Origin of the sequence: Streptomyces griseus, assembly GCF_900460065.1 — a bacterium.
Classification (GTDB): Bacteria; Actinomycetota; Actinomycetes; order Streptomycetales; family Streptomycetaceae; genus Streptomyces; species Streptomyces griseus.
In genome coordinates this window covers 228,155-343,497 of sequence record NZ_UAVD01000033.1, presented here as the reverse complement: position 1 = coordinate 343,497, position 115,343 = coordinate 228,155, and the positions used below count along the sequence as shown (strand labels likewise).

The 115,343-nt window shown below is 73.4% G+C and carries 89 protein-coding genes (2 of these 89 running past the window's edge); 36 read left to right on the top strand and 53 right to left on the bottom strand.

Annotated elements, in window-relative coordinates; translation table 11 throughout:
* Positions 1-271 carry the 5' portion of an alpha/beta fold hydrolase gene (locus DTB53_RS25660; protein WP_003971194.1) on the bottom strand. 443 nt of this gene lie to the left of the window's left edge, so the window shows 271 of its 714 coding nt (coding positions 1-271); the start codon lies at positions 269-271; its stop codon lies off the left edge, out of view.
* A gap of 243 nt (positions 272-514) precedes the next feature.
* On the opposite strand from DTB53_RS25660, the gene DTB53_RS25655 reads away from it, so the two are divergent.
* From DTB53_RS25655 to DTB53_RS25645, 3 genes are all read left to right on the top strand, one after another.
* On the top strand, positions 515-2,548 hold the full coding sequence (locus DTB53_RS25655) for an ATP-binding protein (RefSeq protein WP_012382281.1): 2,034 nt from the start codon (positions 515-517) through the stop codon (positions 2,546-2,548).
* Positions 2,549-2,680: 132 nt separating this feature from the next.
* Positions 2,681-3,184, top strand: coding sequence for a GNAT family N-acetyltransferase (locus DTB53_RS25650; RefSeq protein ID WP_012382280.1), 504 nt, complete (start codon positions 2,681-2,683; stop codon positions 3,182-3,184).
* Between the two features lie 120 nt (positions 3,185-3,304).
* Positions 3,305-4,597, top strand: a complete 1,293-nt coding sequence (locus tag DTB53_RS25645; RefSeq protein ID WP_012382279.1) for a serine hydrolase domain-containing protein — start codon at positions 3,305-3,307, stop codon at positions 4,595-4,597.
* A gap of 106 nt (positions 4,598-4,703) precedes the next feature.
* On the opposite strand, the gene DTB53_RS25640 is transcribed toward DTB53_RS25645, so the two are convergent.
* Positions 4,704-5,495 (bottom strand): PepSY domain-containing protein, encoded by a 792-nt coding sequence (locus DTB53_RS25640; RefSeq protein WP_078562781.1) that lies wholly within the window; start codon positions 5,493-5,495, stop codon positions 4,704-4,706.
* Between the two features lie 188 nt (positions 5,496-5,683).
* Between DTB53_RS25640 and DTB53_RS25635 the strand changes: the two genes are divergently transcribed.
* The 6 genes from DTB53_RS25635 (at position 5,684) to DTB53_RS25610 (ending at position 10,815) form a co-directional block, all read left to right on the top strand.
* Positions 5,684-5,941, top strand: coding sequence for a DUF6296 family protein (locus tag DTB53_RS25635; protein ID WP_030703378.1), 258 nt, complete (start codon positions 5,684-5,686; stop codon positions 5,939-5,941).
* Positions 5,942-6,148: 207 nt separating this feature from the next.
* Complete coding sequence (locus DTB53_RS25630; RefSeq protein WP_003971188.1) at positions 6,149-6,910, top strand: DeoR/GlpR family DNA-binding transcription regulator; 762 nt, start codon at positions 6,149-6,151, stop codon at positions 6,908-6,910.
* A complete protein-coding gene (gene pfkB / locus DTB53_RS25625) occupies positions 6,907-7,854 on the top strand; it encodes a 1-phosphofructokinase (RefSeq protein ID WP_003971187.1) in 948 nt (315 codons plus the stop codon). The genes DTB53_RS25630 and pfkB overlap by 4 nt, the downstream gene beginning before the upstream one ends.
* A 148-nt stretch (positions 7,855-8,002) precedes the next feature.
* Complete coding sequence (locus tag DTB53_RS25620; RefSeq protein ID WP_012382277.1) at positions 8,003-10,015, top strand: PTS fructose transporter subunit IIABC; 2,013 nt, start codon at positions 8,003-8,005, stop codon at positions 10,013-10,015.
* Between the two features lie 50 nt (positions 10,016-10,065).
* Positions 10,066-10,338, top strand: coding sequence for an HPr family phosphocarrier protein (locus tag DTB53_RS25615; RefSeq protein WP_012382276.1), 273 nt, complete (start codon positions 10,066-10,068; stop codon positions 10,336-10,338).
* A 42-nt stretch (positions 10,339-10,380) separates the two neighbouring features.
* Positions 10,381-10,815: a protein-tyrosine phosphatase family protein gene (locus DTB53_RS25610; RefSeq protein WP_012382275.1), complete on the top strand. Its 435-nt coding sequence runs from the start codon at positions 10,381-10,383 to the stop codon at positions 10,813-10,815.
* Between the two features lie 75 nt (positions 10,816-10,890).
* Here the strand turns inward: DTB53_RS25610 and lepB are convergent, their stop codons facing one another.
* From lepB to DTB53_RS25555, 10 genes are all read right to left on the bottom strand, one after another.
* On the bottom strand, positions 10,891-11,589 hold the full coding sequence (gene lepB, locus DTB53_RS25605; RefSeq protein ID WP_003971183.1) for a signal peptidase I: 699 nt from the start codon (positions 11,587-11,589) through the stop codon (positions 10,891-10,893).
* 93 nt (positions 11,590-11,682) lie between these two features.
* A complete protein-coding gene (locus tag DTB53_RS25600) occupies positions 11,683-11,973 on the bottom strand; it encodes a hypothetical protein (protein ID WP_003971182.1) in 291 nt (96 codons plus the stop codon).
* Positions 11,974-12,095: 122 nt separating this feature from the next.
* A complete protein-coding gene (locus tag DTB53_RS25595; RefSeq protein ID WP_012382273.1) occupies positions 12,096-12,605 on the bottom strand; it encodes a mycothiol transferase in 510 nt (169 codons plus the stop codon).
* A gap of 244 nt (positions 12,606-12,849) precedes the next feature.
* The gene (locus DTB53_RS25585) at positions 12,850-13,896 is read right to left on the bottom strand and encodes an alpha/beta fold hydrolase (RefSeq protein WP_012382272.1); all 1,047 of its coding nucleotides are present in this window, start codon (positions 13,894-13,896) and stop codon (positions 12,850-12,852) included.
* Between the two features lie 154 nt (positions 13,897-14,050).
* Entirely contained in the window at positions 14,051-14,284 is a 234-nt protein-coding gene (locus tag DTB53_RS25580) for a hypothetical protein (RefSeq protein ID WP_012382271.1), read from the bottom strand.
* A gap of 6 nt (positions 14,285-14,290) precedes the next feature.
* On the bottom strand, positions 14,291-14,965 hold the full coding sequence (locus DTB53_RS25575; RefSeq protein WP_012382270.1) for a TNT domain-containing protein: 675 nt from the start codon (positions 14,963-14,965) through the stop codon (positions 14,291-14,293).
* A 208-nt stretch (positions 14,966-15,173) separates the two neighbouring features.
* Positions 15,174-15,689 (bottom strand): lytic polysaccharide monooxygenase auxiliary activity family 9 protein, encoded by a 516-nt coding sequence (locus tag DTB53_RS25570; RefSeq protein WP_003971177.1) that lies wholly within the window; start codon positions 15,687-15,689, stop codon positions 15,174-15,176.
* Between the two features lie 275 nt (positions 15,690-15,964).
* Entirely contained in the window at positions 15,965-16,669 is a 705-nt protein-coding gene (locus DTB53_RS25565; RefSeq protein WP_012382269.1) for a DUF4230 domain-containing protein, read from the bottom strand.
* Positions 16,670-16,801: 132 nt separating this feature from the next.
* On the bottom strand, positions 16,802-17,902 hold the full coding sequence (locus tag DTB53_RS25560) for a winged helix DNA-binding domain-containing protein (protein ID WP_012382268.1): 1,101 nt from the start codon (positions 17,900-17,902) through the stop codon (positions 16,802-16,804).
* A 67-nt stretch (positions 17,903-17,969) separates the two neighbouring features.
* Positions 17,970-18,545, bottom strand: coding sequence for a DinB family protein (locus tag DTB53_RS25555; RefSeq protein WP_003971174.1), 576 nt, complete (start codon positions 18,543-18,545; stop codon positions 17,970-17,972).
* Between the two features lie 100 nt (positions 18,546-18,645).
* Between DTB53_RS25555 and DTB53_RS25550 the strand changes: the two genes are divergently transcribed.
* A complete protein-coding gene (locus tag DTB53_RS25550) occupies positions 18,646-19,674 on the top strand; it encodes a helix-turn-helix transcriptional regulator (RefSeq protein WP_012382267.1) in 1,029 nt (342 codons plus the stop codon).
* Here the strand turns inward: DTB53_RS25550 and DTB53_RS25545 are convergent.
* Both DTB53_RS25545 and DTB53_RS25540 read right to left on the bottom strand, forming a co-directional pair.
* Positions 19,647-20,435 carry a DUF4389 domain-containing protein gene (locus DTB53_RS25545; protein WP_012382266.1) on the bottom strand — a complete coding sequence of 263 codons (789 nt, stop codon included), beginning with the start codon at positions 20,433-20,435 and terminating at the stop codon, positions 19,647-19,649. The genes DTB53_RS25550 and DTB53_RS25545 overlap by 28 nt on opposite strands.
* A 112-nt stretch (positions 20,436-20,547) precedes the next feature.
* Positions 20,548-21,255 carry a VanZ family protein gene (locus DTB53_RS25540; RefSeq protein ID WP_042497828.1) on the bottom strand — a complete coding sequence of 236 codons (708 nt, stop codon included), beginning with the start codon at positions 21,253-21,255 and terminating at the stop codon, positions 20,548-20,550.
* Positions 21,256-21,402: 147 nt separating this feature from the next.
* On the opposite strand from DTB53_RS25540, the gene DTB53_RS25535 reads away from it, so the two are divergent.
* Complete coding sequence (locus DTB53_RS25535; RefSeq protein WP_012382264.1) at positions 21,403-21,903, top strand: tetratricopeptide repeat protein; 501 nt, start codon at positions 21,403-21,405, stop codon at positions 21,901-21,903.
* 174 nt (positions 21,904-22,077) lie between these two features.
* Positions 22,078-22,758: a YoaK family protein gene (locus DTB53_RS25530; RefSeq protein ID WP_012382263.1), complete on the top strand. Its 681-nt coding sequence runs from the start codon at positions 22,078-22,080 to the stop codon at positions 22,756-22,758.
* A 222-nt stretch (positions 22,759-22,980) separates the two neighbouring features.
* Here DTB53_RS25530 and DTB53_RS25525 read toward each other — a convergent pair whose 3' ends face one another.
* Positions 22,981-23,241, bottom strand: coding sequence for a type B 50S ribosomal protein L31 (locus DTB53_RS25525; protein WP_012382262.1), 261 nt, complete (start codon positions 23,239-23,241; stop codon positions 22,981-22,983).
* Positions 23,242-23,301: 60 nt separating this feature from the next.
* On the bottom strand, positions 23,302-23,466 hold the full coding sequence (rpmG, locus tag DTB53_RS25520; protein WP_003971168.1) for a 50S ribosomal protein L33: 165 nt from the start codon (positions 23,464-23,466) through the stop codon (positions 23,302-23,304).
* Between the two features lie 261 nt (positions 23,467-23,727).
* Between rpmG and DTB53_RS25515 the strand changes: the two genes are divergently transcribed.
* Positions 23,728-24,486, top strand: coding sequence for a dienelactone hydrolase family protein (locus DTB53_RS25515; protein WP_012382261.1), 759 nt, complete (start codon positions 23,728-23,730; stop codon positions 24,484-24,486).
* A gap of 256 nt (positions 24,487-24,742) precedes the next feature.
* Positions 24,743-26,146, top strand: coding sequence for a PP2C family protein-serine/threonine phosphatase (locus tag DTB53_RS25510; protein ID WP_012382260.1), 1,404 nt, complete (start codon positions 24,743-24,745; stop codon positions 26,144-26,146).
* Between the two features lie 77 nt (positions 26,147-26,223).
* On the opposite strand, the gene DTB53_RS25505 is transcribed toward DTB53_RS25510, so the two are convergent.
* Positions 26,224-27,714 (bottom strand): DNA-binding protein NsdB, encoded by a 1,491-nt coding sequence (locus tag DTB53_RS25505; protein ID WP_003971165.1) that lies wholly within the window; start codon positions 27,712-27,714, stop codon positions 26,224-26,226.
* Between the two features lie 231 nt (positions 27,715-27,945).
* On the opposite strand from DTB53_RS25505, the gene DTB53_RS25500 reads away from it, so the two are divergent.
* From DTB53_RS25500 to DTB53_RS25490, 3 genes are all read left to right on the top strand, one after another.
* The gene (locus tag DTB53_RS25500) at positions 27,946-29,082 is read left to right on the top strand and encodes an aminoglycoside phosphotransferase family protein (protein ID WP_012382259.1); all 1,137 of its coding nucleotides are present in this window, start codon (positions 27,946-27,948) and stop codon (positions 29,080-29,082) included.
* A 588-nt stretch (positions 29,083-29,670) separates the two neighbouring features.
* Positions 29,671-30,345 carry a transglycosylase SLT domain-containing protein gene (locus tag DTB53_RS25495; protein WP_003971163.1) on the top strand — a complete coding sequence of 225 codons (675 nt, stop codon included), beginning with the start codon at positions 29,671-29,673 and terminating at the stop codon, positions 30,343-30,345.
* Positions 30,346-30,522: 177 nt separating this feature from the next.
* Positions 30,523-32,736, top strand: a complete 2,214-nt coding sequence (locus DTB53_RS25490; protein WP_012382258.1) for a terpene synthase family protein — start codon at positions 30,523-30,525, stop codon at positions 32,734-32,736.
* A 77-nt stretch (positions 32,737-32,813) separates the two neighbouring features.
* Here the strand turns inward: DTB53_RS25490 and DTB53_RS25485 are convergent, their stop codons facing one another.
* From DTB53_RS25485 to DTB53_RS25455, 7 genes are all read right to left on the bottom strand, one after another.
* The gene (locus tag DTB53_RS25485; protein ID WP_003971161.1) at positions 32,814-33,371 is read right to left on the bottom strand and encodes a TetR/AcrR family transcriptional regulator; all 558 of its coding nucleotides are present in this window, start codon (positions 33,369-33,371) and stop codon (positions 32,814-32,816) included.
* 58 nt (positions 33,372-33,429) lie between these two features.
* Entirely contained in the window at positions 33,430-34,689 is a 1,260-nt protein-coding gene (locus tag DTB53_RS25480) for an MFS transporter (RefSeq protein ID WP_030703365.1), read from the bottom strand.
* Positions 34,690-34,904: 215 nt separating this feature from the next.
* The gene (locus tag DTB53_RS25475) at positions 34,905-35,405 is read right to left on the bottom strand and encodes a hypothetical protein (RefSeq protein ID WP_003971159.1); all 501 of its coding nucleotides are present in this window, start codon (positions 35,403-35,405) and stop codon (positions 34,905-34,907) included.
* A 76-nt stretch (positions 35,406-35,481) separates the two neighbouring features.
* Complete coding sequence (locus tag DTB53_RS25470) at positions 35,482-36,648, bottom strand: thiolase family protein (protein ID WP_003971158.1); 1,167 nt, start codon at positions 36,646-36,648, stop codon at positions 35,482-35,484.
* Positions 36,641-37,693, bottom strand: a complete 1,053-nt coding sequence (locus DTB53_RS25465; RefSeq protein ID WP_012382255.1) for a thiolase family protein — start codon at positions 37,691-37,693, stop codon at positions 36,641-36,643. Before DTB53_RS25465 ends, DTB53_RS25470 begins: the two co-directional genes overlap by 8 nt.
* Positions 37,694-38,641: a Zn-ribbon domain-containing OB-fold protein gene (locus tag DTB53_RS25460; RefSeq protein WP_012382254.1), complete on the bottom strand. Its 948-nt coding sequence runs from the start codon at positions 38,639-38,641 to the stop codon at positions 37,694-37,696.
* A gap of 61 nt (positions 38,642-38,702) precedes the next feature.
* Complete coding sequence (locus DTB53_RS25455) at positions 38,703-39,503, bottom strand: crotonase/enoyl-CoA hydratase family protein (protein WP_012382253.1); 801 nt, start codon at positions 39,501-39,503, stop codon at positions 38,703-38,705.
* A 166-nt stretch (positions 39,504-39,669) separates the two neighbouring features.
* Between DTB53_RS25455 and DTB53_RS25450 the strand changes: the two genes are divergently transcribed.
* The 5 genes from DTB53_RS25450 (at position 39,670) to DTB53_RS25430 (ending at position 47,050) form a co-directional block, all read left to right on the top strand.
* Positions 39,670-41,292, top strand: a complete 1,623-nt coding sequence (locus DTB53_RS25450; protein ID WP_012382252.1) for an acyl-CoA synthetase — start codon at positions 39,670-39,672, stop codon at positions 41,290-41,292.
* 922 nt (positions 41,293-42,214) lie between these two features.
* The gene (locus tag DTB53_RS25445; RefSeq protein WP_012382251.1) at positions 42,215-43,492 is read left to right on the top strand and encodes a polyprenyl synthetase family protein; all 1,278 of its coding nucleotides are present in this window, start codon (positions 42,215-42,217) and stop codon (positions 43,490-43,492) included.
* Entirely contained in the window at positions 43,489-45,012 is a 1,524-nt protein-coding gene (locus tag DTB53_RS25440) for a phytoene desaturase (RefSeq protein ID WP_012382250.1), read from the top strand. The genes DTB53_RS25445 and DTB53_RS25440 overlap by 4 nt, the downstream gene beginning before the upstream one ends.
* Positions 45,009-46,037: a phytoene/squalene synthase family protein gene (locus DTB53_RS25435; RefSeq protein WP_012382249.1), complete on the top strand. Its 1,029-nt coding sequence runs from the start codon at positions 45,009-45,011 to the stop codon at positions 46,035-46,037. The genes DTB53_RS25440 and DTB53_RS25435 overlap by 4 nt, the downstream gene beginning before the upstream one ends.
* Positions 46,034-47,050, top strand: a complete 1,017-nt coding sequence (locus DTB53_RS25430) for a Rieske (2Fe-2S) protein (RefSeq protein WP_003971149.1) — start codon at positions 46,034-46,036, stop codon at positions 47,048-47,050. Before DTB53_RS25435 ends, DTB53_RS25430 begins: the two co-directional genes overlap by 4 nt.
* Before the next feature lie 35 nt (positions 47,051-47,085).
* Here the strand turns inward: DTB53_RS25430 and DTB53_RS25425 are convergent, their stop codons facing one another.
* The 3 genes from DTB53_RS25425 to DTB53_RS25415 are packed head-to-tail and all read right to left on the bottom strand — an operon-like array spanning position 47,086 to position 50,605.
* Positions 47,086-48,642 carry an FAD-dependent oxidoreductase gene (locus DTB53_RS25425; RefSeq protein WP_012382248.1) on the bottom strand — a complete coding sequence of 519 codons (1,557 nt, stop codon included), beginning with the start codon at positions 48,640-48,642 and terminating at the stop codon, positions 47,086-47,088.
* On the bottom strand, positions 48,639-49,367 hold the full coding sequence (locus tag DTB53_RS25420) for a class I SAM-dependent methyltransferase (RefSeq protein WP_012382247.1): 729 nt from the start codon (positions 49,365-49,367) through the stop codon (positions 48,639-48,641). Before DTB53_RS25420 ends, DTB53_RS25425 begins: the two co-directional genes overlap by 4 nt.
* On the bottom strand, positions 49,364-50,605 hold the full coding sequence (locus DTB53_RS25415) for a lycopene cyclase family protein (protein WP_012382246.1): 1,242 nt from the start codon (positions 50,603-50,605) through the stop codon (positions 49,364-49,366). Before DTB53_RS25415 ends, DTB53_RS25420 begins: the two co-directional genes overlap by 4 nt.
* Before the next feature lie 316 nt (positions 50,606-50,921).
* On the opposite strand from DTB53_RS25415, the gene DTB53_RS25410 reads away from it, so the two are divergent.
* Entirely contained in the window at positions 50,922-51,794 is an 873-nt protein-coding gene (locus tag DTB53_RS25410; RefSeq protein WP_012382245.1) for an RNA polymerase sigma factor SigF, read from the top strand.
* 133 nt (positions 51,795-51,927) lie between these two features.
* Here DTB53_RS25410 and DTB53_RS25405 read toward each other — a convergent pair whose 3' ends face one another.
* The 5 genes from DTB53_RS25405 to DTB53_RS25385 all read right to left on the bottom strand — a co-directional run bounded on the left by DTB53_RS25405 (position 51,928) and on the right by DTB53_RS25385 (position 57,008).
* Positions 51,928-52,434, bottom strand: coding sequence for a MarR family winged helix-turn-helix transcriptional regulator (locus DTB53_RS25405; RefSeq protein ID WP_012382244.1), 507 nt, complete (start codon positions 52,432-52,434; stop codon positions 51,928-51,930).
* A 49-nt stretch (positions 52,435-52,483) separates the two neighbouring features.
* Positions 52,484-52,894 carry an STAS domain-containing protein gene (locus DTB53_RS25400; RefSeq protein WP_012382243.1) on the bottom strand — a complete coding sequence of 137 codons (411 nt, stop codon included), beginning with the start codon at positions 52,892-52,894 and terminating at the stop codon, positions 52,484-52,486.
* Complete coding sequence (locus tag DTB53_RS25395; RefSeq protein ID WP_012382242.1) at positions 52,891-53,985, bottom strand: cobalamin B12-binding domain-containing protein; 1,095 nt, start codon at positions 53,983-53,985, stop codon at positions 52,891-52,893. The genes DTB53_RS25400 and DTB53_RS25395 overlap by 4 nt, the downstream gene beginning before the upstream one ends.
* Positions 53,982-55,538 (bottom strand): PP2C family protein-serine/threonine phosphatase, encoded by a 1,557-nt coding sequence (locus DTB53_RS25390; RefSeq protein ID WP_012382241.1) that lies wholly within the window; start codon positions 55,536-55,538, stop codon positions 53,982-53,984. The genes DTB53_RS25395 and DTB53_RS25390 overlap by 4 nt, the downstream gene beginning before the upstream one ends.
* A 264-nt stretch (positions 55,539-55,802) precedes the next feature.
* Positions 55,803-57,008, bottom strand: coding sequence for a PP2C family protein-serine/threonine phosphatase (locus DTB53_RS25385; protein ID WP_012382240.1), 1,206 nt, complete (start codon positions 57,006-57,008; stop codon positions 55,803-55,805).
* A 308-nt stretch (positions 57,009-57,316) separates the two neighbouring features.
* Between DTB53_RS25385 and DTB53_RS25380 the strand changes: the two genes are divergently transcribed.
* Positions 57,317-57,799: an ATP-binding protein gene (locus tag DTB53_RS25380; protein ID WP_003971139.1), complete on the top strand. Its 483-nt coding sequence runs from the start codon at positions 57,317-57,319 to the stop codon at positions 57,797-57,799.
* Between the two features lie 110 nt (positions 57,800-57,909).
* Here DTB53_RS25380 and DTB53_RS25375 read toward each other — a convergent pair whose 3' ends face one another.
* Positions 57,910-58,905: an AraC family transcriptional regulator gene (locus DTB53_RS25375; protein WP_042497822.1), complete on the bottom strand. Its 996-nt coding sequence runs from the start codon at positions 58,903-58,905 to the stop codon at positions 57,910-57,912.
* Positions 58,906-59,026: 121 nt separating this feature from the next.
* The gene (locus DTB53_RS25370; RefSeq protein ID WP_042497819.1) at positions 59,027-60,550 is read right to left on the bottom strand and encodes an alpha/beta fold hydrolase; all 1,524 of its coding nucleotides are present in this window, start codon (positions 60,548-60,550) and stop codon (positions 59,027-59,029) included.
* Between the two features lie 200 nt (positions 60,551-60,750).
* On the opposite strand from DTB53_RS25370, the gene paaK reads away from it, so the two are divergent.
* From paaK to DTB53_RS25350, 4 genes are all read left to right on the top strand, one after another.
* A complete protein-coding gene (gene paaK / locus DTB53_RS25365) occupies positions 60,751-62,052 on the top strand; it encodes a phenylacetate--CoA ligase PaaK (RefSeq protein WP_012382236.1) in 1,302 nt (433 codons plus the stop codon).
* A 110-nt stretch (positions 62,053-62,162) separates the two neighbouring features.
* The gene (locus DTB53_RS25360) at positions 62,163-63,041 is read left to right on the top strand and encodes an ABC transporter substrate-binding protein (RefSeq protein WP_012382235.1); all 879 of its coding nucleotides are present in this window, start codon (positions 62,163-62,165) and stop codon (positions 63,039-63,041) included.
* Positions 63,038-63,916, top strand: coding sequence for an amino acid ABC transporter permease (locus tag DTB53_RS25355; protein WP_003971134.1), 879 nt, complete (start codon positions 63,038-63,040; stop codon positions 63,914-63,916). The genes DTB53_RS25360 and DTB53_RS25355 overlap by 4 nt, the downstream gene beginning before the upstream one ends.
* Entirely contained in the window at positions 63,913-64,677 is a 765-nt protein-coding gene (locus tag DTB53_RS25350; RefSeq protein WP_003971133.1) for an amino acid ABC transporter ATP-binding protein, read from the top strand. Before DTB53_RS25355 ends, DTB53_RS25350 begins: the two co-directional genes overlap by 4 nt.
* Before the next feature lie 6 nt (positions 64,678-64,683).
* Here DTB53_RS25350 and DTB53_RS25345 read toward each other — a convergent pair whose 3' ends face one another.
* Positions 64,684-66,183 carry an acyl-CoA synthetase gene (locus tag DTB53_RS25345; RefSeq protein ID WP_012382234.1) on the bottom strand — a complete coding sequence of 500 codons (1,500 nt, stop codon included), beginning with the start codon at positions 66,181-66,183 and terminating at the stop codon, positions 64,684-64,686.
* 154 nt (positions 66,184-66,337) lie between these two features.
* Between DTB53_RS25345 and DTB53_RS25340 the strand changes: the two genes are divergently transcribed.
* A complete protein-coding gene (locus tag DTB53_RS25340; protein ID WP_012382233.1) occupies positions 66,338-68,752 on the top strand; it encodes an acylase in 2,415 nt (804 codons plus the stop codon).
* A gap of 129 nt (positions 68,753-68,881) precedes the next feature.
* Here the strand turns inward: DTB53_RS25340 and DTB53_RS25335 are convergent, their stop codons facing one another.
* A complete protein-coding gene (locus DTB53_RS25335; RefSeq protein ID WP_012382232.1) occupies positions 68,882-70,714 on the bottom strand; it encodes an RICIN domain-containing protein in 1,833 nt (610 codons plus the stop codon).
* A 67-nt stretch (positions 70,715-70,781) separates the two neighbouring features.
* Positions 70,782-71,501 (bottom strand): hypothetical protein, encoded by a 720-nt coding sequence (locus DTB53_RS25330; RefSeq protein ID WP_012382231.1) that lies wholly within the window; start codon positions 71,499-71,501, stop codon positions 70,782-70,784.
* A gap of 387 nt (positions 71,502-71,888) precedes the next feature.
* Between DTB53_RS25330 and DTB53_RS25325 the strand changes: the two genes are divergently transcribed.
* Together DTB53_RS25325 and DTB53_RS25320 are read left to right on the top strand one after the other, a co-directional pair.
* Positions 71,889-72,983: a hypothetical protein gene (locus DTB53_RS25325; RefSeq protein ID WP_042497814.1), complete on the top strand. Its 1,095-nt coding sequence runs from the start codon at positions 71,889-71,891 to the stop codon at positions 72,981-72,983.
* Positions 72,984-73,024: 41 nt separating this feature from the next.
* Positions 73,025-73,525 (top strand): hypothetical protein, encoded by a 501-nt coding sequence (locus tag DTB53_RS25320; protein WP_003971127.1) that lies wholly within the window; start codon positions 73,025-73,027, stop codon positions 73,523-73,525.
* A 53-nt stretch (positions 73,526-73,578) separates the two neighbouring features.
* Here DTB53_RS25320 and DTB53_RS25315 read toward each other — a convergent pair whose 3' ends face one another.
* The 7 genes from DTB53_RS25315 to DTB53_RS25285 form a co-directional block, all read right to left on the bottom strand.
* A complete protein-coding gene (locus DTB53_RS25315; protein ID WP_012382228.1) occupies positions 73,579-75,105 on the bottom strand; it encodes an NHL domain-containing protein in 1,527 nt (508 codons plus the stop codon).
* A gap of 147 nt (positions 75,106-75,252) precedes the next feature.
* Positions 75,253-78,123, bottom strand: a complete 2,871-nt coding sequence (locus DTB53_RS25310) for an AAA family ATPase (RefSeq protein WP_012382227.1) — start codon at positions 78,121-78,123, stop codon at positions 75,253-75,255.
* Positions 78,124-78,451: 328 nt separating this feature from the next.
* Positions 78,452-80,065, bottom strand: a complete 1,614-nt coding sequence (locus DTB53_RS25305) for a S8 family peptidase (RefSeq protein WP_012382226.1) — start codon at positions 80,063-80,065, stop codon at positions 78,452-78,454.
* Between the two features lie 520 nt (positions 80,066-80,585).
* Positions 80,586-81,842 carry an MFS transporter gene (locus tag DTB53_RS25300; protein WP_012382225.1) on the bottom strand — a complete coding sequence of 419 codons (1,257 nt, stop codon included), beginning with the start codon at positions 81,840-81,842 and terminating at the stop codon, positions 80,586-80,588.
* The gene (locus DTB53_RS25295) at positions 81,839-82,444 is read right to left on the bottom strand and encodes an ArsR/SmtB family transcription factor (RefSeq protein ID WP_012382224.1); all 606 of its coding nucleotides are present in this window, start codon (positions 82,442-82,444) and stop codon (positions 81,839-81,841) included. The genes DTB53_RS25300 and DTB53_RS25295 overlap by 4 nt, the downstream gene beginning before the upstream one ends.
* A 205-nt stretch (positions 82,445-82,649) precedes the next feature.
* Complete coding sequence (locus DTB53_RS25290) at positions 82,650-84,200, bottom strand: acyl-CoA synthetase (protein ID WP_003971121.1); 1,551 nt, start codon at positions 84,198-84,200, stop codon at positions 82,650-82,652.
* Positions 84,197-85,306 carry an NAD(P)H-dependent flavin oxidoreductase gene (locus DTB53_RS25285; protein ID WP_003971120.1) on the bottom strand — a complete coding sequence of 370 codons (1,110 nt, stop codon included), beginning with the start codon at positions 85,304-85,306 and terminating at the stop codon, positions 84,197-84,199. Before DTB53_RS25285 ends, DTB53_RS25290 begins: the two co-directional genes overlap by 4 nt.
* Before the next feature lie 225 nt (positions 85,307-85,531).
* Between DTB53_RS25285 and DTB53_RS25280 the strand changes: the two genes are divergently transcribed.
* The 4 genes from DTB53_RS25280 (at position 85,532) to DTB53_RS36935 (ending at position 89,250) form a co-directional block, all read left to right on the top strand.
* Positions 85,532-87,496: a serine hydrolase domain-containing protein gene (locus DTB53_RS25280; protein WP_172595292.1), complete on the top strand. Its 1,965-nt coding sequence runs from the start codon at positions 85,532-85,534 to the stop codon at positions 87,494-87,496.
* Between the two features lie 156 nt (positions 87,497-87,652).
* A complete protein-coding gene (locus tag DTB53_RS25275) occupies positions 87,653-87,871 on the top strand; it encodes a hypothetical protein (protein WP_012382222.1) in 219 nt (72 codons plus the stop codon).
* On the top strand, positions 87,868-89,019 hold the full coding sequence (locus DTB53_RS25270) for an SGNH/GDSL hydrolase family protein (RefSeq protein ID WP_012382221.1): 1,152 nt from the start codon (positions 87,868-87,870) through the stop codon (positions 89,017-89,019). Before DTB53_RS25275 ends, DTB53_RS25270 begins: the two co-directional genes overlap by 4 nt.
* 87 nt (positions 89,020-89,106) lie before the next feature.
* Positions 89,107-89,250: a hypothetical protein gene (locus tag DTB53_RS36935; RefSeq protein WP_159402387.1), complete on the top strand. Its 144-nt coding sequence runs from the start codon at positions 89,107-89,109 to the stop codon at positions 89,248-89,250.
* A 174-nt stretch (positions 89,251-89,424) separates the two neighbouring features.
* Here the strand turns inward: DTB53_RS36935 and DTB53_RS25265 are convergent, their stop codons facing one another.
* The 7 genes from DTB53_RS25265 to DTB53_RS25235 all read right to left on the bottom strand — a co-directional run bounded on the left by DTB53_RS25265 (position 89,425) and on the right by DTB53_RS25235 (position 100,559).
* Positions 89,425-90,969 (bottom strand): phytoene desaturase family protein, encoded by a 1,545-nt coding sequence (locus tag DTB53_RS25265; RefSeq protein ID WP_012382220.1) that lies wholly within the window; start codon positions 90,967-90,969, stop codon positions 89,425-89,427.
* A 198-nt stretch (positions 90,970-91,167) separates the two neighbouring features.
* Positions 91,168-93,342, bottom strand: a complete 2,175-nt coding sequence (locus DTB53_RS25260; protein WP_012382219.1) for a serine/threonine-protein kinase — start codon at positions 93,340-93,342, stop codon at positions 91,168-91,170.
* A gap of 46 nt (positions 93,343-93,388) precedes the next feature.
* Positions 93,389-94,285, bottom strand: coding sequence for an oxygenase MpaB family protein (locus tag DTB53_RS25255; RefSeq protein WP_012382218.1), 897 nt, complete (start codon positions 94,283-94,285; stop codon positions 93,389-93,391).
* Between the two features lie 200 nt (positions 94,286-94,485).
* Entirely contained in the window at positions 94,486-94,887 is a 402-nt protein-coding gene (locus DTB53_RS25250; protein ID WP_003971112.1) for a nuclear transport factor 2 family protein, read from the bottom strand.
* A gap of 54 nt (positions 94,888-94,941) precedes the next feature.
* The gene (gene car / locus DTB53_RS25245) at positions 94,942-98,388 is read right to left on the bottom strand and encodes a carboxylic acid reductase (RefSeq protein WP_012382217.1); all 3,447 of its coding nucleotides are present in this window, start codon (positions 98,386-98,388) and stop codon (positions 94,942-94,944) included.
* Between the two features lie 102 nt (positions 98,389-98,490).
* Positions 98,491-99,684 (bottom strand): cytochrome P450, encoded by a 1,194-nt coding sequence (locus DTB53_RS25240; protein WP_012382216.1) that lies wholly within the window; start codon positions 99,682-99,684, stop codon positions 98,491-98,493.
* 86 nt (positions 99,685-99,770) lie between these two features.
* Positions 99,771-100,559, bottom strand: coding sequence for an oxidoreductase (locus DTB53_RS25235; RefSeq protein WP_042497807.1), 789 nt, complete (start codon positions 100,557-100,559; stop codon positions 99,771-99,773).
* Positions 100,560-100,872: 313 nt separating this feature from the next.
* On the opposite strand from DTB53_RS25235, the gene DTB53_RS25230 reads away from it, so the two are divergent.
* The gene (locus tag DTB53_RS25230; RefSeq protein WP_003971108.1) at positions 100,873-101,967 is read left to right on the top strand and encodes an NADH:flavin oxidoreductase; all 1,095 of its coding nucleotides are present in this window, start codon (positions 100,873-100,875) and stop codon (positions 101,965-101,967) included.
* 440 nt (positions 101,968-102,407) lie between these two features.
* Here the strand turns inward: DTB53_RS25230 and DTB53_RS25220 are convergent, their stop codons facing one another.
* Both DTB53_RS25220 and DTB53_RS37905 read right to left on the bottom strand, forming a co-directional pair.
* Positions 102,408-103,367, bottom strand: a complete 960-nt coding sequence (locus DTB53_RS25220) for a LysR family transcriptional regulator (protein WP_012382214.1) — start codon at positions 103,365-103,367, stop codon at positions 102,408-102,410.
* Positions 103,364-115,343: the 3' portion of an SDR family NAD(P)-dependent oxidoreductase gene (locus tag DTB53_RS37905; RefSeq protein WP_012382213.1), read on the bottom strand. 8,690 nt of this gene lie beyond the right edge of the window; 11,980 of the gene's 20,670 nt are visible here — the last part of the coding sequence; its start codon lies off the right edge, out of view; its stop codon occupies positions 103,364-103,366. Before DTB53_RS37905 ends, DTB53_RS25220 begins: the two co-directional genes overlap by 4 nt.

Below are 115,343 nucleotides of genomic sequence, written 5' to 3'. Positions count from 1 at the left end.
GGTCACCGATCCGCTCGGCGGCCTGCCCGACCGGAATGCCCGCGTAGCTGTGGCCGACCAGCACCACGTCACGCAGGTCCCGGCCCTCGACCACGTCGACGATGTCCTGGACGTGGGTCCGCTGCCCCACCGCCACCGCTTCCTGTCTGTCGGCGAGGCCGGAGAGGGTCAGCGGATGGACCCCGTGGCCGGCCGCGCGCAGGCCGGGCTCCACGTCACGCCATGCCCAGGACCCGAGCCAGGCCCCTGCCACCAGTACGAATTGCGTCATGCCAGCAACGTAGCGCAGGGGTAGGACAGAGCCTCCCGGCCGCGGTTCCGCCGGCCACCGCTCCGTCCGCCCCCGGCGCTGCGCCGCCGCCGGAGCACCGGGCACCGAGCGGCGGGGCACGATCCCACCGCCTCTTCGATCTCTGCCACTTGCCGATCGAGCAGGATGCATTGTCGGCCGTTTCTGACTGCTTTTCGCTATGAACGGAGGTGGTGGGCCGCAGCGAGGCAGGATGTCCCCGTGATGGGCAACCTCCCCGTCGTGACGACCAGCTTCGTCGGACGCGACAACGAACTGGGCAGTGTCGAACAGGCACTTCGAGAGCACCGGCTGGTCACGCTCACCGGGCCCGGCGGCGTCGGCAAGAGCCGGCTCGCCCTGCGCACCGCCGAGCGTGCCCGGGACCGCTACACCGACGGCGTCTGGTGGGCCGACCTCTCCCATCTGCACGACGAGCAACTGCTCGCCACCACGGTCTGCGACGGGGTCGGACTTCTGGACCACAGTCCCCGCCGGCCCGTGGCCGCGCTCGGTGAATGGCTGTCCGGTCGACGGCTGCTGCTCGTTCTCGACTGCTGCGAGCGGATCGTCGGCGCCTGCGGGCAGCTCGTGGCCGAACTGCTCGCCGCAGCGCCGGGTCTGACGGTCCTGACGACCAGCAGGGAGCCGTTGGGCGCGGCGGGCGAGAAGTGCGTGGAGGTGCCCCCTCTCTCCGCCGGCGACGACGGTGACGAGGCCGTCCGACTCTTCCACGAACGCGCGGCCGTGGTCGCCCCGGCCCTCTCGCTCGACGACCCCGAAAGCGCGGCCGCCGTCGCCGAGATCTGCCGTCGGCTCGACGGCATACCGCTCGCCGTCGAACTCGCCGCGGCCCAGCTCCGCGAGAGCAGCGCGCAGGAGATCACCGGACGGCTGGCCTCCCGGACGGAGGAGCTCACCGACGACACCGTCTGGCCCCGCCGCCACCGGGCCCTGCGCACCACCATCGGCTGGAGCCATGAGCTCTGCGCGCCGCTGGAGCGGCTGTTGTGGGCGCGGCTCTCCGTCTTCCGGGGCGTCATCACCGCACCGGACGCCGAGGCGGTGTGCGCGGGCGGGCCACTGGACGCCCGGGCCGTCGCACCGGCCCTGGAACGCCTGGCCGACCAGTCCGTGCTCCGACGGACCGGGGACGGCTACCGCATGCTGGACACCCTGCGCGAGTACGGGGCGATGTGGCTGGCGGAGCTGGCGGAGGACGCGCTCCTGGTGGACCGGCACGCCCGGCACTTCGCCCATGTCGCCGTCCAGGCGTACGCGGGCTGGCTCGGGCCGTCGCAGGTCCTGTGGTACCACCGGATCGCCGACACCCACGCGGACCTGTGCGCGGCCCTGGACCACCTGCTGGCCGAGGACCCGGAGATGGCGATGGAGATGGCCGGGTGCGCGGGCCTCTTCTGGAGCTGCTGCGGCCATCTGCACCAGGCCCGCACCTATCTGGAACGGGTGCTGGCCCTGCCGCTCTCCGCCGGTCCGCACCGTACCCGCGCGCTGTGGGCCCTGGGCATCACGCTGACCCTGCAGGGCGACCACGACGCGGCCCGCCGCACCGGCGAGGAGTGCCGGCACGCCGCACAGCGCGACGAGGACCCGGAGGCGGAACTGCTCGCGGCCCACTCCATGAGCTTCACGTATCTGATGATGGGCCGGCCGCTCACCGCGTACGCCGTCAGCGACCGCGCGCTGGGCCGGCACGACGGCGACCCCGCGGACGCCCCCTCCCAGCTGCGTTGCCGGGTGATACGCCTGTTCGCCCTGTCCGCGCTCGGCCGGCTCGACGAGGCGTACGAGGAGGCCATGCGGCTCCAGCGGATCAGTCTGCGGTTCGGCGAGCACTGGGCACGGGCGTACGCCGATCACCAACTCGCCCTCATCCACCTTCTCCAGGGCCGTCCTCGTCATGCCGAGAGCCACGCGCGCGCGATGCTCGCGAGCAAGCACGAGCTCCACGACAGCCTCGGCATAGCGCTCGGCCTCGATCTGCTCGCCGGATCCATCGCCGCGCAGGGGAACGGAGTGGCCGCGGCCCGTGCCTCCGGCACCGGGCACACGTACTGGCGCATGATCGGCCACCCGCACCGGGGGACCCCGGAGCTCGGGGCGATCCGCGAGCAGTGGGAGCTCCGGGCCCGGCAGGTCGCGGGCGACTCGGCGTACGAGCTGGCCTACCGGCGCGCTTCTGCCGACGACGCCGAACGCGGCCTGGCCCACGCGCTGGAGCGTGGATACCCCGGATAGCCGGAAGCCGCACGCCGCACCGACTCCGCCACCCCGTCCGGCCCCCGGGCGGGGTGGCCGGGCCCCGACCGGAGGCGGGCGCAGGACGCGGGGCGCGGGACGCCCCGGCGAGGCACCGCCTAGCATCCCCGTATGACGTCCATCAGCCGGCTCCGTCCCGACCACGCCGAGGCTCTGCTCGCCTTCGAGCGGGAGAACCGGGCCTACTTCGCCGCCTCGATCCCCGACCGGGGCGACGCCTACTTCGCCGCGTTCGCCGAGCGCCACCGCGAGCTGCTCGCCGAACAGGAGGCGGGGCTGCACCACTTCCATCTCATCGAGGACGAGGACGGCGGCGTGATCGGCCGGATCAACCTCCTCGGGGTGCGGGAGCGTTCGGCCGAGCTGGGCTACCGGATAGCGGAGAAGGCCGCGGGGCGCGGGCTGGCCACCTGGGCGGTCCAGCAGGTCTGCGTCCTGGCGGTCCGGGAGTACGGCCTCACCGCGTTGCGCGCGGAGACGACGCTGGACAACACGGGTTCCCGAGCGGTGCTGGCGCGCTCCGGCTTCGAACCGCTGGAGGACGTCATGTTCGGCGACCGCCCCGGGCGGCGGTACGTCCTCGATCTGAGCGGGGGCGCTCCCCCGGCCCACTGAACGGCGCCGTAAGGGGGGCGACGGCGGTGGAGCGGGCGGTGGTGTGCTGTCCGGAGCCGGCGGTGTGGCGGTGATCGGCCGGATGGTCCACCTCGCGGGCGAGCCCGGCCGGGCGGCCCGATGCTGGGGCTCGCGGCAGCGGACCCCACCGCTCCGCGCGACGCCCACCGCCTTCAGGAGGCCCCCGTGCCCGTACGTACGCGCCCCGCTGCCCCGCTCCCCCGTCTCGGCGGCAGGTCCTCGCTGCGAAGATCCTTCGTCGCGGCCGTGGCGGCCGTATCGCTCACCGGGCTGGTGTCGGGCCCGGCCCACGCGGGCGGGGAGGGCCCGCACGGACCGGTCGATCCCGAACTGCGGCGGGGACTCCAGGCGCTGGTGGACACTCCGGGAGGCCCGCCCGGCGCCATCGCCGTCCTCACGGCGGGCGGCCGGAGCGAGGTGTACCGCGCGGGTACGTCGCGGCTCGGCAGCGGGCGCCCGCCCAGGACCACCGACCACATGCGGATCGCCAGCACGGCGAAGGCCTTCAGCGGCTCGGTCGCCCTGCAACTGGCCGAGCGGGGCACGCTCGGCCTGGACGACACCCTCGGCCGTCGGCTGCCCCGGCTCCCCGCCGCTTGGCACGGGGTGACGCTCCGCCAGCTGCTGAACCACACCAGCGGGTTGCCCGACTACACGCAGGCCCCGGCGTTCGTCGCCGAGCTGACCGCCGACCCGCGCCGACGCTTCGACTCCCGCCGGCTGCTGGACTACGTCGCCGGGGACCCCCTGCGGTTCCGGCCGGGCTCGGCGTACCGCTACTCCAACTCCGACAACATCGCCGTGGCGCTGATGGCCGAGGCGGCCACGGGACAGCGGTACGAGAAGCTCCTCGCCGAACTCGTGTACCGGCCGCTCGGCCTGCGCGACACCAGCCTGCCGCAGGGCTACCGGCTGCCCGAGCCCTACCTGCACGGCTACGCGGTGGACCCGCCGGCCGCGCCCGAGGACGTCAGCACGGTGCTCGGCGCGTCGGGCGTGTGGGCTTCGGGCGGCATCGTCTCCACACCCCGGGACCTGGGCGCCTTCATCCGGGGGTACGCCGGAGGGCTGGGCATCGGCCCCGAGGTCAGGCGGCAGCAGCTGACGTTCGTGGCGGGCAGCTCCGAACCGGCCGGCCCGGGACGCAACAGGTCCGGCCTCGCGGTGTTCTCGTACACGACGCGCTGCGGCACCGTGTACGGCCACACCGGCAACTTCCCCGGCTACACGCAGTTCGCCGCGGGGACCAAGGACGGCAAACGGTCGCTGACCGTCTCCCTCACCTCCCAGGTGAACAGCTCGACCAACCCCCGGCTGCTGGCCACGCTCCGCGAGCTCCAGGAAGACTTCGTCTGCCGGCTGCTCGACCGCACACGGAGGCCTTCGCCCTGATCGAGCCCGATCGGCGTTGACAACGCTCGTGGTCCGTACACCTAGGACGTGGAAGGGGTACGCCGGACGTCCGGCGTACCCCTGGGCGGGTCAGGCGGGGCGGCGGTCAGTCGTTGTCGGTCTCCTCGCGGACGATGGTGTCGGTCTTCGCGTCCACGTCGAAGGTCGTCTTCTTCCAGTCCGAGCCGACCACGTCGACCTGCCAGACGACGCCCTTGCCGTCGTTGTCGTCGAGGCCGACGGAGGTGACGGTGCCCTTCTTCTTCTCGGTGGCGACCTTCGCGGCCTGCTGCGGGGTCTGGGTGGCCTGGGCGAGCCGGTCGGCGGTCTGCTTCTTGTCGTCCGCGTCCTGGTCCGCGTCGACCCGGGCCTCGATCACCTTGCCGTCGACCGCGTTGATCCGGACGGTGTGGACCGTGCCGTCCTTCTCCGCGACCTCCGCGACCCAGATCGGGCCCTCGGAGCCCGGGCTCGCGCTCGGGCTGCCGGTTCCGCTCGGGCTGGCGGAGCCGGTCGGGCTGGCCGAACCGGTGGGGCTGCCGGATCCCGTCGGGCTGGGGCTCTGGTCCTGGTCGTCGTCGTCCACACCCTCCAGGTCCAGGTCGACGAGCTTGCCCCCGGCCACCTCGCCGGTGGCGGTGGTGGCGGCGTCGTCGAAGGTGACCTTCGTGGCGTCGAGCACCTTCTTGCGCTCCTGCTGGTCCTCGGTCAGCCGGGCACTGGCCGAGGGGGACGTCGTCTGCTTCTGCGGGACGACCTTCGCGGCTTCGGAGGTGGCCGCGCTCGTCGCGCTGTCCGGGCTCTGACCGCATCCGGTCATCAGAACGGCCGTGGCTGCGGCCATGCCGAGGGCGCCGACCGTCTTGAGGGTGCGGGCACGGGAGGAGGCACTGTTCATTCGTCGAGGCTCAAGTCTCATGCACGCATGCCTAGCCCTCCGGGCCACCGGTCATGTTGTCCTACCGGGGAACCACCCGATCGACCGGGCGGGTCCGCCCGTTGGCCGTCGCTCCCCGGGCGGTGGACGCCGGGGTGCGAAACAATGGCGGCAGGGCCGTATTCTCCGCGCCCGGCCCGGAGGCCGTCATGGACCACAAGGTGCACACCGAGCGTTACGAGCTCATCTTCCAGCTGTCCGGCGCCGCGGACGACGTGGTCCGCGTGCGGCTCACCGACCGGCTGGGAGCCGGCGGATTCCCGGTCTACGAGGACGAGACGGGGATCGTGCGCGCCGAGATCAGCGACCGGGGCGAGGTCCGCATGCTCGCCAGCGGCGGCCACCAGGTCCCCGGCACTCCCCTGCTGGCCCGCCCCCTGAACGAGGACGCGCCCCGCACACCGTGACCGAACCCCCGGGCGGGGCGCACCGCGCACGGTGCGCCCCGCCCCTTTCGCGCGCACACGCTCGGTGTGTGTCCGCCTTCCGGCCTTCCGTGCGCCCACTCTTCCGTTCATGCCCATTTCTCGCCCGATTGTGTTTACATTCCCGCACCCCGGACGTAACGTGAGCGCGAAACCACAGACTCAGGCATGAAACGGAAACACATCCCTATGTACGCACCGGAGCGTCAGCAGGAGATCCTCCGCCTCGCGCAGGAGAGCGGGCGGGTCGACGTGCTGTCCCTGGCCGAGGAGTTCCAGGTGACGGCCGAGACCGTCCGGCGCGACCTCAAGGCCCTGGACCGGGCGGGGCTGCTCCGCCGGGTGCACGGTGGCGCGATCCCCGTCGGGCGGCTCGACTTCGAGCCCGACCTCGCCGAACGCGACGCCGTCGCCGCCGACGAGAAGGACCGGATCGCCCGGGCCGCCCTCGCCGAACTGCCCGTCGACGGCAATGTGATCGTGGACGCCGGGACGACGACCGCACGGTTGGCCGCCGCCGTACCGGTCGACGCGGCGTTGACCGTGGTGACGCACGCGCTGCCGGTGGCCGCCCGGCTCGCCGACCACCCCGGCATCGCGCTGCATCTGGTGGGCGGCCGGGTCCGGCACCGCACCCGCGCGGCGGTGGACGCCTGGGCGCTGGGTTCGTACGCCGAGATCAACGCCGACGTGGTCTTCCTCGCCACCAACGGCTTCTCCCCCGACACCGGCCTGACCACCCCCGACCTCGCGGAGGCCGCGGTGAAGCGGGCCGTGATCAAGGCGGCCCGCCGGGTCGTCCTGCTCGCCGACTCCGGCAAGTTCCGGCAGGACCACTTCGCCCGCTTCGGCGATCTCACCGAGGTGGACCTGCTCATCACCGACACGGGCCTCAGCCCCGACGACGCCCGCTCCATCGAGAGCCGGGGCACGGAAGTAGTACGCGCATGATCCTCACCGTCACCCCCAACCCCAGCCTGGACCGCACCTACGAGCTGCCGGGGCTGACCCGCGGCAGCGTGCTGCGCGCCACGGCGGACCGCGTCGACCCGGGCGGCAAGGGCGTCAACGTCTCCCGCGCGGTCGCGGCGGCCGGGCGCCGCACCGTCGCCGTCGCCCCGCTGGGCGGCCCGGAGGGCGCCCTGCTCACCCGGCTCCTGGGCGACCTGGGCATCGAGGCGGTCGGTGTGCCGGTCGCCGGGAACACGAGGGTCAACGTCACCCTCGTCGAACCCGACGGCACCCTCACCAAGGTCAACGCGGCGGGCCCCGAGCTGAGTCCGGCCGAGGCGGAGGACGTCCTGGAAGCGGTACGGGTGCACTCGGCCGCCGCCGACTGGGTCGCCTGCTGCGGGAGCCTGCCGCGCGGACTGCCGCCGCGGTGGTACGCGGAGCTGGTCGAGCGGAGCCACCGGGCCGGCGCGCGGATCGCGCTGGACACCTCCGGAGCGGCGCTGACCGCCGCCCTGGACCGGGGACCCGACGTGATCAAGCCCAACGCCCAGGAGCTCGCCGAGGCCGTCGGCAGGCCGCTCGCCACGGTGGGCGACGCGCTGAAGGCCGCCGAGGAGCTGCGGGAGCGCGGCGCCGGCTCGGTGCTGGCGAGTCTGGGCGCCGACGGGCAGTTGCTGGTCGAGGCGTCGGGCTCCTGCTTCGCCACCGCACCGGTCGCCGTCGTCCGCAGCAACGTCGGCGCCGGGGACGCCTCCCTGGCCGGCTTCCTGGCCGCGGGCGGGCGGGGCCCGGAGGCTCTCGCCTCGGCCGTCGCCCACGGGGCCGCGGCCGTACAGCTGGCCGGAAGCCTCATGCCCACCCCGGCCGACCTCGATCTGCCGTCGGTCGTGACGACCTCCGACGTGCCGCTGGACCGGGCCCTGACGGAGCCCGCCCCGTGACCCCGTACCCCCGTCACCCGCCCCCGTACGGCCTGTCGCCGCCACAACTCCCGCAACGCCCGCGACTCGTGTACAGCCCCCGCCCCCACGCCCGCCGCCCCGTCCCCCCGAGCCGCCGCACGGCGGTCCCCGAGCAAGGAGCCCCGCGATGAGTGAGCTGATCACCGCGGAACTGGTCGACCTCGATCTGTCCGCCACCACGAAGGACGCCGCCGCGAGGTCGCTCGCCGAGCGGATGGTGGCCGCGCACCGCGTCACCGATCTCGACGGCTTCCTGGCCGATGTCGCCGCCCGCGAGGCGCAGATGCCGACCGGCCTCGACGGCGGCATCGGCATCCCGCACTGCCGCAGTGAGCATGTGACCGCCCCGACACTGGCCTTCGGGCGCAGCGGGGCGGGCATCGATTTCGGGGCGGCCGACGGTCCGGCCGACCTGATCTTCCTCATCGCGGCCCCGGCCGGGGCCGACGACGACCACCTCACCATCCTGTCGGGGCTGGCCCGTCGGCTGATGGACCCGGAGTTCACCGCGGCGCTGCGCGCCGGTACGGACCCGGCGGCGGTGGCCGCGCTGATCCGGGGCGAGGAGCCGACGGAGGAGCCCGCCCCCGGGGCAGGGGAATCGGAGCCCGAGGCCGTCGAAGCGTCCGGGAGCGTCCCCTTCCGGATCGTCGCCGTCACCTCCTGCCCCACCGGCATCGCCCACACCTACATGGCCGCCGAGTCCCTCACCGCTGCGGGCCGCGCCGAGGGCGTCGAGGTGACGGTGGAGACCCAGGGCTCGGGCGGCTTCAAGAAGCTGGACCCTGGTGTCGTCGCGGCGGCGGACGCCGTGATCTGGGCGCACGACGTGGAGGTCCGGGAGAAGTCCCGCTTCCGCGGCAAGCCGCTGGTCGACGTCGGGGTGAAGGCGGGCATCAACCGGCCGGCCGAACTGATCGCCGAGGCCCGCCGCAAGGCGGAACGCGGAGAGATCGCCGCCGTGTCCGAGACCGACGGCGGCAAGGACTCCGGCGACGGGGACGGGGACGGATCCGGCGCGGACCGCGCGCACTTCGGCGTCCGGCTCCGCACCTATCTGATGTCCGGCGTGAGTTACATGGTGCCGTTCGTCGCGGCCGGCGGTCTGCTGATCGCCCTGTCGTTCGCCATCGGCGGCTACGAGACGGCGAGCGCCGAGTCGGTGGCCGACCACTTCGTGTGGGTCGAGGCGGACAGCTGGGCGGCGCTGCTCAACCAGATCGGTTCGGCGGCCTTCGCGTTCCTGGTGCCGGTGCTGGCCGGGTACATCGCGTACGGGATGGCCGACCGGCCCGCGCTGGTGCCGGGCTTCGTCGGCGGGTCCATCGCGCTCACGGTCAACGCCGGGTTCCTCGGCGGTCTGGTCGCCGGTCTGCTGGCCGGTGCGGTGGTGATGGCGATCCAGCGGGTCCCGGTCCATGCGACGCTGCGCGGCATCATGCCGGTGCTGGTGATCCCGTTGATCGCGTCGGCGGTCGTGGGCTTCCTGATGTTCATCGTGGTCGGCAAGCCGATCGCCTCGCTGCAGAGCGGGCTGACGGACTGGCTGAACGGCCTGTCGGGCTCCAACGCGGTGATTCTCGGTGTCGTCCTCGGGCTGATGATGTGCTTCGACATGGGCGGCCCGCTGAACAAGGTGGCGTACGCCTTCGCGGTCGGCGGTCTCGCCGACCCGACCGACGGCAGCCTGAAGGTGATGGCCGCGGTCATGGCGGCCGGGATGGTGCCGCCGCTGGCGCTGGCGCTCGCCACCACCGTACGGAAGAAGCTGTTCACGAAGACCGAGCGGGAGAACGGCCGGGCGGCCTGGGTGCTGGGCGCCTCGTTCATCACCGAGGGCGCGATCCCGTTCGCCGCCGCCGATCCGTTGCGAGTCATCCCGTCCGTGATGGCGGGCGGCGCGGTCACCGGCGCGCTGTCGATGGCCTTCGGCGCGACCCTGCGCGCCCCGCACGGCGGCGTCTTCGTCGTCCCGCTGATCGGCGAGCCGTTCCTCTACCTGCTCGCCATCGCGGCCGGGACGCTGGTGGCGACCGCGCTCGTCGTCCTGCTCAAGGGCGCACGCCGGGCGGTACCGGTCCCTGCCCCGGAGGCGGGGGCCACGGGCTCCGACGACTCCCGGGTCACGGTCGCCGCCTGACCACCTCACCACTCCCCTCTGTCACCACCGTCCCTCACCCAGGAGGATCCATGCACCAGCAGACCGTCGTCATAGGTTCCCGCAGCGGGCTGCACGCCCGTCCGGCGTCGCTGTTCGTCAAGGCCGCCGCCCGTCAGCCGGTCAAGGTGACCATCGCCCGTGAGGGCCGCGACCCGGTCGACGCCCGCAGCATGCTCGCGGTGCTGGCCCTGGCGGCGCCGTACGGGGAGCCCGTGGTCCTCAGCGCCGAGGGCGACGGGGCGCGGGCGGCGGTGGAGGAGCTGGCGGAGTTGCTGGCGCGGGATCTCGACATCGCGGCCTGAACGGCGGGAGAACCCGGCAGGACAGCCACTAGGTTGGGGGACGTGACCGAACATTGGAACGCCGCCGACCCCGCCGTCCTCGCTCTGCCCTCGGGACGGCTGGTGCGGGGCCGGGGCTTGCGCAAGCCGCTCCCCCCGGGCCCCGAACCGGACTTCGCCGTGTACCTGCAGGGCCGCACCCCGCCGCCGGTCCGCTGGGAGTCGCGCTGGCTGCGGTGGCCGGACTTCCGGCTCCCGGCGGACCGGGAGCAGGCGCGGGTCCTTCTGCGCGAGGTGTGGGAGCGGGCGGCCGACGAGCGGGTCGAGGTGGCCTGCGGCGGCGGGATGGGCCGGACCGGGACGGCGCTGGCCGTTCTGGCCGTACTGGACGGGGTGCCCGCCGAGGAGGCGGTGGCGTTCGTCCGCGCCGGCTACCACCCGCGGGCGGTGGAAACGCCCTGGCAGCGCCGGTACGTACGGAACTTCGCGCCGCGCTGACGAGTTCGCGCACGGGGACTCCCGCACGCAGAGCGCGGGCGCGTCACGGGTCGGCGCGACGTCGCGGGACAGCCGTCAGGGCTTGTTCGGCACGTTCTTGAACGTCTCGGGCACCGGCAGGGTGGCCCAGCGGCCGATGGGCCAGGCGACGACGACGGCCCGGCCGACGACCTCGTCGACCGGGACCATCCCCCGGTTCGGATCGTCCTGGTGGTAGCGGGAGTCCGCGGAGGCCTGGCGGTGGTCCCCCATCACCCAGATCTTGCCGTCGGGCACGGTGACCTTGAACCGGCCGCCGTTCTCGTCGTCGCTGCACGGGGTGTTGCCGGGGAAGACGTACGGCTCGTCCAGGGCGGTGCCGTTGACCTTGACCGGGCCGTCGCCCTCGCACTCCACGGTGTCGCCTCCGATGCCGATGACCCGCTTGATGAGGTCCTTCTCCTCGGCGGAGGGCATCACGCCGACGAAGCTCAGGACCTTCTGCACGGTGTTGGGCGGGTCCACGGGCACGTTGGCCAGCCAGTCCGACGGGTCGTGGAAGACGATCACCTCGCCGCGCTCCGGCTCCGACCCGAACCAGGGCGTCAGTTTGTCGACAAGGACCCGGTCGCCCCGTTGAAGGGTGTTCTGCATGGAGTCCGACGGGATGGAGAAGGCCTGCACCAGGAAGGTCTTGATGAGCAGCGCCAGCACCAGGGCGACGCCGATGAGGAGCGGAAGCTCCACCCAGAACGGCCGGTTCTTCCTCGACCGTCGTGTGCCCGCCCGCCCCATGTGCACCGCTCCTCGCCCGTGTACCGCGCGCCCGTCCCTGGGGGAACGGATCCGGTGATCCACTCTATGGGGCGCGGTGGGCGGTGAGCGACGTCAGACGGGTCCCGCGCCGACCGGAGGGACTGTCGCGCCCTCTCCGGCGCGGACGGCTTCGACCACGCTCTGGTGGAAGGCGCGGCTCTCCTCCTCGGAGGGGCACGGCACGGGACTGCCGGTGAGGGTGAACCAGTCCGACGACCCGCTGTACTGCACGGCCACCGAGGCCTGCCCCTCGGACCAGGTCGTATGCACCGTGAGGTCGCCGCTGAGTATGCCCGCCTCCTCGGTGCGCACCCCGCCGGTTCCCGCGTAGACACCTGCGGTCGTCCAAGATGCCCAGCTCATGACGGTCACCTTTCGGACGATGGCAAGCCTGTCAAGCTGACTTCTTCCGAGTATGGCACCGCCGATGGCACAGTGCACGGGTGTGCGCGGGCCCCGTCCGCCACTCCTCCGGCCACCGGTCCTCAGGCGCGTTCCAGCATCCCCCGGACGAAGGCGGCCTGGCCCGCGTGCTGGAGGTCCTCGGCGATGACGCTGATCAGCCGGACACCGAGCGTCACCGGGGGTGACCAGCCCTCGTCGACGATCCGGTCGAGGGCGTGGCCCTCCAGTCCCGCGACGAAGTCCAGGGTCCGCTCGTGCACGGCGTCGAAGTAGCCGAGGAGGGGATCGGCGGAGTCCACGCGGACCGCTGCGACCTCGTCGGCGCTGTGTCCGTATCCGGTCGCCGTTTCGTCGAAGGGCAGCCCGAAGGTGTCCGCCCAGCCTTCGGTGAGCCAGATCTGTCCGGTTCCGGCGGCGTCGGCGATGTGGTCGTCCTGGACGCGTGTGAGATGCCAGACCAGCCAGGAGATGGAGTTCGCCCCCGCGTCGGCGCGGGCGTTGAGGTCGTCGGTCGTGAGTCCTTCGACCGCGGCGTGGACCGCTTCCCCGACCCGGTCGAACGCTTCGGCCAGCATGCCTGCGGTGTTCATCCGTCCACCTTCGCCGGAGGCGATCGCGGCTCCCGGGTGCGACACACCGCCGGGTGGGCGGTGTGTCGCCGTAGGATCCGCTCCGCGACGCGTTCACGGGCCGGCCGGCCTCCCACGGCATGGGCCAGGGGTGTCTGCGCTTCCCCGACCCGGGGAAGACCGACTTCACGCTCGTCCGCGACCTGCTGCGCGCGACGGCGCCTCGCGGCACGGCCTGCTGACCCGGGGTGTCGGGGGCCGGGCGTCACGGGCCGGGCGTCGTCCGGCGCAGGCCGTGCAGCCAGTCGGTCAGCAGGCGGTTGACCTCGTCGGGGCGTTCCTGCTGGATCCAGTGGCCGCAGCCTTCGAGGACGTGGGCGGCGGACAGGCCGGGGAGGGTGCGCGGGTAGGCGGCGATGGCGTCGGACATCCAGGTGGTGGAGGCGTCCAGGGCGCCGCCGATGAAGATCGAGGGCTGGGTGACGGGCACTCCGTCCCAGGCGGCGAGGTCCTCCCAGTCCCGGTCGACGTTGCGGTAGCGGTTGAGTGCGCCGGCCAGACCGGTGCGTTCGAACTCCTCGGCATAGACGTCGAGGTCCCGTTCGTCGAGCCAGCCGGGGAGCGGGCCGCCGGGGAACCGGTCGGCCATCCGCGCGCCCGGGGGTACGAAGAAGGGGCCGGGGTGGTCCTCGGAGGCGGGGGCGTCTCCGGAAAGTGCCGTGTAGAAGCCGGTGAGCCAGCCGCGTACGTCCGGTTCGATCTCCGCCTCGGCGCGGCCGGGGGTCTGGAAGTAGCTGACGTAGAACTCCTCCTCGCCCCCGATGCCCGCGAAGCCGTCGGTGGGGCGGGGGCCTCCCCGGGGCGTGTAGGGGACGCTCAGCAGGGCGACCGCGGTGAAGACGTCCGGCCGGAGCAGGGCGCTGTTCGCGGCGATGGGCGAGCCCCAGTCGTGTCCGACGACCGTGGCGGTCTCCTCGCCGAGGGCGTGGACGACGGCGGTGTTGTCGGCGACGTGGGCGAGCATGCGGTAGGCGTCGGCGGCGGCGGGCGCGGAGGAGCGCCCGTAGCCGCGTACGTCGATGGCGACGGCCCGGTGCCCCGCCGCGGCCAGGGCGGGGAGCTGGTGGCGCCAGGAGTACCAGGACTCGGGGAAGCCGTGGACGAGGAGCACGAGGGGGCCCGTGCCCTGTTCGACGCAGTGGATCCGGCCGCCGGGGACATCGAGGATCCGGTGGGTCGCTCCGGGCAGGAGGGCGGAGGGGCGGGCAGTGCGGTCCGCGGACGGCGTGGGTACGGGGGCGGGCTCCGGCATGGCTCCTCCTCGGGCGCCCCGTGCGGGGCGGTCGTGACGCTTCGGCGGACGGCCGGACCGGGGCCCGGCCGCCGGTCACGATCATTCGGCCGGTACGACCGCACGGACAAGGCTATTTGCCGTTACGGCAAAACAACGGGTGCGGGGACCGGCTTCAGACGAGCAGGCTCAGCAGGTGGGCGCAGGCGGTGGCCTCGTCCGGGTGACGGGCGAGGACTTCGTGGGTTCCGCGCTCGAAGGCCCCGGTCTCCCAGGCTCCGTCCCCGCCGCGCCGGACGAAGAGGAAGTCCGGCGGGGTGGGAGCGGGCTCGTGGACGCCCTCGATCCGGTAGTAGCCGCCGGGGATCCGCGCCTCGACGAGTGCGGCGTACAGGGCTCGGCGGTCCATGGCGGGTCAGCTGCCCGCGGGCGCCAGGTAGGCGTGGTCCAGCAGCCACTTCACGTTGAGGCGCTGCCCCTCGCCCGGGTCGAGGAACACCGCGTCGAGCTTGATCTGCCGGCCGCCGCCGGGCTGCTCGAACCAGGGGGCGATGCCACCCTGCCAGACCCAGAAGGGCTTGGTGACCTTGTAGACCCGGTAGTCGCAAGGGCTGGCCGCGTCACGGGTGTTGAGGTTCTGCGGGGGCAGGGCGCGCTCGGCGTAGGCGTCACCGGCCGGGGCGAGGTAGCCGCCGTACTCCGAGCCGAAGCGGTCCAGGCGCTGTCCGGTCCTGAGCTTCACGGGCTCCTTGTCGATCTCACCGTTCACCTCGGCGAAGCCGTCGTTGGGCGGGTACTTCCAACTGCCGGTGTCCGCGGGCCCTTCCCAGTACTTCTTGAGGAAGGCCTTCGGTGTGAGGCCTCCGGTGCGCTGCCAGCCCTTCAGGAGCGGCCCGACCGGGGCGAGCCGCTTGTTCGGCAGCCACTTGGGGCCGAGGCGTGCGTCGCCGCGGAACTCTCCGGTGCAGGGTTCGTGCCGCTCGGCGGCGGGCGCGGGCCGGGCCGACGCCGGTGCGGCGCTCGCCGCGGGGGCGGAGATCAGTCCGGCGGTGATGCCGAGCGCGGCGAGTACGGTACGCATGCGGTTCATTCAGGAGTCCCCTCGAGCACTGATGATCAATCAGGACAGCTGACGTAGGGTAACCGCTCGGATACCCGGGGCTTCCGCGCCATGCCGCTTTCCGGCCACCGCGAACGGCGCCGCCGGCCACCGCGCCGACAGCACCCCGCCCCGGCCGCGACAGCGCGCGACCGGGGCGGGGCGGCCGGAGGGGCGGGGAGCCCGACCGGGGAGCCGGCTAGCCGACGTTGACGTCGATGCAGGCGTAGAAGGCGTTCGAGGTGTCCGCGACGTTCCAGACGGCGAGGACCTTCTGCTTGCCGGTCTTGTTGCCGAAGTCGACCTGGTGGGTCACGGTGGCGCCGGGCTGTGCTCCTCCGTCGTCGAATTCGGCGATCTTCTCGCCGCCCACGAAGTACTGCCAGGTGCTGGTCGCGTGGCGCGCCGTGAGCTTCCACTGGAACTGCTGGGAGCGGTTGACCGGGGTGACCGACCAGCCCTTGGAGTCGTCGTCCAGCTCGGCGAAGCCGCTGTTCCCGCCGCTGCAGCTGCTGAGCCCCTTGGGGCCCTCGACGCTCTGCGGTTCGTACTTGATCGCACCGCAGCTGACCGTGCCGGCGGCGCACTGCGCCTGCCTGCTCGGCGGGTTGGAGATGTAGCCGTGGGCACTGGCGGAGCTCGCCGGGAGGCTCAGCGCGAGGACCGGGGCGAGCATGGCGCCGACGGCGAGTGCGGTCTTCCTTTTCGCGTGCATGTTTCTCCTTCACAGGAGACCGCGCCGCGCGGTGGCGGGCCGTGGGGGGCCCGGCTTCGACGGCGAGGCCTCACGAGTGTGGGGCCAAGAGGCGCGAAGGGCTGCAAGTCCCTTGCCGGACAAGCCTGATGACAGGTGTCCGGAAAGGCCTTGCACTTGGACTAGACCATACCCACCGACGCGTTCACGTCAAGGGTGGTGCGGGGCGGGCGGCCCCCTCCTCCGCGTCGCACGGGCGGCCGGGCGCGTCCCACGCGGTGTGCCGTGCCGCGCGATCACCCCTGGTCGTCGCCGTATCGGACCGTGACACGCTCGAAGCCGAGGGAGCCGAGCAGACCCTTCAGCATGTCGGTGGTGTTCTTCTCCGCGCGGGCGGTCAGTTCGCTCTCCTTCGCCGCTTCCGCGATGTGGTGGACGGCGAGCTTGTTGACCGCCTGCTCACTGCCGGGATTGTCGGAGAAGAGGTCGCCCAGCCGGTCGAGGAGACCGCGCTGCTTGGACACCGCGTAGGAACGGTCGGGATCGAGGGCCGGTTTGCCCAGTACCGCGTGCGGCAGCCGGATCTCGGCGGTGGTGCGCTCCTCGTTCACGACGACGCCGCTCCCGGTGACCTTGCCCAGGTCGACGGAGGCGTCGACCGTGCCCGCACCGACGAACAGGGTGCGGGTGCCGCGCAGGGCGTCGGGAACGAACTTCGCGTCCTTCTCCAGATCGACGACGACCTGGAAGTTGCCCGAGGCGGCCTCGTACGCGCTCATGTCCTGGATCGACTTGAGAACGGCGGGACCCGACCGGTCGCGGGTCTCCTCCCCGAAGAGGTCGTCGAGGCCCGGCAGCAGGCTGATCCGGCTGCCCGCGAACAGCAGGACCAGCACGGCCGCGGCAATGCCGAGGACCTTCGGCCACACCCGGGGAGAACGGGTGTCGCGCTTTTCGTCGCCGTGCGGCGCGGGCTCTGTGGTTACCTCGCTGGACGTCATGTTCAGCGTGTGACCCGCGACCGGCGCTTTCAGTCCGGCTGTTCCCGAATCCCGGAGGAACTACCGTACAAAATAGGCCTGTTCCGGTACGCCCGGGCAGACACGAGGTGCCTGCCCGGCGGCCGGGGCCGTTCAGCGCGGCGCGGCGGCCACCCGCACGCGGTCGCTCTCGCCTTCGGTCAGGAACGACGCCAGTTCCCTCCCTCCGTCGGCCACGGCGTCGCGGTCGGCCCGGGAGAGGGGCCGCAGGGGCTCCACCGCGACCACGCCGTCGGTGACCCGCCAGGTGGCCGCGACACGGCCGTCGACCAGCACGACCCGCTCGCCGGCGACCGAGAGGCCGCGGTGCTCGTCGTCGATGATCCGGCCGCGGTCCTGATAGCCGAGGATCGCGTTGTCGAAGGCCGGCAGGAACCGCACCGGGGCCGGGGTGTCCGGGTCCGGGCGCGGCGCCTCGGGCAGGTCGAGCAGCTCCCGTCCCCGCTCGTCGCGGAAGCCGACCAGCTCCCCGCGCACGGCGGCCACCGCGCCAGGCAGCCCGGCCAGGCCGGACCAGGCGCGCAGGTCGGCCGTCGCGGCGGGTCCGTGGGCGGCCAGATAGCGCCGGACCAGTGTCCGGCCGACCGGGTCGGACCCGTCGGGGGCGGGCGGATCGACGGGGCGGCCCAGCCACGATGAGAGGGCCGCGTTGCGCACCCCTCCCTTCGCCCGCCAGAGCCCCCGGGGCGGGACCTGCGCCACCGGGACGAGAGCGGCGACCACCATCTCGCCCAGGGGGCGGGGTCCCGGACCGGGCCAACGCCCGGCGAGCGCCGCCACGATCTCGGCCGCCGTGCGGGGCTCCCCGTCGGCCATCAGCTCCCGGGCATCGGCGGCGAGCGCGTCGAGGTCGATCCCCTTCAGCTCGTCGCGGTAGACACCGAGCACGCGCTGACGGAGCATCGCGTCGTGGCGGGACCGCCAGGCGAGGACGTCGTCGGCGGTGACCAGGTGGACGGTGCGCCGCATCAGATGGGTGCGCACCACACTCCGCCGGGTCAGCAGGTCCGAGAGAACCGCCGGGTCGAAGGCGGTCAGCCGGGACCAGAGTCCGACGAAGGGCTCCTGCGGTTCCTGCGCCTGGAGGCCGCAGAGGTGGGCCACGGCGTCCACGACCGGCAGATCGGCCCGGTCGAGCAGCAACTGGCGGGCCAGCATGGCGCGGTTGAGCGCCCGGTTGTCGAGGACGGTCACGGTGTGGTCTCTCCTTCTCTCTCGCCTGACGTCGGTGTCCGCGCCTCCCCACGCGGTGCGCCGGTGGTCAGGTGGCCCGCCGCCCGTCGAGCGTCTCGCGCAGGATATCCGCGTGCCCGGCGTGCTGGGCGGTCTCGGTCAGGACGTGGGTCAGGACCCGCCGTACGCTCCACTCGCCGCCGGGTTCGTTCCAGGGCGCCTCGGGCAGCGGGTGCGTCGCCGAGAGGTCGGGGACCGCGAGGATGATCTCCTCGCTGCGGGCGGCGACCCGTGCGTAGGCGCTGAGAACCCCGGCCGTCGTCTCGCCGGGCAGCATCCGGAACTCCTTCTCCCGCTCGATCGCCCACTTCGGGTACTCGGCGGCGGTGCCCGCCGCCAGATCCTCCCAGGTGACTCCTTCGGGCAGGGCGAAGGACATCGCCGACGGGCCCTCGGTCACGAAGTTCAGCCAGCTCTCCTCCACGGCCGTGACGTGCTTGACGAGGCCTCCCAGGCAGAGCTCGCTGACGGTCGGGCGCTCCCCGGCCTGTTCGTCGTCGAGGCCCTCGACCGCGCGGACCAGGGCGGCCCGCGTGGTGGCGAGGGCGGCGAGCAGATCGGTGCGCTCGGCGTCGGTGTCGGGGGAGGTGGGGGCCGTGGTCATGGTGATCGGGTTCCTTCCGGTGTTCCTGTCGGGCGGTACGGATCGACCCTCGCAGTCGAAGAGGCCAGGGAGTGTCCTCTTCTCGGGGAATACTGGCGGCATGCCGAAGACTTCAGCGCGACTGCTGGCGCTGCTCTCCCTGCTCCAGGCGCGCCGCGACTGGCCGGGCCCGTCGCTGGCCGAGCGGCTGGAGGTCAGTCCGCGCACGGTGCGGCGCGACGTCGACCGGCTGCGGGAGCTGGGCTACCCGATCGTCGCGTTCAAGGGGCCCGACGGCGGATACCGGCTGGACGCCGGCGCGCGGTTGCCGCCGTTGCTGTTCGACGACGACCAGGCCGTCGCGCTCGCCGTCGCGCTGCGGACCGCCGCCGCGACCGGCGCCGGGATCGGGGAGGCCGCGGCCCGGGCGCTCACCACCGTCCGGCAGGTCATGCCCGCCCGGCTGCGCCACCGTGTCGACGCCCTGCGGGTCACCGCCGTCGAACGCACGGGGGGCCGGCCCCGGCCGCAGGCCGATCCGAGGGTGCTCGTGGCGTTGAGCACGGCCGTGCACGCCCGCGAGGTGCTGCGCTTCGACCACTCCCCCGCGCACCGGCCCGCCACCCCCGACGCCCCGCCCGCGGTGCGGCGGGTGGAGCCGCACCGTCTGGTCACCTGGGGCGGGCGCTGGTACCTCGTCGCCTGGGACCTGGATCGCGAGGACTGGCGGACCTTCCGCGCGGACCGGATCGCCCCGCGTACGCCCACGGGTCCCCGGTTCGCGCCGCGCGAGGTGCCCGGAGGCGACGTGGCCGCTTTCGTCGCCGCGCGCTTCCAGGGCGCCGACGCCCCCGGCGCGTGGCCCTGCCGCGGCGAGGTGATCCTCGACGCGCCGGCCTCCGCGGTGGCCGGCCACATCCGCGACGGCGTCGTCGAGGAGCACGGCCCGGACCGCTGCCGGGTGGTCCTGGGCGCCTGGTCGTGGCCGGGCCTCGCCGCCGAACTGGGCAGGTTCGACGCGGACATCGAGGTCGTCGGGCCCGACGCGCTGCGAGACGCCTTCGCGCACCTGGCCCGGCGCTACGCCGACGCGGCGGGGGCGGGACCGGGCCCCGGCGGTCCTCAGGAGCCGTCGAGACGCGTGTCGTAGGTGTCGTCGCTCGTCGAGGCGGTCACGGACGAGGTGATGTGGCCCGCCAGGCCCAGCACCAGGAACAGCACCACGAGCCATTTCGCGGCGCTGCCGAGGACCAGTGGGCGGGTGGCCGAGCGCGACCGCTCCGGGGCGACGGCGAGGCCGTCGTCGCCGAACAACCCCTTGGGGTAGGCGGGGGTGAGCATCATGACGTACGCGGAGAAGCGCATCCGGTAGCGCAGGGTGGCCACCGTCGCCTCGAACAGCGGCCGGGGCATCCGGCCGAGGCACAGGGTGATCAGCCACCAGACGAAGGCCAGCGCCCACCACCCGTAGACGGCGAGGCTCTGCACGATCGCCGCCGGGATCATCAGGAAGAGGCGGAACAGCACCGCGAGGCGGTTGAGCGGGGTGGGCCGCACCTCGATCTGCACCGGATAGTCGGCCGGCGGGGTCAGGGCGAAGGGCGGGTAGCGGTCGATGAGCAGCATGTCGCTGGCCGAGACGCGCATGTCGTAGCCGAGGACGCCGGTCAGGAAGCGGAAGACCGGGTCGGGTAGCCGCCCCAGCACCAGCGCCGCGAACCAGCCGACGACGACGGTGAAGAACGCCGCGATGTGCAAGACGAACAGCACGATGAAGTGGGGGACGAGCAGCAGCAGTCGCAGGAACACCGTCAGCCGCCGCTGGCGGGCCGGTTCGACGATGTCCAGGACGGGCCGGAACTCGTCTGCGTCCGTCTCCTTGCGGCCCGGGCTCCACTGGCCTTCGGCCATGTCGCTCCTCCTCGGCAGGGGATCCGTACGGCGTCCGCGCGCAGGACGTGTCCCCACCGTGCGTCCGCTCCGGACCGCACGCAAACGGCCCGGCCCGAACGGGTGCCCGGGCTCAGCGCCCGCGGAGGCGGCCGAACAGCGAGCGGACCGAGTCGGACGCGTTGGCGCCTCGGCGGGCGCCCGCCGGGTCCTCGGTGCTCGCGGTGCGGGGGCCGCGCTTCTTCGCCGGCGCCGTGGCCGCCGGCTTCGGCGGGGCCGGTTGTCCGGCCTTGCCGTGTGCGGTCTTCGTGGCAGCGGTCTTCGTGCGGCGCGCGGCGGGGCCGGGCGCGGGCTCCGGGTCGGCGGCGGGCTCCTGGGCGGACGGTCCGGGAGCGCCCGATGCGTCGGTGTAGACGTAGTAGCGGTGGCTGATCCGGCGGCCCAGCAGGAAGTACCCCAGCAGCGCGCCCGCCGTGTTGAGGATGACGTCGTCGATGTCGAAGGCGCGCCCCGCGACCAGGGCCCCCTGGACCAGTTCGACGACGGCCATGGCGACGGCGGTCAGCAGTGTCGTGCGGATCATGCGCAGGCGACGTGGCACGAAGAACGGCAGCAGCAGGCCGAACGGCACACCGAGCAGCAGGTTCCCACCGGCCTGCTTGACCGCGCCGAGGAAGGTGTAGTCCTCGGCGTACTGGCGCAGTGAGCGCCCGGGGCGGAGATTCGAGGTGACGAGGTCCTCGGAGGCCGGTGACGGCGTGAGCGTCACCTTGGCCAGGAGGACGGAGAAGGCCACCAGCCCCAGGAGCACCACCGTCAGGACCGCCCCGCGCACCAGCATACGTACCCATGTCCCCTGGCCTGTGCGGGGATTCGCCTCTGCTGTCATGGCCGACGGATGCCCCCGACCGGCCGGAACACACACCGGACGGGCCTGTGGAGCGAAAAACTCAGGCGGCCGTCCAGGCCCGCCTGCGACGATGGGCGCATGAGCGCACGTGAGAAGAGGGACCTGCTGGACGAGGCCGACCGTTTGCGTACGGGGGGCCGGCCCGAGGAGGCGCGCGAACGGCTCCTCGCCCTGACCGCCGAGTACCCCGAGGACGCGGAAGTGGCCTACCGGACGGCGTGGATCCATGACGTGCTGGGGCTGGAGGCGGAGGCGGTGCCCTACTACGAGCGCGCCCTGGCCGATCCGGAGCTGGCCTCGGAGGACCGGAGCGGGGCGCTCTTGGGGCTGGGCAGTACGTACCGGATCCTCGGGCGGTACGGGCAGGCGGTGGAGACGCTGCGCCGGGGCGTCGAGGAGTTCCCCGGCAACGGCTCGCTCCGGGCGTTCCTCGCGATGGCCCTGTACAACATCGACGAGCACCACGAGGCGATGCGGCTGTTGCTGGAACTGACGGCCACGACCAGCGACGACCCGCACGTGCAGCAGTACCGACGGGCGATCGAGCACTATGCGAAGGACCTCGACGAGACCGTGTGACCGGTACGGGGCCATGCCGGCCGTCCGCGGCGCGCCGTGCGGCGGGGGACGCGCCGGTCCGGGGCGGCGGGTGCCGAGAATGCTCGGGTGCCCACCGCTCCAGCGGCGCCCCAGCCGCCCTCCCCCTCCTCTTCCTCCGGCCCGCCGTCCTCCGGTGCGCCCCGGTCCGGTGGTGTGCCGTGGCGCGGCGAGGGGGCGCTGCTTCTGCTGTCCGCGGCGTCCGGCGCGGCGGACGCGTTCGTCTTCCTGTGCGTGGGGCAGGTCTTCGCCGGGGTGATGACGGGGAACCTGGTGCTGCTGGGCGCTTCGGCCGCGGGCGCGGGTGAGGACGGGGTGGCGCTGAAGGTGGCCGTCGCCCTGGGGGCGTACTCCTGCGGAGTGGCGGCGGGCGCCCTGATGAGCGGGCGGTGGGGGCCCGGGGCCGGGGTGCTGCTGGGGGCGGAGGCGGTCCTGCTGGGGGCGGCGGCGACGCTGTGGGGGCTGGAGCTGATCACGTCGTACGGTGACCGGCTGGGGGTGCTGGCCCTGGTGGCGGTCGCGATGGGGGTCCAGGGGCGCGTTCGGGGGCCGACGAACTATCTCACCGGGACGCTGACCTCGCTCACGGGTCGCGTGGCGTCGCGGGAACCGCGCCGCGGGGACGGCTGGGTGCTGGGGCGGCTGGCCGCGGTGGTGGCCGGGGCGGCGCTCGCGGCGCTGGCCGAGCGGTGGTGGAGTCCGGGTGCCGCGTTGGGCGCGTTGGTGATGGTCTCGGGTGCTCTGGTGCTGGAGACGGGACCGTGCCGGGGTGGACCGCGGCGGCCGGGCAGGGGGAAGCCCCGGCCGGATCGGGGGAATCCAGCCGGGGCGGCTTGAGTGCGGGTGTGAAGGGCGATCACCTCGCGGCGGAGCGCTCCAAGGGGCTTCGCCGGCGCGGTGTTCCCCGGGGGCCGCTGGTGAGCGCCGGGGACACGGTCCCCTCACTCCCACGTATAGATGAACGATAAACCATCCTGGGCCGTTCCCGGGAACCCACCCGTGCGGATGTGATCCACGGCACGGATTTCCGGGCTTTCCCCCTGGTCAGGACCGGCTCGGTCAGCTTCGGGACGCCTCGCCGGTGCCGTAGCGGCGCCGGAACTGTTCGACGCGGCCCGCCGTGTCGAGCACCTGGCGGCCACCGGTGTAGAACGGGTGGCTCGCCGACGAGGTCTCCACGTCGATGACGGGGTAGGTGTTGCCGTCCTCCCACGCCACGCGCTCGTCGGAGTCGGCGGTGGAGCGGGTCAGGAAGGCCACGTCGGCCGCGCGGTCACGGAAGACCACCGGACGGGACACGGGGTGGATACGGGACTTCATCGATGCGTTCCTTCCTCACCGCGGGCAGCGGTGGCGTACGGGGGACGGGCTTCCGTGCGGTCAGCGGACCTCGCGGAACAGGACGTGCCGACCGACGGCCGGGTCGAACTTGCGGAGCTCCAGCCGGTCGGGGTCGTTGCGGCGGTTCTTGCGCGTCACATAGCTCCGGCCCGTTCCGGCGGTGGAGCGGAGGGTGACGACCGGCCTGGTCTCGCTGCGTGCCATGGGCACCTCCCGATACTTCTGCCGACCCCACTCCCCTATCAGGAATGGGATTCGTTTTCGTTCTGGTGGGGTAACGCGGCCCGCCCGCTCGGCATTCCCGGCCCTCCGCGCACCCGGGACCGGGACTCGACCGGGATGCGCGCCACAGGCTGTCGGCTCCCGCGACGGCCGTCGCCCCCGTCGTCCAGGGGTGCTCGCGCCGCTCTGCCGGCGGCAGAACCCGGGCCGGGCGGGGCTTGACCGTCACTACAGTCCGGTTCCATGACGACGACAACGACGCGCACGGTCGTGTACCCGGCCGACGGCTTGACGATGGTCGGGCACCTCGCGCTCCCGGCCGGCACCGACCGCCGGCCCGCGGTGCTGGTCGGACCGGAGGGCACGGGGCTCAGCGACGTGGAGCGCCGCCGGGCCGACGCCCTCGCCGAGCTGGGATACGTGGCGCTGGCCTTCGATCTCCACGGCGGGCGCTACCTGAGCGACCCCGAGGAGATGCTGGCGCGCTGCCTGCCGCTGCTCGCCGATCCCGACCGGCTGCGGGACATCGGCCGTGCGGCGCTGGACGCGCTGTACGCCGAACCGCGCACCGACCCCGGCCGGATCGCCGTCGTCGGCTACGGCACCGGGGGCGCCGTGGGGCTGGAACTCGGGCGCGGCGGCGTCGACCTGCGCGCGATCGGGACGGTCAACGGTCTGATCACGGGGCGGCCGGGCGAGTCGGCGAACATCCGCTGCCCCGTGTGGGCCGGGGTCGGGTCGGAAGATCCGATCATGTCGTCCGCGCAACGGGACGCGTTCACCGACGAGATGCGGGCCGCGGGCGTCGACTGGCGCCTCACGGTCTACGGCGGCGCCCTGCACGCCTTCCACCACCCACCGGTCGACCACCCCACGGTCCCCGGTTTCGGCCACCACCCGCGGCACGCGCGGCGAGCCTGGCGCGACGTCGTCGACCTGCTCGCCGAGTGCCTGCCCCTGGGCTCCGGAGACGTCGGCACGGGGGGCACTCGTGCAGCCTGACCGGATGGTCGCCGGGGCGCTTACACGGAGCCCCGGCACGCCGCGGGCCGGGCGGCGACCCCAACACCTACGGTCAACTCACCTTGAACGCAAGCCTGTTCGGATGGCCATCACCCCGGAGAGCCTCTGGCATATGCCAGAAGCAAGGCCCCGTCGAGTGTTGCCAAAGCTCTTACGGGCCACCGCGGCCTGTGCGACAGTCGGTAGCGATCCACCCGTGAGAACCGGCTAGGCCGCGCCTGTATCGGAGTACGAGATGCCGTCCCCCCTCTCCGCGGACCGACCCGCACCACAGCTTCCCGCGCACGACGCCGTCGACGCCCTGATCCACCGGACGCGCCGTCTGCGCGGAGACGTGGACGCCGTGCGGCGGGACGCTGTCGTGTTCGACGATGACGACCCCCAGCTGCGCTGGCAGCGCGCCCTGTGCGAGCTCGCCGTGCAGCACCTGGACGACCTCGACGAGCACCTGGGCCAGCTCCGGGAGGGCCTGCCGGACCGCTGCACCGCCGACGCACCCCGGGCCGCCGGCTCCCTCCCGAACCGGGTGGGCAGCGCCGAGTGGAACCTCCTCACGGACGAGTCCTGCTGGTCCGAGGAGTTGTACGAGATCTTCGGCCGGCCGCCCGGCTCCCCCCCTCTCTCCCTGGACGACCTGCCCTCCGTACTGCTGCCCGAGGACCAGCCGGTGCTGACCGCCATGGTGACGGGCTGCCTCGTGGACGGCCGGCCGATGGACGGAGAGTTCCGGATCGTGCGGCCCGACGGACACACGCGCACCCTCCACATGACGGGCGAGCCGGTCCTCGACGCCGAGGGCTGCACCGCCTCCATGTGGGCGGTCCTGCGGGACGTCAGCGAGCTGCGGCGCGGCGAGCGGGCCGTGACCACGAGCCGCGCGTCGGCGCGGCGCGAGGAGCACATCGAGCACGCCGAGCACCGCGTGGCCGTGGAGCTCCAGGAAACCGTCCTCCCCCCGTGGCGCGGATCGCTGAGGCTCCCCTCGCGGGGCCCCGGCGCCCTGGACGTCGCCGCCCACTACCTCCCCTCCGGGTCGAGCGACCTCATCGGCGGCGACTGGTACGACGCCATGGAACTCCCCGACGGACGCACCCTCCTCACCGTCGGCGACCTCACCGGGCACGGCATCCCCGCCACCTCGGCGATGGCGATGATGCTGGGGGCCCTGCGCGGCATGGCCGTCGCCGGCATCGAGCCGGGCGCGCTGCTGGGGCACCTCAACCAGGTGCTCGAAACGTCGATACAGCCCGCGCTGGGCAGCGCCCTGTGCTGCCGCTTCGACCCCGAGTCCTCCGTTCTCTCCTGGGCGCAGGCAGGACACCCCGCGCCACTGCTCTTCCGCCACGGTTCGGGACGGCTCCTGCCCCCGCCGGACGGCATGCTGCTGGGCGCCGCGTCCAACGTCCTGTTCGAGCAGGACGAGGTACGGCTGCACCCGGGTGACGTCCTCGTCCTGCACACCGACGGCCTGACGCGACGCGGCGACCGGGGTGCGGGCCCGGAGGCGTTGCTCGCCCTCGCCCCCCGGTTCGCGGACGCCCGTACGGCACAGGAGTGCGTACGGAGCGTCGTCGAGGAGTTCGGCGGGACCGGGCGCCCGGACGACGCGTGCGTGCTGGTCGCCCGTATCGGGGCATGAGGGAGCGCGGACGCATCAGCGCGTGACGGAGCGCGGACGCGCCAGGGCGTGACGGGACGCGGAGCGGGGCCGCCGGGTCAGATCTGTGTGCCCTTGGCCTTCTTCTGGCTCGGCGGCATCGAGAGCTCGATCTCCTCACGCAGGTCCTGGATCCCCGCGTACCCGGAGAACTGCCCGGTGAGCCGGTACATCTCACGGAGCCGGTCCCAGGTGCGGTGCGAGGAGGTCTCCCCCATCGACACCAGCGCGAGCCGGGCGTACCGGTCGGCCTGTTCGGGGTCGTTGGCGATGAAGCAGGCCGAGGCGAGGGAGATGTAGTCGAAGATCTTCGACCGCTGGCGCCCGTTGACCCGCAGCTCCAACGCCTGCTTGGCGTGGCGCTGGGCGACGATCGCCGCTCCCGGGTCGTGCTCGGCCAGGGTGCGGAAGGCGAGCGCCTGCATGCCGTGCATGTCCGCCTCGTCGAACATCTGCATCCAACTGGGCGGCGGCACATCGCTCTTGTCCGAGACGAACAGTTCCTCGGCCTCACCGAGGGTGCGCCGCATGGCCTGTCCGCGGCCCATCGCCGCCTGCGCCCAGGCCTCGATGGTGCGCAGCATCGCCTGCGTACGGGGCAGGGTCTCGTCACCCGAGCCGGACTTGGCGAGCTTCATCAGGTCGAGTGCGTCGTCGGGGCGGCCCAGGTGCACCATCTGGCGCGCCGCCCGGGAGAGCGCCTCTCCGGCGCGCGGCCGGTCGCCGCCCTCACGGGCCGCGTGGGCGGCGATGACGAAGTACTTCTGGGCGGTGGGTTCGAGGCCGACGTCGTGGGACATCCAGCCCGCCAGGACGGCGAGATTGGCGGCGACGCCCCACAGGCGGCGCTGGAGATGGTCGGGGTGGCGGTAGGCGAGCATGCCTCCCACCTCGTTGAGCTGGCCGACGACCGCCTTGCGCTGGAGTCCGCCGCCCCGGGACGCGTCCCAGGCGCGGAACACCTCGACCGAATGCTCCAGGGCCTCGATCTCCTCGGAGCCGACCGGTGCTGCCTCGTACCGGTCGAGACCGGCGGGATCGGCGTGCAGGGGATCGCTGGTACGTGGGGCTTCGGCCGCCAGAGCGGGGTCGCTGTGCAGCCAGTCGTACATGGGGCCGGCGATGGTTGAGCCGGCGGCGAGCGCGGCGCCCGCACCCACCAAGCCGCGTCGGTTGAGCATGAGGTCCATTCCCGTGAATTCGGTGAGGACCGCTGCCGTCCGTTCGGGCGCCCACGGCAATTGATCGGGATGGTGATCCGTCCCGGAGTCACGCCGCTTCCCCACACGCCCGCGTCGGCCGAACCCGAGGTCCTCGATGGTCACGACACGGCCGAGCCGCTCGGTGAACAGAGCAGCCAGCACCCCGGGCACGGGATCGCGGGGGGACTCCCCCATGTCGATCCAGCGCCTGACGCGCGAGGTGTCGGTGGCCAGCTGCGGGTGGCCCATGGCCGCCGCCTGCCGGTTCACCAGTCTCGCGAGTTCGCCCTTGGACCAGCCGGCCAGGCCGAACAGGTCAGAAAGGCGGGTGTTGGGTTCTCCGGTCACTTCAAGCCCCCAGGTTCTCGGCTGACTTGACACTAACCCCCGGTCAGATGCGCTGTGACTATTCGCCAGGGTTCGCCAGGGTCCGCCAGATGGTCTGCCACCCGTGACCCGTTGTCAGGTAGGAGTGCGCCACCCCGCCCGGCAGCCCTAGGTACTCCCCAGGGTGCCGAACGGCCGTCGGCCGGGTTGGCGCACGTACCTTGTCGGCGCACGAAGGGATCTGTCTCGCCCATGTACACAGCATCGTCCTCCGTGTCCGCCCCGCCCCGTCCGCTCCGCCCGATGGGCGCGGGCGGCGGGCCCTATCTCGCTCCTCACGCCGGCGCACCGGTGCAGGGTCCGGGCCGGGCCCGACGGGCCGCGGGACCGGGCGCCGGACCGCTCAGCGGAAGGATCGACCTGTCCGGGCCCCAGGGCGCTCAGGTGAGGATGGCCATCGCCTCCGTGCAGCGCATCTGCCCCGAGTTCAACCCGGTCCAGGTGCTGCGCCGCAGCGGCCGTTCGGTCCTGATCGTCGGAACGACCGGGCGGGCCACCGCCGTCGCGAAGTGTTTACTGGACCACTCGCCGGCGTGGACCGAGCGGTTCCGGCACGAAATAGCGGCATACCGCGCGTTCGTCCGGCACCGGCCCCCGGTTCGGGTGCCCCGGCTGATCGCGGCGGATCCGGAGAACTGCACGCTGGTGATCGAGCGGATGCCCGGCCGGGTCGCCGCCCTCACCCGGCACCCGGCGGAGGCGCCGCCGCGGGCCGACATCCGGGCGGCGCTCGGAGCGATCGCCAGGGTGAACGCCTGGCGGCCACCGCCCGGACTGTTCGAGGCGCCGCTGGACTACGCGTCACGGATCGCGCGCTACCACGAGCTCGGCCTGTTCACCGACCGTGACCTCGGCGACCTGCAGAAGCTGCTGCACGGCCTGGCCCACGCGGGCGGCAGGCAGGGCATGGGGCAGTTCTGCCACGGGGACGCCCTGCTCTCCAACATCCTGCTCTCGCCGACCGGTCCGGTGCTGGTCGACTGGGAGCACGCCGGCTGGTATCTCCCGGGGTACGACCTGGCGACGCTGTGGGCGGTGCTGGGCGACGCCCCGGTGGCGCGACGTCAGATCAGCCAGCTGGCTCAGGCCCGGGGGCCGGCCGCGCGGGACGCGTTCCTGGTGAACCTGATGCTCGTGCTGACCCGCGAGATCCGCAACTACGAGACGGCGGTCCAGCGCACCATGCGCGAGGCGCCCGCGGCGGGTCCGGGGGGCGACCGGCCCGGCCCGATCTCCTCCGGCGAGGAGCAGCGGCTGCTGCTGCGGAGGCTGCACGACGACTGCGCCATGGCGCGGCGGGCGGTGCGGGCCGCGGTCGGCACACGCTGAGACGGAGGGACCGAGCGGGGATACGCCCCGCCTGCCGAGAACCACAGTGCTCAGACCACTGTGAAGAAGAAGCGCGCTGCGGGACCGGTGCCGACACACCGGTCCCGCAGCGCGCTGTCGTGCGTTCCGGGGCCTGCCCACCGCCGTCCGGCCCCGTGCCGCCGGGGCAGCCCACGGACGCGCGGCCGCTCCGGGGCCGACGGCGCCCGTGGCTCCGTACGGCGTCGTACAGCCCGTTCCGGGTGGCGCCTCCCCGTGACCGGGCGTTGACCCTGTGCCGCCCCGGGGCGGCCCACGGGTGAGGCCCGCCACGAGACCCACGTCACCTACGACGTCCGGTAGTAGGCGTGAGCCCTCCCGTCCGGCGTAACGAACCGCCCATATGGCTCATAAATTGGCATCTCACGATGAAAGGTAGTAAAGGCGGTCATTGCTTCCTATGTCGGTGCCCGCTAACCATGGATCCCGGCAAGCACCGCGTACGAGTCCACGTCGATCGCCCACCGGCGACCGCGGCCCGGACCCTCCGGTTCCTGCCGACGCGGCGCGAAGGCCGCGAAGCCCGTCCCCCATAGGAAGAGCTCACGCATGCCCCGCATCTCCACCCTGCGCATCACCCGCTCGCACAAGATCGCCACCGCCGTGCTCGTCGCGGCCGGTTCCGTCAGCGCCATAGCCGCCACCGGCGGCCCGAGCGAAGCGCAGACCACGGCGACCCGGTCCTCCATCTCCGTGGAGCCGGTCGCCGCCGCAGGCATCCCCACGGCGAAGGACGCCGCGGCCAAGAAGGCCGCTCAGGAGACCGCCGCCAAGGAAGCCGCCGCGAAGAAGGCCGCGGCCGCCCGCAAGGCCGCCGCGGAGAAGGACGCCGCCGAGGCGCGCTCCGAGAAGCAGGCCGCCAACCGCTCCACCGAGCGCAAGGCCGTCACTCCCAAGAAGTTCGCGAACAACCTCGACGGCTGGATCCGCGAGTCGCTCGACATCATGAAGAAGAAGAACATCCCCGGCTCCTACGAGGGGCTGCACCGCAACATCATGCGCGAGTCCAGCGGCAACCCGAACGCCGTCAACGACTGGGACATCAACGCGCGGAACGGCATCCCCTCCAAGGGCCTCCTCCAGGTGATCCAGCCCACCTTCGACGCCTACCACGTCAAGGGCACCCCGAAGAAGCTCACGGACCCGGTCGCCAACATCACCGCCGCCGCCAACTACGCCGCGGACCGGTACGGCTCGATCGACAACGTCGACTCCGCCTACTGAGCGACCGACTGCCGAACGAACGAACGACGAACGACCGCCTGACGAGCACGCACCACCGAAGCGATGATGTGACTAATCGCCGCCGTGCGTGCTCCGTATGGCCGAAGGGTAGTGCTGCGCGGACACACCGGTCCGCGCGATTCCCCGCGTGGAGGCTTCTGGAAAGGCCCGACGCACATGGCACAGCCCTTCTCACTGCCGGACTTCTATGTCCCGTATCCGGCGCGGCTCAACCCCCACGTGGAGGCGGCACGCACGCACACCCGGGCGTGGGCCCGGGCCATGGGGATGCTGGAAGGATCCGGCATCTGGGAGGAGAAGGACCTGGAGGCGCACGACTACGCCCTCCTGTGCGCCTACACCCACCCCGACTGCTCGGCCGAGGCGCTCTCCCTGGTCACCGACTGGTACGTGTGGGTCTTCTTCTTCGACGACCACTTCCTGGAACTCTTCAAACGCACTCCCGACCGGGAGGGCGGCAAGCGGTATCTGGACCGCCTGCCCGCCTTCATGCCGATGGGGCGCGGCGCCCCGACGCCGGAGCCCGAGAACCCCGTCGAGGCGGGGCTGGCCGATCTGTGGGCACGCACGGTCCCCTCGATGTCGGACGCCTGGCGGGCCCGGTTCGCCGAGGCGACCGAGGCCCTTCTCAACGAGTCCCTGTGGGAGCTCGCCAACATCCACGAGGGCCGCGTCGCGAACCCCGTCGAGTACATCGAGATGCGCCGCAAAGTGGGTGGCGCTCCCTGGTCGGCCGGTCTGGTGGAGTACGCGGCCGGCGCCGAGGTGCCCGCTTCGGTCGCCGACGCCCGCCCGCTGCGGGTGCTGCGGGACGCCTTCTCCGACGCCGTACACCTGCGCAACGACCTCTTCTCCTACCAGCGTGAGGTGGAGGACGAGGGGGAGAACAGCAATGGTGTGCTGGTGCTGGAGAAGTTCCTCGGCTGCTCCACCCAGGAGGCCGCCGAGGCCGTCAACGACCTGCTGACCTCACGGCTCCAGCAGTTCGAGAACACCGCGCTCACCGAACTCGGCCCGCTCTGCGCCGAGAAGGTCCTGGACCCGGCGCAGACCGCCGCCGTGCTGGCGTACGCCAAGGGGCTCCAGGACTGGCAGTCCGGCGGCCACGAATGGCACATGCGCTCCAGCCGCTACATGAACGGCGGCGGCGCGGGCGAGGCAGTGCCCGGCTTCGGCATGTCCGCCGCCTCCATCAGGTTCACGCTCCGCTCGGAGACCGCCAGGGCCCGCAGCCTGAGCCATGTGCCGTTCCAGTACGTGGGGCCCTCGCTGCTGCCGGACTTCGACCTGCCGTTCGGCACGACGCTGAGCCCCCATCTGGCGGGGGCCCGGGTCCGGCTGGTCGACTGGGCGCGGCGGATGGGCATCCTGGAGGCCCAGCCGGGGGTGCCGGGTTCGCACATCTGGGACGAGCGGCGGATCGCCGCGATCGACCTGCCGCTCTGCGCGGCGGGCATCCATCCGGACGCGACCCCGGACGAGCTGGACCTGTCCTCGGGGTGGCTGGCCTGGGGCACGTACGGAGACGACTGGTTCCCGGTCGTGCACGGGCGGACCCGGGACCTGGCGGGGGCGCGGCTGGCCAACGAGCGGCTGTCGCTGTTCATGCCGCTGGACGGCGGGGGGACGCCGGAGCCGGTGAACGCCCTGGAGCGGAGTCTGGGCGACCTGTGGCGCAGGACGGCCGCCCCGATGGACCTGAGCGGGCGGCGCGCCTTCCGGACCGCGGTCGAGTCGATGACCGAGAGCTGGCTGTGGGAGCTGGCCAATCAGGCGCAGAACCGTATCCCCGACCCGGTGGACTACGTGGAGATGCGACGGGCGACGTTCGGCTCGGACCTGACGATGAGCCTGTGCCGGCTCGGGCACGGCAGGAAGGTTCCCGACGAGGTCTACCGCAGCGGTCCGATGCGCTCCCTGGAGAACGCGGCGGCGGACTACGCCTGCCTGATGAACGACCTGTTCTCGTACCAGAAGGAGATCGAGTACGAGGGCGAGGTGCACAACGGCGTCCTGGTGGTGCAGAACTTCTTCGGCGTGGACTATCCGACGGGCGTGGCGATCGTGCACGACCTGATGAACTCGCGGCTGCGGCAGTTCCTGCACGTCGCGGAGGTGGAACTCCCGGTGCTGTGCGACGACTTCGGGCTCGACGCCGAGGCGCGGGAGACCCTGTCGGGCTATGTGCGGGAGCTCGAGCACTGGATCGCGGGGATCCTGATCTGGCACCGGGGGTGCCGTCGCTACCGCGAGGAGGACCTGCGAGGGGGCGCCGGCGCCCCCTGGCGTCCGGGCGGTCCCACGGGGCTGGGCACCTCGGCGGCCCAGGTGCCGCGGGTGATGGCCCGACTCGCGGGCAGTGCGGGGTAGTTCCCGGGCGTGCGGCCCGCCGTGAGGAGGAACGGACGGCGGGCCGCGACCGGTGGCGGGAGCGGGCGGGGCGGGGCTCAGAGCAGGACGTGCCGGAGCACCGCCTCGAACTCTGCCGCGTTCGGCGGGGTGTCGGTCAGCAGCCCCTGGAGCAGCAGGCCGTCGATGACGCCCTTGAGCGCCCGCACCCGGACCGGGTCGTCGGTGTAGCGCCGGCCGTACGCGGCGATGGCCTCCAGCCAGTGCCGGGTGGGGCCGCGGAGCTCCGGGCGGCGGGCGGCGAGCAAATACAGCTCGTACTCCGCGAGCAGCCGGCCGGGGCCGTTGACGACCTTCGCCAGCAGTTCGGCGAGCGCGGTGATGCCCTCGGGGCCGCCGTCGGTCTCCTCGGCCAGCCGGAGCATGCGGTCCGCGTCCTGCTCCATGCAGCGGGTGAGCGCGCCGGTGAGCAGGTCGTCGATGCTCGTGAAGTGGTAGGCCGCGGCGGTGGCGGGCAGGCCCGCCTCGCGCGCGACCGCCCGGTGGCTGACGCCCGCCACTCCTTCCCGGGCGACCACCTGGAGCGTGGCCTCGATGAGTTCCTCCTTCCGTCGCTCGCCCTTGAGCAGGCGTCCGTCGGTCTGCGGTGTGTGCACGGTGCCTCCGGGCGTCGGGGTGGCTGGAGCGAGGCGGACCCGCTGGGGCACGGGTCCGTCAGTGCGCGGACCGGTCGGGGGCGCCGGGCGGCGCCTCGATCGGTCCGAGGGCATCGCGGTCCGTGCGCTCCCGGAGACTCCGCTCCAGGGGACGCCGGGCGCACAGCGCCGTCAGCAGGGCGGCCGTGCCCGCGGCGACGGCGACGGTGAAGCCGCCGCCGGGGCCGAAGCGGTCGACGATCGCGCCCGACACCGCGGCGCCGGAGGCGACGCCCACGCTGAGGCCGGTGATGGCCCAGGTCATGCCTTCGGTGAGTGCGGCGGGCGGCACCGTCCTCTCCACCAGCCCCATCACCACGATCATGGTAGGCGCGAAGAAGAGACCGGGGAGGAAGACGGCGGCGGACAGCGAGACGATGTCCCCGACGAGCAGCAGGGGGAGGGTCGTGAGCGCCGTCCCGGCGGTGCCGATGACGAGCAGCCGGGGCAGCGGTGTCCTGAGCTTCAGCGTCCCGAAGACCAGCCCGGCGAGCGCGGATCCGGCAGCGTAGACGGAGAGGACGAGTCCCGCGCCGGCGGGTGAGCCCTGCTGTTCGGCGAAGGAGACGCTCACGACGTCGACGGTGCCGACGATGGCGCCGCCGGCCGCGAGGGTGAGGGCCAGCAGCCGGAGCGCGCCGCCGCGGATCGCCGAGCCGCTTCGCGGGTGGCCGGCGGTCGGCCGGACCACCGGGGGCTCGGTGCGCTTCTGCGGGACGAACATGAGGACGCCGAGGATCAGCAGCACCCCGGCGGCCAGCGGCCCGGCCTCGGGGAACAGTGCGGTGGACAGGGCGACCGAGAGTGCGGGGCCCACGACGAAGGTGAGTTCGTCGAGGACCGATTCGAGCGAGTAGGCGGTGTGCAGCCGGTCGGAGCCCTTGAGGGCGTGGGTCCAGCGGGCACGCGCCATCGCGGCCATGTTGGGCATCGTGCCGGCCACCGCCGCGCACCCGAACAGGGTCCAGGCGGGGGCGTCGTACCGGGTGCAGAGCAGCAGCGCGCCGAGCGCGACCACGCTCAGTCCGGCGACGGGCGGCAGCACCCGGCTCTGGCCCCGGCGGTCGACCGCCCGGGAGATCCGCGGACCGCACAGGGCCATGGACAGGGTGAAGGTGGCGGAGACGGCTCCCGCGAGGCCGTAGTCACCGCGCGCCTGGGACACCATCGCGATGACGCCGATGCCCGCCATGGACAGGGGCATGCGGGCGACGAGCCCGGCGGCGGTGAAGGCCCTCGATCCCGGCGTGCGGAACAGGGCGCCGTAGGGGTTGGCGATGCGCGGACCTCCGGGGCAGTCGTGGGGGCGACCCTTCGGGCGAGCGGTCAAGAATCTTGAACGATCGCTACAACTTGAACAGTCGTTTTATTTTATACCCTGGCCCGTCCTCGCGGACCACCGCCCGCCCGGGCCCGGAGCACGGCCGGGTCTCCCCTTCCGGACAACGGAAAAGGCCGCCCGGACGCATCCGGGCGGCCTTGCGCAGGGACGTTTCAGCCCTGCTGGAACAGTTCTGCGGGCAGGGGCTTGAGGAGGGTGTACAGGTCGTCGGTGATCGGCCGGTCCCAGCTGGCGATGGTCACGAGGACACCGTCACTGCGGTCGAACTGGACACAGGCGATACGGCTCTCGGAGAGCTTGACGCGGCGGACGATCAGCAGGTTGTCGCCCTGCATGACGGGGACGTCCTCGGAGCTGACGACCTCGATCGGCTCGTCGTTCTCCAGGGCGAGGAGCAGTTGCGCCACCTCGAAGGGGACCTGGCCCTCCTCGGTCTCGCGGGCGGGCGAGCCCTCCGGGAGATTGCCGATGATCATCGCCGGGCCCCGGCCGCCGTACAGGTCGTAACGGAGGAAGACGCCCTGGCAGCTGCCGTCGGGGGCGGGGAGCAGACCGGCGCCGAGGTTGCCCGGCCAGTCCCCGGGGTCCATGGCCAGGACGTCGAAATCCGGGCCCGCGGGTGTTGCGGCGCTACGGCGGCGGAGGAAGGACATGCTGCCATGTTACGTGTCCCGGCTCACGTCGCGGAGCCGGGCCCGGGCCTCGCGGGACCGGGCCCGCCGCCCCCCGTCAGCCGGGCGGGGGCTCCGCTCCGACCAGCCACATGGCGAAGAACTGCGCCCCGCCGCCGTAGGCGTGGCCGAGCGCCCGGGCGGCCCCGTCGATCTGGTGCTCCCCGGCCCTCCCCCGCACCTGGAGGGCGGCCTCGGCGAAGCGGATCATGCCGGACGCTCCGATCGGATTGGTGGAGAGCACACCGCCCGAAGGGTTGACCGGGAGGTCTCCGTGGAGCTCGGTGACGCCCGCCTCGGTGAGCTTCCAGCCCTCGCCCTGCTCGGCGAAGCCCAGGTTCTCCAGCCACATCGGCTCGTACCAGGAGAACGGCACGTACATCTCGACGGCGTCGATCTCCCGGCGCGGGTCGGTGATCCGGGCCTGCCGGTAGACGTCGGCGGCGCAGTCCTTGCCGGCCTGCGGGGAGACGAAGTCCTTGCCCGCGAACAGGGTCGGCTCGCTGCGCATCGCCCCGCCGTGCACCCAGGCGGGCGGGTGGGGCGAGCGGGCCGCTCCTTCGCGGTCGGTGAGGACCATGGCGCAGGCCCCGTCCGAGGAGGGGCAGGTCTCGGAGTAGCGGATCGGGTCCCAGAGCATGGGGGCCGCCCGGACCTTCTCCAGGGTGATGTCGTGGTCGTGGAGGTGCGCGTAGGGGTTCTTCAGCGCGTTGCGCCGGTCCTTGTACGCGACGAGCGATCCGACCTCGTCGGGCGCTCCGGTACGCCGCATGTACGCGCGCACGTGCGGGGCGAAGAAGCCGCCGGCCCCGGCCAGCAGCGGTTGCTGGAAGGGGACGGGCAGGGAGAGGCCCCACATGGCGTTGGACTCGGACTGCTTCTCGAAGGCGAGGGTGAGAACGGTGCGGTGGACACGGGCGGCGACCAGGTTGGCGGCGACCAGGGCCGTCGATCCGCCGACGGAACCCGCCGTGTGCACGCGGAGCATGGGCTTGCCGACGGCGCCCAGCGCGTCGGCCAGGTAGAGCTCCGGCATCATGACGCCCTCGAAGAAGTCGGGGGCCTTGCCGATGACGACGGCGTCGATGTCGCTCCAGGCCAGCCCGGCGTCGGCCAGCGCCCGCACGGCGGCCTCGCGGACCAGTCCGGCGATGGACACGTCGTGCCGGGCGGCGACGTGCTTGGTCTGGCCGATGCCGACGACGGCGACGGGCTCCTTAGGCATGAGCGCTCTCCCCTTCCAGGACGGCGACCAGGTTCTGTTGCAGGCAGGGTCCCGAGGTGGCGTGCGCGAGCGCCCGGTCGGACTCCCCCCGGTGGATGCGGGCGGCGGCCTCGCCGAGCCGGATCAGTCCGGCGGCCATGATCGGGTTGGCGGCGAGCGCGCCGCCGGAGGGGTTGACGCGGACCTCGTCGCCGAGCCCCAGGGCCTTGCGCAGGACGACTTCCTGGGAGGTGAACGGGGCGTGCAGTTCCGCGGTGTCGACGGGCCTGTCGAAGGCCCCCGCGCGCTCGGCGGCGAGCCGCGTCGAGGGGCTGTCGGTCAGGTCGCGGACGCCGAGGCTGTGCGCCTCGATGCGGTGGTCGATGCCCCGGATCCAGGCCGGGCGCGCGCACAGGGCGCGGGCGGTGTCCCCGGCGGCGAGGACCACGGCGGCGGCCCCGTCGCCGATGGGCGGGCAGTCGCCGGTGCGCAGCGGGTGCACGAGGTGGTCGCCCGGGGGGACGTCGCCGGTGAGCTGGGCGTGCGGGTTTCCGGTGGCGGCGGTGCGGTTGCGGGCGGCGACCTCGGCGAGGGCTCCTTCGTCGGTGTCCCCCGCGTCGATGAGCGCCCGGGCCTGGAGGGCGGCGAGCGCGACGGAGTCGGGCCAGAGCGGGGCGAGGTAGTAGGGGTCGAGCTGGCGGGTGAGGACGTCGCGGACCCGGCCGGGCGAGGACTTCCCGTAGGAGTAGACGAGCGCGGTGTCCGCCTCGCCGGTCCGGATCTTCACCCAGGCCTCGTACAGCGCCCAGGCCCCGTCCATCTCGACGTGGGACTCGGAGATGGGCGGGTGGGCTCCGACGCCGTCGAGCGCCATGGTGAAGGAGAAGGCGCGGCCGGCGAGGTAGTCGGCGGAGCCGGAGCAGGTGAACCCGATCTCGTTGGCCCTGAGGCCGGTCGCGCCCAGGACCTCGTGGAGGACGGGCATCAGCAGGTCGACCTCGGAGAGTTCGTCGGTGCGCCGGCGGTGCGCGCTCTGGGCGAAGGCGACGATGGCCACGTCCCGCATCTACACCAGCTCCTTGTACGTGTCGTAGTCGGCGTCGGGCTCGCCGGTGGGCCGGTAGTGGTCCACATGGCGGGCGCCCTCGCTCCAGACGGGCTCGACCCGCAGCCCCATGCGCACCTGGTCGTAGGGGATTCCGGCGATGCGTCCGTGCAGCGCCAGGTCGGCGCCGTCGAGGGCGATGTGGGCGTATACGTACGGGACTTCGATGTCGAGGTTCTTCGCTTTGATGTTGACGATGCAGAAGGTGGTGACCGTGCCGCGCGGGCCGACCTCGACCTGTTCGGCGGTGGCGACCCCGCAGGTGGGGCAGGCCCCGCGCGGCGGAACGTAGACCTTGCGGCAGGCGGGGCAGCGTTCGCCGACGGTGCGGCGTTCCTCCAGGGCCTTGATGTAGGCGCTCTGCGCGCGGCCGGGCGTGTGGACGTAGTCGAGGCGGGCGGGGGTGACGATGCCGGTGACGGGGTCGCTGAACTCACCGCTGTGCGGGGTGGGTTCGGCGGCCCCGGGCTCGCTCTCGTAGGGCTCGAAGCAGGCGATGTCGGTGATGGCCCCGGTGCGGTCCGCCGCCCAGCGGACGCGGACGCGCATCCCGGTGCGCACGGCGTCCGGGCCCGGTGCGTCGAGGACGTGCAGGAGCGCGGTGCCGGCTCCGTCGAGGCGGACGAGCACCCACGCGAAGGGGGTGTCGAGCGGCTGGTCGCGGCGCGGGGACGGATTCCAGGCCCAGGTGGTGACGGTGCCGGTGGGGGCGACCTCGACGAGGTCGCGGAGTTCGTTCGCGGTGACGGGGTCGTACTCCACGGGCGGCACGAGCACCGTGCCGTCCTCCGTGCGGACGCCGAGGACGGTGCGTTCGCGCAGTCCGGTGAGGAAGGCGCTCTGGACGGGGCCCAGCGATCGGGTGAAGGGGAATTCGACCACCAGCGGGGCGCTGAGGACGTCGGTCATGGCTGCTGCCTCCTTGGCTCGGGAGCGGGGCCGGTGCCGGGAGCCGGTACGGGGCCGGCGCTCAGGCGCGCCGGTAGACGGGTGGGCGCTTCTCGGCGAACGCGCGCGCGCCCTCCTTGGCGTCCTCGGTGGCGAACACGGGCCACCCGCGCTTGAGTTCGGCGGCCAGCGCCTCGGTCTCGGTCAGCTCCGCGCCCTCGTAGACCGAGGCCTTGACGGCCTCGACCGCGAGCGGCCCGCAGGCGTTGACCCGTTCGGCGACGGCGAGGGCCTCCTCCAGCGCCGTCCCGTCGGGCACGACCCTGCCGATGAGCCCGATGGCGGCGGCCTCGTCGGCGGCGTAGGGGCGACCGGTGAGAAGCATTTCGAGAGCGTGGGTGCGGGGGATCTGCCGGGGCAGCCGGACGGTGGAGCCGCCGATCGGGAAGAGGCCCCGGCGGACCTCGAAGAGCCCGAAGGTGGCTCCCGCTCCGGCGACGCGGATGTCGGTGCCCTGGAGGATCTCGGTGCCGCCCGCGACACAGGGGCCCTCCACGGCGGCGATCACCGGTTTGCGCGGGCGGTGGTGGCGCAGCATCGCCTTCCAGTGGAGGTCCGGGTCGGCCGTCATCCGGTCCCGGTACTCCTCCCCCTCCATTCCGCCGCCCGCGAGCGCCTTGAGGTCCATTCCGGCGCAGAACGCGCCGCCCGCTCCGGTCAGGACGATGGAGCGGACCGTGTCGTCCGCGTCGGCCGCGAGCCAGCCGTCGTACAGGCCGACGAGCATCGGCAGCGAGAGCGCGTTCCTGGCCTGCGGTCTGTTCAAGGTGAGGACCAGCGTGGCGCCTTCGCGCCGCACGGTGAGGTGTTCCGTACCGCCCATGACCGACTCCTGTCTCCAGATCTGGAACAGGTTGCAGGAGGAGGGGTCGCAGTTCAATAGTTTTCTGACAGATCGTCAGATTGTTTCGTCGCCACCCCTTCCCAGTTGTGCCGCCCGGCGCTCTAATGACGGCCGAGCCGCCAGTCACCCGGGGTCAGGAGGAACGGTGGAGTACAACCTTGCCGACCTGTTCGAATCGGTCGTCGACGCGGTGCCGGACCGCGAGGCGCTCCTGTACGTCGACCATCCCGGCACGGGCGCGGAGCGGCGGCTCACGTACGCGGAGCTGGACGCCGCCGCCAACCGGATCGCCCACCACCTGATCGACGCGGGGATCCGGCCGGGCGAGCACGTGGGGCTGCACCTCTACAACGGGATCGAATACCTCCAGACGGTACTGGGCGCCCTCAAGGCGCGGATCGTTCCGGTGAACGTCAACTACCGCTATGTCGAGGAGGAGTTGGTCTACCTCTACCGGGACGCGGACCTGGCGGCCCTGGTCTTCGACGGCGAGTTCGACGAGCGGGTGGCGGCAGCCGCGCCGCGGTGCCCGGGCCTGCGACACCTGGTCCGGGTGGGGGCCGCCCCCGCCTCTCCCCCGGGCGTCCCGGTCGTGCCGTTCGCCGAGGCGGAGGCCGCGGGCGCGGCCGGGCGCGGCTTCGGCCCCCGCTCCGCCGACGACCAGTTCATCATCTACACCGGCGGCACGACCGGGATGCCGAAGGGTGTGATGTGGCGTCAGGAGGACCTCTTCTTCTCGGGCCTGGGCGGCGGGGCCCCGACCGGCGACCCGGTGCAGGCTCCGCGGGAGCTGGCGGAGCGGGTCGCGGCGGGCGGCGACGGGATCACCTTCTTCCCCACCCCGCCGCTGATGCACGGGACCTCCACACTGACGGCTTTCATCGGCTTCAACTTCGGCCAACGCGTCGTCGTGCACCGCAAGTTCGTACCCGCCGAGGTGCTGCGGACCATCGAGAGGGAGAAGGTGACCAGTGTCTCGCTGGTCGGCGACGCGATGCTGCGCCCGCTGATCGACTGCTTGAAGGGGCCGTTACGCGGAACGGACTGCTCGTCGCTGTTCTCCGTCTCCAGCTCCGGGGCGATCATGTCGGATTCGGTGCGGGCGGAGTTCCAGGAGCTCGTGCCGACCGTGCTGCTGCTGAACAACTTCGGCTCCTCCGAGTCCGGTTTCAACGGCACGGCGACGGCGGACTCGGGCCCGGAGCGCGGCTTCCGGGTACAGGTCAACGCCCGTACGGCGGTGGTCGATCCGGTGACGTACGAGCCGGTGGCCCCGGGCGAGCCGGGCCGCATCGCCCAGCGCGGTCATGTCCCGCTCGGCTACTACAACGACCCGGCCAAGACCGCCGACACCTTCTTCCGCCGGGGCGAGGAGCGGTGGGTGCTGCTGGGCGACATGGCGACCGTGGACGCGGACGGCATCGTCACCGTGCTCGGCCGGGGCTCCCAGTGCATCAACACCGGCGGCGAGAAGGTGTATCCGGAGGAGGTCGAGCAGGCGCTCAAGTCCCATCCGGACGTGTACGACGCGCTGGTCGCGGGCGTACCCGACGAGCGCTGGGGCAACCGGGTCGCAGCCGTGGTCCAACTCCGCGAGCACGCACGGGGTCTGACGCTCGACGAGGTACAGGCGCACTGCCGCACCCGGCTGGCCGGATACAAGATCCCCCGCGCCCTGGTGCTCGCCGACCGGATCCAGCGCTCGCCCAGCGGCAAGGCGGACTACCGCTGGGCGAAGGCGGTGGCGGCGGGAGCGGGCCGGGCCTGAGGTTCCGCCGCCGGCTTCGCTGCGAACGAACGGGGAGGGGCGGGCACCACGACGGCACCACGGGGCCGGGGACGGCCGGGGCCGGCACCGCGAGAGGCTGCCCGGGCGCTGAGGGTCAAGGCCCGGTCGCCGATCGTCAAGGACGGAACGGAGAGGGGTCCGCAGACTGGTGAGGGTCGGGCCGCGCGGCGTCACGGGGGTGCGCCGTGCGCCCGACCCCACGCTGCCCGAGGGCGCCGGAAGGTTCGCGCCTCTCGCGGACCCCACCCGTGCGCACCCGCCCGCGCCGGCTCGGGGGCGGTCCGCCACAGTTCCGGCCCCGGCCCCGGCGGAACTGTGGCGGACCGCCCCTTCCACCGACACCGTGCCGTGCCCCAGGGCGACGGTGAGCCGGCAGCCCCCGACACCTCGGCCGGGGCGTTCCGCGCCCCCGGACACGTCCGTGTCCGCAGCTCCCCGTCCTTCCCGCCGCCCGGAACGTCACCGGCCCCCGGCCGCCTCCTCCTGGGCGCCGCCGACGGCCCTGTCCTGACCTGCCCCCCGGAACCGGGCCGACGCCGAGGCGTCCCGCTCGCACGTTCCGCGACGCGGCGCGGCGCGCGGGTCCGCGGTCCTTTCGGCTTACTCCCCGGGCCTCTCGTCGGGCGCCGGGGCCGCACGACCGCCTCCGGGGTGCGGCTGCCGGGACGGGGCGGCGTACGGCCGTTCACGTGGGCCATACGGGCGTGGTGGCCGCCGTCACGGCGCGTCCGGGGTGTTTCTCCGCCGGGAGTACGGGGCCGGCGTGATCGTCTCTGCATCAGGGCCCTTCTTCGCGCGGCGCGGACTCCCGATCGGCAGGACGCGGAGGCGGGCCGTCGGGTACGTGCCCGGGCGGAGTGACGAGCCGTTCGTCAGCACCACTGATCTCGGAGGGCGTGAGATGGGCCGTCGCCAGCCTGAGGAACCCTCGTTCGGCGAGTCCGCGCGGCCGGCTCCCGGGACGGGCGGGCACCGCCACCACGCCGCCCCCTCGTCCGAGGACGCCCGGGTCGTGGACGCGGACGTGGTCGACGCCGTCCTGCGCACCGCGCGGGCGGTGCTGGCGGAGCGGGTGGACGAGGCGATGGCGAGCGACGCTCTGTTCTGCGACGAGCTGGCACGGCGGGTCGCCGATTTCACGCTCGACGGCGGCAAGCGGGTACGGCCGCGCCTGCTGTGGTGGGGGATGCGCTCCTGCGGTGCGGCGGAGACCACGGCGGCGCTGCGGCTCGGGGTGGCGCTGGAGCTGATCCAGAGCTGTGCGCTGATCCATGACGATGTGATGGACCGCTCGCGGCTCCGCCGGGGGAAGCCCGCCGTGCACATCGGTCTGGCGGAACGTGCGGGTTACTCGCCGGATTCCGGGCGGGGTTCCGCCTTCGGCGCCTCGGCCGCCGTGCTGGCGGGTGACCTCGCGCTGGCCTGGGCGGACGACACGGTGGCGGAGACCGCGCTGTCCGCCGTCCAGCGTCGTCGGATCGGCCCCCTGTGGCGAGCCATGCGGACCGAGATGGTCGCCGGACAGTACCTGGATCTGCGCGGCCAGGTCCGTGGCGGGTCATCGGTGGAGCAGGCCCTGCGGACCGCGTGCCTCAAGAGCGCCTCGTACTCCGTCGAGCGGCCCCTGGCGCTCGGTGCCGCCCTGGCGGGCGCCGATGAAGCGACCACCGACGCCCTGCGCTCCGCCGGCCGGTGCGCCGGCATCGCCTTTCAGCTGCGGGACGACCTGCTCGGGGTCTTCGGCGACCCGGAGCTGACCGGGAAACCGTCCGGCGACGACATCCGCGAGGGCAAGTCGACCTACCTGCTCGCCGTCGCCCGGCGGTGGGCGGAAGCGGCGGGCGACGAACGATCACTGGCGGTGCTCGGCCGCGTCCCGGGCGGCGGCGACCTCGCCGAGGAGGATCTCGCGGAGGTACGCGGCGTGCTCGAGGCGACGGGGGCACGCGCCCACGTGGAGCGCAAGGCGGAGCGCCTCCGCGACCACGCGTTGCGCCGTCTGGCACAGGCCGTCGACGTGGACGCGCACGGCGGCCGCCAGTTGCTCGGACTGCTCCGCACGGTCTCCGGAGAGCGGACCGGGCACTCCCCCGCAACCGGCGGGACGCACGGTCACGGCCCCGGGGCGGCAGCCGCCGCCCCGGCCCTGACCACGGCCGAAGGAGGTACCAGCAGGTGATCACGGTCAAGGGGCGCGTCGACCACGTGGTGGTGGTCGGCGCCGGTCTGGCGGGGCTGTCCGCCGCGCTGCACCTGCTGGGCGCCGGCCGCCGGGTGACGGTCGTCGAGCGGGAGAGCCTGCCCGGGGGCCGGGCCGGGCTGCTGGAATCGGGCGGCTTCCGTATCGACACCGGGCCGACCGTGCTGACGATGCCGGACCTGGTGGAGGAGGCCTTCGCCGCGGTCGGGGAGGCGACGGCCGACCGCTTGGAGCTGATCAGGCCCGCCCCCGCCTACCGGGCCCGGTTCGCCGACGGGTCCCGGCTCGACGTGCACACCGACGGCGCCGCGATGGAGGCAGCCGTCGAGGAGTTCGCGGGGGCCCGGCAGGCGGCCGGCTACCGGCGGCTGAGGATCTGGCTGGAGCGCCTCTACCGGGCGCAGATGCGCCGTTTCATCGACACCAACTTCGACTCACCGCTCCAGCTCGCCCATCCGGACCTGGCCCGCCTCGCGGCGCTCGGCGGTTTCGGCCGGCTCGACGCGCGGATCGGGCACTTCGTCTCCGACGAACGGCTGCGCAGGGTCTTCTCCTTCCAGGCGCTGTACGCGGGCGTGCCGCCGGCCCGGGCGCTGGCCGCTTACGCGGTGATCGCCTACATGGACACGGTGGCCGGGGTGTACTTCCCCCGGGGCGGTATGCACGCGCTGCCCCGGGCGATGGCGGACGCCGCCGCGGACGCCGGCGCCTCCCTCCGCTACGGGCGGAGCGTGACCCGGCTGGAGCGGTCGGGTGACCGGGTCACCGCCGTCGTCACGGACCAGGAGCGCATTCCGTGCGACGCGGTCGTGCTGACCCCTGATCTCCCGGTCAGCTACCGGCTGCTCGGCCGGAGCCCGCGCCGCCCCCTGCCGCTGCGACATGCGCCGTCCGCGGTGATCCTGCACGCGGGCACGGACCGCACCTGGCCGGAGCTGGCGCACCACACCATCTCGTTCGGCGCGGCCTGGAAGGGCACCTTCCACGAGCTCACCCGCGCCGGGAAGCCGATGTCGGACCCCTCGCTCCTCATCACCCGGCCCACGGCGAGCGACCCCTCCCTCGCGCCGCCGGGCAAACACCTCCACTACGTGCTGGCTCCCTGCCCGAACACCGAGGTCGGGCCCGGCGTACGGGAGTGGCGGGAGCTGGGACCCCGCTACCGGGACCAGCTGGTGGCCGAACTGGAGCGCCGCGACATGCCCGGTCTCGGCGCGGCGATCGAGGAGGAGGTGCTGGTCACGCCGGTCGACTGGACCGCGCAGGGGCATGCGGCGGGCACCCCCTTCTCCGTGGCCCACACCTTCCCCCAGACCGGCCCCTTCCGGCCGCGCAACCTGGTGCGGGGCACGGCCAACGCCGTCCTCGCCGGTTGCGGCACCACACCCGGTGTCGGCGTGCCGACCGTCCTGATCTCCGGGAAGCTGGCGGCGGAGAGGATCACCGGCCCCCGCGCCACCCGCACCCCGCGCCCCACCCCGGGAGGTTCCCCCGCATGACCGTCCGCGAACTCGACGCCGCAGGCATCCACGACCCCGCGCTCCGGGCCGCGTACACCCGCTGCCGCGTTCTCAACGCACGTCACGGCAGGACCTACTTCCTCGCGACACGGCTCCTCCCCGTCGACCGCCGTCCCGCCGTCCACGCCCTGTACGGCTTCGCCCGCCGCGCCGACGACATCGTCGACGATCTCGACAGCAGCGCCACACCGGGGGAACGCGCCCGCGCCTTGCTCGACCTGGAGGCCCGGCTGGAGGCGGGGCTGCGGGGGGCCCCGGCCGCCGAGCCGGTGATCCGTGCCCTGGCCGACACGGCGGGCCGGTACGCCATCGACCATCGCCACTTCACCGATTTCCTCCGCTCCATGCGGAGCGACCTGACCGTCGGCGGCTATGCCTCGTACGAGGAACTCGGCCGGTACATGCACGGCTCGGCCGCGGTGATCGGCCTTCAGATGCTGCCGGTGCTGGGGACGGTGGTGCCGCGCGAGGAAGCGGCGCCGCACGCGGCCGCGCTCGGTGTCGCCTTCCAGCTGACCAACTTCCTGCGGGACGTGGGTGAGGACCTGGACCGGGGACGGCTCTACCTGCCGACCGAGCTGCTGGCCGCGCACGGGGCGGACCGCGAACGGTTCGAGTGGAGCCGGAACACGGGGGTGCGGGACAGCCGGATCAGGGAGGTCGTGCGGGCCGCCGCGGCACACAACCGAACCGTCTACCGGGCCGCCCTGCCCGGCATCTCCCTGCTCGCCCCGGTGTCGCGGCCCTGCATCCGTACGGCGTTCGTGCTGTACAGCGGCATCCTCGACGCGATCGAGGCGGACGGGTACGCGGTCCTGCACCGCCGGGCGGTCGTCCCGCGCCGACGCCGGGCGGCCGTGGCGCTGGACGGTCTGGTGCGGGCGGTCGCCGTGCGCACGGTGGGCCGGCGCCGGGCGGACGCGATGGCGGCGGCCCGGCCCGCCGAGCCGTCCCGGCCGCGGGAGGTCGGCGCCCCGGCCCCGGTGCGGGAGGAGGCCGTATGAGCCCGGCGGCGGGACGCCCGCGATCCGGCCGGCTGCCCCTGCGGGTGCGGCGTGCGCCCGTCCCGTGGGAGCGTCAGGCGCCCACCTGGCGCGCGGCGCGGCCCTCGGTCATCGCGGAGGCCCTGAAGCGTGCGCGGAGCAGGCCTTCCGGCAACTGGTACGTCATCGGCGCCTCGCGGGCCCTTCCTCCCGGGAAGGTCCTCGGGGTCACGGTCGGCTCGACCGAGGTGGTGGCGTGGCGCGACGAGGAGGGAAGGCTGCGCACCGGTCCGGGCGCGTGCCCGCATCTGGGGGCGCCGCTGCGCGACAGTCCCGTCCGCTGCGGCACCCTGGTCTGCCACTGGCACGGACTCGCGCTCGACGGCGGGCCGTTCGCCGGATGGGAGCCCTATCCCGCCTTCGACGACGGGGTCCTGCTCTGGGTGCGGCTCGACCGGGAGGGGGGTGAGCCCCCTTCACAACGTCCCCGCGTACCCTCCCGGCCGAGGGTTCGGGACGCCGTGGAGGCGGTCTACTGCGGCGTGGGCCGTTGTGAGCCGGAGGACGTGGTGGCCAACCGCCTCGATCCGTGGCACGGGGCGTGGTTCCACCCGTACTCCTTCGTGGACCTGACGGTGACGGGCACGCCCGAGGACGGCCCGGCGGACGGCGACGGGTTCACCGTCGACGTGTCCTTCAAGGTGGCCGGGCGCCTGGTGGTGCCCGTCCGGGCCCGGTTCACGGCGCCCGGGCCCCGTACGGTCGTCATGCACATCGTCGAGGGCGAGGGCGCGGGGTCCGTCGTGGAGACCCACGCCACCCCCCTCGCTCCGGACCGGTGGGGCAAGCCGCGCACGGCGGTGACGGAGGCCCTGGTCGCGGCCTCGGACCGTCGCGGATTCGCCGTGGCCCGGGCGGCGGCTCCGCTGTTGCGTCCCCTGATGCGCGCCTCGGCCGGCCGCTTGTGGCGGGACGACCTGGCGTACGCGGAGAGGCGCTGGGAACTCCGCGACCGCGGGACGTTCCCCGGCTGACGGCCGGCCGGCCGAGGCTCCGCGCCGCCCCTCCGTCAGTCGGCCAGCGCGGCGAGCCTGCGCAGGACGGCCGACCGCCCCGCGCGCGGCACGGTCCAGAGCGTCTGCCCGCGTACGCCCCAGCGCTCCAGCAGGGCGTTCGCGGCGAGGAATCCGCTGGTGGCCGCTCGTTCCATCAGAGCCACGGGCAGCCCGGTGCGGACCATGTCCCCGGCCACGGTGACCGTGGGGTCGGGGCTGCGCACACCGGGCCGGTCCCGGTAGCCGCCGACCGGGAACATGGGGCAGTCCGCCCGCCACTCGTGACGCTCGTCCAGGAGCCGGGCGCTCCGGGTCTCCGGGTAGACGCGGTGCAGTTGCCCGAGCGTCTCGGCCTGTACGGCGGCCCGGTCGGCGTCCGGTGCGACGGCGTAGGCGTGCAGTTCGACGACCGAGCCCCGCGTGCGCCGGGCCCAGCGGGCGGCCTCTCCCTCCCAGCGGTCGAGGACGCTGACGTTGTCCAGCGGGCCGTAGCCGCTGGTGCCCAGGAACCCCGGCCGGTCGTGCGCCACGGGCCGGTCGAGCCAGAGCCGTGAGACCAGGAAGGGCGGGGCGGTGCGCAGCCGGGCGATCCGGTCCCGCCAGTCGGCGTCGCCCAACTCGGGGGACGCGGCGACGAGGTGGCGCAGTCCACCGCTGTCCAGGGCCAGGACGAGGGCGTCGTACCGCGTGGTCAGGTCGTCCGTCGTGAGGACCGCCCCGCCCTCGGGCAGGGGGCGGACCTCGCGGACCGGCGTCCGTGTCCGTACGTCGACGCCGTGCCCTTCCAGGTAGCGGTGGAGCGGGTCCCACAGGGCCGCGGGGAACGGTTCGCGGGGCACGTCGAAGATCAGGCCCTCGGCGGAGCCGAGGAAGTAGATGTGGAACATCAGCGCCAGTTCGGCAGCGGACAGTTCACGCGGGTCGGCGAAGAAACTGCGGGAGAAGACCTCGAAGGCCAGGTGGTGGGCGGCCTCCGGGAAGCGGATGCGGTGGAGGAAGTCGGTGGCGCTGATCCCGTCGAGCCGTTCGTAGACCTCGGGCACCCGCACGTCGAGCAGCCCCAGAGCCGCCCTCGGGTTCATCCGGACCAGGTCCCCGGGACCGAAGGTGGGGCTGAGGGCGACGAATCCCAGGGCGCTGAGCGGAGGCGTGCGCGGCACCCGGGCGAAGCCGTCCCGCAGGCCGGAGCTGTGCCGCAGCGGATAGTCGGGCAGCCGGGTCAGGGATCCGAGGCCGGGGTCGACCCGACGCAGCAGTCCGCGCAGGTTGTAGTACTGCCGGAAGAACGCGTGGAACCCTCGGCTCATCGTCACCGTGGTGCCGTCGGCGAGGCGGGTGGGCCACCCCGCCAGCCTCCCGCCGAGGCCCTCTTCGCTCTCGTGGAGAGTGACGCGTGCTCCGCGTTCGGCCAGCAGGGTGGCCGCCGCGATCCCCGCGATGCCGCCGCCGACGACCGCCACCGCGGGGGCGTCCCCCGTGAACCGGGCACGGCCGGCCGGGGCCGGAACGACCTCCGCCCGCCGGTCCCGCCCGTGCCGGTGCCCCCCGTCGCCGTCCCGCCGGAGCATCATGCCCGTCCCCCCGGGCCGGCGGCGGTGCGGGCGACGAAGGTGTGCGTGATGCCGGTCTGCCAGCCGGGCAGCGGGAGCACGCGTACGTCGGTGAAGCCGGCCCGGCGCAGCCGCCGGGCGAACGCGGGAGCCGTGTCGAACCGGGTGACGCTGTCCCGGAGGTGTCGGTAGAGGCCGGCGTCCCCGGCGAGCCGGCCGGCCGGCTGGATGATCAGGGAGCAGATCGTCCTCCACGCGGCCAGGTGGGCGGGGGAACCGCCGAGCGTGTACTCGTGGACGGCGAGCCGGCCACCGGGGACGAGCAGACCGCGCACCAGGTCGAGGGCCTGGTCGGGGTCGGCGAGGTTGCGGAAGAGGTATCCGGCGAACACCGCGTCGAAGGAACCGGCTTCCAGCCGTCCGGCCAGCTCCTCGACCGGGTGGTGGGCGAAGTCGACGCCCTGCGGCCAGCTCTTGGCCGTCGCCCGGGCCAGCATGCCCGCGGACGCGTCGACCCCGGTGATCCGGGCGAGCGGGGCGGCGGCGAGAAGCGCGGCCGTGGAGGCGCCCGTGCCGCATCCCAGGTCGAGCACGCGCAGCCCGCGTCCCCCCTCGGGCAGGCCCAGTCGGCGTGCGGAGCGGCGCAGGTGCGCGTGGTAGCCGGGGCTGGCCGCGACGAGGCGGTCGTAGGCGGCGGAGCCGTGGTCGAAGGCCTCGGACAGTGCGTCACCGCGCAACAGGGTCATGGGGTGCTCTCCTCGGTGTCGGTCGATGAGGGGGCGAGCGGGGGCGCCGGGTGTTCCCGCCGGGGTCGGAAAGGGAGTTCGACGACGGTCCGCAGCATGGGGACCACCGGAGTCCGCAGGCCGATGAGCAGGTCCTCGTGCGGTGGCGAGCCGCCGTCCATGAAGCGCAGCAGCCGCTCACCGGGAACGCCCCGGAAGAGGCGGTCGAAGAAGTCCGCGCCGTCCACCCTGCCGCTGTCCAGGGCCCGCAGCAGCACGGCGTCCATCATCCGCGCCCGCCGCCCGTACGGGGTGGGCACGCGCAGCGGGCGTCCGGAGCGCAACCGGCCGGCGATGTACCGGGTCTGTCGCTGCACGGCCGCGAAGGTGTAGCCGGTCGACGGGCGGGTCGCGCCTCCGGCGGTGCCGATGCGGTACACCGAACGCCCCTGCCTGAGCGGGAAGCGCCCGTCCGTCATGGGGATGACGCCGTGCTCCCGCGCCGTGACGTCGAACGGCCCGATCCCCAACACGTCGTGGGTGTAGTGGTCCAGGGCTCGCCGGTAGCCGTCGGTGTCCAGCGGGGCGGGTGAGAACTCGGTGTACTCGACCAGCGCGGTGCGCGGGTCCAGCGGCAGGACGTAGCCGAACGAGAGCCCGCGCGCGGGCTGCGGTGTGCGGAAGTCCATCAGGTCCGCGGTCGCCGGGTCGAACACGGGACGCCCGGTGCGGACGAACCAGCCGGTGAAATGCTGCAGCAGCGTCGTACGGGCGGGCGGCAGGCGGCGGGGCGGCCGGGAGTCGAAGACGAGACGGCCGGTCACGAGGACGCGTTCCCCGCCCGGGCCCCGGGTCAGGACCTCACCGCGGGCGCCGGACGGGTCGTCGCGTACGGCGCTCGCGGTCGCTTCCATCCGGCACAGGCGCGGTGCGCGGGCGAGCCGTCGCTCGACCAGCGCCTCGAAAGCGTCCGAGCACAGCATCTTGTAGCGCAGCCGTGAGAGCCGGGCCACCGTGGCGGCTCCGTCGGCCGCCCGGATCCGCAGCCGGGGCCAGGAAGCGGCCAGGCTCTGATCGTAGGGCCCGCCCGGCGGCTCCCAGAAGCACCAGGTCCGCGGGGGCGCCCGCAGAGGCCCCGGCGGGGCGTCGACGAGGGCGACCGACACGGGTACGTCGGCGCCCGGTGCGCAGAGGTGGTACGCCAGGCTCATCCCGGCCGCGCCCGCTCCCACGATCACGACGTCGAAGTCGGCGGGCACGGCGTTCCCTCTCGGTCGGACGGGTGCGCACCCTCGCGGTCCGGGCGGAGCCGGCGCCCCGCACATGGCGAAGCGGGGCGGGCCGGGTGCCAGGCGACCGTATCCGCTGCGCCCTCTCCCACCCGGCATGCTCGGCCGCACGGACCCGAGTGTCGGCCGGCCGGAACCCGCCGCCCGGTACGGTCACGGCGGTCCTCGGGCCCGCTTGTTCCCCCTCCGGGATCAAAGCCTGATTCCCCCACGTGTGGTGGGCCGACGCCAGGGTAGACGCGCCCGTGCACGGGGGCTGACGGCTTTTTACGGAGAGGACAGCATCATGTCGACACCCACGGAGATTCTGGTTTCCCAGCCGACCGCTGCCGATGCCGCCCATGCTCCGGAACTGCCGCAGATCGATGATCCGCAGAAGGTCGCGCCGAAGGACGCACGGGCCCTGAGCGCCCTGTTCTTCGAGCGGTTGCAGGTTCTGGAGGAGGGCACGCACGCGTACCAGTACGCGCGGAACACCTTGATCGAGATGAACCTCTCGCTGGTGCACTTCGCCGCGAAGCGGTTCCGCAACCGCGGCAGCGGCGAGATGGAGGACATAGTCCAGGTCGGCACGATCGGGCTGATCAAGGCGATCGACCGCTTCGAACTCAGCCGCGAGGTCGAGTTCACCTCCTTCGCGATCCCCTACATCGTCGGCGAGATCAAGCGGTTCTTCCGCGACTCCACCTGGGCCGTCCACGTACCCCGTCGGCTCCAGGAACTCCGGGTGACGCTGGCCAAGGCGAAGGAGGAACTCGCCGGCCGGCTCGACCGGGACCCCACCGTCGGCGAACTGGCCGCGCACCTGGGCCTCACCGACGAGGAGGTCGTCGAGGGTCTCATCGCGTCCAACGGCTACACCGCCGGCTCCCTCGACCTGCCCATCGGCACCGAGCAGAACAGCGCCGAGACCATCACCTACGGAGACATCAAGGGCGACCTCGACCCCGCCATCGAGCTCGTCGAGAACCTCCACGCCCTCGCCCCGCTCCTCGAAGGACTCGGCGACCGGGACCGTGAGATCGTCGCCATGCGCTTCGGGCAGGAATTGACCCAGGCCCAGATCGGCGAACGGCTCGGGATCTCCCAGATGCACGTCTCCCGGCTCCTGAACCGTCTGCTCACGCAACTCCGGAAGAACATGCTCGCCCCGAACTGACCCCGCCGGGCCGGCCGTGCGCGCGAAACGGGCGCACGCGCCGGCCCTCGGGGCGTGCGGCCCGGCTCTCCCGCCGGGCCGGGCCGCTGGGCCCCCGGAGCGGGCTCGTGGCGCCGGTGCGGCGTGCACCGGTTCAGGCCGCGGAGTGTCTGCCGGGCGGGTGACGTCGCTTCCCGTGGACGCTGTCGAGCTGGGAGTGCAGCCCCGCGAGCCCGAGGGCCAGGGCACGGCGTTCGGTGGGCGCCATGTCGTCGATGGCCTGGTGAAGCATGGTGTCGCGTTGCTCGCGAATGCGTTGCAGGTGCCTGCGGCCCGTGGGGGTGAGGCGCAGCGTGATCTCGCGGCCGCTCTCGGGGCTGGGCAGGCGTTCCAGGAAGCCGAGGGCCTGCAGGCGGTCGCACATGCGGGTCACGGTCGGAGGCGCGGAGGCAAGGCGTTCGCAGACGGTGCGCATCCGTATGCCGTCCTCGCGGTCGACGACGTACATCAGACGCAGTTGGGAGGTGGAGCCGGGCGCGGTCATGCCCGCCGTGGAGTTCTTGGCGTGATCCCACATCACGTCGAGGAGTTCGACGATGAAGCTCGCGGATTCGGTGGCCTCCCGCCGGATTCCGCCAGCGGCTGCGTCTGGTGCGGTCATGGTTGCCCGTCGGTGTGTGCGTCTGCCCGGTGAACGACCGGGAAGTGGCTCAGGTGGTGCCGTCCGGCCCGTTGGGACGCGTCGCCGCGACGCTCTCCTCCGTCGCCGGACTCCTCACCGCACCGCCCGGAACCAGGGCCGTGAAGTGGTCAAGCGTACCGGTGAGATGGAGGAGGCGGTCCAGCCTTTCGGGCCGGGCGTCCAGGTGCAGCCGGACCCCGGCGCCGGAGGTGCGGCGGCTGATCATCAGCAGGGCGGACAGGCCGGTGGAGTCGACGGTGTCCAGCTCCGCGCAGTGCAGGTGCAGATCCGTCAGGGCGGGCCGGGCCGCGAGGTGGGCGGTGACCTCGTTCAGCAGGTGGTCGGCACTGTCGTAGTCGAGGTCTCCCTGGAGGCCTATGCGGATGCTGCCCTCCGTATCGACCGTGGTCAGACGCAGGTGCTGGGGGTGTGTGGTCATGCGATGTTCCTGGCGGCGGTGAAAGGGGCGGTGGTGATGGAGCGCGTCCCGGCCCGGAGGATACGGACGGCCCGGGGGAAATCCTTGAGCTCGCGGGCCAGCAGGTCCAGGGTCGGGGGCAGACTGCGGTCGGGGACGCCGCGGGCCACCAGGATCTGCGCGGTCCAGGTGATGAACCCGGTGAAGAGTTCTTCGTCGTCGAGGTAGAGCGCGGTGGCGAGGAACTCCACGATGTGCGCGAGATCCTCCGCGGTGCGCTCGCGCTGGAGGTCGTCGTAGGAACGCATCCCGGGGAAGGCGTCCTCCAGCTCGGTGTAGACGCTCCGGACGAGCGAGTCGCTGTTGCGGTCGACCATGGTGTACTCCTGGTCGGCCAGGTGCGGCAGGTCGTCGAACTGCTGGTGGTCGGGCTCCGGCCGCGGCAGCCGCCCCCGGGCCAGGTGGTCGGCAGCGGTCCGGGCGTCGGGGGCCCAGGCGTCGGCGCCCAGCGTCTTCGCGTAGACGCCCTCGGGCCCGAAGGCGGCGCCTCCGACGAGGACGGGGACGCCGATGGCCTGGCAGGCGGTGATGGCCGCGTGCGCGGTGGGCAGCCTCGTGGCGATCGAGCTGGAGAGGGCGACCGCGTCGGCCCGGGTGCCGTGGAGGTGGGCGATGAGGTGCCGGGTGGGGACCTGGGCGCCGAGGTAGTCGACCTGCCAGCCCCGCAGTTTCAGGACTTCGGCCAGCAGACGGGCGGGCAGCCCGTGCCACTCGCCGTCCACACAGGCCACCGTGATCCGGCCCCGGGTGGCCGTGACGCGGGCGGCGGAGTGCACGCTGACGGCGGCGACGGCGCGGTCGTTGATGGCGGTCGCGGCGTGCTCCTGGGCGACCGTCATCCGTGCCGCCGCCCATTCCTCACCGACCCTGGCCTGCACCCGGGCGATCACGTCCAGCAGGACGCTCTCCGGATCGGTCCCTTCGTCGAGCAGACCCAGGACCAGTTCGGTCGCGGCGCCCTCGTCCGAGACCGAGACGGCCCCCCACAACAGATCCGCCGACCGTACGGCGTGTTCGGAGCGGGAAGGAGGCGGCTGCGTGCTGGTGTTCACGCGGTGAACCTGCCCCGGGTGCGCCCGTTCACCGCACTGAGATGGTGGGTGCGGGGCGCGGAGATCACGACGACGGCCATGTCGTCGTGGGAGCGGTTGCCGAGCCACTGGGCGGCCAGCATCTGCACATGCTCCGCGATCCCCTCGGCCGGCATGCCCGCGCACTCGGTGAGGGCGCGTTTGAGGCGGCCCTCGCCGAACAGGGCGTCGCCCATGGGCCCGCCCTTGGCCTCGGTGATGCCGTCGGTGTAGAGGACGCAGGACTCCCCGGGGGCGAGGGATGCCTCGGCAGTGGTGGCCGTGATGTCCGGGAGGGCCCCGATCAGGGTGCCGTTGGTGTCGGCCTCCTCGACGGTTCCGTCCGAGCGGATGATCAGCGGGCTGGGGTGGCCGCCGCTGGTCAGTTTGAGGTCCACCATGTTGCCGCGGCGTACCGCGGAGGCCAGGACCAGGGTCGCGAACCGGGTGTGGTGGGAGTTGAGCAGCGCGGTGTTCAGCAGGCTGAGCATCCGCCGGTGGTCGTCGGCCAGGGGCAGGAGGGCATGCAGCGTGTTGCGGATCTTGCCCGTCAGCACGGCGGCCTCCAGGCCTTTGCCGCACACGTCCCCGAGCGAGACGAGCGAGGCCTCGCCCTCGACCGCGGCGGGGTGGACGTCGTAGAAGTCCCCGCCGACCCGCTCGTGGTCCGCCGAGGGGCGGTACCGGCCGGCGAAGTCCACTCCGGAGATGTGGTGCAGGGTCGGCGGCAGGAGCTCCCGCATGAGCACGTCGGTGATCGCGGTCTGTTCCGCGTAGAGGCGTGCGGCCGACATCGCCGCCCCGGCGCGGGCGGCGAACAGCCGGGCGAAGACCTCCTCCTCGTCGGTGAAGGCGGCGTTCTCCGTCCTGCGCAGCAGGATCAGCGCCCCGGCCGCCACACCGTGCCCGGGCAGCGGTGTGATCACTATCGAGCCGACCGGCCCGAACCCCGGGGGCACCATCCACGCGGGCGCCGTGGCGGGGTCGATCCACCGCGAGGGCACCGGCGGGAATCCGCGCAGCGCCTCTCCCAGCCCCGGCACGTCGTCGGGGTCGACCCCCTCCTGGGTGGACAGGGCCGGGGAGCCGCCACGCAGGCAGGTCACCACCGGCAGCCGGTGCCCACGAGGCGGCGCGATCGCCAGCGCCGCGTCCGCGAGGCTCTCGGCGGCCAGCTGTGCGGTCACGTCCATGCAGCGCCCCAGATTGAGGGAGGAGAGCAGCACGTTGGACGCCTTGGCGAGGAAGGCGGTCCGCTCCCGCTCCACCCGCAGGGCTTCCCTCACGAGCTGGTGGTCGGTGTCGTCCACCAGCCACCACGCCACGGAGCCGTCCGTCCGCACGCTCGGGTACGCCGCGACGCGGCGGCCGCCGATCACGCCGTGCAGCGGACCCTCGGTGTCCGGGACGGCGTGCGGCCCGGGGCGGGTCAGGGCGGTGTGCGCGGCACAGAGCCAGTCCGGGGCCACGGCGACCAGGGGTGTCCCCGGGGCCGCGGCGGGCAGCAGAAGGCCCGTCGCTTCGTTGCACCGCACGACAGCGCCCTCGGCGTCGGCGATCAGGACGGGATTCGGGGTCCCATCCCAGGGGAGGTCAGGCCCCGTGTCTGCGACTGTCTGCGCTTCAGTGGGTACCAAATGTCGAGGACCCGCTGTACGGATCCCTCACCTCATCAACTAGACGATTGCCTGAAGGCAACAATCTCTCATGGCGCCACCGCCTGACAACCGGCCTCCCCTCCCCGAGCGGGCCTCTCGCGGAGAACGTCGCAGATTCTTCACGCGAGGACCACGCACCCGTCACGGGAGGCTCTGGCGGTCACGGCCCGTCCGGCCGTACCAGTCCAGGCACATCACCAGGGAGTCGTCCGCCGCCGGGCCGGACCCGCGGTGGCCCAGCAGTTCCTGCAACATCACTCTGGGCACCTGCGGGGCGGGCAGGAGTCGGGTGCTGTTGATCGACGCGGCCAGTGCGCGCAGGCTGTACTTCTCGCCCCCGGGAGACAGGGCGTCGTAGACGCCGTCGCTGATGAAGAGGAGCCGGTCCCCGGGTTCGACCCGGAAGTGCTGCGGGACGTAGGCGGTGTCCTCGAACATGCCCAGCGGCATCTGCGCCTCCAGCTCGATCGGCTCGACGACCCCCTGGCGCACCCGCCAGACCCGCGGGGATCCGGCGTCGATGATCTCCACGTTCCCGGTCGGGAGGTGGAAGCGGAAAAGCAGCGTCGACAGGTACTGGCTCCCCCTGTGCTGCCCGTACACCGCCTGGTCGGCCAGATACGCCTGGTCGCACAGGTCGAGACCGGCGCGGCGGGCGTTGCGCAGCGCGTTGACGGCGAGGTTCGTCAGCAGCGCGGCGTCGATCCCCTCCCCCATACCGTTACTGACGGTGACGTACAGGTCATCGGCCGAGGCCGACCAGTCGAAGCTGTCACCGAAGATGGCGTAGGCGGGCTCCAGCTGGGCCCCCAGGCTGTACTCCGGGCGGGCGCAGGAACGCCCGGGCAGCAGCTGCCACTGCATCTCGGCGGCCAGGGTCAGCCGCTCGGCCCGCCGCGCCTGAAGGAAGAGGTCGGTGTCCCGTTCCGCGACGACCACCTCGTGCGCCAGCGCGTCGGCGCACTCCCGCAGATCCTCCAGCACGTCCGCCGCCGGCTCGTCGCCCCCCTCCCCCGGCAACGTGACGCTCAGGACGCCCAGGCGGTCGCCCCGGACGCTGACCGGCAGGTGCACGGTCACCGTGGACGCCGAGCGGTCGTGCACGCAGTGCGGCTCCTGGGCGCCGAACGCGCGCCCGGGAGCGCTGTCGTGCACCGGGACCGGAGGCCGTGTGTGCGGCAGCACCCCGACGGGCTGCAGCCTCGTCATGGCGTAGTCGACCAGCAGGAGATCCACCTCCCGGGCGTGATGACGGTCCTCGATCAGGGACCGCAGCACGTCGAAGATCTCGTGGGGCGCGGCCGAGCGCAGCGAGCGCTCCACCGCGCTGGGTCTGGGTCTGTCCACCGGTACCGAACCTGCTTTCTCGCGTTTGGATCCATCGGAGCGACGGCCGCCGTCGACCGGCCGGGACGGGCGCGAAGCCCTCTCGGGAGTGTCACACGCGCCGGGGCTCGCCCCGCTCCCGCGGTGGACTTTCCACCCGCGTGCCTCCAGGTGCCCGAAAGGGGCCGGTTCCATCCGGTTCCGGGAGGCTTCCTCCATCGTTCTCCCCGGGTCCTGTCTGAAACGAGCGGCGGCGGGTATGCGGGAGGAGTCCCGCTCGCAACGATCGCGAGCGGATGTGGACGGGGGCCCGCTTCATGGAGCAGTCGATGACGTACGGCAGGACCGAGCAGGAGCGTCGCGAGGCGGCCGGCACGAGCACCATGCAGGACGGTGCCGCATACGAGATGACCTCGGGTGAGGTCGCGAACGCCCGCGAGTTCGTGCGGGACTTCCTCGCCCGGGCTCAGACCCTGTACGGGGAGTCCATGTCCCAGCGGGCGGTGGACGTGGCGCAGCTGGTGGTGAGCGAGCTCGCCACGAACGTGTGCAAGTACGCGCCGGGCCCGTGCCTGCTGGACCTCGAGACCGACGGCACTGCGCTGGGCATCACCATGTGGGACTCCGGCTCCGTCCTTCCCTCGGCCTCGCCCGCCGATCCGACCAGGGTGGGCCGGCACGGGCTGGAGCTGGTGCTGATGGTCTGCCAGAGCTTCGAGATCCGCCGGGAGCCCGTCGGCAAGCGCGTCCGCGTCCGGCTCTCCCTCCAGGACAGCCCCAGCGGGGACCCGGCCGGCCAGACCACCTGGTGACGCCCCCTCGGTGGTGACGCGTCCGCACCGCGGGACGAGGAGCGTCCGGTTCAGGACCGGAAACCGTCACCCCGCGGCACGGTCCCGCGCGTGCCCGTGCCCCCGGCCGCTCAGCGCGCCGGATCGGTTCGCTCGCGGAGCCTCGCCTCGCGGTAGTCGCGGGGGGACATGCCCTGGGCGGCTCTGAACACCCGGCTGAAGTGGGCGGGCGCACCGAAGCCGCAGCGCGCGGCGATCGTCTGCACCGGGGTGTCGACGAGGCGGGGGTCGGCGAGGTCCAGGCGGGCCCGTTCGAGGCGGCGGCTGCGGATGAGGGCGGCGACCGTGGTGCCCTCCCGGTGGAACAGCCGGTGCAGTTGCCGGGTGGAGATGTAGTGCGCGGCGGCGACGGTCCCCGGGGTGAGCCCGGGGTCGTGGAAGTTGCTGCCGATGAACGAGCGGATGGCCAGGACGAGGTTGCCGGTGCGCGCCTCCGGCGGCAGGGCGGTCTCCCGGTCGAGTTCACCGGCGAGCGCTCCGGCCGCCAGGTCGAGCAGGACCCGGTGCAGCCGGGCCACGTCGGCCGGACCGTACTCCTCCGCCCGGTCCACCAGGTGGGTGACGAACTGGGTGAGCAGCGCACCGAAGCCGTGGCGGCCGGACAGGCGCCGGCCCAGCACCTCGTCCAGGCAGGTGTCCATCGGCAGGGGCAGCAGGGACCGGGGTATGTCCACGCCCACGCCCACGATCGGCTGGCCGTCGGTCCAGACGCCGCTGGGTCTCGACGTGTCGAGGAAGTACAGGTCGTGCGCCTCGACGGCGCTGCGCACCCTGCCCTGTTCGACGTGCATGGCCCCGCTGCCGGGCAGCACCAGCGTCATGTGGAGCAGGCCGGGGTCGGACTGCCGGATCAGCCGGGGTGTCCGCCGGAAGCAGGACGCGTGCAGGCGGGCGGGCCACAGGAGGGTGTCCTCGATGCGCAGGAGCCGGTGGTCGGCCCAGAAGTCGTCGGCGTGGGAGCTGGTGATCTCCATGGGGGCGATCGTGTTGTTCATGTACTGCTGCCAGCCGGCGAACCGGTCGCCCGGCTGAAGGGCGTCGGTCCGGAACTCCGCTTCGGTCAGCACGCGCCGTCCCTTCTGTCGTTCCGCGCGGCCTCTTCCCGATACCGCCGCGCTTCTCAGAATCATTCATCAGGAGCCGCTCAACAACCTCCGTATCCGGCTGACTTGGCCGGGCAGGACCGGGTCAGGCGAGCCCGAACGACCGGATCGCCGCGAGGAACTCCTGCGGCCGGTCCGTGTGGATGAGGTGGCCGGCGTCGATGGTGACCAGTTCGGCGTCCGGTATCTCCCTGACGAGTTGGGCGAGGTGCCCCTGGTCGATATGGCTGGTGGGGCCGCCGCCGATGACGAGGGTGGGCGCGGTGATCTCCGGGAACCGGCCCCGGACGGTCGGGTCGGGGTCGTTCAGCTGGGCGTCGGTGTCGGGGACGACGGGCCAGTCGAAGTCGAGCGCGCCCTCCGGGCGGACGGAGGGCGCCCGGGGCGGGTCGAGGGGGTGGAGCGGCGGTGCGTCCTCGATGACCAGCCGTCCGATCAGGCCTGGTTCCCGCTGGGCCAGGAGGTAGGCGGCCACCCCGCCCATGGAGTGCCCGACGACGGTGGCGCCGGCCAGGTTGCGGGCCTCCAGGAAGGCGTGCAGGTCGTCGCGGAACATCTCGAAGGAGTAGCGACCGGGCCAGTCGCTGAGCCCGTGGCCCCGGAAGTCGGGGGCGTACACGCGGTGGTCGGCGGCCAGGTCCCGCGCGATACGGGTCCAGGTCTCGCTGGAGCCCGCCCGCCCGTGCAGGAGGACGACGGCCGGGGATGCCTCCTCGCCCCACACCCGGTACGCCAGCCGGACCCCGCCGGCCCGGACCGTACGGATGTCGGGGTCGAGGAAGGCCTCCACCGTACGGGCGAAGGCTCCCGGGTCGTCCAGCCACGGGAAGTGCCCGGCGCCCGACTGGACGGCGAACTCGGCGCCCGGCAGGATCGCGGCGAGCTCCGTGGCGCGGTCCGGGCTCGGGTGGCCGTCGTACTCCCCGGCGAGGACGAGGACCGGCACGGTCAGGGCGCGCAGGGCCTCGGCGGTGGCGACGGGGTCGAAGGCCCCTTCCGCGGCGTAGTGGCCGCGCGCGTGCGCGTTGGTCTGCCCGGCGGAGGCCTCGGCGTGGGCCCGGGCCGGCCCGTCCCAGCGGCCGTAGGTGAGGGGCCGGACGGCGGGCCACAGCTCGGCGAACGGTCCGCCGGCGAGCAGCGCCTCCTGGGCGGCCCTCGCCTCGGGGTACCAGGGCTCCTCGCGCCGCAGCTCGGCGGCCTCGCGCAGGTCCTGGTCGCTGATCTCGATGCCCACGGCCCGGGTGCTGGGCGTGACAAGGGTCAGGGTGCGCAGCCGGTCCGGGTGGCGGGCCGCGTACAGCAGGGCCAGGTCGGCCCCGGCGGAGTGCGCCAGTAGGTCGATCCGGTCGAGCCCCAGGTGTTCGCGCAGGGCCTCCACGTCGTCCACGAGGCGGTCGCAGCGGTACGTCGACGGGTCCTCGGGCACACCGGATGCGCCGGTGCCGCGGAGGTCCAGGAGAACGAGCCGCCGCCGGGCGGCGAGCCCTCCGAGGTCGCCGAGATACACGCTCGCCCGCATCGGCCCGCCCGGCAGGCAGATCAGCGGCTCCCCCTCCCCCACCAGGTGACAGGCGAGCGGGGTCGTGTCGTGCGCGGAGAAGATCGGCATGCTCCCCATCCAAACAGGAAGCCGCGAGCGGGCGCACCGGACTTCGCCGCGGGCTGATCCGCCGCGAACTCCGCGTACCTCTTGCCAGCACCCCCGGCCGGCTGAATTACTGCTCCCAGGAAGATCGACCGAATGATCGGTCGCCCCCTTGCGGCCTGTTCGTCACGTTCCGGCCGCCTGTTTCGGAGGGAAGGGCCCTGATGGCGGCCATGCTGGACGCGGCGGAACGGCTCGGCCGTGGGGAACTGGAGGCCCTGCAACGGGAGCGGCTCCGGTCCACGCTGCGCCACGCGTACGACAACGTCCCCTTCTACCGGAGCGCCTTCGACCGTGCGGGGCTGCGGCCCGAGGACTGCCTGTCGCTCGCCGATCTGGCCCGGTTCCCGTTCACCGTGAAGGCGGATCTGCGGGACAACTACCCGTTCGGGATGTTCGCCGTGCCGGAGCACGAGGTGCGCAGGATCCACGCCTCCAGCGGCACGACGGGGCGTCCGACGGTCGTCGGGTACACCGAACGGGACCTGGACGCCTGGGCGGACGTGGTGGCCCGGTCGATCCGGGCCGCGGGCGGACGGCCCGGCCACAAGGTTCATGTGGCGTACGGATACGGACTGTTCACGGGCGGGCTCGGCGCGCACTACGGGGCGGAGCGGCTCGGCTGCACGGTGATCCCGGCGTCCGGGGGCATGACCGCGCGCCAGGTCAGGCTGATCCAGGACTTCCGGCCCGAGATCATCATGATCACGCCGTCGTACATGCTGACGCTGCTGGACGAGTTCGAGCGGCAGGGCGTCGATCCGCGTTCGACGTCCCTGAAGGTCGGGATCTTCGGCGCGGAGCCGTGGACCGAGGCGATGCGACGGGAGATCGAGGACCGGTTCGCCATCGACGCGGTCGACATATACGGGCTCTCCGAGGTGATGGGCCCGGGGGTCGCGCAGGAGTGCGTGGAGACGAAGGACGGACTGCACATCTGGGAGGACCACTTCTATCCGGAGGTCGTGGACCCGTTCACCGGTGAGGTGCTGCCGGACGGCGAGGAGGGGGAGCTGGTCTTCACCTCGCTGACCAAGGAGGCGATGCCGGTGATCCGCTACCGGACCCGGGACCTGACGCGCCTGCTCCCGGGGACCGCGCGGACGTTCCGCCGGATGGAGAAGGTCACCGGGCGCAGCGACGACATGGTGATCCTGCGGGGGGTGAACCTCTTCCCCACCCAGATCGAGGAGATCGTGCTGCGCACCGAGGCCGTCGCCCCGCACTTCCAGCTGCGGCTGACCCGGCACGGGCGGCTGGACGCGCTGACGGTCTTCGCGGAGGCACGGCCGGACGCGACGAGCGACGAACGGGAGAAGGCGGCGCGGGCCATCGCCGCGGGGGTGAAGGACGGTGTCGGGGTGTCGGTGAGCGTCGAGATCGTGGATCCGGAGTCGCTGGAACGCTCGGTGGGCAAGATCCGGCGGATCGTCGACCTGCGGGAGAAGGAGTCCGGCACGGGGTGAACAGCGGTGCTGGACGGTGCTGTTCACACCACCGCAACACCCGTTCCCAGGATGCGGACAGCTGCCGAAACGTCTCGACACGAGGGGCCGCACCCTGCGAGTCTCCCGCTATGCATCTCGCCCACCGGCCCCTGGTCATCACCGCTCTGAGCTCCGCCGTCCTCTGCGCCGCCCTGGCAGGCTGTGCCCCGCGGCCGGCGGAGAAGGGGGCGTCGGACGCGCCCGGCGCGACGGCGTCCTGCGCCCCCGGCGAGCTCGCCACCCAGGTACCCGGAAAGCTCACCGTCGGCACCGACAAACCGGCGTACGCCCCCTGGTTCGCCGACGACGAGCCGTCCAACGGGAAGGGCTTCGAGTCGGCGGTGGCGTACGCCGTGGCGAAGGAGCTCGGTTACGACCGCGACGCGGTGGTGTGGCAGCACACCCCGTTCAACAGCGCGTTCGCGCCCGGCGCGAAGAAGTTCGACTTCGCCGTCAACCAGGTCTCCATCAGCGAGGAGCGGAAGAAGGCCGTCGCCTTCTCCTCCGGCTACTACGACGTGCGCCAGGCCGTCGTCGCGCTGAAGTCGTCGAAGGCCGCGAAGGCGAAAAGCGTCGCCGACCTCAAGGATGTGAAGCTCGGCGCGCAGGTGGGAACCACCAGCCTCGACTTCATCACGGACCTGGTGAAGCCAAAGGAGAAGCCCGCCGTCTACCAGCGCAACGACTTCGCCAAGTCGGCGCTGAAGACCGGTCAGGTGGACGCCATCGTGGTGGACCTGCCGACCGCCTTCTACATCACCGGGGCCGAGGTGCCGGAGGCGGAGGTGGTGGGGCAGTTCGCCGCATCCCCCGGCGAACCCGAGCAGTTCGGTCTGGTCCTGGACCGGGAGAGCGCGCTGACCCCCTGCGTGAGCGGGGCGGTGGACGCCCTGCGGAAGGACGGCACACTGGCCGGCCTGGAGAAGGAGTGGCTCTCCGACGCCGTCGACGCGCCGGTGCTCAAGTGACGCTGCACAAGGCCCCGGCCGCCGAGGACGCCTACGTCCCCTCCGAGCGCCGGATCGCCCGCGAGCGCTACCGGCGGGCCCGCACCCGGCGGGCCACCGCGATCGCGGCGACCAGCACGCTGGTGGTCGGGGCGGCGCTGTTCCTGCTGATCACGAACTCGCCGGGCTGGACCCGTACCCGGGAGACGTTCTTCAGCGCCCCTTACGCGCGCGTCGCCTTCCCGCAGGTCATGGAGGGGCTGTGGCTGAACCTGCGGCTGCTGGCCGTGTGCGGGGCGGCCGTGCTGGTGCTCGGTCTGCTGCTGGCGGTGGCACGGACCCTGCGCGGTCCGGTGTTCTTCCCGGTCCGCGCGCTGGCCACCGCGTACACGGACTTCTTCCGGGGGCTGCCGCTCATCATCTGCCTGCTGATCGTGGTGTTCGGGGTGCCCGCCCTGCGGCTGGAGGGGGTGACCACCGATCCGGTGCTGCTGGGCGGCGGCGCGCTGGTGCTGACGTACTCGGCGTACGTCGCGGAGGTCTTCCGGGCGGGCATCGAGTCCGTGCACCCCTCGCAGCGGGCGGCGGCGCGTTCGCTGGGGCTGAGCGGCGGGCAGGCGCTGCGCTTCGTGGTGCTGCCGCAGGCGGTGCGGCGGGTGGTGCCGCCACTGCTGAACGACCTGGTGTCGCTCCAGAAGGACACCGGGCTCGTCTCGATCGCCGGGGCGGTGGACGCCGTGTACGCGGCGCAGATCATCGCCAGCAAGGACTTCAACTACACGCCGTACGTGGTCGCGGGTCTGGTCTTCGTGGCGCTGACCATCCCGATGACCCGGCTCACCGACTGGGTGACGGCCCGGATGGACCGGCGGCGGGCGCAGGGAGGGCTGGTATGAGCGAGGCGGCGGGAACGGCTCCCGTACTGCGGATGGAGGCGGTCCGCAAGTCGTTCGGGGCGTCGACGGTGCTGCGGGACGTCGACCTGGAGGTCGCCCCGCACACGGTGACCGCCCTGATCGGCGCTTCCGGGTCGGGGAAGTCGACCCTGCTGCGCTGCGCCAACCTCCTGGAGGAGATCGACGACGGGGCGATCTGGCTGGAGGGCGAGGAGATCACCGACCCGCGGGCCGACGCGGACGCGGTGCGCCGCGGGATCGGCGTGGTGTTCCAGGCGTACAACCTCTTCCCGCATCTGACCGTCCTGCAGAACATCACCCTGGCCCCGCGCCGGGTCCACGGGCTGCCCCGGCCCCGCGCCGAGGCGGAGGCCCGGGAGCTGCTGGAGCGGCTGGGGCTCGGGGCGAAGGCCGACGAGTACCCGGACCGGCTCAGCGGCGGCCAGCAGCAGCGGGCGGCGATCGTGCGGGCGCTGGCCGTACGCCCCCGGCTGCTGCTCCTGGACGAGATCACTGCGGCGCTGGACCCGGAGCTGGTGGGCGAGGTGCTGGGTCTCGTACGGGAGGTGAAGCAGGACGGCATGACGATGGTCATCGCCACCCACGAGATGGCGTTCGCGCGCGAGGTCGCCGACCAGGTGTGCTTCCTGGACGCCGGGGTGGTGCTGGAACGCGGCACGCCCGAGGAGGTGTTCGGTACGCCCCGCGAGGAGCGCACCCAGCGGTTCCTGCGGCGGATCGTGGAGGCGGGACGCCTGTAGCGGGTTTCAGGACAATTCGTCCCGCAGTCGCCGCTTGAGGATCTTTCCACTGGCGTTGCGCGGGAGCGCCTCCACGAACACGACCCGCTTGGGCGCCTTGAAGGCGGGGAGCTTCTGGCGGGCGTGCGCGATGAGTTCGCCCTCGTCCGCCTCGCCGCGCAGGACGACGACGGCGGTGACGGCCTCGATCCAGCGGTCGTCCGGCAGGCCGACGACGGCGGTCTCGGCGACGGCGGGGTGGGTGTAGAGGGCGTCCTCGACCTGGCGGGAGGCGACCAGGACGCCGCCGGAGTTGATGACGTCCTTGACCCGGTCGACGACGGTGAGGAAGCCCTCGGCATCGCGGACCGCCAGGTCGCCGGAGTGGAACCAGCCGTCGCGGAAGGCCGCCGCCGTCTCCTCGGGCTTGTCCCAGTAGCCGGAGCACAGTTGGGGCGAGCGGTAGACGACCTCTCCGGCGGTGCCGTCGGGGACGTCCTCGCCCTTCTCGTCGACGACGCGGGCCTCCACGAAGAGGACCGGCCGGCCGCAGGAGTCCATCCGGCCCTCGTGTTCGTCCGGTCCCAGCACGGTGGCCAGCGGGCCGATCTCGCTCTGGCCGAAGCAGTTGAAGAAGGCCAGGCGCGGGAGGTGTTCGCGCAGCCGCTCCAGGACGGGCACGGGCATGATCGAGGCCCCGTAGAACGCCTTGCGCAGACCGGTGAGGTCACGGGCGGCGAACTCCGGGTGGTTGGCGAGGCCGATCCAGACCGTGGGCGGGGCGAACAGGCTGTCGGCGGCACCCGCTTCCACGAGGTCGAAGATCGTGGCGGCGTCCGGGGCGTCCAGGATGGTGTTCTCCGCGCCGACCGCCAGATACGGCAGCAGGAACACGTGCATCTGCGCCGAGTGGTAGAGCGGCAGGGAGTGCACGGGCCGATCGTTCGCGGAGAGGCCGAGCGCGGTGATCGCGCTGACGTACTCGTGGACCAGGGCCCCGTGCGTCATCATCGCGCCCTTGGGCAGCGCGGTGGTGCCGGAGGTGTACAGCAGTTGCACCAGGTCGTCGGAGGCCGGCGGGCGCCGCGGTGTGAAGACCCGGTCCGTCTCCAGGGCGTCGAGCAGCGAGCCGGGGGCGTCCCGCAGCTCGCGCACCGGGAGCCCTGCGGGGAGCCGCGCGGCGAGGTCAGGATCGGTCAGGACGAGGGAGGAGCCGGACTGGTCGAGGAGGTAGGACAGGTCGTCGCCGGTGAGGTTCTGGTTGACCGGTACGTGCACGAACCCGGCCCGCGCGCAGGCGAGGAAGCCGATCAGATAGGCGTCGGAGTTGTGCGCGTAGGCGGCCACCCGGTCGCCGGGGGCGAGCCCGTGCTCCTCGGCGAGGACGGCGGCGGCCGTGGAGACGGCGGCGTCCAGGGAGCGGTAGGTCCAGGCCCGGCCGGCGTACCGCACGGCGGTCCGGTCGGGGGTGCGCCGGGCGCTGCGGGTGAGGACACCGTCGACTGTGCTGCTGCGTACACCTGTCATGGCGTGATCCTGTGCGGCCCGGCCCCCGGGGGTCAAGAGGCTGGATACCGACCAGACGGTTGACAGCTCCCGCGGCTCCCTGGCTGAGTGTCGCGTGGCTGTCCGGAGGGTCCGGACCGTCCGCCGTGCCACCCGCACCGCTGGGAGGAACACCTTGTCGTTACGCAACCGTCTGAGACTTCTCGGGGTCGCCGGTCTCGCCCTGTTCACCGTATCGGCGTCGCTGCCGCCGGCCGCCGCGTCCGGGGCCCCGGAGACGCGGCACCCGTCCGGGGGCGGCCTCTCGGCCGTCATCCGGTACACGGAGTACGGCATTCCACACATCGTGGCGAAGGACTACGCGCGGCTGGGGTTCGGCACCGGCTGGGCGCAGGCGGCCGACCAGGTGTGCACACTGGCGGACGGCTTCCTCACCGTGCGCGGGGAGCGGTCGAGGTTCTTCGGCCCGGACGCCGCCACGGACCACTCCCTCTCCTCGGCAGCGACAAACCTCTCCAGCGACCTGTACTTCCGGGGCGTCCGGGACAGCGGCACGGTGGAGAAGCTCCTCAAGGAGCCCGCGCCGGCCGGTCCGAGCCGGGACGTCAAGGAGACGATGCGCGGGTTCGCCGCCGGGTACAACGCGTGGATCGCGCAGAACCGGATCACCGACCCGGCGTGCCGGGGCGCGTCCTGGGTGCGCCCGGTGACGGCGCTGGACGTGGCGGCACGCGGGTACGCGCTGGCGGTGCTCGGCGGGCAGGGGCGCGGGATCGACGGGATCACGGCCGCGCGTCCGCCGACCGCCGCTCCCCCGGCGGCCGGGGTCACCCCGCAGGAGGCGGCGATTGCCGCGGAGCGGCTGCTGTCGTCGCAGAACGCGGACATGGGTTCCAACGCGGTGGCGTTCGACGGATCCACCACGGTGAACGGGCGCGGGCTGCTGCTCGGCAACCCGCACTACCCGTGGCAGGGCGGACGCCGCTTCTGGCAGACACAGCAGACGATCCCCGGCGAGCTGAACGTGTCGGGCGCGTCGCTGCTCGGCGCGACGACGATCTCGATCGGGCACAACCCGGATGTGGCGTGGAGCCATACGGTCGCCACGGGCGTCACGCTGAATCTCCACCAGTTGTCGCTCGACCCGGCCGACCCGACCGTCTATCTGGTGGACGGGAAGCCGGAGCGGATGACGAAGCGGACGGTGACCGTCCCGGTGAAGGGCGCGGCCGATGTGACCCGCACCCAGTGGTGGACCCGCTACGGGCCGGTCGTCACGTCGATGGGTGCGGCGCTGCCGTTGCCGTGGACGGCGACGACGGCGTACGCGCTGAACGACCCGAACGCGACGAATCTCCGGATGGCGGACACGGGCCTCGGCTTCAGCAAGGCCCGGAGCACGACGGACATCGAACGGTCGCTGCACCGGAATCAGGGCATGCCGTGGGTGAACACGATCGCGGCGGACCGGGCGGGGCACTCGTTCTTCGCCCAGTCTCAGGTGCTGCCGAGGATCACGGACGAGTTGGCGGAGCGCTGCTCGACCCCGCTGGGCCGGGCCACCTACCCCGCTTCCGGCCTCGCGGTGCTGGACGGTTCGAGGACGGACTGCGCACTGGGCAGCGACCCGGACGCGGTCCGGCCCGGGATCTTCGGCCCGGACCGAATGCCGGTGCTGAAGAACCGGCCGTACGTGGAGAACTCCAACGACAGCGCGTGGCTGACCAACGCGGACCGGCCGCTCACCGGGTACGAGCGGGTCTTCGGCACGATCGCGACGCCGCGGTCGATGCGGACGCGCGGCGCGGTCGAGGACGTCGCGGCGATGGCGGAGCGGGGCCGCCTGGGCGTCAGGGACCTTCAGCGGCAGCAGTTCGCCAACCGTGCGCCCGCGGGGGATCTGGCCGCCTCCGAGACGGCGCAGTGGTGTGCGGCGCTGCCGGGTGGCACGGCCGTGGGCAGTGGCGGGACCCCGGTCGACGTGTCGGAGGCGTGCCGGGTGCTGCGGCGCTGGGACCGCACCGTGGACAGCGGCAGCCGGGGCGCTCTGCTTTTCGACCGGTTCTGGCGGAGGGCCTCGTCGGCGCCCGCCGCCGAGCTGTGGAGGACGCCGTTCGATCCGGCCGACCCGGTGCGCACCCCACGCGGCCTGAACACATCGGCGCCCGTCCTGGGCAGGGCGCTGGCGGACGCCGTGGCGGAACTGCGGGCGGCCGGGATCGCGCTGGACGCGCCGCTGGGCGAGCACCAGTTCGTCGTGCGGAACGGCAAGCGGTTCCCGATCGGCGGCGGCACGGAGTCGCTGGGCGTCTGGAACAAGACCGAGCCGGTGTGGAACGCGGCGGCGGGCGGCTACACGGAGGTGTCCTCGGGCTCCAGCTACATCCAGGCGGTCGGCTGGGACGACAGCCGCTGCCCGGTGGCCCGGACGCTGCTGACGTACTCCCAGTCGGAGAACCCGAAGTCACCGCACCACAGCGACCAGACCCGGCTGTACGCGGGTGAGCGCTGGGTGACGTCCCGGTTCTGCGAGAGGGACATCGCCCGCTCGCCGGCTCTGCGGGTGGTGCGGGTGCACGAGCGGCGTTGACGCGTGCTCGCGGTCGGGGACCGGCGGGCGGCTTTCGCAGCTGCCCCGCCGGCCCCGGTCGTGGGCCCGGCCGCCCCCGTGCGTCGAGGCGGTGATGAGGTGGTGGTCGCTGCCCGGGGGCCGGTGGGCTCAGCGGGTGGTGAAGCGGCGGAAGAGGTTACGGGCCACGTGCACGCCCGGGCCTCCGAAGCCGACGATGTCGACGCGTCCGTCGCCGGTGACGTCGGCGAGGAAACGGGGGTGGCGGTCGACGCGCCAGCCGCCCGCGCCCTCGTGGTGTCCGAAGCCGCGGCAGACCAGTCGGGCCCGGCCGAACCCGCCGTCGCTGTTGTGCGAGACCCAGACGCCCTCGTCGCCGAAGCCGACGATGTCCACAGTGCCGTCGCCGGTGACGTCGGCCAGGAGCCGGTGGTGCCGGGTGCTCGTCCACCCCTGGGCCTGTCCGTAGTCGTTCAGGACGAGCCGGGAGGGCTCGAAGGTGCCGTCACCGCGACCGCGGGCGACGACGACGCCCTGCGGGCCGAAGCCGACGAGGTCGGGCACCCCGCCGCCGGTGGTACTGAGCACGAACCGGGGGTGTTCCGCGGCCGAGCTCCACCCCTGGTCGACCCCGAAGTCGTCGAGGACGTAGAGGGGCTCGGCGAAGGCGCCTTCCTCGTCCTGGAGGGACACCCAGAGGCCGTCGTCGTGACAGCCGATGACGTCGAGCCTGCCGTCGCCGGTGGTGTCGGCGAGAAAGCGGGGATGCCGGTCCGCGACCCACCCGCCGGCTTCCTCGCTGTGGCCGAACGCCCGGAGGGCGGGTTCGTCGGCGAGCGGCGCGAAGACTCCTTCCTCGTCCTGGACGGATACCCAGAGGCCGTCGTCGTGACAGCCGATGACGTCGAGCCTGCCGTCGCCGGTGGTGTCGGCGAGAAAGCGGGGATGCCGGTCCGCGACCCACCCGCCGGCCTGGGGACCGTGCCCGAAGGCCTTGACGACCAGCTCGCCGCCGGTGGGCGGAAACGTGCCCGCCGCGTCCGGGGCGGTTACCCGGACACCCTCGGCGCAGAGCACGACCGCGCTGGGACGGTTCTCCCCCGTGACGTCGGCGAGGGTCCACAGATCCTTGGCGTTCGCCGAGGGAGCGGGTGGGTGCAGGGCCCGCTCGTCGTCGTCGAACGTCCCGTCCCCCCTGCCGGCCGATGCCACGGCCCCCTTACCGGGTTTGAGCCCGACGATGTCGACGCGCCCCGTTCCCGTGGTGTCGGCGAGGAGCCGGTCGCCGAGCCCCGCCCACCGGCCCGACGGCGCATCGGGACGGTGGCCGGGCCCTGCGGCCGCCCATCGGCCGGCGTCCTGGTCGCTTCCGTACCGGTGCAGGACCAGCAGTGGATTGCTGAAGGAGGGCGTCGCGTCGGGCGCTGGTCGCAGCGCCGTCCCGTCGTGGGTCAGCCGCCAGGACCGACGGCTGTTCCAGTGACTCAGCGACTCCCAGTTCAGGACGGGGTCACCGGTGCGTTCCGGTTCGGCGGGGACGAGACGCCACCGCTGGCTCTCCGCGTTGTCGTCGTACTCGGCGAGGACGACGCGGGTCTCGTCCTTCCCGGGATCGCCGAGGTCCAGGACCGTGCCGTCGGTGGCGCCCTCGACGCAGTAGAGGCCCGCTTCGCCCTCGACGGGGACCAGCCGCCACTGCTGGCCCTTCTTGCCGGCGGCGGCGTCCACCTGCCGGACACCGCGGTCCGCGGCCGCGGGATCGTCCAGCACTTTTCCGGTGGCGGCGTTGCGGATCACGTACGCCGGATCGTCCGGTGCGCCCGGCGCGGGGGTGAAGGACCACTGCTCGGGGCGCGGACCTCCCTCGGGGAAGTCGCGGACGACGAGGGCTCCGTCCGGGCCCGGCGCGGCCCTCGCGCCGAGGGTCCGCCCCGTGGCGGCGTTGACGATCTCCAGCTTCAGTTCGTGCGCGGGCACGGGCATGGTGGTGCCTCTTCCAGGCGGTGGGGGCGTCGGTTCGGGACGGGGGTGGCGCGACGGCGCCCGCGGATCACGTGAAGACGTGGTGGTAGGGGACGTCCCACTCATGGGGCAGACGCGGGTAGAACGTGTTGATGACGGTCCCGGTGAAGTCCCCGCCCCAGTTGTAGGTGAGCCGCGCCTCACTGTCCTTGGCCACCGTGTGGTCCTTGAACCCGAGGATGGCGTCGGGGTGGGTGATCGGCACGAAGGTGATCCCGCCCCAGGGCGTCACGGTGACGACCCACAGCTGGGTGTCCTCGACCGCGCCGTTCTTCCCGCGCCACTTGTCGCCCACTTTGGAGGGCAGGCCGACCTGCACCGTGTCGGCCGTGCTCTGGGGGGCGTCCTGGTGGACGGTGACGCGGCGGCGCTGCGGCTTCGGCGCCCCGTCGTCGCCGCGACCGCCGTCGGCCTCGGCCGAGCCGGGGGCCGGGGGCGCGACCTGGCCGGCGGCGCTCTCGATGTAGTACAGCGGGCGCTGCCCGAAGAAGCCGCCGGGGGTGATGTGCCAGAGGTGGCCCTGCGCGTCCTTGGTGGCGGGGTCGAGCGCGGTGGCGAGTTTGAGGCCCTTGTCGTGGCTCTCCGCCTTCAGTTCGGCGGGACGCAGATAACCGCCGTTGAAGGCGTGGACGAGCATGACCGGCCGGTTCTCGACGAGTGCGGCCACGATCGCGTTGTCGTAGCTGTTCACAGCCACCGGGCCGCCGACCACCAAATTCGCCATTGCCGTGCGTTCTTGGGTGTACATCGCGGAAACCTCACCTGTTCTTGATGTGGAGAACGTGGAGAACATGGAGAACAACGCCTCTGGCGCTCAGTGAAGTGGTTTATCACGCGGCCTTTCCGGACGTTCCACGAATCCCGATCAGACTGACTTCACAAACGAAAGTGTGATCGAAGTAAATGCACCCAAAGCATCAACTTTCGAGGTCAGAAGTCCGGAGCGGGCCGCAGGGGGATCATCGATCGAGTGATCAGAGCCGCCTTAATTTTGGATCACCCGTTTGAGTGCGATACCCATGGGCGTCTTCTCGGCTACCGGAGCTCCTGCTAGCTTCACTTTCCGGAACGTGTGCGGATTCTTTTTTGCCATTTCATCGAGTGCGGTTTCGGCCAGATCAGTCGAGGACAGAAATTGCCTTCCAACGCGTACAACCTGGAACGGGCCAAGCGTCGGCCGCTGACGAAGAGGAACCTTCGGGAACTCCATATCGAGCAGACCTGGCAGACCGTCCTGGACCACCCCAACCTGGTCTACGTCGACGACTACGGGGTGAGCCACAAGCCCGTCGGTTTCTCCGTCAACAAGTCGAGCTTCGGCTCGTTCCCCGGCACCGCGTACGGGCTGGGCTGGCTCGCCTACATGAACCTCGGGGAGCCGCTGATCGAGGAGCGGCGCAACATCGCCCAGCCGCCGCCCGACTCGTTCTCCTCGCGCACCTACGTCAACCGCAGCGGGTCCGAGATGACCTTCACGGACTCGGTCGACTTCACGGTGTCGAACGGGGCCACCTGGTCGCTCTCGGGAGACTCCAAGCTCACCTTCGGCGGCAGCGTCAGCGCCCAACTGCAGTTGCAGCTCCAGAACAAACTGGGTCTGAACCTGCAGACGCAACTGGGGACGCAGCTCAAGAACGAGATGTCGAACAAGAACGCGAACACGGTGACCAACAAGAACAGCAAGGACAGCGTGGGGGTGGACAACGCCAACACCGTCGACACCGCCGTGACCAACGGGGCGACCAACTCGGCGTCCACCTCGCTGGCCGGCTCGGTGGACTTCACCACCACCGGCAGCGCGTCCGGCACCGCCGCCCTCAACGCCGCGCTCGCCCTGGGCATCACGGCTTCCGTGGGCGGTTCCCTGACGACCAGCTGGGCCTCGAAGTCCCAGATCTCCGGCAAGGTCCCGGCCGGCTCACGCGTGGAGACCATCGTCACGCAGCGGCGCGCCCTCAAGCAGTACACCTACGAGATCCCGGTGACCTTCTCCGGGCTGCTCGCGGTGCGGTACGACGTGCCGGTGACCGTCCTCTCTCCCCCGCAGCCGAGGGACTACCCCCGGCTCGCCCCGGTGGTCGCCCGGGACATCGCCGATCTCGACCTGGCCGGCGGCGGCTTCCGGATGAAGGGGCTGGCCGAGGTCGTCTCGGCACTGGAGGTCCACCACACGATGTTCGACGGCGAGGGCCTCACCGACAGCGAACGAGACCTGTACAAGACTCCGTGACCCGGCGGACGGCCCCGCCACAACGACCAGAGGTGACGACCATGGTGTTCAGCAACATCTTCGGCTCCGCCGGCAAGGGCGCCGGACTCTTCTCGGTGACCACCGACCGGGACAAGCCGCCGCCGGGCGCGGACGTCGACTTCGAGGACGCCGACGAGCACACGTACGACGACACGACCACGAGCCTGTTCACCAGTGGGATCCACGGCGCCTCCCACCGGGCGAAGACCGTGCAGGAACAAGCGCCGGAGGCACGGGCGATCCTGGGCTTCCTCGGCTCCTTCATCCGGACCACCCAGGACTCCGCCAACGCCCAGAGCCAGTACGCGCAGGATCCCGGCTCGGTCTCCACGGCGGCGGCCGCCGGGATGCAGACGTCGAGCGAGACGGTGAAGCAGAACGGCGACCTCCGGAAGGACGAGGACCTGCGGGCGCCGAAGAAGAGCGACTTCAAGACCCCCGACGCCCCGGCCGCTCCCCAGGCCGAGCAGCCCCCCAAGGCGCCCAAGGCGACCGCCGAGAAGCCGTCCGGCTCCCAGTAGGCACCAGAAGGACGCGTGGTCAGGGGCGAGAACGCCCCTGACCACGCGTGTGTTCACACCGGGAGCAACTGCCACTGCCGGTCGCGGTGGTCGCCCTGGGCCCCGAACTGCCTGAGCACCGACGGAGCGTTCGTGGCGACGCTCAGCAGCAGGCCGCTGTTCCGGTTCGCGATCTCGTACACCCGCGGGGCGTCCCCGGCCGGGCCGGTGGGGATGAGACGCCAGTGCTGATGGCCGGCCCCGGTCCCTTCGTAGGTGCGCTGAGCGACCACCGCGCCCTCCGCCGTCCCGCCCCCGACGACCTCCAGGACCTTGCCGCTGCGGAGGTTCTCGATCCGGTACAGGACCTCGCCGTCGTCCTGGCCCGCGACGACCAGACGCCACCGCTGGTGGGCCCTCGGAGAGGGAAGCGCCTGATGGATCTCGCTCCCGTCCCTCGTGGACTCGCGCAGCACACCGGCCCGGAGCCTGCTGCGGACGTTGGCCAGGGCCACCACCGACCCCGAGTCCGGCAGCCCGGCCGTCAACGCCGATGTCACCTTGCGGACGCGGTGGTTGAGGTGATCGGCGATGTAGAGGGCGTCGACGCTGTCCACGGTGAGGCCGAAGGGGCAGTTCAGCTGGGCCTCGGCGGCCGGGCCGCCGTCGCCCGCGGAGCCGGCGGCCCCGGTCCCGGCGACCGTGCTGATGACCCCGTCGGCCCCGACCCTCCGCACCCGGTGACCGCCGTACTCGGCGACGTACAGCGTTCCGGTGCTGTCCACGGCGATGCCGTACGGCTTGTTGAGCTGGGCCTTGTCGGCCGGGCCGCCGTCCCCGGCGGAGCCGGCGGCCCCGGTCCCGACGACCGTGGTGATGACCCCGTCGGCCCCGACCCTGCGCACCCGGTTCCGACCCGAGTCGGCGACGTGGATGACGCCGGCGCTGTCCACCGTGATGCCGTAAGGGCTGTTCAGCTGCGCCTGGGTGGCCGGGCCGCCGTCCCCGGCGGCCCCCGCGACCCCGGTCCCGACGACCGTGCTGATGACCCCGTCGGCCCCGACCCTCCGCACCCGGTGACCGCCGAACTCGGCGACGTACAGGACGCCTTCGCCGTCCACCGCGACGCCGAACGGCTTGTTCAACTGGGCCTTGGCCGCGGGGCCGCCGTCACCGGCGGAGCCCGCGACACCGGTCCCGGCCACCGTCACCATGACCCCGTCGGCCCCGACCCTGCGCACCCGGTTCCCGCCGGCATCGGCGATGTAGAGCGCTCCGTCGCCGTCCACCGCGATCTGGCGGGGGCAGTTCAACTGGGCCCTGGTGGCGGGGCCGCCGTCTCCGGCCGAGCCCGCGGCACCGGTCCCGGCCACCGTGCCGATCTTCCCGTCCGTGGTGATCCTCCGGACGCGGTGGTTGCTGTAGTCGGAGACGTAGAGGATGCCGGTCCCGCTCACCGCCATCTCGTAGGGGTGCTTCAACTGGGCGGAGACCGCGGCCCCGTCGTCCCCGCCGAAACCCGCGGTGCCGGACCCGGCGATCGCGCTGATCCGAGGGACGAATCCCTCGTCGTCGGCAGTTCCTGCCTGGTCAGTGCTCATGGTTGTCCCTTCGCCGGAGCAACCGGCCGCCCACTACGGTCGGTTGCTCCTTCGATTGCAGCAGCCGCGGCAGACGCCCGGGTGGGCAAGTCACGTACGGGTCTGCTTCGCCGTCACGTTGACGATGCGGCGCGTTCGCCCCTGCGTTCAGGGGGAGTTCGTGGGTGCGGGCGGTGTGTCGGCGGCGAGCAGCGGACCGATCTCGGTGCGGGACGAGGCGCCCAGCTTCCGCAGGGCACGTGCGACATGGTGCTCGACCGTCCGGTGCGAGAGGACCAGCTCACGCGCGATCTCACGGTTCGACAGGCCCACCGACGCCAGACGGGCCACGGCCCTCTCCCGGGGCGACAGGTGGTCTCCGTAGCCCAGTGCGCCCGGTCTGCGGACGGTGACGTGTCCGTGCTCCCGCAGCCCGCGCTGGCATCGCAGCACATCCCATACGGCTCCGAGGTCCTGGTAGGCCCCGATCGCGTCGTCCACCACGGCGCGCCCGTCCACCGCCCCGGCGGCCAGCAGCCGGAATCCCCGGGCCTCCCGCGCGTAAGCGGCTTCCAAGGGCCGCTCCAACCGCGTCCAGGCGTCTTCGGCGGCCTCGTACGGCGCGTCGGCCCCGGCCCCGAGCAGGGCCCGGCAGGTGAGCAGGGCGGCCTCGCCGGCCGGGGCGTCCCGGCCGGCGAGGCCGTCGGCCAGCTCCGCGACCAAGCGGTGCGCCCGGTCGGTGCGGTCGTCCCGGGTCAGCGCGTCGACGGCCGGCGGCACGAGGGCCGTCGCCCATACCCACGCGCCCGTACGGCGTACCTGGTGCAGCGCCCCCTCCACCGACTGAACGGCCCGCGCGGGGCGGCCGGCCGCCAGATGGACGCGGGCCACGGCCGCCGCGGCGGAGGCCAGCACGACGCCGGTGTCCAGCGCGGTGGTGCGCACGGCCTGCTCCAGGAGGCGGCGCGCCACGTCCGTCTGCCCCTTGGTGTGCAGGCGCAGCAGTCCGCAGACCAGCAGGGCCTCCGCGTGGAAGTCGGGCACGTTGCGGTACTGCTCCTCCGCCCGCTCCGCCCGCTCCAGAAGCCCCCTCCACCTGCCGCCGGTGAAGGCGGCGACCACCTCCGTGGTCTCGACGAAGGCTTCGAGGTAGGGCGCCCGGTGCCTCCGCACCGCCTGCTGTGCGCGGGTCAGGAAGCCACGGGCCCGCACCGGGTGCCCCAGGGCGGCGGCGGCGCCGGCGAGGTTGGCGTGCACCCTCGCCGTCGCCTCGGCGGTCAGGGTCTCCGGCAGATCGGCCACCGCCTCCCACGCCGACGGATCTCCCATCAGGGCCAGGGCGGTGGCGCGGTTGGCCAGCACCGCCGAGCGCAGGTCCTCCTCCTCGACCCTCGGAAGCAGCCGCTCCGCTTCGGCCAGCAGCCGCCGGTGCTCGCCGACCGGCCAGCCCTTGAGCGAGGGGATGGCGGTGATGGCCAGGGCGCGTGCGGCCTGCCCGGTGGAGACGCCGAGAAGGTCGGGGACCGCGCGCGCTATCTCCTCCAGCGCCTCCAGCCCGGAGCCCGACTGGTTGCGCAGCAGCAGGCCCAGCAGGAGTCGGATCTCGCCGCTCCGGCCCGGGTCCAGGGAGCGGTGGTCGAGCACCTGCCTCAGGGCGGCGGGCACCTCCGGGCCGGGTCGTGCGTTCAGTGCGACGCGGGCCAGTTTCAGCGCGACCCGGTCGCGGGCGACGGGCGAGGGGCCGCAGCGCAGCGCTTCGAGGTAGTGGGCGGCACCCGTGCCCGCGTCGCCGCCGTCGGCCGCCCGGTCGCCCGCGACCTCCAGGTACCGCGCCGCCTGCTCGCCCCGGCCGGCCCGGCGGTAGTGCTCGGCCATCCGCGCCAGCGGGAGGGGGCGGGCGGCGTGCCGGGCCAGTGCGCGCGCCGCGCGCAGATGCAGTACGGGCCGCTCCGGTTCGGCGACCGCCTCGTAGGCGGCCCGGTGGGCGAGGTCGTAGGGGAAGGCGTAGGAGCCGCCCTCCGCCGCCCGGACGACGCCGTGCCGCAGTGCCGCGGCGAGCGCCCGGCGGGTCTCGTGCTCGTCCAGTTCCGCGACGGCGCCCAGCAGTTCCACGTTCGCGGGGGTGCGGAGAACCGCCGCCGCGGCGACCACCCGGCGGGCCGTCGGAGGAAGTGCGCGCAGCCGCTCCACCACCGCACGGCGCACGGAGGCGGGCAGAGGTGGCCGCGCGTCCGTCCGCTCGGCGCCCGGCTCCGTGGGGACGCCTCGGACCAGCACTTCCCCGACCACCTGGGGCAGGCCGCCCGTCCAGCGGTGCAGGCGGTCGGCGAACTCCTCCGGAACGGTCTGTGTGCCGAGCAGTTCGGCGGCCAGCGCCCCGGTCTCCGGCGCCGACAGCGGGAGGAGGTGCCGCTCGACCAGCGTGACGTGGGAGGGCGTCCGCAACGGGAACGGCAGCCCGTCGGCGCTCTCCGTATCGGTGTGGGGCACGGTGTGGCCCAGGGCGGTGAGGACCAGCCCCAGGCGCGGCGGCGGGTCGGCGAGGAGCGTGCGGAGGAAGTCGCGGGTGCCGGGGTCGGCCCGGTGGAGGTCTTCCACGACCAGTACGGCGTCCCCGAGGGAGGCCGTCAGGGTGTGCAGGGCGCGCAGGACCCGGTGGTGTTCGGCACGGGGTTCGCACAGGCGGGGCGGCGCGGGCGGGAGGTGGGCCGCGAGGTCGGGCAGCAGCCCGCGCAGCGCCCCGGTCACCGGCGGGAGATTCGCCGGAGGGAATCCCTCCAGGGCGCCCGGGCGGCTGAGGGCGTCGGCGATCGGTGCGAACGGAGCGGCCGGTGTCCGGCAGCGGGCCAGCAGGGTCGGGGCCCCCGGTGTCGTGGTCCGTCGGAGGAGTTCCCGTACGAACCTGGTCTTCCCCACCCCCTGCTCGCCGGTGATCACCGCGACGGCGGGCCGGTGGTGGAACGTCGAGCGGACGTCGTCCAGAAGCACGGAGCGCCCGATGAGCGGATCGGGGGTGGAGGGCGTCGGCTCGGCGTTCATGGCTTTCCTCCGCGCCCTCGGCGCCCTCGGCGGCTTCGGCGGCTTCGGCGGCTTCGGCGGCTTCGGCGGTTGACGGGCTCGCGCATGCTTCGGTCACGCTGCCGGACCGCCTCATGATGGCCCCTTCCCGCGGACGTGGAAAGGGGGGTGACGTCCGCGGCACGGGTGCGGGTGCCGCGGACGCCCCCCTCCGGTCGGCGAGTTCGCGGAGAGGCTCGCCGGCCGGGTGTGCCGGGATCCACCGTGGTTCGGGACGTGGATCCCGGCGGTCCGACGGGCCGTGCGGTGGCACGTGCGGACCGGCCCGCCGGAAACCGGGGCGCCCGGATCAGAACTGGAGCGACCAGGCGTTGACGTAGCCGGTGTCGTTGACCCAGTTGTCGGTCACGCGGAGCTTCCAGACACCGTCGGCCGGCTTGCCGGAGGCGTCCACGGTGAACGTGCCCTGGACGTGGTCGGCGCTGTCGTCGGCGTTGAAGTTCTTGAGGACGGCCACGCCCCCGCCGGGCGTGAGCAGTTCGACCTTGAGGTCACCGCGGAAGGTGTGGCGGATGTCGACGGTGACCGCCAGGTCTGCGGGCGCGTTCCCGCCGACGCCGGTCACGGTGATGGGGGACTCGACGGTGGCGTTGTCGCGGATCTGGACCTGGCCGGTGCTCTCGAACCTCTTGCCGGGCGGGTCGGTGGGGTCCTCACCGCCGCCGGTTCCGGTGAACAGCAGGCGGTTGGGAGAGCCGGGGCGGGCGTCGCCGACCTTGTCCGGGGTCGCCTGGGCGACCAGCCTGTCGCGGACCTGGGCCGGGGTGAGGGACGGCGAGGCGGCCAGGAGCAGCGCGGCGGCTCCGGCGGTGTGCGGGGACGCCATGGAGGTGCCGCTCATGGACTGGCCGGCACTGTCGCCGGCGTTGGACGCGGACGTGATCCTGTCGCCGGGGGCGAAGATGTCGAGGCAGGTGCCGTAGTTGCTGGCCTGTCCGTTGCTCCAGCCGGTGGCGCGGGCGTCCGAGCTGTTCGTGGCGCCGACGGTGATCGCCGCGGGGGTCGAGGACGGCGAGTACTGGCAGGAGTCCGCGTTGTTGTTGCCCGCCGCGACGACCCAGGTGATGCCGGAGGCGATGGAGTTGGCGATCGCGTCGTTGATGGACTGGGTCTTGCCGCCCCCGACGCTCATGTTGACCACCGCGGGCTTCTTGGCGTTCTTGGTGACCCAGTCGATGCCGCGCAGCACCGGGTCCCACGTACTGCCCGAGGAGCCCTGGCAGTTCAGCACGCGGACGCTGACGATCTTGGCCGCCTTGGCGACCCCGTACGTGCTCCCCGCGACCGTCCCGGCCACATGTGTGCCATGCCCATGACAATCCGAGGCGTTGGAATCGTTGTCGATGAAGTCGTAGCCGCTGGAGGCCCGGCCGCCGAAGTCGCCGTGGCTCATGCGCACGCCGGAGTCGACGACGTAGACGGTGACGCCCGAGGCGTCGTTGGGGTAGGTGAAGCTCTGGTTCAGCGGGAGGTCGCGCTGGTCGATCCGGTCCAGGCCGTAGGAGGGCGGGTTGGGCTGGGTGCCGGTGGCGTGGGCCGCTCCGTCGGCTTCGACGCGCGCCACCGACGGGTCGGCGGCCAGCCGCTCGGCCCTCTCCTCGCTCATCTTCACCGAGAAGCCGCGCAGGGCGGTGGTGTAGGTGCTCCTCACCTGGCCGGCGTGGCGCTCGGCCAGGGACCGCGCGACGGACGGTATCTCCGTGCGGGCCACCGAGTCCTTGAGCGTGACGATGTAGGAACCCTCGACGGCGCCGGGGCGGTCCGCACCGACGATGCGGCCTTCGCCGCCCCCGGGCGGTACGGGCGCGGCCGTGACCCCGGCGGTCGAGGCGGCGCCGACCAGCAGGGCGGCACCGGCGCCGACCGCGAGCAGTCTCCGCAGGGTGTGAACGGGACGATCCACTGTTTCTCCTCCTGATGCGTCACCGGCCCGGTCGGGCCTGGGTGGGGGTCGGGCCGCCCGGTGCGGGGCGCCGCGGGAAGGCGCGCCGCGCCCCGGGGGCCGGCTGGGGCGGCCGAGGGGTGGGCCGATGTGGTTGTCGCGCGACGGATGGGTGCGACGGGTGCGATGGAGCCTGCCGCGCGGGAGGCCGTCGCCCCGCCGCGCGCCATGGCCGCATACCGCGTACCGGGCGGGGGAAGCGTCCACCCACCCGTCCGCGCGGAGGACGAGGACGCGGAGCCGAGATCCTTCGCCTACCGCTCGCCGCCTTCCGGCCACCCAGAGTCTGCGGCGCTCGGACGGCGCCTATCAATGCGTGGCACCACCTAAAGGAACGGGCGCTCGGCCGGGTGGGGCGGCTCCGTCCCGGCGTACGGGCGCGCCGGTGCGCACGGAGGGCGGCGATCAGCGGCCGCGCGGCCCCCGTGGCCCACCCGGGCCGGCACCCCGCCCGAGCCTCCGCCGAAGCTCTGAGGAATCGTCAGCGGGCGGCCGGAGCAACGGAGTCGGGCGGATGGATTTCGGCGCGGCGCAGCACGGGGACGGCGAGGCCGAGCACCGCGGCGGACAGGCAGATCACGCCGCATCCGATGAAGAACGTGTCCGCTCCCCACAGGGCCACCGTGACGCCGACGGCGGGAAAGAGCGCGGGGGCCAGGCCCAGCGTGCACAGGGTCGTGACCGAGGTGACGCGTCCGAGGTAGCGGGGGTCGGTTTCCGTCTGGACCAGCGCGCCGGTCACGGTGGTCGTGAACCCGCTGGTCAGGCCGATCAGGGAACCGAACAGAACGGCGACGGGCAGTGAGGGCGCGTGTCCCAGCGCGACCGCTCCCGCAGCGGTGACGAGCAACGCTCCGCTCATCGCCAACCCTGCTCGCGGTATCCGGGCCGAGACCGTGAGCAGCAGGGCCGAGGCAGCCGCGCCGACACTGAAGGCGCTCGCGATCCACCCCATGCCCGAGGCGCCCCAGCCGCGTTCGTCGGCCAGGAGCACCAAACCGGTGGCGACCGGGCCACTGAAGCACATCTCGCTCAGCCCGACCACGGTGACCAGCGGGGCGAGCATCCGGTGGCGGCGGACGTAGCGCAGACCGTCCATCAGTTCGCGCCCCGCGGAACCGCGCCGGGGCGCCTGCGGCACAGCGGTGATCCGCACGGTGAGCAGGGTGACGAGCGAGAGGGCGAAAAGAGCGGCCGCGGCGGTGAACGCGCCCGCCGCACCGCCGATCAGCAGGACGGATCCCGCCAGGACGGGGCCGACGGCGTTGCTCAGCCTGATCGACAGCCCGCGCATCCCCTGGACCCGGGCGAGCTGCGCCGGTGCGGTGATGCGCGGCGGAAGCGCGCCCACCGCCGGCATGAACACCGCGTCCACCACCCCGAAGACCAGCGCGACCGCGACCAGCAGCCATACGCTCGGGGACGCCGACGAGAGCCCCACGGCGGCGATGAGGATCACCACGCAGCGGACGGCGTCGCTGACGACGGCGACCCTGCGCGGCCCGAACCGGTCGGCCACCACGCCCCCCGCGAGCATGAGCACCGCGCGGGGAAGCGCTCCGGCGGCGACCACCAGGCCCACCTGGGACGGCCCGCCGGCGCGGGTGGCGGCCCAGGAGAGGGCGAGGAAGTACACCACGTCCCCGGTGACCGACGCCGTGTACGCGGTGAGCCAGCGCAGGACGTTGCCGTCCCGGTGGGCGGGCCGCGCGGGCGCGGCCGAGGCGGGCGCGTTCACGCGTCCGCGGCCGGCGCCGGATTCCCGTCGGGCACCGGGAAGGCGTGCACGTGCAGGGCCACGCGGGCGGCCCCTTCCGGCGCCTCGTCCGCACCCCGCCGGTAGCGCGAGACCACCTCGAAGATCTCGGCCCGCATCCGGTCCACGTCGCCCGGGGTCAGGTGCAGGAGGAAATCGCTGTAGGTGGACGCGTCGAGCCACTCGGGGGGAAGCAGCGGCACCTCGTTCGCGGCTCTGCGCAGACGGTCCGCGGCGGCGAGGGCGACCGCGTGCGTGTAGGCGCGTCCCGCCTCGCGCCGCGCCGCGGGCGCGGCGGCGGGATCGTGGATCGACTGGCGGTGGGCGGACTTCCACCACCGCTCGCGCCCGGTGCCCCGGTCCGGCTCCTCCACGATGAGGCCGCCCGACGCGAGGCGGCGCAGATGGTAGCTGGCCGCTCCCGGGTTGATGCCGAGCTCCTCGCCGACCCGGGTGGCGGTGGACGGACCCCGCTCGCGCAGCAGGGTGAGCACGCCCAGTCGCACGGGGTGCGCGAGGACGCGCAAGGCGGCGGTGTCGAGCTCGATGTCCTGTTCCGATGACGCGGCGGAGGAAGAGACCATGCGCCGAGAGTAGACCCACAACAGTTGTTTCGAAAGAGTTGTTGTGAGGCTTTCCGCTGTCTGCCGCCGGCCGAACGTCCGGAGGAACGGACCGTGAGCCGCGGGGAGTTCCGCCGACGGGGGCGAGCGCGGAGGTCGTTCGCGCGCCCGTCCCCATCCCGGCGGAGGCACCCCGGCGGCCGTCGCGGTGACCGCTCGGCGTGCGCTACAGCGGGCGTTCGAAGCCCTCCCAGTACGGTTCGCGCAGCCGCCGTTTGTAGAGCTTGCCGTTGGGGTCGCGGGGCATGGCGGCGATGAAGTCGAGGGACCGGGGCCGTTTGTACCCGGCGAGCCGCTGCTCGCAGTGGGCGAGGATCGCGGCGGCGAGCGCGTCCGACGGTTCGTGGCCGTCGGCCGGTTCGACGACGGCCTTGACCTCCTCGCCCCGGTCGGCGTGGGGGATGCCGAAGGCGGCGGCGTCCGCTACGGCGGGGTGGGTGAGCAGGGCGGACTCGATCTCGGCCGGGTAGATGTTGACGCCCCCGGCGATGATCATGTCGATCTTGCGGTCGCGGAGGAAGAGGTAGCCGTCCGCGTCGAGCACCCCGAGGTCGCCGACGGTGAAGAAGTCGCCGATGCGGTTCACGCGGGTCTTCGCCTCGTCCTTGTGATAGCTGAAACCGCCGGTGCTCATCTTCATGTAGACGGTGCCCAGTTCGCCCGCGGGGAGCCGGTTGCCGTCGTCGTCGAAGACGGCCAGCTCGCTGATCGGCCAGGCCTTGCCCACGGTGCCCGGCTTCTTCAGCCAGTCCTCGGCGGTGGCGAACGCTCCGCCGCCCTCGCTGGCCGCGTAGTACTCCTCGACGCAGCTCCCCCACCAGTCGATCATGGCGCGTTTGACGTGGTCCGGGCAGGGGGCCGCCCCGTGGATGGCGTGCCGCACGGAGGAGACGTCGTAGCGGGCCTTCACCTCGTCGGGCAGTGCGAGCAGCCGGTGGAACTGGGTGGGGACCATGTGGGTGTGCGTGCAGCGGTGGGTGTCGATGAGGCGCAGCATCTCCTCGGGCGACCAGCCGTCCATCAGGACCAGCGGGTGGCCGATGTGGAGTGCCGCGCTCGCGAATTGGAGCACGGCGGTGTGGTAGAGCGGTGAGCAGACCAGGTGGACGTTGCCGTCGAACGGGCGGATGCCGAAGATGCCGAGGAACCCGCCGAGGTAGGTCTCCTCGGGGCGTTTGCCGGGCAGGGGGCGTCTGATGCCGCGCGGGCGGCCGGTGGTGCCCGAGGTGTAGTTCATGACCCAGCCGAGGGTGCGGCCGTCGGGCTCGGTGGCCGGGTGGCCCGCGAGGAGTTCGGCGTAGGGGCGGCAGCCGGGGACCGTGCCGACGCCGTAGCGGTGGGTCGCGGGCAGTTCGGCCTCGTCGGCGGCGGCCGTCGCGGCGGCCGCGAAACGTTCGTGGGCGATCAGGACGCGGGCCCCCGAGTCGGCGACGATCCAGGCGATCTCGGGGCCGACGAGGTGGTGGTTGACCGGGACGAGGTAGAAGCCGGCCTGGGACGCGGCGAGGTGGGCGGTGAGGAGTTCGACGCCGTTGGGCAGGACGACGGCGAGGGCGTCGCCCTCGCGCAGTCCGGCCGCGCGCAGTCCGTGGACCATGCGGTTGACGTCGGCGTGGAGCCTGCCCGCGCTCCACTCCTCGCCGTCGGGCGCGATCAGGACGGTACGGTCGGGGTCGGCTGCGGCCTGGGCCCAGAAGCCGTTGGGCGGCTGGTTCACGTGGCGCTCCTTCCGGCGATGCGGTTCATGCGGGTGACGGCCCGTTCGAAGCCCCGGGTCAGGTCGTCGACGACGGCCCGGACGCTGCGTTCGCCGGTCATCCGGCCGACGATCTGCCCGACGGGTGTGCCGAGCAGCTCGCCGACCTCGTACTTCTGGATCCGGGAGACGGCCTCGGCGACCAGCAGCCCCTGGAGCGGCATGGGCAGGGTGCCGGGCCCCTCCGCGTCGTCCCAGGCGTCGGTCCAGGCGGTACGGAGCTGGCGCGCGGGTTTCCCCGTGAGGGCGCGGGAGCGCACGGTGTCGCCGGAGCCGGCGGCGAGCAGCTTGGCGGTCAGGGCCGGGGAGTGCAGGTCGGCCTCCTCGGTGGTGAGCCAGAGGGAGCCGAGCCAGACCCCTTGCGCGCCGAGGGCGATCCCGGCCGCGGCCTGTTCACCGCTGCCGATGCCTCCGGCGGCGAGCACGGGCAGGGGGGCGACGGCCTCGACGACTTCGGGGACCAGCACCATGGAGCCGATCTCGCCGGTGTGGCCGCCCGCTTCGTACCCCTGGGCGACGACGACGTCGATGCCCGCCTCCGCGTGGCGCCGGGCGTGCCGGGCGCTGCCGGCCAGGGCGGCGACGAGGATCCCGTGGTCGTGGGCCCGTTCGACGACGTCGGCGGGCGGCGAGCCGAGCGCGTTGGCGAGCAGTCTGATCGGGTAGTCGAAGGCCACGTCGAGCTGGTTCCGGGCGACCTCCTCCATCCAGCCGGTGATGCGCCAGCCGGACGCCTCGCCCTCGGCCAGTTCGGGCACGCCGTGGCGGGCCAGGAGCTCCTGCACGAACCCGCGGTGACCGGCCGGGATCATCGCCTCGACGTCCGCCTCGGTGACGCCCTCGACCTTCTTGGCCGGCATGACGACGTCGAGGCCGTAGGGCTTGCCGTCGGCCAGGCCGTGCAGGCGGTCCAGATCGCGCGCGAGATCCTCGGGAGCGGTGTAGCGCACCGCTCCGAGCACCCCGAATCCGCCGGCTCGGGTGATGGCAGCGGCGACCTCGGGGAACGGCGTGAAGCCGAAGATGGCGTGCTCGATTCCCAGTTGGCGGCTCAGTTCCGTCTCCATGGGCGGCAGGATGCCGCAGCAGGGCGATCGAGGGAAGACTTTTTCTGATGCATCGTCAGATTCTTTGCGGGCCGGGACGCACCCGGGAGCGCGGGGGTGACAGTAACCTCTGCGACGGCAGGAACTTTCACTGCGCGACGAGAATTCGGAAGTTACTTTCGCGTGGGCTCCGGCGCGGCGGGCACCGCTCGGCGACCGGACGTCGGGCGCGGGAAGGAGTTGCGGATGACCGGGGACATGCGGGGCGACGGACGGGCGGCGGGCGGCCGGGACGCGCGAGGGGGCCCGGAGCCGGCCGGGGCCCCCGCCCCCACCACCGGCCCGCGTCGGGCCCGGGACCGGGCGACCGGCGCCGGCGCGACCGGACGCGGCGTCACCCGGCGGCGGCTGGGCGGCGGGATACTGGCCCTGGGCGGCGCGCTCGCGCTGACGCCCATCCCGTTCGCGGGCGCGGCCGACCGCGGCGGACCGCGCGCGGGAACGGGGCAGAGAGCGGCGGACACGGGAGCGGGCATGGAGTCAGGGGCGCACCGGCCCACCCTGCGGCGCGGGAGCGCGGCACGCGCCGGGTTGCTCCAGGGGCCGCTGGACCAGCTCGTCCGGGACGCCGAGGCCTATCTCGCCGACTCCCCCACGCACCCCTGGTACGCGGGCGCGGTCCTGCTCGCCGGGCGGGGCGGGACGGTGGCGCTGCACCGGCCGATCGGCAAGGCGGTGCGCTACGCGGCGTACGACGAGAAGACCGACACCGGGGTGGAGTTCCCGGCGGACCGGCAGATCGCGATGGCCGAGGACACCGTCTTCGACCTGGCCTCGATCTCCAAGCTGTTCACCTCGCTGCTGGCGGTCCAGCAGATCGAGCGCGGCGCGCTGGAGCTGGAGGCGGCCGTGGCGTCCTACCTCCCGGACTTCGCGGGCGGCGGCAAGCAGGACATCACGGTCCGTCATCTGCTCACGCACACCTCCGGTTTCCGTTCGTGGATCCCGCTCTACGAGGAGCCGTCCCGGGAGGGGAAGCTCCGGATGCTGTGGGAGGAGGTCCCGGCGAGCACCCCGGGCACCGCCTACCTCTACTCCGACCTCAACCTGATCTCGTTGCAGCTGATCCTGGAGAAGATCACCGGCCGTCCGCTGGACGTCCTGCTCCGGGACGAGATCACCGCCCCGCTCGGCATGCACCGCACCCGCTACAACCCGCCCGCGTCCTGGAAGCCGAAGATCGCGGCGACCGAGGACGCCCGGCCGCCGTGGTCCGGTCTCGATCGCGGTCTGGTCTGGGGCGAGGTGCACGACGAGAACGCGTACGGCTTCGGCGGGGTGGCGGGCCACGCCGGGGTCTTCTCCTGCGCCTGGGACCTCGCGGTCCTCGCCCGGACGCTCCTCAACGGCGGGGTGTACGGCCGCTCCCGCGTGCTGTCCGAGGAGTCGGTCGATCTGCTGTTCACCGACTTCAACACCGCGTTCCCGGGCGACGAGCACGGCCTCGGCTTCGAGCTGTACCAGCACTGGTACATGGGCGCGATGGCGACTCCGCGCAGTGCGGGCCACACCGGGTTCACGGGGACCAGCCTGGTGCTCGACCCGTCGACCGACACCTTCCTCATCGTGCTGGGCAACTCCGTCCACCCGGTGCGCGGCTGGCGTTCCGGCAGCGCGCCCCGGGTGGCGGCCGCCAACCAGCTGGCGCGGGCCGTCGCGGTCCGGCCCGAACGGGGGCGCACCGCGTGGTTCTCCGGGATGGCGAGCGCGTCCACCGCCACCCTCACCCTGCCCGCCCTGCGCCTGGATTCGGTCCGGGCACGCCTGGAGTGCGCGCTGTGGTGGGACACCGAACCGGCCGCCGACGGCCTCTTCCTGGAAGCGTCGGCGGGGCAGGACTGGCAGCCGGTGCCGTTCACCACCCTCGCGCCGGGCCCCGGCCACCGCCCGGAACCGCGGGAGCACCCGGCCGGCTCGGTGACCGGCTGGTCGGGGCGCGTCTGGCACCGGCTGGAGGCGGACCTGACGGCCTGGCGCGGCCGGGAGGTACGCCTGCGCTGGCGCTACACCACCGACCGGCTGTACGTGGGCCGCGGCGCGTACGTGGACGGTCTGCGGGTCCGCGACGGCCTCCGCACGGTCTTCGACGCGGAACGGCCCGGGGACGCCCGCGGGATCGAGGCGACCGGCTGGGTGCCCTCGGCGGACTGAGCCGGCGCCCGGGCGGGGAGGGGCGTCGGCGACACACGCCCCTCCGGCCTCCGCCGTCCTGCTCTCCCTCGTCGTTCCGCTGGGGCCGCTGCTTCTCGGCCCGAGCGTTCCGGTCCTGCTCCCCCCGTCGTTCGCCGATCCCAGGAGGCACACCCCGTGACCCGACTTCCGCGCACCGCCCCGGCCGCCGTGCCCACGCCCTCGGCCGCCGCCGGGGCGGCGAGCGCGTACATCACCGACAACGCGGGCGGCGGCATCACGTTCACGCGCACCCCGCAGGGCCCGGTCTGCTCCGACACCATGAGCGGCAACACGGACGGCGACGCCGTGGGCGCCTACGGCGGCTCCTACGACCCGACCGGGGTGTGCCCGTGACCGCCCGGGAACCCGCGAGACGCGGGATTCTGTACGCGGCGGCGGCAGCCGGGGCCGCCGCGGTCGCCGCCACGGCGACGGACGCGCGCGCGGCGGGGGCCACCGCCCCCGCGCGTTCACGGTGGACCACGTCCTGGGCCACCGCCCAGACCGCGCCGACCGCCACCGATCCGGTGGCGTACGCCGGGCTGACCGACGGCGACTGCACGGCCCTGCTGCGGCTGTCGGCGGGTGGGGCGGTCCGGCTGCGGTACGCGAACGCCTTCGGCTCCTCTCCGGTGCTGGTCGGACCGGTGACCGCGGACGGCCGCCCGGTGACCTTCGGCGGGCGGAGCCAGGAGTGGCTGGCGGCGGGCGCGAGCCTGACCAGTGACGCCGTCGCGGGGCTGCGGGTCCCGGACGGGGCGCGGCTGGAGGTGCGGACGCGGGTTCCCGGCCCGACCGGCCCGCTCTCCTTCCACCGCAACACCCACGCCTGGCACACCGTCGACGGGGTGCGCACCCGGTCGGTCCTCCTGCTGACCGGGGTGGAGACCACCGGGGCGCGCGGCCCGGTGGTCGCGGTGTTCGGCGACTCCATCGCGGAGGGCGTCGGCACCCCCGACGACGCCGATCTGCGGTGGCCCGACCAGTTGGCGCGGCGGCTGCCCGGATCGGCCGTCGCCAACCTCGGCATCAGCGGCAACCGGCTGCTGCTCGACGACATCCGCTTCGGCCCCGGCGGCCAGGCCCGGTTCGACCGCGACGTCCTCGGGCTGCCGGGGCTGCGGACGGTGCTGGTGCACCTGGGCGTCAACGACCTCCAGCAGCCGCCCGGACAGAGCGGTCCGGACCAGGTCCTGGCCGGCTACCGGCAGCTGGCGCTGCGCGCCCGGGGCGCCGGGCTGCGGGTCGTGGGCGCCACCATCACCCCGTTCGAGGGGTGGAAGCGCTGGTCGCCCGAGCTGGACGCGGTCCGCGGGCAGATCAACCGGGCCGTGCGCACCGGGCGGATCTTCGACGGCGTGGCCGACTTCGACGCCGCGCTGCGCGACCCGGACCGCCCTTCCCGGATGCTCCCCGCACACGACAGCGGGGACGGCCTGCACCCGGGCCCGTCGGGTCACACGGCGCTCGCCGCCGCCGTCGACCGCCGGCACCTCCGGTGATCCGGCGTGAGCCGCGAACCTCCGCCGGCCGACACCGTCCGTGAGCCGGCATCCCCCGTGAGCCCACCACCTTCTGTGCGAGGCGACATGACGAACCGAGGCACCACCCGGCGCACCGACCTGACCGGCGCGGCCGCCCTGGGCGCGGCGGCGACGCTGCCCCCGGCCCTCGCCCCTCCCGCCCACGCGGCGTCCGGCCCGGCGAAGGCCGAGGACGCAGCGGCGCTTTGAGCAGTTGGCACACGCCGGCCCTCTCCTGGTTCGACGGGGTCACCTTCGCGGCGCGCGCGTGCGCCCGCGTGGTTCTCGGTGGGGCTGATGGACGGATCGGGGCGGGATACGACCTGCCGCGCGAGCTGGGTGCGCTGCGGGGGGGGGGCGGGGCCTGAGGAACGCTTCGGCGGGTCACCGGCCCAGCGCGGCCATCGCCGCGTTGTGCCCGGGGACCCCGCTGACGCCGCCGCCGCGCACCGCACCCGCCCCGCAGAGCAGCACATTGGCGTGCGCGGTCTCCACGCCCCAGCGCCCGGTGCCCTCCACCGCGTAGGGGAAGGAGAGGTCGCGGTGGAAGATGTGGCCGCCGGGCAGCCGCAGGTCGCGCTCCAGGTCGAGCGGCGTCTTGGCCTCGATGCAGGGTTCGCCGTTCGCGTCGAGGGCCAGGCAGTCGGTGACCGGCTCCTCCAGGTGGGCGTCCAGTTCCGCCAGGGTGGCCTTCAGCAGGGCCGCGCGGGCGGCGTCGTTGTCGGCGGCGAACAGCCGGGCGGGGGCGTGCAGTCCGAAGAGGGTGAGGGTCTGGTACCCGCGCGCGGCGAGGTCGGGGCCGAGGATCGTGGCGTCGGTCAGCGAGTGGCAGTAGATCTCGGAGGGCGGGGCGGCGGGCAGCCGTCCGGCCGCCGCGTCCCGGTGGGCGGCGGCGAGCTGTCCGTACCCCTCGGCGATGTGGAAGGTGCCGGCGAAGGCCTGCCGGGGGTCCACGGACCGGTCGCGGAGCCTGGGCAGCCGGGTGAGCAGCATGTTCACCTTGAGCTGCGCGCCCTCGGCGGGCGGCGGCGGGGTGTCGCCGAGGAGGGTGGCGAGGGCCTGCGGGGAGGCGTTGACGAGCACGCGGCGGGCCCCGACGGCGCGTTCCCCGTCGGGGGTGCGCACGGTGACCTCGGCCTCGGTGCCGTCGGTCTCGATCCGGGTCGCCTCGTGCCGTACGCGGATCTCGGCGCCCGCCGCGCGGGCGGCCCCGGCGAGCGCGTCGGTGAGCGCGCCCATGCCGCCCACGGGTACGTCCCAGTCACCGGTGCCGCCGCCGATCACGTGGTAGAGGAAGCACCGGTTCTGGAGCAGCGAGGTGTCGTGGGCGTCGGCGAAGGTGCCGATCAGGGCGTCGGTGAGGACGACCCCGCGCACCAGGTCGTCGGTGAAGTTCTCCTCGACGGCCACCCCGAGCGGTTCCTCGAACAGCATCCGCCAGGCGTCGGCGTCGTCGACGCGCTCGCGCAGCGCGTCCCGGCTCGGCAGCGGCTCGGTGAGCGTCGGGAAGACGCGGGTCGCGAGCCGCTGGGTCATGGCGTAGAACCGCTGCCAGGCCGCGTACTCGCGTTCGCCGCCGGTCAGCGCGGCGAAGGACTCCCGGGTGCCGTCGCCCGCGACCAGCAGCCCGGTGGGGCGTCCGTCGCGCACGGCGGGGGTGTAGGAGGAGACGGTCCGCTTGCGTACCGCGAAGTCGAGGCCGAGCTCCCGGACGATCTTGTCGGGCAGCAGGGACACGAGGTACGAGTAGCGCGAGAGCCGGGCGTCGACCCCGGCGAAGGGGCGGGTCGAGACCGCCGCTCCCCCGGTGGTGCCGAGCCGTTCCAGGACGAGGACCGACTGCCCTGCCCGGGCCAGGTAGGCGGCGGCGACCAGGCCGTTGTGGCCGCCGCCGACGATCACGGCGTCGTAGCGGTCGCGGGCGGGCACGCCGGGGCCGGCGGCCGCCCGGGCTCCGGGCCGGCCTGCGGGTGGCCGGGGTGCGGGTGTCTGGGGTGCGGGCATGCACCTTCGTAACACGCCGCCTCGCGTCCCGGCCAGGGGTGGCGCGCGTCCCCGCGGCGCGACGGGCGGCCGGGGCGGGAGGGCACGGGGCGGGGGCGGGCGTGCGGATCGGGTGCGGTGCGGTCAGGTGGTCCCCGCCGACCGTCCGAGCCGCTGCAGGCAGTGCGCCTCGTCGTCGCGGGCCGCCACCGTCTGGGGATGGCCGGGGCCGAGCACCCGGGCGCGGGCCTCGGCGACCTCCCGGTAGGCCACCAGGGCCTCGCTCCACCGGCCGAGCCAGCCGAGCCCCGCGGCGACCTCGCGCCGGCTGATCACGGTGTCCGGGTGATCGGGTCCGAGGGTGCGTTCCCGGAGCGCGCAGACCTCGCGCGCCTCCGCGAGCGCCTCCTCCCAGCGTCCCGTCCGCCCCAGGTTGACCCCGAGGCCGTGGCGGGCGCGGAGGGTCTCCGGGTCGGCGGCGCCCGCGGTGCGGGTGCGGTCGGCGACCAGGGAGCGGTACAGCTCCAGGGCCTCGGCGTCGCGGCCGAGCCGGCCGAGGCTGATCCCGGCCTCGTAGCGGGCGGCGAAGGTGTCGGGGTGATCGGGCCCGAGGGTGCCCGCACGGGCCCGCGCCACGTCCTGGAAGGTGTCCAGCGCCTCGGCCCAGCGGCCCAGCCGGCCCAGGGTGTACGCCACTTCGTAGCGGGTGGTGAGGGTGTCCGGGTGCGTCGGGCCGAGCACCCGGGCACGGGCGTCGGCGACCTCCCGGGCCAGCCGCCAGGACTCCTCGGGCCGCCCCAGCCTGCTGAGGTTGAACGCCAGGTTGTGGCGGCAGCGCAGGGTGTCGGGGTGGTCGGGGCCCATGACGCGTTCGCGGACGGCGAGGACCGCCTCGTACACCTGGTGGGCCTCGGCGTGCCGGCCGAGCCGGCCCAGGGCGTGGGCGGTCGCCTGGCGGGCCGCGAGTGTCTGCGGGTGGCCGGCGCCCAGGGCGCGTTCGCGGCCCTCGGCGACCCGGGCGAACTCGCGCAGCCCTTCCTCGGCCCGGCCCGTGCGGCTGAGGGTGAGGCCGAGTTCGTAATGGCTCGCGAGGGTGTCGGGGTGGTCGGGGCCGAGGACCCGGCCGCGTTGCGCGGCGACCTCCCGGTGCACCTCGCCCGCCTCCTCCCAGCGGCCCAGGCGGCCGAGGTCGATGCCCGCGCTGTGGCGGCCGTGGAGCGTGGCGAGGAGGTCCGGGGCGGCAGGCTCGGGCGGCCGGGTGGCGGAGGCCCCGGCTGTGCCGGTGGTCCACTGGCCCGTCAGCCCGGCGGCCGGGTCGGGCCGTTGGGCGCCGGGGGCCGTCGCGCCCGTCGCCCGGTGTCCGGCGGTCATGGAGCGGGTCCAGGCGGGCAGGGCCCGCGGCCTCGGGCCCGGCGGCGGCCCGGGAGCGGACAGGGCGAGGGGTCCCGGCCCGAGCGCGGGCTGCTCCCCGGTCCGGCCGAGCACGATGCGGCGGCGCAGGTCGCCGGCGTCGACGGGCCGCTCCTCCGGGGCCTTGGCGAGCAGGTCGAGGACGACCCGGTCGAAGAAGCCGGGCAGTTCGGCGCGGTGGGTGCGCGGCGGTTCCGGCGGGGTGTCGCGGTGGCCCACGAGCACGGCCCAGGCGTCCTCCTGGTCGAACGGCGGCACCCCGGTGGCGATCTCGTACAGGACGCATCCCAGCGAGTAGAGGTCGCTGCGGTGGTCGACCTCCTTGCCGCTGATCTGCTCGGGCGACATGTAGTGCGGGGTGCCCATGGCGAGGCCGGTGGTGGTGAGGCGGGACGTCATGCCGATGTCGTGGCCGAGGCGCGCTATGCCGAAGTCGCAGATCTTCACCGTGCCGTCGGTCAGCCGCATGATGTTGGCGGGCTTGAGGTCGCGGTGGACGATGCCCTGCCGGTGGGTGTAGCCGAGGGCGTCGGCGACCTGTTCCGCGATGTCGACGACATGGTCGACCGGCAGCGGGTGCTGCTCGTTCTCCTCCAGGAGCTGGCTCAGGTTGTGCCCGTCGAGCAGTTCCATGACGAGGTAGAGCACCCCCTCGTGCTCGCCGAAGTCGTGCACGACGGTGACGCCCCGGTGTTGCAGGGAGGCCGCCACCCGGGCCTCGCGCCGGAAGCGTTCGCGCAGGACGCGGGTGAACGCCCGGTCGTGCTGGGGGCCCATGGGTTTGAGGCACTTGACGGCGACCTGACGGCCCAGCGACTCGTCGCGGGCGCGCCACACCTCGCCCATGCCGCCGCGCCCGATCAGTTCGAGCAGTCGGTACCGGCTCTGGATCAGCCTGGTGTCCGCCATCTGCCGCTTCCCGCCCCCGTCGTTCCCCGCCGTCCCGCTGTCGGCGCTACGCCCTCCCCGGCCCGTCCAGTATGGCGGCCGATCCTCGGAGTCTGTGCGCGGCGGGGCGGCTGCCGGGTCCCAGCCGTGCCATCGCCCCGCGGATATGACCGGGCGGCAGCTGCCAGCGCAGCCGGTCCGGGATCGCGCGCAGGACGGTTCCGGTGGCCCGCAGCCTCCGGTCGACGGTGGCCGGCGGCGGGGCCGGCCGGCCGTACAGCTCGTGGGCGTACGGGGGCAGCGACTGGTAGGCGAGCGCCGCCACCCGCCGCCACACCAGGGCGCGGGCCGGCACGAGCCAGGGGCGCACGGGCGGGCTGCGGAGGAAGGCGTCGACGTCGGCGGCCTCGGCTCCGGCGGCGAGTCGGGGGCGTACGCGGTCGAAGTAGGCGGCGAGTTCGGCGGTGGTGGCGGGCACCCGGTCCGGGTCGAGGCCGACGAGGCGGGCGCCGGTGCGGTGTTCGTCGATGTAGCGGTCGGCCTGGGCGTCGGTGAGGGGGAAGCCGGAGCGGCGCTGGACCTGGAGGTAGGAGTCGGCCTCGGCGCAGTGCACCCAGAGCAGCAGTTCCGGTTCGTCGACGCCGTACGTCTCCCCGGTGTCCGGGTCGGTGGCCTCGATGGCGCGGTGGATCCGGCGGACCCGGGCGCCGGCCGCTTCGGCGGCGTCGGTGGTGCCGTAGGTGATGGTGCCGACGAAGGACGCCGTACGCAGGAGCCGGCCCCAGGCGTCCCTGCGGAAGTCGGAGTTCTGGGTGACTCCGCGCACGGCGCGCGGGTGGAGTGCCTGGAGGTAGAGGGCGCGGATGCCCGCGATCCACATCATCGGGTCGCCGTGCATCTGCCAGGTGACCGACCGGGGGCCGAAGAGACCGGGGTCGGGTCGCGGCGGAGGGGCGTCGTTCATCCGCGGGTACCTCCGGCTCGGCTCTGCGCGGGGCGGCGCCGGTACGGGTACGGACCGGGGCCGGGACCGGGACCGATGCTACGCCGGGAAGGGGTGTCCGGGGCGGGGCGGGCCGCGCCACGGCGGAAGGGGAGCCGCGACCGGGCCCGTGGCGCCCGTCCGGGCCGCCGGGCCGACCGGTCCACCCCGTACCGGGCCGCTCAGGGGCGCGGTGACGCCGGGTCGGACGGCCGGGCCCCCGTCAGGGCCGGTTCGGCGTAGACGTACTCCTCGATCCGGTCGATGAGACCGTCCTGGAACCGGAAGTAGACCGCGGCGTGGACGTCGGTGCGCGACCCGTCGGCCCCGGTCAGGTGAAGCACGTGCTGCTGGAGCACCTCGTCGGGGTTGCGGAACCGCCGGATCACGTCGTAGCGCAGCGCGTCGACGTCGGCGGTGAAGGTCCGCAGCCGGTCCAGGCTCTCCCCGACCGGCAGTTCGCCCCGGCCGTCGTTCTGCCGCACCGTGGCGGCCTCGGTGCACATCGCCCGGGCGACGGTGAAGTCGAACGCCTCCAGACTCCGCAGAAACAGGTTCACCCGGTCGTCGATGTCGTGCGCCATGGCGGTGCCCTTCCTGATGGGGTGACGAGGACGCGCGGCAGGGTCCCGGCCCGGTCAGGGGCCGGCGAGGAGCCCGAGTGCGCGCAGGTCGGTGACGTACTTGCGGATGAGGTCCGGCGACACCCGGGGAATGTCCCGCTCGGGGCCGACCCCCGCCGCCCGGACGGCGGCGTGGAAGCGCCGGGCGGGGAGCAGCGGCCCGGGGGCTCCTTCGCCGGGTTCCGCCCAGGCGCCGATCAGCGGGAGCAGGGAGTGCTGCCGCTGCTTCTCCGGCAGGGCGCGGAGCGCCGCGGTGAAGCGGGTGAGCCAGGCACCGTGGTCGTCGATCCGCCGGATCGGGTGGCCGGCCTCGATGAGCCAGTCGACGAAGGTGTCCAGGGAAACGCCGTCGTCGTGCGGGTTGAGGACGTTGAAGGTCCGGTGGCCCTCGGTGATCGGTGCGCCCAGCGCGACGACGGCCTCCGCGGTGAAGTCGACCGGCAGGCCGTCGTAGTGGGCACGGGTGTCCGTGCGGTAGAACGAGCCGGGGGCGATGCCGGTGGCGACCAGGCTGAGCAGCAGCCGGGTGAGGACGTCGGGGACGTTGACCTGTCCGGTGTAGGTGCGGTGCGCCAGGACCATGTCGGACCGGAAGACGGCGACGGGGAGGCCATAGCGCTCGTGCGCCTCACGCAGGAGGACCTCGCCGGCCCATTTGCTGGTCGCGTATCCGTCGGCGTACCCCTGGCCGGTGGTCCGTACCGGGACGGCGGCCCGGATGTCGGCGTTCTCGTCGGCCGTCTCGGCGGGGGTGCCGAGGCAGACCGCGACGGTCGAGACGTGGTTGACGGGCTTCAGCCGGGTGGTGAGCGCCAGCCGGATCGCTTCGGCGGTGCCGACGACGTTGGGGCCGAACAGTTCGCCGTACGGCAGCAGGTGGTTGACCAGCGCGGCCGGGTGCACGATCAGGTCCACGGCGCCGGCCAGTTCCCGCCAGGTCTCCTCCGCCAGGCCCAGCAGTGGTTCGCCGATGTCCCCCGCGACCACGTCCAGGGTCTTCCCGGCCGCCTTCCGGTAGCGCCGGAGCAGGGCGGTGTCGCCGCTGTCGAAGGCTGCCTCCAGCCGCCTCGCCGCGACGGTCGCGTCGCTGCCGCGGACGAGGCAGACCAGCCGTCCGCCCGAGGGCGCCAGCCGCTCCAGCCACTCCAGGCAGAGGAACCGGCCGAGGTAGCCGGTGGCGCCGGTCAGCAGGACCGTCCGGACGTCGCCGTCGGGGCGGGGCAGCGCCGGAGCGGCGGCGAGCGTGGGCGCGTCGAGGAACTTCTCCGGGGCGAGGTCCCCGGCGCGGACTTCGGTGCGGTGCTCCCCGTGCACGGAGGCGGGCGTGGGCCGCGGTGCCCCGGCCGGCCGACGGGCCGCCGTGATGTACCGCGCCACCTCCGCCAGGTCGGCGGCCGGGCCGATGATCGCACCGACCGGGACGTCGACGTGGAAGATCTCCTTCATCAGCTCGGAGAACGAGACGGCGGAGAGGGAGTCCCCGCCGAGGTCGGTGAAGTGCGCGCCGGGCCGGAGGTCGGAGCCCGGGGATCCCAGCAGGGCCTGGGCGGCCCGGAGGACCGTCTCCTGCACCGGCCGGTCCGCACCGGTGCGCCGCAGCTCGCGCAGCCGGCGGTCCTGCCCGTCGGCCAGTCGGTCGTACAGCAGCTCCAGAGCGGGCCCGTAGCGCTCCTTGAGGCGGGGGCGCAGCAGTTTGTGGCTCTCGGTGAAGAGGCCGTTCTCCGGGCTGAAGGGCTCGGGCTCGACGAGGATGCCGCGCGGGATCTCGTACGCGTTGAGCCCGGCCCTCCTGGCGACGCTGCGGAGGGATTCCATGAGCAGCGGCCTGAGCGCCTCGGTGTCCCCGCCGCACCCGGCCAGCGCGTCCGGGGTGGGCACCACCACCGCGAGGAGGTAGGCGCGCTCGCTGTTGCCGTACAGGTAGAGGTGCTGGACGAGAGGGCTGTCGAGGAGGACGGTCTCCAGGCGGGACACGGCCACGAACTCGCCCTGGGACAGCTTCAGGGTGTCCTTCGTGCGGTCGACGTAGACCAGCCGGTCGGGTCCGGTCTCGGCGAAGACGTCACCGGTGCGGTAGTAGCCGTCCGCGTCGAAGATCGCGGCGGTGAGGTCGGGGCGCCGGTAGTAGCCGGGGATGAGCGTGTGGGACTTCAGCAGCAGTTCGCCGCGCGGATGGGGCAGGTCGGTCGCGTAGTAGCCCAGTTCGGGGACGTCGACCAGTTTGTAGTCGGTGACCGGAGGGCGCTGCACCACCGTGTCCAGCAGCACTCCGCCGGCTTCGGTGGAGCCGTAGCCGGTGTAGAGGTGGAAGCCGAGGACGGACTCGACGAACGCCGTGAGTTCGGCGGAGAGCGGCGCGGTGCCGACGAACGCCTTGGCGACGCGCCCGCCCAGGAAGTCCTCCCGCACCGCCTTCGTGACCGCCGCCTCGATGTCGCCCGGTTCGTCGGCCCGGCGGTCCCGTTCGCTCCGGTAGTGCTGGAGGAGCATGTCGCACAGGCGCGGGACCATGGTCAGCTCCGTGGGGCGGACCAGGGCGATGTCCTCGAACAGGGTGGACAGGTCGTCGGCAGCGGTGAAGTAGCCGGTGCCCCCCTTCACGAGCGATCCCATCACCGCGTAGCGGCCCGCGAGGTGGCTCTGCGGCAGGTAGAGGACGCTGATCGCGGGGGTGTCGGCCGCCCCGTAGCTGAACCCGTACCACGCGGTGCCCAGGAGCCGTTGGGTGTACATGGCGCCCTTGGGCGCGCCGGTGCTGCCGGAGGTGTAGATGAGCAGGGCGAGCGGGTCCTCCCCCGGGTCCGGGATGTACAGGGGCGGGGGCGGCAGGTCCCTGCCCCGGTCGATGAGTCCGGCCAGGGTGTCGACGGTGACCGGGCTGCCGGACAGGCGTTGGCGGGCGGCCGCCAGTGCCCCGCCCGGGCGGGTGGCCCCCGGGCCGTCGTCGAAGACGAGGAGGCGGCGGATCGTGCTCGACGCGAGGACGACGTCGATGGCGGTGTCGAGCCGGTCGACGCTCGCGGCCAGTACCGTCGGCCCGGACTCCTCGACGACCGGCGCCAGTCGGGGCAGCGGGGCGTTGGACGGGAGGGGGACGGGCACGGCCCCCAGGTGGATGCACGCCAGGTCGAGCGTCGCGTAGTCGGTGCTGGTGAAGCCGAGGGTGCAGATCCGGTCGCCGGGGCCCAGGGGGTATTCCGGGTCGTGGTGCCACCGGCCGGCCAGCGCACGGACGCGGGACCACAGTTCGCGGTAGCTGATGGTGTCGAAGTGCGGGAGGAGACGCCCGGTCTCCGGCTCCCGGGCCCGTTCGCCGAGGGCGGGCCGGTCCCCGTGGCCCTCCAGGACGGACGCCATGACCTCGGCGAGCGCCCGGCCCGGTTCGACGGCGGCCAGGGCCTCGGCGAGCCCCTGGCCCGGATCGTGCGCCGACGCGGTGGCGGCGTCCAGCGGTTCGGCCATGATGGGTCCTCCGGTGGCGGTTCCGTGGTGGGGAGCGGCGGGGTGGTCGGGGCCGCTCGCGCGGGCGGCGGCCCGGCGGTCAGCCCTGGGGAGGTGCGGGCGTCACCAGCGGACCGGCAGTGCGGCCACGCCGCGGATGAGGCGTTCGGTCCGCCACGCGAGCTGGTCGGCGGGGACGGCGAGGCGCAGGCCGGGCAGGCGGGTGACGAGGGTTTCCAGGACGACGCGCAGTTCGACCCTGGCCAGTTGTGCGCCGAGGCAGTGGTGGATGCCGTACCCGAAGGTGACGTGGGGGATCTGTTCGCGGTGGAAGTCGATCTCCTCGGGCCGGTCGAACACGGCGGAGTCCCGGTTGGCCATTCCCAGTTCGGCCACCACCGCGTCCCCGGCGCGGATGAGCTGTCCGCCCAGTTCGAGGTCCTCGGTGGCGACGCGGGTGAAGCCGGCGGTGGCGCTGATCGGGATGAACCGGGAGAGTTCCTCGACCGCTCGGGGGACGATCGAGGGGTCGGCGACGAGTTCCCGCCAGAGGGCGGGCCGGGTCAGCAGGGTGTAGACGAAGTTGCCGATCTGGTTGGCCGTGGCCTCCTGGCCGGCGGAGAGCAGGCTGACGCCGAGGCCGACCAGTTCCTCCTCGCTGAGGGGGTCCTTCCCGCTGTCGGCGGCCAGCTCGCCCAGGAGGTCGTCGGTGGGCTCGGCGCGGCGCTGCGCGATCAGGACCGCCAGATAGTCGCCGAGCTGCCGGCGGGCGTCCGCGGACCGCTCGGGGTCGTCGAGGATCAGCAGGCCGTCCACCCACTCGGTGAACCGGTCCTGGTCGGCGCGCGGCACGCCGAGCATCTCGCAGATCACCGTGATGGGCAGCGGCCAGGTGAGGACCGCCGCCAGGTCCGCGGGGCCGTCCCCTTCCGTCATGGTGTCGACCAGGTCGTTGACGATCTCCGCGATGCGGGGGCGGAGCGCGTCGATGCTGCGTACGGTGAACGCGCGCATCACCCGGCGTCGGAGCCGGGTGTGGTCCGGCGGGTCCATGCCCATGATGGAGGTCGGGGGCGGGGCGACGGCCACCGTGCGGGGCACGTGGTCGCCGGCGGCGGCCGAGCGGCTGAAGCGGGGGTCCGACAGGACGGCCCTGACGTCGGCGTACCGGGTGACGAGCCAGCCGTCGCCGCCGAAGGGCAGGCGCACCCGGAGCACGGGGTGTTCACCGCAGATCTCCACCAGTGCGGGGTCCAGGTCGAGTCGGTCCACCGGGCCGAACGGGTAGTCGCGTATCTCGTGTCCTGTGGCGGTCATGGTGTCCGTCCTTTCGGGCTGCCGAGCGGTGGGCCGCGGGTGCCCTGCGATGGGCCGTCCGGTGCCGGGGGCGTGGGCGCCCGGTCTCAGCACAGGCTCGCGGTCTTCCCGCCGTCGATGACGATGTTGCTCCCGGTGATCCAGGACGCGCGGGGAGAGACCAGGAAGCGCACCGCGTCGGCGATGTCCCGGGGGTCGCCGAGCCGCCCGAGCGGGATCTCGGCGGCCCACTGTCCGGTGAGGTCGTCGGCGTCGCCGCCGTGGAGTTCGACGATCCGGGTGCGGGCGGTCTTTGACGCCGGTGTCTCCACGTTGCCCAGGCAGACGGAGACGACCCGGATGCCGTCCGGCGCGAGTTCGGCGGACAGGCCCTTGCTGTAGGTCTCCAGCGCCGACTTGGCGGCGGCGTAGTGCAGGAGGTTCGGGTAGGCCGCGACCGTCGCGATCGACGACACGTGGACGACGACCCCGCCGTGCTCGCGCATGACGGGGACGAGGGCCGCGTTGAGCCGGACGGCGGCGAGGAAGTTGATGTCCATCGTGTACTGCCAGTCGTTCTCCAGCTCCAGCACGCTCTGGAACGAACGGCAACCGCCGGCGTTGTTGACGATGATGTCCACCCCGCCCAGCAGCTCCCGTGCGGTGTCGGCGAAGTGCCGTACGCCGTCGCGGGTGCTGAGGTCGGCCGGGACGAACGCGGCGCCGGGCGGTGCGTCCGGGGCCTCGCCTCGGGCCGAGATGACGACGTGCGCGCCGGCGTCGAGCAGGTCGCGCGCGATGGCGGCGCCGATGCCGCGGCTGCCGCCGGTGACCACGGCCCGGCGTCCCGCCAGCTCACCGGACGGTGCGGGGGTGCGGCTGTTCTCCGTCGCCATGGGGTCCACCACTTTCCCTTACGGGCCGTCATACGACCGAAATGGACTGGGCGTTATGCTCCGCTGCCCGAATGACGCTGTTTCCACCGGCCCAAATATTCCCCCTCCGTTCGGCACGGTCAAATTCATTCTGCCGATGCAGTGCATCGCCTTCTGCGATACAGCGGCACTGTGGTCAACATGGCCGGTGATCGTGCACAATCGTCGGGCGACCGGACCATTCCCCGTATCGCTTGAGAATTCCCTGTCGAACAGGTCGTCAATAAACGCGCGGGACGTCGTTCTCACGGCTTCCTCGGATCGGGAGGACATCATGGCCAGGCTGGATGAACCGTTCACCGTGGGCGGCCTCACGCTCCCCAACCGGATCGTGATGGCCCCGATGACCAGGACGGCGTCTCCCGGCGGCGTGCCCGGTCCGGACGTGGCGGAGTACTACGCGCGCCGGGCGGCCCACCGCGTCGGGCTGATCATCACCGAGGGCACCTACATCGGCCACCCCGCCGCCCCGGCGTACGACGGCGTGCCCGACTTCCACGGCGAACAGGCCCTCGCCGGCTGGGCCCGTGTGCTGCGCCGGGTGCACGAGGAGGGCGGCCGGATCATTCCGCAGCTCTGGCACACGGGGGCCGCGCGGACCGCGACCGATCCGCCCGCAGAGGGCCCGTCCGGGATCGGCCTGGACGGCGCCCCGGCGGGGCGGGCCATGACGCGGAAGGACATCGAGGCCTCGGTCGAGGCGTTCGCGGTGGCCGCCGCGCACGCGGCGCGGCTGGGGTTCGACGGGGTCGAACTGCACGGCGCCCACGGCTACTTGATCGATGACTTCCTGTGGACCGGGACCAACAGGCGCACCGACCGCTACGGCGGCGACCCCACGTCCCGGGCCCGTTTCGGCGCGGAGGTCGTGCGGGCGGTCCGTGCGGCCGTCGGCCCGCGGTTCCCCGTCTTCTTCCGTTTCTCCCAGTGGAAGCTCGGCGAGTACGGGGCGCGCACCGCGACGAGCCCGGACGAGCTGCGCCTGCTGCTGGAGCCCCTGGCCGCGGCCGGTGTCGACGTGTTCCACGCCTCGACCCGGCGCTACTGGCTGCCGGAGTTCGAGGACAGCGACAGCACGCTCAACCTGGCCGGCTGGATACGCAAGCTCACCGGCAGGCCCACCGTGGCGGTCGGCTCGGTCGGGATGGACCGGCAGTACGGCGAGGGCGACTTCTCCCAGGGCTTCACGGGACCGTCCGGCGTGACGGGCATCGACGAGCTGGTGGCCCGCCTGGACCGCGACGAGTTCGATCTGGTCGCCGTCGGCCGGTCGTTGCTGGCCAATCCGGACTGGGCGGCGCTGGCGCTCCGGGGGGAGCTGGACCGGGCCGTCCCCTACGACCCGTCCGTGCTGCGGACCCTGGCCTGAGCGACGGCGGCTCCGAGGGGCCCGGTGGCGCACCGCGTCGCCGGGCCCGAGGAGCCGCGGCGGGCGGCGCGGGCACCGCTGCCGTGCCCGCGCTCCCCGATTTCCCGGGACACGTGCGCCACGGCCGCGTCCCCGGATGTCCGCCACGCCCGGTACGGCAGCCCGGTGGAATACATGGGCAACGGGACCGAGGAATTCCTTTCTCCTGACCCGGACGACGGATATCCCGGACAGGGCGAGAAAACCCGCGCACGAAAAGGAATCGGAGGGGCTCGGTTCCCCGCCGGTGGTTCATTCTCCTCGCCGAGTGCCGGAAAAAATCCCCGCCGGAGAAAACGCTCCGTGGTCTTTTCCCGGGGCCCCGCCGTGAGAACAACGCTCCGCTCGGCGGCGCCGGCCCCGTGGTGGGCGCTCCCCGCGGCCCCCGGTCCGCCCCGCCGTCACGGGCTCGCTCGGCCCAGGGCCGGGTGCGGCGGTCCGGCGGGTCCGCTCGGGCCCGCCGGGACCACCGACCCGAGCACGTCGAGGAAGGCCATGCCCCGGCCGCTCATCGCCAGGCCGGGCATCATGGCCACGCCGAGGGAGGCGGGAGGCAGGTCGTCGGCGATTCCGACCGTGCGGACCCTCCCCCCGTCGAGGGTCGTCGTCGCCCGGCCGCGCTGGTGCATCAGCGCGAATCCGGAACCCGCCGCCACGAGACCGCGCACGGTCTCCACGCTCGTGGCTCCGATCACCCGCGGCAGGGGGACGCCCGCGTCGGCGAACAGCTTCTCGGCGTGGCGGATGTCGTCGGGCGTGTTCGGGGTGATCAGCGGCCGGGCCGCCAGTGCGGCCAGCTCCACCGGCCCGCTCCCGCCCAGCGGGTCGTCCTCGGCCAGCACGGCGTGGACGGGCATTTCGGCCAGGGCGTGGAACCGGGCGTCCCCGGCCAGGAAGTCGTACGTGACCGCCAGTTCGCAGCGCCCTTCGCCCAGGAGCGCCGCCAGCCGGTCGGCCGGCTCCTCGTGGAAGGTCAGCCGGAGGTCGGCGTAACGCTGCCGGGCGAGCCGGTGGGCGCCGGGCAGCAGGAACGGGGCGAGTGACGCGAGGAAGCCGACGTCGAGCCGGCCGACGGCACCCCCCGCCAGGGCGTCGCCACGCGCCTTGAGGTTCCTGGCCCGCCCCAGCAGGTCCCGGGCCTCCCGCAGCAGATGGCGCCCGCTCGGGGTGAGGGTGACCCCCCGAGCGTGGTGACGCAGGAGGAGTTGTACGCCGAGTTGGCGTTCCAGCCTCATCACCGCCGAGGAGACCGTCGACTGCGAGGCGCACAGCCGCTCCGCCGCCTCGGATATGTTGCCCACTTCGGCGGAGACGACGAAGTACCGCAGTTGCGCGAGGCTGAAGCCCAGGCCGTCGCTCATCGCGTGCCTCCGGCCGGGTCCCGCAGGGTGTCCAGCCAGCGGTCGACCGTGAACGCGGTCTCCGCCGCGTCTTCCTCCAGCAGGGAGAAGTGGTCTCCCGTCAGGTCGGCCCGCCGGTGCTCCAGCGGCCAGCCGGACCGCGCGTCGTCGCCGAGCAGTTCCCGCAGGGGCCCTTCCTGCGCGGCTGCCGCCAGCAGGGTCGGGGTGGTCACCGGCAGCGGGCGCCAGCCGTCGAGCAGCTCCCCGTACCGGGCCATCGCCGTCACCTGTTCGTCGGCGAGGGGCAGGCGCGGGAAGCGGTCGAGCAGCCGCCGTGTGATCACGGTCATGCCCCCGACCATCGCCGCTCCGGTCGTCCGCGGGGTGTCGAGCAGCACCAGCCCGGCGGGGGGCGCGCCCGCCGCCTCCAGCCGGCGCACCACCTCGTGGGCCAGCCAGCCGCCGGAGGAGTAGCCCGCGAGCGCGAACCCGCCGCCCCCGAAACGTCGGAGCAGGGTGGCGGCCAGCCGCTCCGCCGCCGCCTCCAGGTCCGCGGGCAGCGGCTCGCCGGCGCGGTAGCCGGGAAGGGAGGCGGCCCAGACCTGGCGCCGGCCCCGGAGCGCCCCGGCGAAGTTCACGTACTGGTGGGCCCCGGTGGGGGCGATCAGCGACGGCAGGCAGACCAGATCGGGCTCCCGCCGGCCGTCCGACAGCCTCAGCACCTCCGGCTCGTCGCCGGCTCCGGCCGCGAAGACCGGCCGGAGCCGGGCTGCCATCGCCAGCAGGTCGCCCGCCTGCTGCGGGGTACCGGTCTCCAGCACCGTACGGAACAGGGACGCCACCGAGCGGGGGGAGTCCGCCGACGGCCGCGGCGCGGGCCCGGGGGCGGGCCGCTCCCCCGTGTCCTGGTTCCGGCGTGCCACGAGGGCGTCCACCCGCGGGCCGCCACTCGCGGCGAAGTGGTCGGCGAGCTCCGCGACGGACTCGGCGTCGAAGATCAGGGTGGACGAGACCTCTCCCAGGTCCTCCCGCAGGGCGTTCGTCAACTGGAGCACGAGGATGGAGTCCATGCCGTAGTCGCTGAGCGGGGTGGTGAGGGCGATCCGGTCGGCCGGAATACCGAGGGTCTCGGCGGCCCGGTCGCGGAGGTACCCGGACAGGACCTCGGTCCGGCTCACCGTGCCGGCCGCGGACGGGGCCGCCCCTCCTCCGGCGTCCAGGGGTTGCGCGGGGACCTGGACGAAGGCGGGGACGGGAGCGGGGGTGGGGACGTGGGCGGCACGCCGCGGGACGGTGCCCGCGACAGCCGGGGACGAGGAGTCCACCGCCGCCGGGGCCGTGGCTTCCCGGCGGGCCGCAGGCCGGTCACCGGCTTCCCGGCCGGCCGGCCGCCTCCGCCCGGGCTTCCGGGGCTCGGGCCCGCGGCCGGTGCGCGGGGCCACCGACTGCCGGGCCAGCCCGTCGCTCTCGGCGGCGATGATCTGCTGTCCGAGCTCCCGTGCCTCGGGCAGGACGGGCACCACCGCGGTGAACCCCTCGCTCTCCAGCACCCTCCGCCAGTTCTCGGGCGACAGCGCCGGTGAACCCGGTATGCGCAGCGCGTCGTCCTCGAAGAGCCACCAGCCCTCCAGCAGGCCGAACGTGAGGTGGCTGGAGACGTCGAACGCCGCGAGTTCGTTGAGCAGGAGCCACCCTCCGTGGCGCAGGGCCGCCTTGGCGTTGCGGATCGTGTTCCGGGTGTCGCGCGTCGCGTGCAGCACGTTGGCGGCGACGACCAGGTCGTAGCTCCCGCTCTCCACCCCCTGCTGCCCGGCCAGCGGTCGCTCGGCGTCGAAGCGGGCGTAGGAGAGGTACGGCACGTCGGGGCCGTAGGCGCTGCGGGCGTGGTTCAGGAACGCCCTGGACAGATCGGTGTACGTGTAGACCTCGATGTGCTCCTGGAAGGGGCGCAGCGCGGCGAACATGCCGACGCTGGTGCCGCCCGTGCCGGCGCCGATCTCCAGGATGCGCAGGCGGGCCGAGGGGTCGAGACGCAGCCGCTCCTCGACGACGGAGACCGCGGCGTCGGTCATGGCGCGGTTGTACAGGTCGGCGACCCGGTTGTCCCGGTAGGTGCCTTCGACGAGTTCGACGGAGCCGCGCGGGAACAGGATGTCGGTCGGCCTGGTCGCGCCGGTGAGGATGCCGGGGAGCGCTCGGAGCGTGGCGTCGAGCAGGGCGAGTTCGGCCGCCTTGTCGGGGTCGGTGGACCAGTGGGCGCGGCGCTCGTCCCACTCGCGGAGGAGGACGTCCGGCGGCGGGGCCGTTTCCGGGACGATGCGGAGCGCGTGGTCGAGCCAGGTCGCGTACCTGTCCAGGATCCCGGCGTTCCGGCGGAGCCGGTCGATGTCGCCGGGGGACGTGGGAGTTCCGGTTCCGTGCAGCCCGCCGAGCGCCTGCAGGTGCCCGCGGACCATCTTCGCCAGCAGCGGGTCGCGCTCGTCCGCGCGCCACGCGGCGATCGCGCGCATCGACTCCCACCCGGCGGGCAGGGCCGCGGCCGACGCGACGAGGGCGGGCGCCACGCGGGTCCGCGCCCTGGGGTGGACGGTGACCCGCGTCGCCGGGTCGAGCGCCTCGATGGCGTCGAGGTCCTTCAGCCGGATGAAGCTCAACTGGCGCTGGGGGCCGCCGAGCAGGGTGTCGAGGGCGTCCATCGCCTCCGGCGCCTCGATCGAGAGGAGGCCCCAGCGCGCCATGTGCTCCTTGTGCCGCTCGGTCGAGGCGCTGCCGACGCTGCCCCACCATCCCCAGTTCATCACCTTGACCGGGCACGGCCAGTGCCGGTCGAGGAAGTGGGCGTAGGCGTCGCCGAAGGTGCAGCCCGCCGCGTAGTTGCTCTGGCCCGCCGCCGTCGTGAACGACTGGACGGACGAGAAGAACAGGGCGAAGTCCAGCGGCTCGTCCGCGAAGACCTCGGCCATGGCGACGCCGACGCCGGCCTTCGCGGCGAGGCTCGCCCGCAGGGTCCCCTCGTCCATCCGCGCCAGGCTCCGGTCCCGCAGGTCGAGCGCCGCGTGGACGACGCCGTGGATGCGCGGGTGGCGCCGCTTGATCTCCTTGTGGGCGAGGCGCAGCGACGCGGGGTCGGCGGCGTCGGCGGACAGGTAGCTCACCCGGGCGCCGGCCTCGGCCAGCCGCGCGTCGATCGACGCGTCCGCCGGGCGTCGGCCGATCCAGATCACGTGGGCGTCGTGGTTCCGCACGACGTGCCGGGTCCACTGGGTACCCAGTCCGCCGGCGCCGCCGATCACGACGTAGACGCCGCCCCGCCGGTACGGGGCGGGCTGTGCGTCGCCGGGCTCGTCGGGGGCCCAGCGGCGCGCGAGCCACTGGCCCGCGCGGTGGGCCAGGGGATCGTCACCGGTTCGGCCGGGGAGCGCCAGGAGGTCGTGGGGCAGCTCGTCCGTGTCGAGGTCGGCCCGGCGGACGGACCAGTTCGCGTACTCCTGGGCGAGCGACCCGAAGAAGCCGTGCAGCCCGGCGTGGGCGGGTGCGGTCGGCTCGTCGTCGTACGTGGCGAGGGCGCGCCGGGTGACCAGTGTGATGCGGAGCGGGCGTGCGTCGTGTCCGGTGCGGACGAGGGCCTTGGCCGTACGGAAGGCCGCGACGACGCCGTCCTCCTGGGCCGCGGCGAAGCCGGCGGTGTCGGTCGGCGGGAGGGCCGGCCCTCCGTCCGGTCCGGGACCGGGCGCGATCCAGACGAGGTGTCCGACCGGCCCGGCGGACCGTAGCCGGGCCGCGATCTCCTCGGTCGTCGTGCCGGGTGCGAGGTCCCACGGGGTGGCGCCCGGGTGCCGGCCGAGGAGCGCGGCCCGCTGTTCGGCCGTGCCCCCCACCACGAGCATGTGGTCCGCGGGGTCCGGGGCGTGTCCGTCCGGGGTGTGGGCGGCCACGGATTCCCACACGGGTGCGAACAGGGAGGGGACCGGCGGCCGGAGGCGGCGCGAGGTGTAGCCGGTCATCCGTACGCAGACCCGGCCGTGGACGTCGGTGATGTCCACGTCGAGCCGGCTCAGCGCGGTGGCGGGTCCGGTCGCGTCGGCGACGCGGACGACGGCCCGCGCCGAGGACGGGCACGGGGCGAGGAGTTCGAACCGGTCGAGCGCGAAGGGCACCGCGGTCTCCGGGTCGGCCGGTCCGTCGCCGAGGTGCAGCGCGATGGACGCCTGGATGGCGGAGTCCAGCAGCGCCGGGGGAAGGACGGGGCCGCCGTCGGCGGGGCTCGCGCCGGCCGGGAGTTCCAGCTCGGCGAGGACGGTGCCGGTGCCGGTGTCGACGTACGCCTCGCGGACGGCCCGGAGCGACGGCCCGTGGACGATGCCCATCGACGCGAGCGCCTCGCGGACGCGCGTGGCGGACACGGTCGTCGTGCAGGCCGCGCGGAGCGATGTGAGGTCGACCCGGCCGGGGCGGGTCGTGCCGGTGCGGTACACCCGTCCGGTGGAGAGGACGGTGGGGTCGGCGCCCCGGTCCGCGCGTGTGGTGATCTCGAAGGTGAGCCGGTCCTCGTCGCCGGGCCGCACCAGGATGTCGACGTCCAGGGGCTCTCCGTCCCGGGCGGTGGCCGGCCGTACCCAGGTGATGTCGCGCATCAGCAGGGGGGCCGTCGCGTCCGCGCCCCAGAGCCGGACGGCGGTCTGGCGCGCCAGTTCGAGGTGGACGACGCCGGGAAGGACGTGCTGTCCGCGCACCGTGTGGTCGCGCAGGACGGGATCGGCGTCCGTGAACACCGCGGAGGCGCGCAGTGCGCCGGGAGAGTCGGGTGCCTCCGACGTCCGGTGGATCAGCGGGTGGGCCGCCGCCGGGCGTTTCCCGGGGGTGCCGGGGACGGGCAGCGGCGCGGGGGGCGGCGGACCGGCCCAGTGGCTCTCGCGGGCGAACGGGTAGGTGGGCAGGGGGATCCGCCGGTGGGAGCCGGCCGGGAAGATCGCACCGTAGTCGAGGGCGGCGCCCCGGACGAAGCACTCGGCGAGGACGGTGAGGTCGGCACGGCAGGCGTCGGCGTCCGGGCGCCGGTGCTCGGCACCGGCCCGGGACGCGTCCGCCCGGACGCCGGAGGCCCGCGCACCGTGCTCCTCCGCTTCCGTCGCGTCGGCGGCGTATCGCGCACGGCGCTCCAGGCACGCTTCGCCCCGGCTCGTGTCCGCGCCCGGGCGGCCCTCGCCCTCGGGCGTCGCCCGGCCGGTGAACGCCTCCGGTCCGTCGAGCCCCGCGTCGAGGATCCTCAGCAGCTCGGCGCGGTCGCGCGCCACGCAGGCGAACCGGTGGGGGAAGCGGTCCCTTCCGACCGTGAGCGTGTACGCCAGGTCGCCGAGGTCCGGGGCGTCCCCGTGGCGGAGGTGCCCGGCCAACCGGGACACCTGCTCGGCCAGTTGCTCCCGCGAGTGCGCCGAGAGGACGACCAGCCGCGCGGGCCCGGGGGTGCGGGTGCGGGTCCGGGAGGTGTCCGGCGCCTCCTCGATGACGAGGTGGGCGTTGGTGCCGCTGGCGCCGAAGGAGCTGACGGCGCCCCGGCGCGGCCCGCCGTCGGACGGAGCCTCCCACGTGCGGTGGCGCGTGCTGAGGGAGAAGGGGCTGGTGTCGAGGTCGATGGCGGCGTTGGGCTTCTCGAAGTGCGGCGAGGCCGGTATCTGCCGGTGCCTCATCGCGAGGAGGATCTTGAAGACCCCGGCGATGCCGGCGGCGAACTGGGTGTGCCCGAGGCTCGACTTGACGGAGCCCAGTGCGCAGAAGCCGGTCCTCTCCGTACCGGCCCGGAACACCCTGCTGAGCGCCGAGAACTCGATGGGGTCCCCGAGCGGGGTGCCGGTGCCGTGCGCCTCCAGGAGCTGGATGGACCCGGCGTCGATGCCGCAGGACGCGTGGACCTCGCGGAGCAATGCCTCCTGCGACACGGAGCTGGGCGCGGTGATGCCGTTGGTCGCACCGTCGTGGTTGGTGCCCGTGGCGCGGATGACGCCGTGCACGTGGTCCCCGTCGGCGATCGCGTCGCGCAGCCGCTTGAGCACGAGGACGCCGACCCCCTCACCGGGGACGAAGCCGTCGGCGCGGTGGTCGAAGGTGTGGCAGCGGCCCGTGGGCGAGAGCATCCCGGCCCGCCCGGCCAGCTCGTAGAGGCGGGGGGTCGTCTGGACGAAGACACCGCCCGCCAGGGCCATGTCCGTCTCGCCCGACCGGAGCCCCCGGCAGGCGAGGTCGATCGCGACGAGCGAACTGGAGCACGCCGTGTCGACGGCCAGCGCGGGGCCCTTCAGGTCGAGGACGTAGGAGATGCGGGCCGGGATCAGGGATGCCATGTTCCCCCAGAAGGCCTGGGCCGGGCTGTCCTCGCCGACCAGCTCGTGGTAGTCGCCGTTCCAGCAGCCCGCGTACACCCCGCAGCGGGTTCCGCCGAGTTGCCGTCCGGCGTGGCCGGCGTCCTCCAGGGCCTTCCACGCCTCTTCCAGGAGCAGCCGCTGCTGGGGGTCCATGACGGCGGCCTCGACGCCCGAGATACCGAAGAAGACCGGGTCGAACCGGTCGATGCCGTCGAGGAATCCCCCCTGCGTGCAGCGCGCGGATCCGTCGGGCCCGGTGGCCGGGAGGTCCCAGCGGGTCGCTTCGGTGATGAGGTCGTCGCCGTTCGCCAGATGGGTCCACAGCTCGTCGAGATCGTCGGATCCGGCGAACCTGCCGCTCATCCCGATGACGGCGATCGGTTCGGGGCCGGTCGGCGGTCCGGCGGGGGCGGCTCCGTCGGAGGTCGCCGGGCGGTCCGCGGTCGTGCCGCCGCGTGTCGGCGCGGGGCCGGGGGCCGGGGGCGCGGGGGGCGGGGGGACGGGTGCGGGGGCCGCGGCGGGCCCGACTTCCGCGAGCAGGTGCGCGGCGAGGCGGTCGGCGGAGCTGTGGTCGAAGACGACATCGGTCGAGAGGTCGGTCCCCAGCTCCTCGTTGAGCACGTGGACGAGGCGGACGGCGAGGATGGAGTCGAGGCCGTAGTCGGCGAACGCGAGCCCGCCCTCGATCTCCTCCGGCGCCATGACCAGGACGTCGGCGATCTTCGCGCGCACCAGCCGCGCGAGCCGTTCGCCGGGGGCGGTGCCGGCCGGGTCCCGGGGCTCCGCTGCGGTGCGCGGTGTGACGGCCGCCGGGCCTCCGGGCGCGGTGCGCGGTGTGACGGCGTCGGCCGGTGTGCCGGTGACCGCGACCCTACGGTCACCGGGACCGGTGTCGGCATGGGGAGGGGCACCGGTGGCGATCGGCCGCCCGGCCGGCTCCAGGTCCCCGATCCAGAACCGGTCCCTCGCGAACGGGTAGGTGGGCAGGGAGATCCGGCGGGGCGGCGGCACCGCCCCGGGCAGTGCCCGCCAGTCCAGGTCCATCCCGTCCGCCCAGAGGGCGGCCAGTTCGCCGTACTTGCCCGCGCGGCCCCACCGTTCGGCCAGCAGTTCCCGGAGGTCGCCGTCGGCCCGGATCGCGGCGGCCGCGCCCCGGTCCTGCCCGGTGCCGCCCCGGTGCAGGCCCGGGACCGCCGTCCCGTCGCCGGTCTCCGCGAACACGTCGAGCAATCGGCGGAGTTCGGGCACCGAGGGCACCGCCACCGCCAGCCGCTCCCGCATCGCCTCGCGACCGGACCGCAGGGTGAACGCGAGGTCCGCCAGGCGGACCGTCCGCCCGTGCGCCTCCTCCTGTTCGAGGAACGCCGCCAGCCGCGCGGCGGAGAGCCGCAGCCCCTCGGCGGTCCGTGCCGACAGCACGACGAGCTGCTCGCCGTCGTCGGTGGACCGCTCGGCGGGGGCGGCGTCGGCCACGTACTCCTCGATGATCACGTGCGCGTTCGAGCCGCCGGCGCCGAAGGACGAGACCGCCGTGACGCGTGGCCGTGCGGACTCCCAGGGTGCGAGGGCCCGCTGGAGCCGGAACGGCGTCTCCTCGAACCTGATGCCGGGGTTCGGTTCCTCGGCGTGCAGGCTCGGAACGAGGGTGCGGTGCCGGAGCTGGAGGACGGCCTTGGTGACACCGGCGATGCCCGCGGCGGCCTCCAGGTGCCCGATCACCGACTTCACGGAGCCGATCGCGCAGAACTGGCGGTCCCCGGTGAACTTCTCGAAGGCCAGCGAGAGCCCCTTCACCTCGATCGGATCGCCCAGTTCGGTGCCCGTGCCGTGCGCCTCGACGTAGCCGACCTCGCGCGCCGAGATCCCGGCCCGGGTCAGCGCTTCGCCGATCAGTTCCGCCTGGGCGGCCGGGCTGGGCACCGTGTAGCCGTTGGACCGGCCTCCGTGGTTGATGCTCGTCCCCCGGATCACCGCGAGCACCCGGTCCCCGTCGGCGCGTGCGCGCGCCAGCGGTTTCAGCAGCACCGCGCCGACGCCCTCGCCGGGGACGAACCCGTCGGCGCCCCTGCCGAAACTCCGCACCCGCGACTGCGAGGACAGCATGCCGGAACGGCAGAGCTCGACGTAGTCGGACGGGTGCAGGTACAGGTTCACGCCACCGGCGACAGCCAGCTCGCAGGAGCCCCGGCGCAGGTGCTCGCAGGCTTCGTGGATCGCCGTGAGCGAGGACGAGCACATGGTGTCGATCGTCAGGCTGGGGCCCCGCAGGTCGAGGACGTAGGAGGTACGGGCGCTGAGCGAGGCGAACGAGAGCGCGGGCGCGATCCGCTCGCCGGACGGCAACCGGGCCTCACCGTGCCGTGCGTGGCCGGACTTGGTCACTCCGGCGAAGACGCCGACGCGGCGCTGATGGCGGCGGGCCAGCTCCTCGCGGGTGTAGCCCGCGTCCTCGATCACCTCCCAGGAGGCCTGGAGGAAGAGGCGCTCCTGCGGGTCCATGGCGTACGCGTCGCGCGGTGCGATCCGGAAGAAGTGCGGGTCGAACGCGTCGAAGTCCTCCAGGAACGCACCCCACTTGCTGTAGCTGAGCCCGTTGGCCACGGCGGTGGCGCGGTCCGGCTCATAGAAGCCGTCCAGCGGCCACCGGTCCCCGGGGATCTCGGTGATGCGGTCGCGTCCGGCCGTGAGGTTCTGCCAGAACTCGTCGGGGTTCCGCGCGCCCGGATAGCGTCCGCTCATCCCGATGATCGCGATGGCGTCGTCCCGGTCGGGCGCGCCGGACGGTGCGGGCGCGGGCCGGGGAACTGCGGACCGGGGGGCTTCGGGGACGCCGGGGGCCGTGGCGGTCTCCCGGCCGGTCCGGATCGGCGGGCCCGTGAGGTGGTCCGCGACGGCGCGCAGGGTCGGCGCCTCGTAGAAGAGGGTCGTCGAGGTCTCCCCGAACACGGTGTGCAGCTCCCGGTTGAGCTGGACGACCATGACGGAGTCGAGGGCCAGTTCGTCGAGGGGCCGGTCGAGGTCGATGGCGTGCGGGGGCAGCTTTGTGACCCGGGCGAAGATCCCGAGCACCGACTTGAGCGTGTCCGGGTCGGGGGCGACGCCGTTCACCGCGTCCGGTACGGACGCCGGGGCGGGCGCGGTCCCCGCCACGGGGGCAGGGGCGGGCGCGGACCGGGGTGCGGAGGCCGCCACCGGGTCGGGGTCGGCCCTCTCCGGGTCCCCGTGGTGCACCCAGATCTGGTCCTCGCCGGCCTCGCCGAGGCGCCAGGCGTCCAGGAGGGCGTCGAGCCCGGCGTCCGATTCCATGGGGACGAGACCGCGGTGTCGCCGGAGGTACGCGCGGGTCGCGTCGTCGACCGCCATCCCGCCGTCCTTCCAGAGCGGCCACGCGATCGAGACGGTGCGGCCCGATCGTCCGCCCGCGGCGACGCGTGCGTTGCGGCGGGCGGCGAACGTGCCGAGGTGGGCGTTGGCCGTGGCGTAGTCGGCCTGGCCGGGGTTGCCCGTGACGGCGGCGCCGGACGAGAAGAGGAGGAAGGATTCCAGCGGCAGGTCCGCCGTGGCCCGGTCCAGGTGGACCGCGCCGTCCACCTTCGGCCCCAGGACCCACTCCCATTCCTCCGGGGTCTTCTCCTTGACGTACGCGTCGTGGATCACGCCCGCGGCGTGGATGACGCCGTGGACGGCGCCGCTCCGCTCCCGTACCTCCGCGAGGAGATGGCGCACCTCCTCCCAGCGGGAGACGTCCGCGACGGCGTACCGGGCCGCTGCTCCCGCCTCCCGGAGTTCGGCGAGGAGCCGGTCCGTACGGGGGCCGGGTGCGGACCGGCCGACGAGGACGAGCTCGGCGCGTTCGGTGTCCCGTGCGATGCGGCGGGCGACGACGGCCCCGATGCCGCCTGCGCCGCCGGTGATGAGGTAGGTGCCTCCCGAACGCCAGGGCGTGCCCGCGCCGGCGGCCGTGCGGGGGGTCCAGGTCCTGACGTGGCGTTGGGCGTCCCGGTGGAGAACGAGCGGGTCGTCGGCGTGCCGTGCGTTCTCCAGGACCGCGTCCGCGATCCGGGCGGGGTCGCTCGCCCCGTCGAGGAGGATGACCTGTCCGGTGATCCGCGGGTTCTCCAGAGCCGTCGTGCGCAGGAGCGCCGAGAGGGCCGGACCGGCTTCCTCGTCCTCCGCGCCCGACGTCACCACCTGCACGAGCGTGGTCCCGTCGTGCGCCTCCCCCGCGAGCGTGCGGACAAGCTGGAAGACCTGCCGTGACAGGTCGGTGAAGCGGGTCTCCGGGCGCCGCCCGGCCGTCGTGACGGCGTGGCAGCGCACCCCGGGCAGCAGACGCCCGACGCCCTCCCGCAGGGATGCGGGGGTGCCGCACAGGATGACCGCGTGACGCCGGTACGGGGAACCGTCGGCAGGACCCGGGGCCCCGGCGGCGGGCCTCGGGGTCCACCGGGGCACCGACAGCGTCGTCGCGGGGGCCGGAACGGGGGCGGGTTCCCGCGCGGGCACGGCGACGGCACGCTCCGGGCCGGCGGCGTGGCTCCGGGTGGGTGCGGACGGCTCCGGGCTGCGGGGAATCCAGTACCGGTCGCGTGCGAACGGATAGGCCGGGAGGTGCGCGCGCCTCGGCGTTCCGGAGCCGTCGGGGCCGTACAGCCGGCGCCACTCGGCCTCGCCACCGGCGCACCAGCGGGCCATCATCCCGGTGAGGCCGTCCCGGTCCTGACCGGGGACCGGATCCGGTCCGTCGCCCGAGCCGCTGATGAACTCGCGGAGCCGGGAGGCGAGTTCGCCGCGGGAGGCGACGGCCCAACCGACGCGTTCGGCCATGGCCTCCCGTCCGGTCTGGAGGGTCCACGCGATCGAACGGAGCGAGTCGGTGCGCCGGGCGTCCTCCAGGTGTGCGAGCAGGTCCCGCGCCCGCTCGCGCAGCTCCCGCTCCGTGCGCGCCGAGAGGGGCACGGCGACCCGGCGGCCCCCGGGGGCGTCCGGGTCCGAGGCCGCCTCCTGGTCCCTGCCCGGGTACTCCTCCAGGACGACGTGGCAGTTCGCGCCGCCGAAGCCGAAGCTGCTGACCCCCGCGCGCCGGGGGACGGGCGCACCGTGCTCGTCGGTCGCCCGTTCCCAGGGCTCGCACGCACGGACGATGCGGAACGGGCTGCCGTCGAGCTGTATGTACGGGTTGATCTCGTCGAGGTTCCGGGAGGGCGGCAGCGTGCCGTGCTCCATCGCGAGAACCGTCTTGAGCAGGCCCGCGATCCCGGCGGCGGCCTCCAGATGGCCGATGTTGGGCTTCACCGAGCCGAGTGCGCAGGTGCCCTCGCCGTCGCTGCCCAGCCGCCGGAACGCGTTGCGCAGCGCCTGCACCTCGACGGGGTCGCCCAGGGGCGTGCCGGTGCCGTGGGCCTCCAGATAGCCGATGGTGCGGGGGTCGATGCCGTCCATCGCCCGCACCACGAGGTCCGCCTGGGCGGCCCCGTTCGGCGCGGTGAGGGAGTTCGCCCGGCCGCCGTGGTTCTCGGCGCTCCCGACGATCACGGCGAGGATCGCGTCCCCGTCCCGCTCGGCGGCGGCGAGCGGCTTCAGCACGACCGCGCCGACGCCCTCGCCCCGTACGTAGCCGTTCGCGTCGCTCGCGAAG

What these genes read in the sequence shown, in the direction of transcription:
- DTB53_RS25580 (WP_012382271.1), bottom strand. Translation starts at nt 14,284, where the DNA reads ATGGACCGCCGAGCCCTGTACGCCGCACTCGTCGAGGCGCGGATCCCC.
- DTB53_RS25630 (WP_003971188.1), top strand. Translation starts at nt 6,149, where the DNA reads ATGTACGCACCGGAGCGTCAGCAGGAGATCCTCCGCCTCGCGCAGGAG.
- DTB53_RS25525 (WP_012382262.1), bottom strand. Translation starts at nt 23,241, where the DNA reads ATGAAGTCCCGTATCCACCCCGTGTCCCGTCCGGTGGTCTTCCGTGAC.
- DTB53_RS25470 (WP_003971158.1), bottom strand. Translation starts at nt 36,648, where the DNA reads ATGCCTAAGGAGCCCGTCGCCGTCGTCGGCATCGGCCAGACCAAGCAC.
- rpmG (WP_003971168.1), bottom strand. Translation starts at nt 23,466, where the DNA reads ATGGCACGCAGCGAGACCAGGCCGGTCGTCACCCTCCGCTCCACCGCC.
- DTB53_RS36935 (WP_159402387.1), top strand. Translation starts at nt 89,107, where the DNA reads ATGACGAACCGAGGCACCACCCGGCGCACCGACCTGACCGGCGCGGCC.
- DTB53_RS25595 (WP_012382273.1), bottom strand. Translation starts at nt 12,605, where the DNA reads ATGAACACCGCAGGCATGCTGGCCGAAGCGTTCGACCGGGTCGGGGAA.
- DTB53_RS25255 (WP_012382218.1), bottom strand. Translation starts at nt 94,285, where the DNA reads ATGAACGACGCCCCTCCGCCGCGACCCGACCCCGGTCTCTTCGGCCCC.
- DTB53_RS25490 (WP_012382258.1), top strand. Translation starts at nt 30,523, where the DNA reads ATGGCACAGCCCTTCTCACTGCCGGACTTCTATGTCCCGTATCCGGCG.
- DTB53_RS25410 (WP_012382245.1), top strand. Translation starts at nt 50,922, where the DNA reads ATGTCGACACCCACGGAGATTCTGGTTTCCCAGCCGACCGCTGCCGAT.
- DTB53_RS25615 (WP_012382276.1), top strand. Translation starts at nt 10,066, where the DNA reads ATGCACCAGCAGACCGTCGTCATAGGTTCCCGCAGCGGGCTGCACGCC.
- DTB53_RS25575 (WP_012382270.1), bottom strand. Translation starts at nt 14,965, where the DNA reads ATGAACCGCATGCGTACCGTACTCGCCGCGCTCGGCATCACCGCCGGA.
- DTB53_RS25510 (WP_012382260.1), top strand. Translation starts at nt 24,743, where the DNA reads ATGCCGTCCCCCCTCTCCGCGGACCGACCCGCACCACAGCTTCCCGCG.
- DTB53_RS25240 (WP_012382216.1), bottom strand. Translation starts at nt 99,684, where the DNA reads ATGACCGCCACAGGACACGAGATACGCGACTACCCGTTCGGCCCGGTG.
- DTB53_RS25260 (WP_012382219.1), bottom strand. Translation starts at nt 93,342, where the DNA reads ATGGCGGACACCAGGCTGATCCAGAGCCGGTACCGACTGCTCGAACTG.
- DTB53_RS25460 (WP_012382254.1), bottom strand. Translation starts at nt 38,641, where the DNA reads ATGACCGACGTCCTCAGCGCCCCGCTGGTGGTCGAATTCCCCTTCACC.
- DTB53_RS25425 (WP_012382248.1), bottom strand. Translation starts at nt 48,642, where the DNA reads ATGATGCTCCGGCGGGACGGCGACGGGGGGCACCGGCACGGGCGGGAC.
- DTB53_RS25600 (WP_003971182.1), bottom strand. Translation starts at nt 11,973, where the DNA reads ATGAGCTGGGCATCTTGGACGACCGCAGGTGTCTACGCGGGAACCGGC.
- DTB53_RS25295 (WP_012382224.1), bottom strand. Translation starts at nt 82,444, where the DNA reads ATGGTCTCTTCCTCCGCCGCGTCATCGGAACAGGACATCGAGCTCGAC.
- DTB53_RS25350 (WP_003971133.1), top strand. Translation starts at nt 63,913, where the DNA reads ATGAGCGAGGCGGCGGGAACGGCTCCCGTACTGCGGATGGAGGCGGTC.
- DTB53_RS25550 (WP_012382267.1), top strand. Translation starts at nt 18,646, where the DNA reads ATGCCGAAGACTTCAGCGCGACTGCTGGCGCTGCTCTCCCTGCTCCAG.
- DTB53_RS25565 (WP_012382269.1), bottom strand. Translation starts at nt 16,669, where the DNA reads ATGACGTCCAGCGAGGTAACCACAGAGCCCGCGCCGCACGGCGACGAA.
- DTB53_RS25335 (WP_012382232.1), bottom strand. Translation starts at nt 70,714, where the DNA reads ATGCCCGTGCCCGCGCACGAACTGAAGCTGGAGATCGTCAACGCCGCC.
- DTB53_RS25500 (WP_012382259.1), top strand. Translation starts at nt 27,946, where the DNA reads ATGTACACAGCATCGTCCTCCGTGTCCGCCCCGCCCCGTCCGCTCCGC.
- DTB53_RS25370 (WP_042497819.1), bottom strand. Translation starts at nt 60,550, where the DNA reads ATGCCGATCTTCTCCGCGCACGACACGACCCCGCTCGCCTGTCACCTG.
- DTB53_RS25280 (WP_172595292.1), top strand. Translation starts at nt 85,532, where the DNA reads ATGACCGGGGACATGCGGGGCGACGGACGGGCGGCGGGCGGCCGGGAC.
- pfkB (WP_003971187.1), top strand. Translation starts at nt 6,907, where the DNA reads ATGATCCTCACCGTCACCCCCAACCCCAGCCTGGACCGCACCTACGAG.
- DTB53_RS25420 (WP_012382247.1), bottom strand. Translation starts at nt 49,367, where the DNA reads ATGACCCTGTTGCGCGGTGACGCACTGTCCGAGGCCTTCGACCACGGC.
- DTB53_RS25515 (WP_012382261.1), top strand. Translation starts at nt 23,728, where the DNA reads ATGACGACGACAACGACGCGCACGGTCGTGTACCCGGCCGACGGCTTG.
- DTB53_RS25315 (WP_012382228.1), bottom strand. Translation starts at nt 75,105, where the DNA reads ATGAGCACTGACCAGGCAGGAACTGCCGACGACGAGGGATTCGTCCCT.
- DTB53_RS25230 (WP_003971108.1), top strand. Translation starts at nt 100,873, where the DNA reads ATGGCCAGGCTGGATGAACCGTTCACCGTGGGCGGCCTCACGCTCCCC.
- DTB53_RS25455 (WP_012382253.1), bottom strand. Translation starts at nt 39,503, where the DNA reads ATGGGCGGTACGGAACACCTCACCGTGCGGCGCGAAGGCGCCACGCTG.
- DTB53_RS25445 (WP_012382251.1), top strand. Translation starts at nt 42,215, where the DNA reads ATGGGCCGTCGCCAGCCTGAGGAACCCTCGTTCGGCGAGTCCGCGCGG.
- DTB53_RS25235 (WP_042497807.1), bottom strand. Translation starts at nt 100,559, where the DNA reads ATGGCGACGGAGAACAGCCGCACCCCCGCACCGTCCGGTGAGCTGGCG.
- DTB53_RS25285 (WP_003971120.1), bottom strand. Translation starts at nt 85,306, where the DNA reads ATGGAGACGGAACTGAGCCGCCAACTGGGAATCGAGCACGCCATCTTC.
- lepB (WP_003971183.1), bottom strand. Translation starts at nt 11,589, where the DNA reads ATGGGGCGGGCGGGCACACGACGGTCGAGGAAGAACCGGCCGTTCTGG.
- DTB53_RS25345 (WP_012382234.1), bottom strand. Translation starts at nt 66,183, where the DNA reads ATGACAGGTGTACGCAGCAGCACAGTCGACGGTGTCCTCACCCGCAGC.
- DTB53_RS25640 (WP_078562781.1), bottom strand. Translation starts at nt 5,495, where the DNA reads ATGAACAGTGCCTCCTCCCGTGCCCGCACCCTCAAGACGGTCGGCGCC.
- DTB53_RS25400 (WP_012382243.1), bottom strand. Translation starts at nt 52,894, where the DNA reads ATGACCACACACCCCCAGCACCTGCGTCTGACCACGGTCGATACGGAG.
- DTB53_RS25310 (WP_012382227.1), bottom strand. Translation starts at nt 78,123, where the DNA reads ATGAACGCCGAGCCGACGCCCTCCACCCCCGATCCGCTCATCGGGCGC.
- DTB53_RS25620 (WP_012382277.1), top strand. Translation starts at nt 8,003, where the DNA reads ATGAGTGAGCTGATCACCGCGGAACTGGTCGACCTCGATCTGTCCGCC.
- DTB53_RS25405 (WP_012382244.1), bottom strand. Translation starts at nt 52,434, where the DNA reads ATGACCGCACCAGACGCAGCCGCTGGCGGAATCCGGCGGGAGGCCACC.
- DTB53_RS25650 (WP_012382280.1), top strand. Translation starts at nt 2,681, where the DNA reads ATGACGTCCATCAGCCGGCTCCGTCCCGACCACGCCGAGGCTCTGCTC.
- DTB53_RS25635 (WP_030703378.1), top strand. Translation starts at nt 5,684, where the DNA reads ATGGACCACAAGGTGCACACCGAGCGTTACGAGCTCATCTTCCAGCTG.
- DTB53_RS25320 (WP_003971127.1), top strand. Translation starts at nt 73,025, where the DNA reads ATGGTGTTCAGCAACATCTTCGGCTCCGCCGGCAAGGGCGCCGGACTC.
- DTB53_RS25250 (WP_003971112.1), bottom strand. Translation starts at nt 94,887, where the DNA reads ATGGCGCACGACATCGACGACCGGGTGAACCTGTTTCTGCGGAGTCTG.
- DTB53_RS25540 (WP_042497828.1), bottom strand. Translation starts at nt 21,255, where the DNA reads ATGCTGGTGCGCGGGGCGGTCCTGACGGTGGTGCTCCTGGGGCTGGTG.
- paaK (WP_012382236.1), top strand. Translation starts at nt 60,751, where the DNA reads ATGGCGGCCATGCTGGACGCGGCGGAACGGCTCGGCCGTGGGGAACTG.
- DTB53_RS25495 (WP_003971163.1), top strand. Translation starts at nt 29,671, where the DNA reads ATGCCCCGCATCTCCACCCTGCGCATCACCCGCTCGCACAAGATCGCC.
- DTB53_RS25465 (WP_012382255.1), bottom strand. Translation starts at nt 37,693, where the DNA reads ATGCGGGACGTGGCCATCGTCGCCTTCGCCCAGAGCGCGCACCGCCGG.
- DTB53_RS25475 (WP_003971159.1), bottom strand. Translation starts at nt 35,405, where the DNA reads ATGTCCTTCCTCCGCCGCCGTAGCGCCGCAACACCCGCGGGCCCGGAT.
- car (WP_012382217.1), bottom strand. Translation starts at nt 98,388, where the DNA reads ATGGCCGAACCGCTGGACGCCGCCACCGCGTCGGCGCACGATCCGGGC.
- DTB53_RS25435 (WP_012382249.1), top strand. Translation starts at nt 45,009, where the DNA reads ATGACCGTCCGCGAACTCGACGCCGCAGGCATCCACGACCCCGCGCTC.
- DTB53_RS25555 (WP_003971174.1), bottom strand. Translation starts at nt 18,545, where the DNA reads ATGACCACGGCCCCCACCTCCCCCGACACCGACGCCGAGCGCACCGAT.
- DTB53_RS25585 (WP_012382272.1), bottom strand. Translation starts at nt 13,896, where the DNA reads ATGCCGGAGCCCGCCCCCGTACCCACGCCGTCCGCGGACCGCACTGCC.
- DTB53_RS25220 (WP_012382214.1), bottom strand. Translation starts at nt 103,367, where the DNA reads ATGAGCGACGGCCTGGGCTTCAGCCTCGCGCAACTGCGGTACTTCGTC.
- DTB53_RS25570 (WP_003971177.1), bottom strand. Translation starts at nt 15,689, where the DNA reads ATGCACGCGAAAAGGAAGACCGCACTCGCCGTCGGCGCCATGCTCGCC.
- DTB53_RS25380 (WP_003971139.1), top strand. Translation starts at nt 57,317, where the DNA reads ATGACGTACGGCAGGACCGAGCAGGAGCGTCGCGAGGCGGCCGGCACG.
- DTB53_RS25360 (WP_012382235.1), top strand. Translation starts at nt 62,163, where the DNA reads ATGCATCTCGCCCACCGGCCCCTGGTCATCACCGCTCTGAGCTCCGCC.
- DTB53_RS25430 (WP_003971149.1), top strand. Translation starts at nt 46,034, where the DNA reads ATGAGCCCGGCGGCGGGACGCCCGCGATCCGGCCGGCTGCCCCTGCGG.
- DTB53_RS25545 (WP_012382266.1), bottom strand. Translation starts at nt 20,435, where the DNA reads ATGGCCGAAGGCCAGTGGAGCCCGGGCCGCAAGGAGACGGACGCAGAC.
- DTB53_RS25330 (WP_012382231.1), bottom strand. Translation starts at nt 71,501, where the DNA reads ATGTACACCCAAGAACGCACGGCAATGGCGAATTTGGTGGTCGGCGGC.
- DTB53_RS25535 (WP_012382264.1), top strand. Translation starts at nt 21,403, where the DNA reads ATGAGCGCACGTGAGAAGAGGGACCTGCTGGACGAGGCCGACCGTTTG.
- DTB53_RS25655 (WP_012382281.1), top strand. Translation starts at nt 515, where the DNA reads ATGGGCAACCTCCCCGTCGTGACGACCAGCTTCGTCGGACGCGACAAC.
- DTB53_RS25645 (WP_012382279.1), top strand. Translation starts at nt 3,305, where the DNA reads ATGCTGGGGCTCGCGGCAGCGGACCCCACCGCTCCGCGCGACGCCCAC.